This is a genomic window from Metabacillus sp. B2-18, from assembly GCF_021117275.1.
GTDB lineage: Bacteria > Bacillota > Bacilli > Bacillales > Bacillaceae > Metabacillus.
This window is the reverse complement of the sequence record NZ_CP088246.1, coordinates 173,014-288,356: the sequence shown is the minus strand read 5'-3', so window position 1 is coordinate 288,356 and position 115,343 is coordinate 173,014. Positions and strand designations below refer to the sequence as shown.

111 protein-coding genes and 15 pseudogenes (2 of these 126 only partly in view) are annotated in these 115,343 nt (G+C 33.8%); 24 read left to right on the top strand and 102 right to left on the bottom strand.

Annotated features, from left to right (window positions below; all coding sequences use genetic code 11):
• The 3 genes in view from istA to LPC09_RS27475 are tightly spaced (at most 1 nt apart) and all read left to right on the top strand, a layout consistent with a single transcriptional unit that may run on beyond the window.
• On the top strand, positions 1-324 hold the end of the coding sequence (istA, locus tag LPC09_RS27030) for an IS21 family transposase (RefSeq protein ID WP_098799615.1). Its footprint begins 1,239 nt before the window's first position; the window shows 324 of its 1,563 coding nt (coding positions 1,240-1,563); its start codon lies off the left edge, out of view; it ends in the stop codon at positions 322-324.
• 1 nt (position 325) lies between these two features.
• Positions 326-1,090 (top strand): IS21-like element helper ATPase IstB, encoded by a 765-nt coding sequence (istB, locus tag LPC09_RS27025; protein ID WP_098799614.1) that lies wholly within the window; start codon positions 326-328, stop codon positions 1,088-1,090.
• A complete protein-coding gene (locus tag LPC09_RS27475) occupies positions 1,090-1,212 on the top strand; it encodes a hypothetical protein (RefSeq protein ID WP_269217446.1) in 123 nt (40 codons plus the stop codon). The genes istB and LPC09_RS27475 overlap by 1 nt, the downstream gene beginning before the upstream one ends.
• Positions 1,213-1,432: 220 nt before the next feature.
• Here the strand turns inward: LPC09_RS27475 and LPC09_RS27020 are convergent, their stop codons facing one another.
• Entirely contained in the window at positions 1,433-1,960 is a 528-nt protein-coding gene (locus LPC09_RS27020) for a hypothetical protein (RefSeq protein WP_098797052.1), read from the bottom strand.
• Between the two features lie 430 nt (positions 1,961-2,390).
• Positions 2,391-2,744, bottom strand: a complete 354-nt coding sequence (locus tag LPC09_RS27015) for a hypothetical protein (RefSeq protein ID WP_098797051.1) — start codon at positions 2,742-2,744, stop codon at positions 2,391-2,393.
• Positions 2,745-3,154: 410 nt separating this feature from the next.
• On the opposite strand from LPC09_RS27015, the gene LPC09_RS27010 reads away from it, so the two are divergent.
• Positions 3,155-3,649, top strand: a complete 495-nt coding sequence (locus LPC09_RS27010) for a hypothetical protein (protein ID WP_231309825.1) — start codon at positions 3,155-3,157, stop codon at positions 3,647-3,649.
• Between the two features lie 260 nt (positions 3,650-3,909).
• Here LPC09_RS27010 and LPC09_RS27005 read toward each other — a convergent pair whose 3' ends face one another.
• The 9 genes from LPC09_RS27005 to LPC09_RS26965 all read right to left on the bottom strand — a co-directional run bounded on the left by LPC09_RS27005 (position 3,910) and on the right by LPC09_RS26965 (position 9,254).
• Positions 3,910-4,707, bottom strand: coding sequence for a hypothetical protein (locus tag LPC09_RS27005; RefSeq protein ID WP_098797050.1), 798 nt, complete (start codon positions 4,705-4,707; stop codon positions 3,910-3,912).
• Between the two features lie 644 nt (positions 4,708-5,351).
• A complete protein-coding gene (locus LPC09_RS27000; RefSeq protein ID WP_231309824.1) occupies positions 5,352-5,501 on the bottom strand; it encodes a hypothetical protein in 150 nt (49 codons plus the stop codon).
• Positions 5,502-5,563: 62 nt separating this feature from the next.
• On the bottom strand, positions 5,564-6,424 hold the full coding sequence (locus LPC09_RS26995) for a DUF421 domain-containing protein (protein ID WP_098797048.1): 861 nt from the start codon (positions 6,422-6,424) through the stop codon (positions 5,564-5,566).
• A gap of 18 nt (positions 6,425-6,442) precedes the next feature.
• Positions 6,443-6,649 carry a DUF1657 domain-containing protein gene (locus tag LPC09_RS26990; protein WP_098797047.1) on the bottom strand — a complete coding sequence of 69 codons (207 nt, stop codon included), beginning with the start codon at positions 6,647-6,649 and terminating at the stop codon, positions 6,443-6,445.
• Positions 6,650-6,661: 12 nt separating this feature from the next.
• Positions 6,662-7,012, bottom strand: a complete 351-nt coding sequence (gene spoVAE, locus LPC09_RS26985) for a stage V sporulation protein AE (RefSeq protein ID WP_098797046.1) — start codon at positions 7,010-7,012, stop codon at positions 6,662-6,664.
• Positions 7,009-8,025: a stage V sporulation protein AD gene (spoVAD, locus tag LPC09_RS26980; protein WP_098797045.1), complete on the bottom strand. Its 1,017-nt coding sequence runs from the start codon at positions 8,023-8,025 to the stop codon at positions 7,009-7,011. Before spoVAD ends, spoVAE begins: the two co-directional genes overlap by 4 nt.
• Positions 8,025-8,504: a stage V sporulation protein AC gene (spoVAC, locus tag LPC09_RS26975; RefSeq protein ID WP_098797044.1), complete on the bottom strand. Its 480-nt coding sequence runs from the start codon at positions 8,502-8,504 to the stop codon at positions 8,025-8,027. The genes spoVAD and spoVAC overlap by 1 nt, the downstream gene beginning before the upstream one ends.
• A 13-nt stretch (positions 8,505-8,517) precedes the next feature.
• Complete coding sequence (locus LPC09_RS26970) at positions 8,518-8,973, bottom strand: YhcN/YlaJ family sporulation lipoprotein (RefSeq protein ID WP_098797043.1); 456 nt, start codon at positions 8,971-8,973, stop codon at positions 8,518-8,520.
• A gap of 68 nt (positions 8,974-9,041) precedes the next feature.
• Complete coding sequence (locus LPC09_RS26965; RefSeq protein ID WP_231309862.1) at positions 9,042-9,254, bottom strand: DUF1657 domain-containing protein; 213 nt, start codon at positions 9,252-9,254, stop codon at positions 9,042-9,044.
• Between the two features lie 802 nt (positions 9,255-10,056).
• Here LPC09_RS26965 and LPC09_RS26960 point away from each other — a divergent pair.
• Complete coding sequence (locus LPC09_RS26960; RefSeq protein WP_231309823.1) at positions 10,057-10,818, top strand: N-acetylmuramoyl-L-alanine amidase; 762 nt, start codon at positions 10,057-10,059, stop codon at positions 10,816-10,818.
• 659 nt (positions 10,819-11,477) lie between these two features.
• Positions 11,478-11,699, top strand: a complete 222-nt coding sequence (locus LPC09_RS26955; RefSeq protein WP_098797041.1) for a hypothetical protein — start codon at positions 11,478-11,480, stop codon at positions 11,697-11,699.
• 269 nt (positions 11,700-11,968) lie between these two features.
• Here the strand turns inward: LPC09_RS26955 and LPC09_RS26950 are convergent.
• Both LPC09_RS26950 and LPC09_RS26945 read right to left on the bottom strand, forming a co-directional pair.
• Positions 11,969-12,289: pseudogene (locus LPC09_RS26950) on the bottom strand (IS110 family transposase); the annotation flags it as partial.
• Positions 12,290-13,069: 780 nt separating this feature from the next.
• Positions 13,070-13,456: pseudogene (locus LPC09_RS26945) on the bottom strand (IS1595 family transposase); the annotation flags it as partial.
• A 213-nt stretch (positions 13,457-13,669) separates the two neighbouring features.
• On the opposite strand from LPC09_RS26945, the gene LPC09_RS26940 reads away from it, so the two are divergent.
• Entirely contained in the window at positions 13,670-14,110 is a 441-nt protein-coding gene (locus LPC09_RS26940) for a cell wall hydrolase (RefSeq protein ID WP_098797039.1), read from the top strand.
• Positions 14,111-14,812: 702 nt separating this feature from the next.
• Here the strand turns inward: LPC09_RS26940 and LPC09_RS26935 are convergent.
• The 5 genes and pseudogenes from LPC09_RS26935 to LPC09_RS26920 all read right to left on the bottom strand — a co-directional run.
• A pseudogene (locus LPC09_RS26935) lies at positions 14,813-14,980 on the bottom strand (peptidoglycan-binding domain-containing protein); the annotation flags it as partial.
• Between the two features lie 151 nt (positions 14,981-15,131).
• On the bottom strand, positions 15,132-15,203 hold the full coding sequence (locus LPC09_RS27525; protein WP_141549681.1) for a peptidoglycan-binding domain-containing protein: 72 nt from the start codon (positions 15,201-15,203) through the stop codon (positions 15,132-15,134).
• A 70-nt stretch (positions 15,204-15,273) separates the two neighbouring features.
• Positions 15,274-15,856, bottom strand: a pseudogene (locus LPC09_RS26930) (peptidoglycan recognition protein family protein).
• An 815-nt stretch (positions 15,857-16,671) separates the two neighbouring features.
• On the bottom strand, positions 16,672-17,355 hold the full coding sequence (locus LPC09_RS26925; RefSeq protein WP_098797037.1) for a DUF421 domain-containing protein: 684 nt from the start codon (positions 17,353-17,355) through the stop codon (positions 16,672-16,674).
• A gap of 24 nt (positions 17,356-17,379) precedes the next feature.
• Positions 17,380-17,949: a CBO0543 family protein gene (locus LPC09_RS26920; protein ID WP_098797036.1), complete on the bottom strand. Its 570-nt coding sequence runs from the start codon at positions 17,947-17,949 to the stop codon at positions 17,380-17,382.
• Between the two features lie 619 nt (positions 17,950-18,568).
• Here LPC09_RS26920 and LPC09_RS26915 point away from each other — a divergent pair.
• Positions 18,569-19,051 (top strand): annotated as a pseudogene (locus LPC09_RS26915) (DUF2975 domain-containing protein).
• A 400-nt stretch (positions 19,052-19,451) separates the two neighbouring features.
• Here LPC09_RS26915 and LPC09_RS26910 read toward each other — a convergent pair.
• From LPC09_RS26910 to LPC09_RS26895, 4 genes are all read right to left on the bottom strand, one after another.
• Positions 19,452-20,945 carry a phospholipase D-like domain-containing protein gene (locus LPC09_RS26910; RefSeq protein WP_098797035.1) on the bottom strand — a complete coding sequence of 498 codons (1,494 nt, stop codon included), beginning with the start codon at positions 20,943-20,945 and terminating at the stop codon, positions 19,452-19,454.
• A 985-nt stretch (positions 20,946-21,930) separates the two neighbouring features.
• Entirely contained in the window at positions 21,931-22,137 is a 207-nt protein-coding gene (locus tag LPC09_RS26905; protein ID WP_141549679.1) for an aspartyl-phosphate phosphatase Spo0E family protein, read from the bottom strand.
• 13 nt (positions 22,138-22,150) lie between these two features.
• Positions 22,151-22,327, bottom strand: a complete 177-nt coding sequence (locus tag LPC09_RS26900; RefSeq protein WP_141549678.1) for a Myb-like DNA-binding domain-containing protein — start codon at positions 22,325-22,327, stop codon at positions 22,151-22,153.
• A 243-nt stretch (positions 22,328-22,570) separates the two neighbouring features.
• On the bottom strand, positions 22,571-24,271 hold the full coding sequence (locus LPC09_RS26895) for a methyl-accepting chemotaxis protein (RefSeq protein ID WP_098797059.1): 1,701 nt from the start codon (positions 24,269-24,271) through the stop codon (positions 22,571-22,573).
• A gap of 483 nt (positions 24,272-24,754) precedes the next feature.
• Between LPC09_RS26895 and LPC09_RS26890 the strand changes: the two genes are divergently transcribed.
• The 3 genes and pseudogenes from LPC09_RS26890 to LPC09_RS26880 form a co-directional block, all read left to right on the top strand.
• On the top strand, positions 24,755-26,110 hold the full coding sequence (locus LPC09_RS26890) for a helix-turn-helix transcriptional regulator (protein WP_098797033.1): 1,356 nt from the start codon (positions 24,755-24,757) through the stop codon (positions 26,108-26,110).
• Positions 26,111-26,210: 100 nt separating this feature from the next.
• Positions 26,211-26,450 carry a nuclear transport factor 2 family protein gene (locus LPC09_RS26885; protein ID WP_098797032.1) on the top strand — a complete coding sequence of 80 codons (240 nt, stop codon included), beginning with the start codon at positions 26,211-26,213 and terminating at the stop codon, positions 26,448-26,450.
• Positions 26,451-26,529: 79 nt separating this feature from the next.
• Positions 26,530-26,936, top strand: a pseudogene (locus tag LPC09_RS26880) (IS3 family transposase); the annotation flags it as partial.
• Positions 26,937-27,054: 118 nt separating this feature from the next.
• Here LPC09_RS26880 and LPC09_RS26875 read toward each other — a convergent pair.
• The 9 genes from LPC09_RS26875 to LPC09_RS26840 form a co-directional block, all read right to left on the bottom strand.
• The gene (locus tag LPC09_RS26875) at positions 27,055-27,501 is read right to left on the bottom strand and encodes a GNAT family N-acetyltransferase (protein WP_098797030.1); all 447 of its coding nucleotides are present in this window, start codon (positions 27,499-27,501) and stop codon (positions 27,055-27,057) included.
• Positions 27,502-27,792: 291 nt separating this feature from the next.
• Entirely contained in the window at positions 27,793-27,918 is a 126-nt protein-coding gene (locus tag LPC09_RS27470) for a hypothetical protein (RefSeq protein WP_255301604.1), read from the bottom strand.
• 809 nt (positions 27,919-28,727) lie between these two features.
• Positions 28,728-29,468 carry an ABC transporter ATP-binding protein gene (locus tag LPC09_RS26870; RefSeq protein ID WP_098797029.1) on the bottom strand — a complete coding sequence of 247 codons (741 nt, stop codon included), beginning with the start codon at positions 29,466-29,468 and terminating at the stop codon, positions 28,728-28,730.
• Positions 29,468-31,111 carry an ABC transporter permease gene (locus LPC09_RS26865; RefSeq protein WP_098797028.1) on the bottom strand — a complete coding sequence of 548 codons (1,644 nt, stop codon included), beginning with the start codon at positions 31,109-31,111 and terminating at the stop codon, positions 29,468-29,470. Before LPC09_RS26865 ends, LPC09_RS26870 begins: the two co-directional genes overlap by 1 nt.
• A 304-nt stretch (positions 31,112-31,415) precedes the next feature.
• A complete protein-coding gene (locus LPC09_RS26860) occupies positions 31,416-32,480 on the bottom strand; it encodes a Fe(3+) ABC transporter substrate-binding protein (RefSeq protein ID WP_098797027.1) in 1,065 nt (354 codons plus the stop codon).
• 182 nt (positions 32,481-32,662) lie between these two features.
• Positions 32,663-33,577 (bottom strand): hypothetical protein, encoded by a 915-nt coding sequence (locus tag LPC09_RS26855; protein WP_098797058.1) that lies wholly within the window; start codon positions 33,575-33,577, stop codon positions 32,663-32,665.
• 87 nt (positions 33,578-33,664) lie between these two features.
• A complete protein-coding gene (locus LPC09_RS26850) occupies positions 33,665-35,176 on the bottom strand; it encodes an MBOAT family O-acyltransferase (protein WP_231309822.1) in 1,512 nt (503 codons plus the stop codon).
• 179 nt (positions 35,177-35,355) lie between these two features.
• Complete coding sequence (locus LPC09_RS26845; RefSeq protein WP_098797026.1) at positions 35,356-36,750, bottom strand: AMP-binding protein; 1,395 nt, start codon at positions 36,748-36,750, stop codon at positions 35,356-35,358.
• Complete coding sequence (locus LPC09_RS26840) at positions 36,743-36,991, bottom strand: acyl carrier protein (protein ID WP_098797025.1); 249 nt, start codon at positions 36,989-36,991, stop codon at positions 36,743-36,745. Before LPC09_RS26840 ends, LPC09_RS26845 begins: the two co-directional genes overlap by 8 nt.
• Positions 36,992-38,417: 1,426 nt before the next feature.
• Here LPC09_RS26840 and LPC09_RS26835 point away from each other — a divergent pair.
• The 3 genes from LPC09_RS26835 to LPC09_RS27730 all read left to right on the top strand — a co-directional run bounded on the left by LPC09_RS26835 (position 38,418) and on the right by LPC09_RS27730 (position 41,129).
• Positions 38,418-39,806, top strand: coding sequence for an alkaline phosphatase (locus tag LPC09_RS26835; RefSeq protein ID WP_141549677.1), 1,389 nt, complete (start codon positions 38,418-38,420; stop codon positions 39,804-39,806).
• 73 nt (positions 39,807-39,879) lie between these two features.
• On the top strand, positions 39,880-40,509 hold the full coding sequence (locus LPC09_RS26830; protein ID WP_098797024.1) for a hypothetical protein: 630 nt from the start codon (positions 39,880-39,882) through the stop codon (positions 40,507-40,509).
• Positions 40,510-40,943: 434 nt separating this feature from the next.
• Positions 40,944-41,129 (top strand): YkvA family protein, encoded by a 186-nt coding sequence (locus LPC09_RS27730; protein WP_442920053.1) that lies wholly within the window; start codon positions 40,944-40,946, stop codon positions 41,127-41,129.
• A 286-nt stretch (positions 41,130-41,415) separates the two neighbouring features.
• On the opposite strand, the gene LPC09_RS26820 is transcribed toward LPC09_RS27730, so the two are convergent.
• The 20 genes and pseudogenes from LPC09_RS26820 to LPC09_RS26725 form a co-directional block, all read right to left on the bottom strand.
• Complete coding sequence (locus tag LPC09_RS26820; protein WP_098799056.1) at positions 41,416-41,802, bottom strand: DUF6262 family protein; 387 nt, start codon at positions 41,800-41,802, stop codon at positions 41,416-41,418.
• Between the two features lie 21 nt (positions 41,803-41,823).
• Positions 41,824-43,791: a tyrosine-type recombinase/integrase gene (locus tag LPC09_RS26815; protein WP_098799055.1), complete on the bottom strand. Its 1,968-nt coding sequence runs from the start codon at positions 43,789-43,791 to the stop codon at positions 41,824-41,826.
• Positions 43,788-44,867, bottom strand: coding sequence for a tyrosine-type recombinase/integrase (locus LPC09_RS26810; RefSeq protein WP_098799054.1), 1,080 nt, complete (start codon positions 44,865-44,867; stop codon positions 43,788-43,790). The genes LPC09_RS26815 and LPC09_RS26810 overlap by 4 nt, the downstream gene beginning before the upstream one ends.
• A 438-nt stretch (positions 44,868-45,305) precedes the next feature.
• Complete coding sequence (locus LPC09_RS26805; protein ID WP_231309821.1) at positions 45,306-45,773, bottom strand: hypothetical protein; 468 nt, start codon at positions 45,771-45,773, stop codon at positions 45,306-45,308.
• Positions 45,774-46,031: 258 nt separating this feature from the next.
• Positions 46,032-47,845, bottom strand: a pseudogene (gene ltrA / locus LPC09_RS26800) (group II intron reverse transcriptase/maturase).
• 573 nt (positions 47,846-48,418) lie between these two features.
• Complete coding sequence (locus LPC09_RS26795) at positions 48,419-50,869, bottom strand: DEAD/DEAH box helicase family protein (protein WP_231309820.1); 2,451 nt, start codon at positions 50,867-50,869, stop codon at positions 48,419-48,421.
• Between the two features lie 93 nt (positions 50,870-50,962).
• Positions 50,963-51,808: a phosphoadenosine phosphosulfate reductase domain-containing protein gene (locus LPC09_RS26790; protein WP_098798485.1), complete on the bottom strand. Its 846-nt coding sequence runs from the start codon at positions 51,806-51,808 to the stop codon at positions 50,963-50,965.
• A 70-nt stretch (positions 51,809-51,878) separates the two neighbouring features.
• The gene (locus tag LPC09_RS26785) at positions 51,879-52,523 is read right to left on the bottom strand and encodes a hypothetical protein (protein WP_098798486.1); all 645 of its coding nucleotides are present in this window, start codon (positions 52,521-52,523) and stop codon (positions 51,879-51,881) included.
• Between the two features lie 12 nt (positions 52,524-52,535).
• Positions 52,536-53,195 carry a DUF6094 domain-containing protein gene (locus LPC09_RS26780; RefSeq protein ID WP_269217448.1) on the bottom strand — a complete coding sequence of 220 codons (660 nt, stop codon included), beginning with the start codon at positions 53,193-53,195 and terminating at the stop codon, positions 52,536-52,538.
• 142 nt (positions 53,196-53,337) lie between these two features.
• On the bottom strand, positions 53,338-55,230 hold the full coding sequence (gene ltrA / locus LPC09_RS26775) for a group II intron reverse transcriptase/maturase (protein ID WP_212137889.1): 1,893 nt from the start codon (positions 55,228-55,230) through the stop codon (positions 53,338-53,340).
• 696 nt (positions 55,231-55,926) lie between these two features.
• Positions 55,927-56,295 carry a DUF6094 domain-containing protein gene (locus LPC09_RS26770; protein ID WP_212137887.1) on the bottom strand — a complete coding sequence of 123 codons (369 nt, stop codon included), beginning with the start codon at positions 56,293-56,295 and terminating at the stop codon, positions 55,927-55,929.
• Between the two features lie 67 nt (positions 56,296-56,362).
• On the bottom strand, positions 56,363-56,587 hold the full coding sequence (locus tag LPC09_RS26765; RefSeq protein WP_098796458.1) for a hypothetical protein: 225 nt from the start codon (positions 56,585-56,587) through the stop codon (positions 56,363-56,365).
• The gene (locus LPC09_RS26760; protein WP_098796459.1) at positions 56,587-56,982 is read right to left on the bottom strand and encodes a hypothetical protein; all 396 of its coding nucleotides are present in this window, start codon (positions 56,980-56,982) and stop codon (positions 56,587-56,589) included. The genes LPC09_RS26765 and LPC09_RS26760 overlap by 1 nt, the downstream gene beginning before the upstream one ends.
• A gap of 24 nt (positions 56,983-57,006) precedes the next feature.
• Positions 57,007-57,426, bottom strand: coding sequence for a hypothetical protein (locus tag LPC09_RS26755; RefSeq protein WP_212137885.1), 420 nt, complete (start codon positions 57,424-57,426; stop codon positions 57,007-57,009).
• A pseudogene (locus LPC09_RS26750) lies at positions 57,419-57,622 on the bottom strand (JAB domain-containing protein); the annotation flags it as partial. The pseudogene LPC09_RS26750 and the gene LPC09_RS26755, both read right to left, overlap by 8 nt.
• A gap of 103 nt (positions 57,623-57,725) precedes the next feature.
• Entirely contained in the window at positions 57,726-59,537 is a 1,812-nt protein-coding gene (gene ltrA / locus LPC09_RS26745; protein WP_098799486.1) for a group II intron reverse transcriptase/maturase, read from the bottom strand.
• Between the two features lie 598 nt (positions 59,538-60,135).
• Complete coding sequence (locus tag LPC09_RS26740; RefSeq protein WP_212137879.1) at positions 60,136-60,639, bottom strand: JAB domain-containing protein; 504 nt, start codon at positions 60,637-60,639, stop codon at positions 60,136-60,138.
• A gap of 147 nt (positions 60,640-60,786) precedes the next feature.
• Positions 60,787-62,028 carry a DUF3854 domain-containing protein gene (locus LPC09_RS26735; protein WP_212137877.1) on the bottom strand — a complete coding sequence of 414 codons (1,242 nt, stop codon included), beginning with the start codon at positions 62,026-62,028 and terminating at the stop codon, positions 60,787-60,789.
• Positions 62,029-62,393: 365 nt separating this feature from the next.
• Complete coding sequence (locus LPC09_RS26730) at positions 62,394-62,939, bottom strand: chymotrypsin family serine protease (RefSeq protein ID WP_212137875.1); 546 nt, start codon at positions 62,937-62,939, stop codon at positions 62,394-62,396.
• A gap of 41 nt (positions 62,940-62,980) precedes the next feature.
• Entirely contained in the window at positions 62,981-63,661 is a 681-nt protein-coding gene (locus LPC09_RS26725) for a hypothetical protein (RefSeq protein ID WP_212137874.1), read from the bottom strand.
• A gap of 153 nt (positions 63,662-63,814) precedes the next feature.
• Between LPC09_RS26725 and LPC09_RS26720 the strand changes: the two genes are divergently transcribed.
• On the top strand, positions 63,815-64,168 hold the full coding sequence (locus LPC09_RS26720; protein WP_212137872.1) for a DUF3221 domain-containing protein: 354 nt from the start codon (positions 63,815-63,817) through the stop codon (positions 64,166-64,168).
• Positions 64,169-64,558: 390 nt separating this feature from the next.
• Here LPC09_RS26720 and LPC09_RS26715 read toward each other — a convergent pair whose 3' ends face one another.
• From LPC09_RS26715 to dnaN, 11 genes and pseudogenes are all read right to left on the bottom strand, one after another.
• A complete protein-coding gene (locus tag LPC09_RS26715) occupies positions 64,559-64,753 on the bottom strand; it encodes a DUF8096 family protein (RefSeq protein WP_212137870.1) in 195 nt (64 codons plus the stop codon).
• A gap of 74 nt (positions 64,754-64,827) precedes the next feature.
• A complete protein-coding gene (locus tag LPC09_RS27465; RefSeq protein ID WP_269217445.1) occupies positions 64,828-64,959 on the bottom strand; it encodes a hypothetical protein in 132 nt (43 codons plus the stop codon).
• A gap of 140 nt (positions 64,960-65,099) precedes the next feature.
• Positions 65,100-66,026 (bottom strand): IS3 family transposase, encoded by a 927-nt coding sequence (locus LPC09_RS26710; protein WP_141549714.1) that lies wholly within the window; start codon positions 66,024-66,026, stop codon positions 65,100-65,102.
• On the bottom strand, positions 65,927-66,493 hold the full coding sequence (locus LPC09_RS26705; RefSeq protein ID WP_098798532.1) for a helix-turn-helix domain-containing protein: 567 nt from the start codon (positions 66,491-66,493) through the stop codon (positions 65,927-65,929). Before LPC09_RS26705 ends, LPC09_RS26710 begins: the two co-directional genes overlap by 100 nt.
• Positions 66,494-66,562: 69 nt before the next feature.
• Positions 66,563-66,826 (bottom strand): hypothetical protein, encoded by a 264-nt coding sequence (locus tag LPC09_RS26700; RefSeq protein ID WP_212137868.1) that lies wholly within the window; start codon positions 66,824-66,826, stop codon positions 66,563-66,565.
• Positions 66,807-67,991: a hypothetical protein gene (locus tag LPC09_RS26695; protein ID WP_212137866.1), complete on the bottom strand. Its 1,185-nt coding sequence runs from the start codon at positions 67,989-67,991 to the stop codon at positions 66,807-66,809. Before LPC09_RS26695 ends, LPC09_RS26700 begins: the two co-directional genes overlap by 20 nt.
• A gap of 286 nt (positions 67,992-68,277) precedes the next feature.
• On the bottom strand, positions 68,278-68,880 hold the full coding sequence (locus tag LPC09_RS26690) for a hypothetical protein (RefSeq protein WP_212137864.1): 603 nt from the start codon (positions 68,878-68,880) through the stop codon (positions 68,278-68,280).
• Positions 68,881-69,421: 541 nt separating this feature from the next.
• Positions 69,422-71,368: pseudogene (locus LPC09_RS26685) on the bottom strand (type I restriction endonuclease subunit R, EcoR124 family); the annotation flags it as partial.
• A pseudogene (locus tag LPC09_RS26680) lies at positions 71,365-72,141 on the bottom strand (type I restriction-modification system subunit M N-terminal domain-containing protein); the annotation flags it as partial. The pseudogenes LPC09_RS26680 and LPC09_RS26685, both read right to left, overlap by 4 nt.
• Positions 72,142-72,159: 18 nt before the next feature.
• Positions 72,160-72,674, bottom strand: a pseudogene (locus tag LPC09_RS27725) (restriction endonuclease subunit S).
• An 853-nt stretch (positions 72,675-73,527) separates the two neighbouring features.
• Entirely contained in the window at positions 73,528-74,643 is a 1,116-nt protein-coding gene (gene dnaN, locus LPC09_RS26670; protein ID WP_212137860.1) for a DNA polymerase III subunit beta, read from the bottom strand.
• Positions 74,644-74,958: 315 nt separating this feature from the next.
• Here dnaN and LPC09_RS26665 point away from each other — a divergent pair.
• From LPC09_RS26665 to LPC09_RS26655, 3 genes and pseudogenes are all read left to right on the top strand, one after another.
• A pseudogene (locus tag LPC09_RS26665) lies at positions 74,959-75,045 on the top strand (Rep protein); the annotation flags it as partial.
• A gap of 517 nt (positions 75,046-75,562) precedes the next feature.
• Entirely contained in the window at positions 75,563-76,078 is a 516-nt protein-coding gene (locus tag LPC09_RS26660; protein WP_212137858.1) for a matrixin family metalloprotease, read from the top strand.
• Between the two features lie 16 nt (positions 76,079-76,094).
• Positions 76,095-76,718, top strand: a complete 624-nt coding sequence (locus tag LPC09_RS26655; protein WP_212137856.1) for a hypothetical protein — start codon at positions 76,095-76,097, stop codon at positions 76,716-76,718.
• A 287-nt stretch (positions 76,719-77,005) separates the two neighbouring features.
• On the opposite strand, the gene LPC09_RS26650 is transcribed toward LPC09_RS26655, so the two are convergent.
• The 6 genes from LPC09_RS26650 to LPC09_RS27720 all read right to left on the bottom strand — a co-directional run bounded on the left by LPC09_RS26650 (position 77,006) and on the right by LPC09_RS27720 (position 80,660).
• Positions 77,006-77,176: a hypothetical protein gene (locus tag LPC09_RS26650; RefSeq protein WP_231309818.1), complete on the bottom strand. Its 171-nt coding sequence runs from the start codon at positions 77,174-77,176 to the stop codon at positions 77,006-77,008.
• Positions 77,177-77,199: 23 nt separating this feature from the next.
• Positions 77,200-78,561: a hypothetical protein gene (locus LPC09_RS26645; protein WP_098798524.1), complete on the bottom strand. Its 1,362-nt coding sequence runs from the start codon at positions 78,559-78,561 to the stop codon at positions 77,200-77,202.
• 3 nt (positions 78,562-78,564) lie between these two features.
• Complete coding sequence (locus LPC09_RS26640) at positions 78,565-78,873, bottom strand: helix-turn-helix domain-containing protein (RefSeq protein ID WP_098798523.1); 309 nt, start codon at positions 78,871-78,873, stop codon at positions 78,565-78,567.
• 484 nt (positions 78,874-79,357) lie between these two features.
• Positions 79,358-79,663, bottom strand: a complete 306-nt coding sequence (locus LPC09_RS26635) for a hypothetical protein (RefSeq protein WP_098798522.1) — start codon at positions 79,661-79,663, stop codon at positions 79,358-79,360.
• A gap of 160 nt (positions 79,664-79,823) precedes the next feature.
• A complete protein-coding gene (locus LPC09_RS26630) occupies positions 79,824-80,087 on the bottom strand; it encodes a CPCC family cysteine-rich protein (RefSeq protein WP_098798521.1) in 264 nt (87 codons plus the stop codon).
• Positions 80,088-80,294: 207 nt separating this feature from the next.
• On the bottom strand, positions 80,295-80,660 hold the full coding sequence (locus LPC09_RS27720; RefSeq protein ID WP_098798545.1) for a DUF4304 domain-containing protein: 366 nt from the start codon (positions 80,658-80,660) through the stop codon (positions 80,295-80,297).
• A gap of 455 nt (positions 80,661-81,115) precedes the next feature.
• Here LPC09_RS27720 and LPC09_RS26620 point away from each other — a divergent pair.
• A pseudogene (locus tag LPC09_RS26620) lies at positions 81,116-82,350 on the top strand (IS110 family transposase).
• A 502-nt stretch (positions 82,351-82,852) separates the two neighbouring features.
• Here LPC09_RS26620 and spoIIP read toward each other — a convergent pair.
• A complete protein-coding gene (gene spoIIP, locus LPC09_RS26615) occupies positions 82,853-83,869 on the bottom strand; it encodes a stage II sporulation protein P (protein WP_212137854.1) in 1,017 nt (338 codons plus the stop codon).
• 545 nt (positions 83,870-84,414) lie between these two features.
• Positions 84,415-84,999, bottom strand: coding sequence for a YdhK family protein (locus tag LPC09_RS26610; RefSeq protein ID WP_098799775.1), 585 nt, complete (start codon positions 84,997-84,999; stop codon positions 84,415-84,417).
• A 450-nt stretch (positions 85,000-85,449) separates the two neighbouring features.
• Here LPC09_RS26610 and LPC09_RS26605 point away from each other — a divergent pair, with 450 nt between their 5' ends.
• The 3 genes from LPC09_RS26605 to LPC09_RS26595 all read left to right on the top strand — a co-directional run bounded on the left by LPC09_RS26605 (position 85,450) and on the right by LPC09_RS26595 (position 88,362).
• Positions 85,450-86,820, top strand: coding sequence for a HAMP domain-containing sensor histidine kinase (locus tag LPC09_RS26605; protein ID WP_098799774.1), 1,371 nt, complete (start codon positions 85,450-85,452; stop codon positions 86,818-86,820).
• 1 nt (position 86,821) lies between these two features.
• The gene (locus tag LPC09_RS26600) at positions 86,822-87,499 is read left to right on the top strand and encodes a response regulator transcription factor (protein ID WP_098799773.1); all 678 of its coding nucleotides are present in this window, start codon (positions 86,822-86,824) and stop codon (positions 87,497-87,499) included.
• 707 nt (positions 87,500-88,206) lie between these two features.
• Entirely contained in the window at positions 88,207-88,362 is a 156-nt protein-coding gene (locus LPC09_RS26595; RefSeq protein ID WP_176551259.1) for a hypothetical protein, read from the top strand.
• 200 nt (positions 88,363-88,562) lie between these two features.
• On the opposite strand, the gene LPC09_RS27715 is transcribed toward LPC09_RS26595, so the two are convergent.
• The 23 genes from LPC09_RS27715 to LPC09_RS26480 all read right to left on the bottom strand — a co-directional run bounded on the left by LPC09_RS27715 (position 88,563) and on the right by LPC09_RS26480 (position 105,883).
• Positions 88,563-88,667 carry a hypothetical protein gene (locus LPC09_RS27715; protein ID WP_251406362.1) on the bottom strand — a complete coding sequence of 35 codons (105 nt, stop codon included), beginning with the start codon at positions 88,665-88,667 and terminating at the stop codon, positions 88,563-88,565.
• Between the two features lie 176 nt (positions 88,668-88,843).
• Positions 88,844-89,590 carry a YwmB family TATA-box binding protein gene (locus LPC09_RS26585; protein ID WP_098799772.1) on the bottom strand — a complete coding sequence of 249 codons (747 nt, stop codon included), beginning with the start codon at positions 89,588-89,590 and terminating at the stop codon, positions 88,844-88,846.
• A 90-nt stretch (positions 89,591-89,680) separates the two neighbouring features.
• Complete coding sequence (locus tag LPC09_RS26580; protein WP_212137852.1) at positions 89,681-90,415, bottom strand: urease accessory protein UreH domain-containing protein; 735 nt, start codon at positions 90,413-90,415, stop codon at positions 89,681-89,683.
• A gap of 14 nt (positions 90,416-90,429) precedes the next feature.
• Entirely contained in the window at positions 90,430-92,349 is a 1,920-nt protein-coding gene (locus tag LPC09_RS26575) for a copper resistance CopC/CopD family protein (protein WP_098796835.1), read from the bottom strand.
• 21 nt (positions 92,350-92,370) lie between these two features.
• Positions 92,371-93,060: a hypothetical protein gene (locus LPC09_RS26570; protein ID WP_098796837.1), complete on the bottom strand. Its 690-nt coding sequence runs from the start codon at positions 93,058-93,060 to the stop codon at positions 92,371-92,373.
• Between the two features lie 342 nt (positions 93,061-93,402).
• Entirely contained in the window at positions 93,403-93,633 is a 231-nt protein-coding gene (locus LPC09_RS26565; protein ID WP_098796839.1) for a hypothetical protein, read from the bottom strand.
• 204 nt (positions 93,634-93,837) lie between these two features.
• The gene (locus LPC09_RS26560) at positions 93,838-94,074 is read right to left on the bottom strand and encodes an SHOCT domain-containing protein (RefSeq protein ID WP_098796841.1); all 237 of its coding nucleotides are present in this window, start codon (positions 94,072-94,074) and stop codon (positions 93,838-93,840) included.
• 61 nt (positions 94,075-94,135) lie between these two features.
• On the bottom strand, positions 94,136-95,329 hold the full coding sequence (locus LPC09_RS26555; protein WP_212137850.1) for a F510_1955 family glycosylhydrolase: 1,194 nt from the start codon (positions 95,327-95,329) through the stop codon (positions 94,136-94,138).
• Positions 95,329-95,538, bottom strand: coding sequence for a hypothetical protein (locus tag LPC09_RS26550; protein ID WP_098796844.1), 210 nt, complete (start codon positions 95,536-95,538; stop codon positions 95,329-95,331). The genes LPC09_RS26555 and LPC09_RS26550 overlap by 1 nt, the downstream gene beginning before the upstream one ends.
• 1 nt (position 95,539) lies before the next feature.
• On the bottom strand, positions 95,540-96,949 hold the full coding sequence (locus LPC09_RS26545; RefSeq protein WP_176551038.1) for a sensor histidine kinase: 1,410 nt from the start codon (positions 96,947-96,949) through the stop codon (positions 95,540-95,542).
• Entirely contained in the window at positions 96,946-97,644 is a 699-nt protein-coding gene (locus tag LPC09_RS26540) for a response regulator transcription factor (RefSeq protein WP_098796900.1), read from the bottom strand. Before LPC09_RS26540 ends, LPC09_RS26545 begins: the two co-directional genes overlap by 4 nt.
• 13 nt (positions 97,645-97,657) lie before the next feature.
• Entirely contained in the window at positions 97,658-98,566 is a 909-nt protein-coding gene (locus tag LPC09_RS26535) for a cytochrome c oxidase assembly protein (protein ID WP_098796849.1), read from the bottom strand.
• Positions 98,567-98,599: 33 nt separating this feature from the next.
• Complete coding sequence (locus LPC09_RS26530) at positions 98,600-99,127, bottom strand: TlpA family protein disulfide reductase (RefSeq protein WP_098796851.1); 528 nt, start codon at positions 99,125-99,127, stop codon at positions 98,600-98,602.
• A 26-nt stretch (positions 99,128-99,153) separates the two neighbouring features.
• Positions 99,154-99,276: a CcmD family protein gene (locus LPC09_RS26525; RefSeq protein ID WP_098796854.1), complete on the bottom strand. Its 123-nt coding sequence runs from the start codon at positions 99,274-99,276 to the stop codon at positions 99,154-99,156.
• A gap of 10 nt (positions 99,277-99,286) precedes the next feature.
• Entirely contained in the window at positions 99,287-99,979 is a 693-nt protein-coding gene (locus LPC09_RS26520; RefSeq protein WP_176551039.1) for a cytochrome c biogenesis protein, read from the bottom strand.
• 1 nt (position 99,980) lies between these two features.
• Positions 99,981-100,658 carry a heme exporter protein CcmB gene (locus LPC09_RS26515; protein ID WP_176551040.1) on the bottom strand — a complete coding sequence of 226 codons (678 nt, stop codon included), beginning with the start codon at positions 100,656-100,658 and terminating at the stop codon, positions 99,981-99,983.
• Positions 100,645-101,346: an ABC transporter ATP-binding protein gene (locus tag LPC09_RS26510; RefSeq protein ID WP_176551041.1), complete on the bottom strand. Its 702-nt coding sequence runs from the start codon at positions 101,344-101,346 to the stop codon at positions 100,645-100,647. The genes LPC09_RS26515 and LPC09_RS26510 overlap by 14 nt, the downstream gene beginning before the upstream one ends.
• 12 nt (positions 101,347-101,358) lie before the next feature.
• Entirely contained in the window at positions 101,359-102,291 is a 933-nt protein-coding gene (locus tag LPC09_RS26505; protein WP_098796863.1) for a hypothetical protein, read from the bottom strand.
• A complete protein-coding gene (locus tag LPC09_RS26500; RefSeq protein ID WP_098796865.1) occupies positions 102,281-102,631 on the bottom strand; it encodes a hypothetical protein in 351 nt (116 codons plus the stop codon). The genes LPC09_RS26505 and LPC09_RS26500 overlap by 11 nt, the downstream gene beginning before the upstream one ends.
• A 15-nt stretch (positions 102,632-102,646) precedes the next feature.
• The gene (locus tag LPC09_RS26495) at positions 102,647-103,147 is read right to left on the bottom strand and encodes a cytochrome c-type biogenesis protein (RefSeq protein ID WP_098796868.1); all 501 of its coding nucleotides are present in this window, start codon (positions 103,145-103,147) and stop codon (positions 102,647-102,649) included.
• Entirely contained in the window at positions 103,140-105,122 is a 1,983-nt protein-coding gene (locus LPC09_RS26490; protein WP_212137848.1) for a heme lyase CcmF/NrfE family subunit, read from the bottom strand. Before LPC09_RS26490 ends, LPC09_RS26495 begins: the two co-directional genes overlap by 8 nt.
• Positions 105,115-105,576 (bottom strand): cytochrome c maturation protein CcmE, encoded by a 462-nt coding sequence (locus LPC09_RS26485; RefSeq protein ID WP_098796874.1) that lies wholly within the window; start codon positions 105,574-105,576, stop codon positions 105,115-105,117. Before LPC09_RS26485 ends, LPC09_RS26490 begins: the two co-directional genes overlap by 8 nt.
• Positions 105,577-105,727: 151 nt before the next feature.
• A complete protein-coding gene (locus LPC09_RS26480) occupies positions 105,728-105,883 on the bottom strand; it encodes an SHOCT domain-containing protein (RefSeq protein WP_141549674.1) in 156 nt (51 codons plus the stop codon).
• A 162-nt stretch (positions 105,884-106,045) separates the two neighbouring features.
• Here LPC09_RS26480 and LPC09_RS26475 point away from each other — a divergent pair, with 162 nt between their 5' ends.
• Positions 106,046-106,546: a QcrA and Rieske domain-containing protein gene (locus LPC09_RS26475; protein ID WP_098796877.1), complete on the top strand. Its 501-nt coding sequence runs from the start codon at positions 106,046-106,048 to the stop codon at positions 106,544-106,546.
• A 260-nt stretch (positions 106,547-106,806) separates the two neighbouring features.
• On the opposite strand, the gene LPC09_RS26470 is transcribed toward LPC09_RS26475, so the two are convergent.
• The 7 genes and pseudogenes from LPC09_RS26470 to LPC09_RS26440 form a co-directional block, all read right to left on the bottom strand.
• Positions 106,807-107,007: a hypothetical protein gene (locus tag LPC09_RS26470; protein ID WP_098796879.1), complete on the bottom strand. Its 201-nt coding sequence runs from the start codon at positions 107,005-107,007 to the stop codon at positions 106,807-106,809.
• Between the two features lie 701 nt (positions 107,008-107,708).
• Positions 107,709-108,659: a cysteine synthase A gene (cysK, locus tag LPC09_RS26465; protein WP_098796882.1), complete on the bottom strand. Its 951-nt coding sequence runs from the start codon at positions 108,657-108,659 to the stop codon at positions 107,709-107,711.
• Positions 108,660-108,995: 336 nt separating this feature from the next.
• The gene (locus tag LPC09_RS26460; RefSeq protein WP_098796885.1) at positions 108,996-109,196 is read right to left on the bottom strand and encodes an anti-sigma factor domain-containing protein; all 201 of its coding nucleotides are present in this window, start codon (positions 109,194-109,196) and stop codon (positions 108,996-108,998) included.
• Positions 109,197-109,520: 324 nt separating this feature from the next.
• On the bottom strand, positions 109,521-110,348 hold the full coding sequence (gene lgt, locus LPC09_RS26455; RefSeq protein ID WP_098796888.1) for a prolipoprotein diacylglyceryl transferase: 828 nt from the start codon (positions 110,346-110,348) through the stop codon (positions 109,521-109,523).
• A gap of 692 nt (positions 110,349-111,040) precedes the next feature.
• Positions 111,041-111,889 (bottom strand): annotated as a pseudogene (locus LPC09_RS26450) (PLP-dependent cysteine synthase family protein).
• A gap of 117 nt (positions 111,890-112,006) precedes the next feature.
• Positions 112,007-112,216, bottom strand: a complete 210-nt coding sequence (locus LPC09_RS26445) for a hypothetical protein (RefSeq protein ID WP_098796890.1) — start codon at positions 112,214-112,216, stop codon at positions 112,007-112,009.
• Between the two features lie 13 nt (positions 112,217-112,229).
• Positions 112,230-112,918, bottom strand: a pseudogene (locus LPC09_RS26440) (peroxiredoxin).
• A 355-nt stretch (positions 112,919-113,273) separates the two neighbouring features.
• On the opposite strand from LPC09_RS26440, the gene LPC09_RS26435 reads away from it, so the two are divergent.
• Entirely contained in the window at positions 113,274-113,660 is a 387-nt protein-coding gene (locus LPC09_RS26435; protein ID WP_098796893.1) for a GerD family protein, read from the top strand.
• A gap of 211 nt (positions 113,661-113,871) precedes the next feature.
• Here the strand turns inward: LPC09_RS26435 and LPC09_RS26430 are convergent, their stop codons facing one another.
• Together LPC09_RS26430 and LPC09_RS26425 are read right to left on the bottom strand one after the other, a co-directional pair.
• Entirely contained in the window at positions 113,872-114,264 is a 393-nt protein-coding gene (locus LPC09_RS26430) for a rhodanese-like domain-containing protein (RefSeq protein ID WP_231309816.1), read from the bottom strand.
• 339 nt (positions 114,265-114,603) lie between these two features.
• Positions 114,604-115,343: the end of a heavy metal translocating P-type ATPase gene (locus tag LPC09_RS26425; RefSeq protein WP_231309815.1), read on the bottom strand. It continues 1,693 nt past the right edge of the window; only the last 740 of its 2,433 coding nucleotides appear in the window; the start codon falls outside the window, past its right edge; the stop codon is at positions 114,604-114,606.

The following is a 115,343-nucleotide window of genomic DNA, read 5'->3' as shown; positions in this document are numbered from 1 at the left end:
GCCTATCAATATTTAGAGAAGGTTAGAGAGAAAAATCCTCGTTACATTAAAGACCAACTGCAAATTATCTTGCGTGAAGCAAAAGAAAGCAATAGCGAAGTACTAACCAAGGCGTTAGCAGAGTGCGTAAAAAGGAAACTATTTAGTGCAACAGATTTTAGCGATATCGTTGCATATGTGAAACGTCAACGCCAGATAAATGAAACAGTTATAGAAAACAAAATAGAAATCAAACCTTTGAACAAGCTGTCTGAATGGGTTTTAGAAACAGATGCACACAAAAGAAAAGTAGATTCTTACACGGTGTTAATGGAGGTAAAATAAGATGAGTCAACTTCAACAAATACAAGACATAATGAAAGCATTAAGACTCGTTGAAACTGCCAAACACCTACCCCATTTGATCAGAGAAGCTGAGCAAAAGGACCAATCATTCACTCAATTTTTATTAGATGTAACAACCTATGAGCAAGCTCGAAGAGAGGAAAAGCAATTAAATAATCGCTTAAAGTGGGCTACCTTTCCTTTTAGTAAAACACTCGAGGAATTCAATTTGAAAGAACAGAAGTCTTTAAGTAATAAACAATTAAATAGATTAAGAGACTTAACTTGGGTTGAACAGTTATACAATTTAATATTACTAGGACCGCCTGGTGTAGGCAAAACGCACCTGGCGGTCGGGCTAGGTATAGAGGCAATAAACCAAGGATACAAAGCTATTTTTACTTCAATGGGAGACCTAGTTCATAATCTGAAAACGGAAGAATTCACGCGCAAATCTAAAGCAAGAATGAAGAGAATTAGAGAAGCAGATTTAGTTATCATAGATGACTTGATGTTCATGGCAATGGATCAACAAGAAGCAAATATGTTTTTCCATTTAATAAACGATTTATATAACCAATCGTCCATTATTCTAACTTCTAACAAGGCTCCAAAAGAATGGGGAGAATTATTAGGAGATCAAGCTATAACAACAGCTATTCTAGATAGAATTCTGCATCGAGTAGAGATTATTCATTTAAATGAAGATAGTTATCGTATGAAGCATCGTTCTACCATATTTGGGGAACAAAGTGTTTCAAATTAATGAGCAAAAATTGTGTCATTCTACTTGACGGTCACAATGATTTTGCTGAAGGTGAAAGCGAAATTTGTGAATTTAATAAAAAGTATTACTTTGTAGGAAAAGATGATGTAGCTTTAAAATAAAATTTGATCATTAACACCCTGAAAATCCACATTTTACGTCAAATTAAATGAACCTGTTTTGAAAAAAAGATTGATCAAAACGGGTCCATTCACTATGAAGCACTATACAATTTTCATAAAAATATTTGATCATTTTCTGTCTGCAATCCTCAACAATCGCGCTTCTATTGTTGAATAGTAATAAATGAAAAAGAAGCTTGGTCATTTAATTGTTTTCCATTCAATTATCAACATTTTCAATAGTATTAAAAATTCTTGAATAAACATCCAAAATGTTTATATCATTAACTGTATTATTGTAAAGTCCGTAACCCCAATATGTTCCATTATCATCACCTTGGTAAAATCCAGCCGCATAATCTCCTGATTTTGAATCAGGGAAGTCTTCATAGTCCATGTCCTCATTTACAAAAGGTAGATAAGATTTTTTCGTTTCAATAAAGAAAAATGGTATACCAGAATTTTTGTATATTTTAGCATAAGGAGCTTTAGCTGCTTTAGATAAATGTTCCTTCATAATAAAGATTGCATTATATTCTGGAGATAGATTTCCTGAACTTAAATCCTTTAATTCAATATTTTTAAAAATGATGTTTTTTTCACGTACTATCGGTGTTTTACCAATGACACCGATAGTCAATCTCTTGCCCTCATATATTTGGCTATCCTTAACTTCATCTTTATCATTATTACAGGCCGATAAAATAGACAAAGCGAGAAATAAGAAAAGTATGAATTTCGTATTCATCTAATCCTCTCCAATCTATTTCTCTTGCTTTAGAAATGTGCCCTTTGATTTAACAATCCTTATTTAAGAAGGGTACTTTATATTATTGAATATTTCTATTAATAAAACTACAAAATTATTAAATCATATGACCTCTTACATAACTGTTCATTCTCTTTAATTGTTGATCGTAGTTACAATATTTGTTAACCTTCATTAACAATAGAAAGGTGTGGTAATGTGGATTTCGTTGTTCAAGTTTTAACTTGGGTAGGAATAATTATTTTAATTGTTATTGTCGCGGCAATTAAAACAAATAAAAATAATAAAAAGTAGCTTATATGGTGTAGTTTCTCCCTCAGTTTCCAACATATATTATGCAAAGGGTTCTATTCACTAATGCGTCCTTTATTGTTTAATAAAAGGAGTCATAGGCATAGTAACATCCTGGTCAATTATTTTGGAGAAATTCAATTAATTCTTTTTCACTGTATGTTTTAAATACTATATCTTTTGTGTCAAAAACTACGAAAGCTGGAGATCTTTCTAATTCAATGAATTTGTATTGATTATTAATCTCTTCTACGGAATTTCTTCCATGAACAGTTTGAACATTATAGATTTTATTTTCATCCAACCATTCGTTCCCTATTTCATATTCTCCAGCCTCATCAACAACTAATAAAGAATATTTAGTTTTATTATTTGAAAACAACGGATGTAAAGGCTCTGGGTCAGCATTTGAAAAATATGCACAACCAACCATTAGTGTAGAAACAAAGAATAACAACAATGCTTTTTTCATATAAACCCTCATCTTAAAATTGTTATTACAAATTTACCATTAACTGTAATTTAAATAAATGTAAATTTTTTATAAATTTAAAAGTACGAGCTATTTAATTTAGTCGTTCCGATACTGCTGAGAAAATCCAAAAAACAGATTGTACATAAACAAATTAGTTCAACACCATAAATAAAATTATTAATAGCATACAAAATAGCTTGAATAATGAAATTCAAGCTTTCGGTTTATTGTTTTGTTCAACTAAAGCGCTTTTATTGCTGAAGATCAATGTCAATAATCATTAACATCTCAAAAGATTAAGATTCTACATATAATTATCAAACTTACATTATTTTACAGGATGTTCTTTCGTTAATATATTCAATTTTGGAGAAATTAAGGCTATATCTGATAGAAGGAGGGAAATAATGATTAGAAAATTTTCAATTTCAATATGTACCTTTTTACTTTTATTGGTTGCGGCAACATCCTTGGAGGCAAAAGCCCTAACCTTTGATGAATTACCAGTTAAACAATCTTCTAAACAGTGGTCAGTACAGATAGGTGAAGCTGAAAAAGGAAAAAATCTAGCAAAACCTGTAAAAGGGAAATTTCATACTTACTCTATAGATGTTAATAACATAGGTAAAGATGTATATTCTGTTGAGGTTAATATGTTTAGAAATGAACCTAATACTAAAACAAAGTACTCGCTTTTTGGTTGTCCTGATGGACAAGAGTGTAATGAAAACCACTATGAAATGGCCAAATCTTTAGCAAAACAAATGAACAACGGAGACTCTTATCATGGTGCTAATTTCCTTATGGCTGAAATAGCAACTGAATTAGAAGTGGAGATAGTCTGGACTCAAGATAAACATGGAAGACCTTTAAAAGAAACTTTTACTTTTACTGCTGAATAGCTAGTATAGTTTCCCTTTCACTTCGTGCCAAAACACGATATTTTTTTAACCTATATTGAAAATATATAATCTTCAACTGATATAAGCGCCTATCTTTATATTCAAGATAAGCGCTTTGATCGTTGTATTGTTGTAGATCATAACCATGGACTATGAAACTAACATCCCGTTAGTACAAAAAGAACAAGCGAACCTCTTTAAGAGACGTACTCGTAGATTAAGTAATGCCTTCACAAAGTTTACCTTTAACCACAATAACTTCATTTAATGTTCCAATTTTTATCATAAGGTATCGATGTGATCAGTCCAACTGAGGTATCCGTTTTCCCAACAAGCAAATAATAATGACCATCTCTGATGACTAATGAACCAGGTGGTTGTTGCTTCTCTTCTTCCGTTAATTGTAATTCGGGTGCATACTCGATACGAATATCTTTGAACCTATAAATTTCTTTCCATCTTTCAAAGTTGATATTTTCTCTATTGGATATAGTTTCAATTATTTGTTCAGCATCCTGTAGTACAATTTCATAATTATAAGGGTAGAGCAATCGAATTTTTTCAAGTGACTTTCCGATGTGATCATTATGGTATAACTCATTGAATGCAATAGTTATTTGGAATGTCTTGTTTTCTATAACATGATAAATCGTCATTGCTGCAATATGTTTGCTACTGTCTACTACTTTGTCAAAATTCCAGCCTTTATAAGTATTTTTAATTTTCTTCAATAAAAAAAGGTTTGATATTGAGCAATTAAACCCATTATTATCAAGGTGCTCAATTATAAAATCCTTACTATAGGCCTCTTTCCGCATTTCTTCTCCGAAATAATAATCAAATGAAATCTGATGTAGTGATTTCTTATATTCGTTTGAATACGGATATTTATAAGCTTCTTTAGTTTCCTCAAATTCAGGGATTCTAAATCTTGCATCTCTAATTAGTTCATACATCTCAGGAGTGTAATCTACAAATGCTAATTTCTTCATTCCAATAAAGTTTATAGATATTTTATCATTCCATACATCTAATGTTACTTGTTCCTTTTTATCCATAAATTTCACCTTTAAGTATAATTTTAGTAATCCCTTCCTAATTTTAGCATATTCCGTGCACAATTTTATTCAACATTACGCCCTTAACAGAAATAAGCACCATTCCTTGTTCCAGAAATGCGCTTCTATTGTTGAAGATCATTAATTCAAAATATCGTTGTACTGCGTAGCAAAGACGCGGTTATAAGGACAGATTTAATCCACAGAAGGTGTTATCACATAAAAGCCTACTTTGAAATATCCACCAATCTTTTAATCAAATTTAGATTTAGAACCAGTAATGGAAATAAAAAGAAATCGAATAACGTTGAATTCCATAAATTTTACTTGATGTAATGCAACATAGTTAATTGAAAAATAATTCAAATATGATTGAAATTATTACATAAAATGTAATATATAGTGCTTGTTTTTTTACGGGTTGAACTAAAAGGGAAATAATATATTAATTTCAATGTATATAGGGATGACTAACATTGTTGACCACTCTATACCATCTTCCATGAGATAATAATACCATCTTAATTTAATGTGGAGATATTCATCTACGACTATATGTAATATTAAATGTGCAAAGGAATTTGTTATTCATATAATTTATTTTTAAATAATAGTACGACACTACGCTTAAAATTAATAATCTTTTATTCAATCTTACCCCAAACTTTATTTAAGTTTAAAGGTATAAACACTTTGTCTCCATGAATTTCTCTATAAATTATTGGATTGTTAAAATACTTTTCTAAACTTTCTGCCTCTTTTTTAATCTCTCTCTGTCTTTCCCGAGAACCCATCATAATCCTTTCCTTTTTCATTAATCTTATTTTATATTGTATATAGTTGTAGAAATTAATAATCAATCCGTTAATATAGATGTAATTTTATCAATAGCCTTTTGCAGCTTTTGACTATTACTAGCATACATTTGCTTTGCTTCGTCTGATTCGGTACCAAGAGCAAACAGCTCTAGATCCGCCTGACATTTTTTCAACGTTGCTAAAATTAACGGTCTTTGTTGAGGTGATGGAATTTTTAATTTATCGTCAAATAGATCTACTGTTAACTCTCCGTATGAATTTATTTGGCCAAGAAATACATTTTCAACCGTAACCCCTAGCTTTTCTAATTCTGTATGTAACCAGGATCGATTTCTTCCGATAGTGGATAAGGCCTCATCAAATATTGCCCCATCCATAACTACTGTTTGAGGCTCTTTTATAGAAGCAACCTTCATGTTTAGATCTTTTGCCGTTAAAGGCAAATTCTCTTTTTTTAACATGACAGATAAATCTCCTGTTGGTTCAAGCACCGCAAATTCAACATCTGAAACCTGAAAAACCTCCTTTTTTCGAAGTAACTCCAATAAATCATCTGCCGAGTATCTTTCCTTTTTAAGGTTATCCTCCATGATTTTGCCATCCTTAATAAATAAAGAACCTTTTCCTTCTACAAAATCACGAAACTTTTTACTTTTTAAAGAAATCAGGCCAGCAACATAAGGGATGGCTGCCGTAACTACAATTGCTAAGCCTGCAATAAATATATTATGTTTGACCTCAATAATAACGATCGCTGCTATACCGCCTATTGTAATACCTGTTACATATTCAAAAAAAGATAGCTGTGATATTTGTTTTTTGCCTAGAATTTTTGTGATAAAAAACAAAACGATCATAAATAGAAATACTCTAGTAACAACTTCGAGCCATATAGGCATTATTACACTCCCCTTACCTTAAAATCCTTTATATTGGAATTCTTCTTGTTCTAATTCTCCAACTCGTTTTTTTAAGTCTGTTACGACTTCATGCACGACCATCATTGTTTCATGTAATATACGCTTAGATTCATGATCACGAGTACGGAGAGCTACATCTGATAAATCAGCTTCTACACCTTTAAGGCTGGCAAAACTCTGTTTTACATTTGATGCAATCGTCATCCCATATTCTCCTTATCCTTTTGGTTTAAAAATCAAGGCACCTAATACCCCAAAAATAATGGCTGCAGAAATACCAGAACTTGTTACTTCAAACATACCTGTGATGACACCAACAAGCCCATGTTGCTCTCCTTCCTGCATAGCACCATGGACAAGAGCATTGCCAAAGCTTGTAATAGGAATTGTTGCACCTGCTCCTGCAAAATCAATCAAAGGCTCATATAAATTAAAACCATCTAAAAGTGCTCCGACTACAACTAATGTACTTAATGTGTGCCCAGGAGTAAGTTTAAACACATCGAACATAATTTGACCAATCACACAAATGAGCCCACCAATCACAAATGCCCAAAAAAAGATCATGTATCAGAACCCCCTACCTCAATTGAAACAGCATGTGCAATACAAGGAATTGTTTCATTTTGTTGAAACGTTAGAGGTGATAGTAAGGCTCCAGTTGCAACAACTAACACTTTACGAAATTCTCCTTTTTTCATTCTGTTAAGAAGATGTCCATAAACAACTGATGCCGAACATCCAGCACCACTTCCCCCAGATAAAACTGGTTGTCCCTCACGATAAATCATCAACCCACAATCCTGAAATCTTTCCTCTTCGATTGAAATATTATGTTTTTTTAGTAGGTCAAGAGAAACTTCTCGACCAATATGCCCGAGATCACCCGTCACAATTAAATCATAATAAGAAGGATCAACCCCTCGCTCCTTTAAATGCACCTCAATGGTATCAACAGCTGCAGGAGCCATAGCCCCTCCCATATTAAAAGGATCTGTTAATCCCATATCAATGACTCTTCCAATTGTAGATGAAGTAACGCGTGGTCCGTCCCCTTTATTTTTTAATAATGCTACACCTGCACCTGTAACTGTCCATTGAGATGTTGGTGGTTTTTGACCACCATATTCTGTTGGGTATCTGAACTGCTTCTCTGTTGCAGCATTATGACTTGAGGCTCCTGTCATTAGACAAGTTGATCCACCATAATTGACTAGAAAAGCACCCAGCGCTAAACCTTCCATAGATGTAGAACAAGCACCAAACAAGCCTAAGTATGGGATGCCAAACGTTTTCATTGCAAAGCTTGTTGGAGTAATCTGGTTGATTAAGTCTCCCCCTAAGAAAAATTGGACTTCTTCCTGTTGAACTTCCGCTTTTTCCATTGCTCTCTGACAGGCCTCTTCTAGCATGACTTTTTGTGCCTTTTCAAAAGAGTCCTCCCTCAACCAAATATCTTCATGTAATACGTCAAAATCTTCTGGGATCTTTCCGTTTGCCTCAAATGGACCTCCTACTGTTCCTGTTGATATAATCACAGGTTCATTTTGAAACAACCACGTTCGATATCCAGATAACATTACAAGCCACCCCATTGAATCAGGATCGTTTTAATCGTGGCTATAATAAATGCTGAAAAAACTCCAAACATAATAACCGAACCTGCTAATTTAAACATATTTCCTCCCACACCTAATACGAGCCCTTCTGTTCTATGTTCAATTGCTGCAGAAATAACCGCATTTCCAAATCCAGTAACTGGAACAGCTGAACCAGCACCTCCAAATTGTGCTAATCGATCATATACTCCGAAGCCCGTTAAAAGCATTGAAATGAAGATCATGACCGCAACAGTTGGGTTACCTGCAGTTTGTTCGGTAAAATTAAAGTTATAGATAAAAAAAGTTTGGATTGCTTGTCCAATTAAACAAATCACTCCACCAACAAAAAATGCCTTAATACAATTACTGACAACAGGTCGTTTTACTTCACGTTGATCTTGAAAGGTTTGATATTCCTGCTGAACCGGTGTTAAATTTTTCTTTTTGTTATTTGACATTCCTTCACCTTCTTCATGTTTGCTCGTTTGAAAGACTCTTAATTTTCTTCAACTCATCTTCTAACTTCTTTTTACTCAATTTAGAACTCGATATTCTTTTTTCTAACTTTTCAAGCTCAAGAAAAATTTTTTTATCCGTTGATAACGTGACCTTATGATTTGGATTTTCCTTTTCAACCATTTTTGTTAATCTTTTTTCAATATCTTTTAATTGAAATCGATCCATGTGGTTTATTGCTGCATCAACGATAATTTCTTTATCTGTGTTTACTGCTTTTACATCACGAACTTCCTTTTCTTTAACAAGCAATTCCTTAACGTGATTGGATATACTCTGATCGTTTAATGTTTCTTTACTTGTTACCTTTGTTACATTTATCTTTTTTTCATTATTTAAATTGTTCGTACATCCAGTGAGTATGATGGAGATAATACCGATTGATAGAATGATTATATTTATATGTTTCAAATTGGAAACACCTCATTTTTTCTGTTCGAAAAAGGTTGGTTCATAAAAACCAACCTCTTTGAAAAGCTTTATTGCTGTTTGTATTGTGGTTCTTCCTGTTCAATCTCTTGAAGACGTGGTTCTATACTATCAATGATTGATTGTGTTTGTTGTGCTGCAGATTGATAAAGTGATTTTGCATTTTCGTTTTCAGTACCTAAAGCAAATGTTTCAAAGCTTGCTTGTGCACTTTTTAATCCAGCTAACGTCGTTTTCACTTGTTTTACAACGTCATTTTCGATCCTCCTTTGTTAAAAACTATTACAAGAAATAGCTTGCTTAAAAAGAACACAAAACATTCATTTAATTTATGTCTTTTTTAATCACTAGATAAGCAACAAAAAAGACACGCTACCTTTGTCAGTATACGTGTCGAAAATAAATTCACATCAATTTTTTCTTAAAATGCAATCAGGGAAAATTATTGTTATGGAGCCTACCCTTAAGGATCATAAATCAATTTGTAATTGATCTATGAAAAAACTTGATAAAGGAAAGTTTATAAGAAATAATAAAAATTATATAAATTATATAAATTTTTTCCATGAACATGGATTCCTGTGACCGTCAAGTAAAATGAAACAGTTTTTGCTCATTTAAGTGACACAATTAATTGGAAATTAGATTTAGAATAAAATGTTCTCTTTAGTAATAAAAGCTATCTTATGGCAGTAAATAAAAAGAGCCGAAATATACAAGTAGTGTATAAAAACTTGCATAATTCGGCTCTTTTTTGCTCTTCATTTGTTTTACTAAAGCACCCGTTACTTTAAGTGCAGTATTTCACATTTTTTTATTAGCCCCCAACTATCAGCATTTTTTCAGCCAGAATATACTGTAGCCGTTACAGGTTGTCTAATTCCTGGATTTACTATTATGACTTCAATTAAAAGGAGGCTTAATAATGGGTACAAGACCTTGTAAAAAACATAATTGTAACGATTGTAATGATAATAGTTTTTGAGCATAATTTTATCTTTAATTTATTAGCCCAAGCATATTAGCACCTTTTTAATATATTATTAATGGAGGTGATGAATTAAGATGGTTAAACTTTTTATTGATCCTGGACATGGCGGTTCAGACCCTGGAGCTGTAGGAAATGGACTGCAAGAAAAGAATCTTACTTTACAGATAGCTATAACTCTAAGAGATATCTTATTGAATGAATACGAAGGTGTAACAATCCTAATGAGTAGAACAGGCGATCAAACTGTAAGCTTAAGTGAAAGAACAAATGCCGCAAACAATTGGGGAGCAGACTACTACCTTTCCATCCATATTAATGCTGGTGGGGGGACAGGCTTCGAAAGCTATATTTATCCTGGTGTTGGAGCCCCTACAACCACATATCGGGATATCATTCATGATGAAATTATTAAGGCAGTAGATTTTGTTGATCGTGGTAAAAAAACAGCTAACTTCCATGTATTACGGGAATCAAGAATGCCAGCTATGTTAACGGAAAATGGGTTTATAGATAACCCTAATGACGCTAAAAAATTAAAATCCACAAGTTTCTTAGCGACTATTGCCACAGGACACGCTAATGGACTAGCTAGGGCATTTAATTTAACGAGAAAAACAACTATTCTGTATAAAGTTCAAATAGGTGCATTTCGTATCAAGTCTAATGCGGACAAACTTGCTGCAGATGCAAGGTCAAAAGGATTCGATGCTATAGTTTTACTTAGAGATGGTTTATACAAAGTCCAAATTGGAGCTTTCACATCAAAAGAAAATGCAGAATCTTTAGCAACTAAAGCAAGGAATGCCGGATTTGATGCGATTGTGTATTCAGAATAATTAGTTATTCCTCCTAATATTGGTCTTCAAATAGAAAAATGAGATAGAGAGATTCACGATGTCTCTCTTTCTTCCTATTTCAACATACTTCAAAATTTATGTTTGTTTTTATCTTACAAATTTCTGCATCGCAAAAGAATTTACCTTCAATAGGAAAAAATAAAGTCCTATAACGGCTATGCTCCCTTGTTCAACAAACCTGCTTCGTTAGTGCAGCAAGAACAACTTTACAAATGTGTATAAATATTAGCCTGTATACATTATCTCGAGAGTGGCGATTCATAATTATAATACTGAAACATTCATTAATTTCTTTCTAGAAATAGCCAAAAAGAGGCTAACCTTAAAAATATACGTTTCAAATTGGAAAAAAGTGTCCCACTTTATCAAGCAAAAACTGTGTCATCTCTTTCAAGCGGTCACAATTCCATACAATGGTATTAAAAAAGTATAGAAATTGTTCTATAACGAAATATCATCACAAAATAAGGTTCAAATATAAACTTGAAAAATTGAAGTAAAGACAAATTTATAAATTTCTGTTGTCAAATAACACTGTTGGAAAAAATACAAAAAATGTAAATTAATATTTTTTATATATTAAGAATCCCTGGACATTATATTAAAGTATTTCATAATTGCTTAAAGGAGAGATTCACATGCCACAACAACAAATTGATATTAACCAGTTAAACCAAGCAAAAGCAAACGTGACTTTAACAAAAGAATTGTTAACTCAAGCCATTGAAAAGTCCTCATCTGACCAAGTTATGGCTCAAGAAGCTATAAAACAAGCAGCAAATGAAATTGCACAAGCTCAAACTGCAGTTAGCCAAGTACAAAGTGCAATCATGACTCAGCAGCAGTCACAATCTGAATAAAATATTTTCAATCCTGTAACTTGTGTTGCAGGATTTCTTATTATGTACTTGGATAGTAAAAAAGGAAAAAAGAACCCCAAATAAATAGGAGTTCTATAAAGAAATTGTCAGTTGCAATGCTTATCTTATCTATTATTCATTTTGTGCTTCTTCAGAAGGTTCTTCATCTAAATCTGGTACTTCTTCATCCATGCCAGACTTTTCATTCCCTTCTTCAGAAGGCTCTTCATCCATTCTTGGAGCCCCCATTCCATGCATGTAGCATAAAAGAGCATTCTAGCGATCCATTCTTCATCTTTTACATCCGTTTTTCGTCCAGGGACCGACTTAATATGTTGAGCATTCACTACAAGAAATTCAATATCCTCCGATTCAAGTAAGTTGACAATAGGTTTCCAGTAAACACCAGTACTTTCCATTCAACATGAGTGCACTTATGTTTCTTAATCCAGTCAATCAACTGAATTAGAGATGAAGTCTTTGTGGAGAAGAAGGTCTCAATCTCCTTCCCTTTTGGTCTTATAACGCATGCAGTAATGTTGTCTTTATGGACCATCCATCCCACAGGCTCTCTCGATGATTATATCCATTGAAAACATCCTTACACGGCAAATAATATTAGAGGCTGGTGCAACAACCAGAATAGGATTAATCTACCATGAGTGCTTCCCTGAAGGGAGCAACAATAAGTGGTGCACCTTGGTCGAAGGAGTCAGACTGCGCAAAGGGCTCAATCGCCCACAGTACATCGACCTTCCTCAGCCAGCCGTAGAATCAGTATGGACTATGTATACTTATTTTCATTCTCTGTGGTGTATCTCGGGTTTTAAAATACATGGTTGACTGCGCAGCAAATGACTTTATATTATTTCTTCTTGTTCAATATAGGAACCTTTTTATCCTTAATAAATTTAATGTGCCATGGAAGAAAAAGAAAAAACATTATTACATAAAAAGGCGTTGAATACCAAATTTCCCAACCCTTTTGTTTTAGGAAACCAACGTTTGACTAAAAGATACTCGGTAATCAAAGAACCGACAGTGAATATGGTTGCAACAACCCATTTTGAATTAGAAGAAGTATAATAATTACAATAAATTACACTAATACATGCAGGCGCAATGGCAAACATTATTGTATCTGGGAATACTACCTATTGAGGGTTTTCCTGAATCAAGTACGTCCAGTTGAATAAAAGAGACAATGTTTCCTAACCAAGCAAGGAATCCTACTACACCAAAAGTTGTATACCATTCTTTCCAAGAAAGGTGTTTCTTTAACAAAAGGGAAAGAGGTATTAAAATTACACCAGCAAGATACACCATCCATGCACCTTCAGGTGTCAAGTCTAAAACGTTCTATATTTAATCAAATAATGGTCAAGGAATTTTGTTGCCACACCATTAAAACATTGCTGCCAACTTTTAAACCGCTGTGATAGTTATTGACGGTTTGGATATGATACAATCCTTTTACACGTTCTGTACCATCTACTGACTTAAAGCGTTAATGCTCTTTGCTGTTTCATAGTAGAAAAAGCTCTCCAAGCATCGGTACAATGAGTGTTGTCCTATGATAGTTTAGAACCAACAGCCTTATCTAATTGAGTTTTAACAATTCTGCCTCTACCAAGTACACATAGAAAATATGTTGCCTTTTGACGGTCTATTGCGATTAAAACGAAAACCTATTTGAGACTAATGCCACAAAATTTTGACGAGCCATCACGTTTGCGAGGTTTACGCCCTTCAATATTTAAATCAAGCTCAGGCATACTACCACATCCATTCCGTCTGTAGAAATATTTTATGTACTAATATATTTTTTATTCAAAAGGAAAGCAGTCATTAATAGTGTCATAACTTACAATAACGCATGAGGATCCTAATACTGATAGACTCCCCTAATGTAATCACTTGACATTTTTGCAGACTGTTTTTAATACAATTATTGGTAGAGGTGATTATAAGTGACAAGAGTAAAACATACCAACAATGACGTTGATTTAATAGCTAGGATGATACATGCAGAGGCCGTCGGTGAAGGGCGACTAGGAATGCTCATGGTTGGGAATGTCATTGTGAATCGAGCAGTAGCTGATTGTTTAGATTTTAAGGATGTAAGAACCATACGAGATGTGATTTTTCAGGTTCAAGGTGGAAATTACTCTTTTGAAGCAGTACAAAAAGGTAGTTTATTTTACAGACCAGCAAGAAATGTAGAAAGAAAATTGGCTCGAGAAGTAATAAAGTATTGGAGACAACATCCTTCTAAGTATGCTCTTTGGTATTTTAATCCGTATGGTTCGTGTCCACCTACATGGTATAATCAACCATTTGCGGGACAATATAAACAACATTGTTATTATGAGCCACAGGCTAATACATGCTATAGTGTTTATAGGTATTAAAAAAGAAAGCTTGCTGACAGGTTATTACCTGATATTCAATAACGTGGCATTTAATAAAAGCTATACAATTCAAATCAAATAACTTGAGTTTTTTATTGGGTTAAATCTTTTTCTACTGAGATTACATTGTAATTTATATCGATAATTTGTTATCGTCCTTTTAGCTTACTCTAGCTAAGAGGACGATATAAAACTTAGTTCACCTTAATTGATGATTGATCAGAAAACCTTTATTGTGTCGTCTCGGTTCCTCTAAGTATTCAAGGACCCATCATTAAAAAATTAGTAATAATAAATTTAAGATTTAAATATATAGCCCTACCAAATTTATAATTAATCATAAGTCTTTAATGGCTAACTTTAAAACTTTGAGTTAAAATAGACCAATGATCTACTATTTTGAGACTGTAAATAACAGTTTAATTGCACATATTATAAAGAATAACATAGCAGATAACACAGTTCCCATTTTTCCGAAAACCTCTAAAGAGGGAATCTGACTATGAATTTGGTCTGATGGAATAAACCATGCACAGTCTGAACAAATAAAAATTAAGGTTATAGGTATCAAGTTTTTAATTATCCCCACCTCCTAAAAAAGTTTTCATTATACAATATGGTTTATCCTCACACTCGTTACGGTAAAAATGCCAACAAGAGAATCCTCTTCTTGGCATTTTTAGATATTAGATTAGATATTATTTAACCATTTCCCTCCAGTTCCATTTCTATATACTGTCGCGTATTTGAACCATAAATACCGTCGTTTGCTAAAGCAGCATACATTGATTGAAATCTTCTTACGGAATCTTCAGTTAAAGGTCTGTAAATTCCATCAATGTATTTTGGATCAAAATTTATTTCTTTTAAAGCTCTTTGTAATTACTCCACCTTAGGCCCTTCATCTCCCCTTGATAAAATACCATTTGGTAAAGGAAAGTCATTTATACTTCGACTTGATGAAGTTACCTCTTTTAACTTATTTAATGTATTTGGTCCAACAAGTCCATCGAGAAGCAAATCATATTTTTTTCTGAAACCTCATTACTGCTCGTTTAGTTTCTGATCCATATATGCCATCTGCGCCGTACATTAGAAACCAATTCTAGCTTTAATTAGATCCTTTTGTATGTCTCTAACAAAAGGACCCTCATCACCTATATTTAATGGTAATTCGACAGATTCCCCCTTAACAACACGTTCAGGAATATCTTTACTTTAAAATACTTCTCAGTCGCCTGTACCACATCATCAATAAATTGATCCCATGAGATTCCGTACCTATTAAGAGCATTTTGCGAATCTGTTCTTCTTGAGGGGTCTAATGAACTGTGAGCAATGATGTCTGTTCTAGGATTAAGGTTGTATTTATCAACTAAGTAGGCATGGGTACCACACATATCTCCTGTAAGCCTCCCAAAAGGCTATGTCCCCTCTATATGTTAGTTCAACTCCAATTGCAGCATCATTTTCGTCCTCACCCTATAATGAATCATCTTTCTCTACTCCATATAGAACATGCCATGCCTTTTCATCTGTAGGAATTATCTCTAAGATGTACTTATCATCGATAAACGTGTGAGCAGTTGCAGACGGTTGAATTCTGTCGAAATAATTTCGATTTGCATAAGCACTTGCACCAGGATTTCCAGTGTCATGACTCACTATAAACTTAACATCGTTTATCTTTTCACCAGAGCGCAAATTACCATGGCTTATAAAATCTCTTGTAATATCATATTTCAAACATATCTCTCCCCCATATTGACATCATTTATATGTATATGAGTGGATCTTAGAAAATTGCAGTTACCTATATAAATTTTACATATTAATTAAAGTGTACTTTTTGATTCATTTTTAAGAACACCTATTCAAATTTAAACAGAACTTTTTACACACAAATTGGTTTATTGTAGTGTAGAAGGAGTGTATTACTTTCGCGATCTGTTTTTTACATTCATTTAAGTCAAAAGGTTAGGGAGTGACTGTATTCTTGAACAAAAACAACTCCATTAAACTTCATCTAAATTTTTCTTTTTAATGCACCTATTACAACTTAATACGTTTTTAAATAATAATTGTTTCAATATATCACAAATCAATGAACTTTATTTCTTTTTTTGATATAAAAGGTCATCTATAATCTGTTTATCATTTACAACTTTTTTATCTCCAGTGCTTCCATCAATAATTTCTATTTTGTTACATCTTCAATGTCTCTCTGGTAAAAATCATTTAAAGTTAATGTTCTGACGCACATGCTGCTATAAAACAAACACAGGTAATGATATAAATAAACCTTTTCAAAGAATCCTCCCCTTGCATATATTAATTTTACCATAATAATCAATATACCCCTGTTACACTATATGTTTTTTAGCACAAAAAAATAAGATCGCCTTAATGATCTTATTTTTAACTATTGCTCCCGATTGTGGAAGACCAAAGTAACAAACACCTTATCAGATAAAATCTTAAAACGGATTCTCTGGCCATCTTATTATTAAATACACATTATATTCACCAAGAAAATTGATATGCTCCTATCCTAACAAATTTTATTTGGGACTTATATGTATGCCATCACTTTCTCGCCAATCTGCGTAAAGTATACGCTTTATATTATCATATCCATTGATAGTTAATTGGTTATCTAACCACTGTTGATCAAGTCCAAGTTCATGTAAATTATCTGATAAAATTTCCCCATCTATAATTAACGATATTGGAAGTTCTACTGGACTTTCTGGAAGATTGAGATCTTGCTTATCAAGTTTTTGATACTTGGATTTTAATAATATACTTATTTGTCCATTAGCTTCCAATATACCGTATTTGACTTCGCGAACTGAAAAAACATTATTTTGTCGAAGTATACTCAATACTTGATTTACATCCAATTTGTTCTTTGTAAGTAACTTTCTGTCCATAACACCTTCTCGAATGATGATGTTAGGATCGCCTAATAAGAGAGAACGTGTCGATTTATTTTTTAGAGTCAAAAACTCTATTCCCAACATAAGAAGCGTCCACAATCCGATGGCATATAAAAAATGAAAAGTCCTTACCTTATCTTCATAAATGGTATTCCCTAAAAAATCTCCAAGTACTAACACAAAAACTAAGTGAAACGGGGTTAACTGATAGATGGATGTTCTTCCTGTTACGATAATGATAAAAAATAAGGTGACAAAACCTACGATGGTTTTAATCGTGAGTAAACCAATATTAACTTCTTCCAAAGTTTTTTTCCTCCAATATAAATTTTACTTAATTGTAAGATCTTGAGTTTGAGATAGTTTTTGTATTAAAGCTCGAATTCCAATTCCAACGATGATGTAATATATGAATGAATAACTGTATCTCCACTCTAAATAATAAACAAGTTTTACCCACTCGCAAAAAGGTTCACCAATAAAGGCGTATGTTAGTGCCATAATGATTAAGGAGGTTATAAAAAATTTCCATGTTCTAAAATATTGATATAATAACATGTAAGCTACAGGTATCATTGAAAAATCAAAAGGAAAGGCCCTAGGAATAATAGGTAGGAATGCAATTGGATAATCCCAAAACCTATATTGTAAACCAACTACATCTAATAAGGTTGTTGTTATAATAATTATGGTACCAAACAACAAAATTTCTAAAATCTTGTCTCGCTTAACAAGTTTAGCCCATATTACCCAAGGTACAACTAAAAAACAGACTAATATCCACCATTCCCAAGTTAAAAACTCATTCTTTAGCCAATCATTTAATTCTAAAAGGTACAGTTTATCTTCTAAAAAACGTATTTCATTAAAATTTTCAAATATATTATCTATTGATATCACCCCTATTTTAAAATTAAAAGGTAACAGATATTTTTGAATTCAAACTTTTTGACTTACCTTTTTAGTATTACCTTTTTTTAGTAATAAATTTCCATCGTAAGAAAAAACCCATGCTAGAATTACTTCTAACCCGTTCGGATGAGAGGGAGAAACCAATAAATTGCAAGGTGATTTGCGGTACAATTTGCATAGCATTTTGTATCGCTTTTTTTATTGACATACCAATGGTTTTGGTTTTTTTCACATGATTTTGCGTACTAATTTGCAGGCCAATTTACTCTACCCCATAAATTTACGTGCTGTAGCAAATTGGGCTGCATTTGGTTTGCAAATTAGCCGGAAGAGTCGTTATTGCATTCGGCTTATGATAAGTTGGTGTTTACAGGCTATTCTGAATAATTAAATGCCCGTGATGTTTCATTAAAGGCAGGTAAGCGGTAGGAGTTATAATTTTAACTTTTTAAAGGGGTGTTTCTTTGAAATGAGAAAGCCTCAATATTTTCATCATCGGAATCAAATTATAACAATAACAATATAACGGAATACAAAAAATATTTATTGTAAATCAATAAATCCTATGTTAAAGTGATTTTATCACTAAATCAGCGGGGTGCTTTAAATGAAAGCTAAACTAGGTTCAACTTTTTTCTTAAAGGTCATTGCTTTTCTTATTGGAATTGCGGTGCTGGCGTTGTGTATATATTGGTTGCCTGGAGCAGCCAGAAGAGATGCGATAGAGCGACCGGGTGATTATTCGCTATATCCACTTTTGGCATGTGCATATGGAATATGTATAACGTTGTCTGTAGTGTTGTAACAAGTATTTAAACTTTTAACCTATATCGAAAAGAACAATGCTTGCTCTGAGTTATCTCTTCAATCTTTGAAGGTAATAAAAAAATGTGCTTTTACTTTCATTTTCTTCATTTTAATAGCAATAGTTTATTTAAGGGTGCTTGCTCAATTCACAGGTGATGACCCCGCAGGTCCGATATCACTAGGTCTAATGGGTATTTTAGCAACAAGCGTCTTCGTAGCTTTTGTGAACGTTCTTCAAAAACCTTTAAAGAACGTCTTGGATGAGCAACCAAAAAACGATTAACATTTTGAAAAAATAATGAGAAGTGTTTTGATGAAGATATCAACCACATTGATTTTATAAATAGCTGTTTTTATTATGGGACTACCAGTTCTTGTATGTTTATATTTTTCTAACGGGGCTTTAATTGAATAACCCATTAAAAAGAGGCACTGCAATCATATGGCAGCGCCTCTTTTTTGTACAATTTCGCATTCATTTTCCACTTCAAAACAGCCTGCAAAAGGCGTTGTTTTTTCACCTGCAAAAACAACTGCAAATGTTTTTTCTCCCTCTCAACCGAACGGGTTAGAATTACTTCTAACATGTTTTGATTTTTTCAAATAAATCAGAAGCATTTTACAGCAACAAAATTTTTAAAATCTAGATTTAAGATAGAACAATAAAAAAAGGATATTTCAACTTATAATAATGGAGAAAGCAGACGAGCACCCTGTTCAACAATGCGCTCGGTCAAGGATCGTTGTAGCAAGTCTTCGATTCTTAAGGGGAAAGAATCAGTAAGATCACGCTCGAATTGCTGTGTAAGTTCCCTCGCCACATCAGCACTGTACAAGACTTGACACACCTCATAATTCAGACGAAAACTTCTCAAATCATAGTTTACTGAGCCTACTTCTGCAATTTCCTCATCAATGATCATCAGCTTCGCATGCAACATCCCTTTGTCGTACTGATAGATATGGACTCCAGCTTCTATAAGTTCTCCGTAATAGGTACGACTTGCAAAGCCCACGATTTTTTGATCAACATGGCGAGGAACCAGTAATCTTACGCGCACACCACGAGCCACAGCTATCTTTAATGCCATGATAATATCCGTTTCCGGTACAAAGTAGGGTGTTGTTATATCGATAGTCTTGATCGCCTGTGTTATGCATATAAAGTAAGCTTGCCGAATAACTGGGGTAGGAATTCCAGGGTTTCCTTCTAACGTATGGATGTACGCTTTTTGTAATGTCCCTGTCCTTGGGGATATGTCCATCTCATTACCATCTAAGGTGCTCAACTCTGATCCCCATTCAGCTGACCATCTGGAAAAATCTACTCTGCCGATTGGATTAATTTTCGTTTCCTCAGATTTTGTTTTCTGATTTGTTTTCGACTTTATCCGGTCCGGCACAGCGATATTCCAATGAACGTCAAAGACAGTCTGCAAATCGACTGATGCTTCTCCTATGATTTGCAAATGAGTATCCCGCCAGAAGCCAACGTCAGGCTTCAATCCTGTATATTCATATCCTACGTTCATGCCACCAGTAAAGGCTTTCTTTCCGTCGACGGTGACAATCTTACAATGATCCCTATAATTCCAATTTGACAAAATCCAGGGAAAGCGTAATGGAAATATGGTCCGGCATTCTATCCCTGCTTCCACCATCTGAAGGATTTTTTGACGAGGAAATTTTTTACTCCCCCAACCATCTCTCATAAAACGAACCCGGACTCCGTTTACTGCTTTTTCGATCAGCAATTCTGTGATACGATTACCAATTTGGTCATTCCGATAGATGAAATATTCCATATCAATGGTTTTTTGGGCTTTTTGTAGGGATTCGATGAGTTGTTCATATTTTGCTATTCCATTGTTAAGTACTTGGACTTGGCCGACTTGAAGCCCATGTACAGTGAAATGTCGTAAAGCATCGGCGATTACCGATGCTGAATCACTATATGTATCAGGTAATTTGTCAGACTCATTTTGAGAAGAGGTCAATCTTTTCCGATGAATAAGCTTAGGATTTGATATGCTAAGATATAGCCAGAAACCAATGACAGGTAAAATAAGGACGATTATTATCCAATTCAAAGCCTTGGCAGGCCGACGAACTTCCCAAATTGCTATAAATAACATAAAGAGTGCATTTAATAGATATAGACCAAAAATCCATTCCAACTGAAATCCCTCCCTTGTATTACTCTTAACATGTACAAACTGTGTAGGGAGTATACTTTTGGAATACGAAGGATTTGTTTAGATATACATTACAGGCTCACCTTTGGGTGAACGATTATAAGTCGGGAAAACCTTAATGGACTTTCAATTTTATGCACGTGACTGGCTTGTTCCTTATGAAGAGGAGGAGTAAGCAGAGACATTCAGTATTCAGGAAGCTATTAGGCGTGCCATCCAAAATAATGCAGAAATAAAATAAGCTGAGACAGCCCATTCATCTTATTATAGATACAAACACATGAATTTTGATTTGAGGACGCACGCATGATGGAACCAAAAATTACGTGACAAAAAAGTTTTTTACTAAATCCCTTTATTCAACTATATGGCCTTTTACATAAAAAAGACACGAATGTTACACATTCGCGCTTCGATTGCGGAAGATCATTATTATATTAAAGCACCCGTTCAAGAAAAAAAGGGATTAATTAATAATATCTATCTCTTTGACTTTAAAGCCATTTGGGTCCCAATGATTTTCCACTGTTTTATCTATCAAGGTTACTTTTACTCTTGACCCACTTCAAAATCCGATTTATCAATCATAATTTATTATTAGGTATATATTACCACCATAAAAACCCTTTATCATTAATTAACTCGTAAGTAGTTGTTTGGTCTTACATAATTTCATTAGTCTAATGGTATTAGCAAAACGAGTACACATTGTTTCACTAAAGTTATTAAGGAATTAAGCTTCCCTTACAAAGAACGTTTGTATATATAATTTAATTTCCCAACATTAATGCCTGTTTTTTCAATAGTTTGAATGGAGTATTTTAAACAACTGTATTATTTTTAAACGAATTTATAGAATTAAAACAACTTTATCGCCACTCAACATTTGGTGCATTTTATACACCAATGGTATACACGCTTCGCTCTCTTTAGAAAAATATATAAAAAAGAGCAAGAATATAAATCCTCACCCTAATTTAGACTTCCTAAGACAAACACTGTTGTCACAAGAACTTTTTAATGTACTTTTTTGAAATGCAACAATCAATCTATCTAATTTTTGACTAAGCTTTACTGTTCTTTCATTTTGTAAGCCATATTTTACAACAGCTTGTATCATTTCTTCTCGTACTAATTCTATGTTGTTTGACAGTTGTTCCTTAGTATTCTCCATATCAATTCTCCTTTTAGTGTGAAACAGCATACATGTCTAGATATTTAATTTTTCTGTACCTTTTTTCAACACTTAAAGGAGACCTATCCAAAATATCAGCTATTTCTCTATACTTTTTACCTTTATTTCGTAAATTGATTAATTTAAAATCTTCTTTTGTTGTCCAATGTTTATAGGTTCTCATTTTCATCTCTTTTATTAACCTCCATAGTTAATAAACTATCTGTATACTAAAAAATTATCATTTAGCAATTAACAGCTTTATCAAATAGTGTTATTCCATCTGATCAAGGGAATTTTTAGTCTTGCACTTCAAAATCATCGATAGTTATTAAAGAATTACCCTCATATTAAACACGAATATAGACTATGAGGGATATTCTTCCTTGCCCCTCTTTATTTTAAAGTTAATCCATTTCTTAAGTTGCTATATTTAACCTGTTCTAATTTTGAATTTGCTTACAGTATTTTTTAATTCAGTTGCTATTTTTGATAAGCTTGTAGCAGAATCAGATATTTCCTCCACTGAAGCTAATTGTTCTTCTGCGGATGCAGCTACACTTTGGCTGTGCATAGAGGAATCTCTTGAAATAGTTGTTATGCCTGTTACAGTTGCAGATACTTCTTGTGTACTAGCTGACATTTGTTGAGCAGTTGCAGCCATTTCATCAACCTGTTTCCCCATTGCATCCATTGATTTTAAAATTCCATCGAAACTTGATTGTGTCTTAGAAACAATACCTAATCCATTTTGTACTTCTTGTTTGACTTGCTCCATTGAGTTGTTAGAATGAGTCATATCATTCTGTATTTGTACAATTAATTCAGAGATTTGTTTAGATGAACTTTGAGACTGTTCAGCTAGTTTTCTAACTTCATCAGCCACTACAGCAAATCCCTTTCCATGTTCCCCTGCACGTGCCGCTTCAATTGTAGCGTTTAAGGCTAATAGGTTTGTCTGATTAGCTATATCTGTTATTGCATTCGTAATATCACCAATTTGCTTTGATCTTTCATCCAACAATTTAATAACATGACTGGTTTCATTAACTGAAGAATGGATAGTGTTCATTTGTTCAGCGGTTTCTTGAACATATACTCCACCTTGTTTTGCACGATCACTAGCTTCCACGCCAGACTCTGCCAGTAATGAAGAACTATCAGCAATGTTTGCAATCCCTATGGATAATTCCTCAAGAGCGCGAGCACTTTCTTCAACACTTTGTGTTTGAGATTCTGATCCATTTGCAATTTGTTGGATTGCATCTGTAATATGTTCTGTGGCCTTACTAGTTTGTTCAGCTCCAGCAGTTAATTCCTCTGAAGAAGAAGCAACTAGTTCTGAAGATTTCATAACATTTTGGATCAAATGACTTAGGTTTTCCTTCATATTATTAAAACTTTTTGAAAGATCACTTAGTTCATCACCAGTTTCATCAATAATAGTTGTAGTAAAGTCACCGTAACCTGCATTTTCTAATGCTGTTGAAATAGTAGTAAGTCGTTTTGTTAATCCTCGTGTAAACCATAAAACAATGAAAGTAGCAATTAAAATGATGGAAATCACTAAAATTAGAAATATTGTTAAAAACGAGGACAATATATCATCTATAATTGTTTGTGGCGCTCCTACATAGAGAATACCAATTGCCACTCCATTTTTATCTTTAATTGGCATATAAGCGGTTTGATAGGTTTTCCCAGCCACAGTTGCTTGACCATAATAGTTATTGCCTTCTTTTAGCACAGCATCTGCAACTTGATGTGACACTTTTGTACCAACAGCTCTATCTCCATTAACTTTCACATTAGTTGCGATTCGTGTATCTCCTTGGAATATTGTTACAGTATCCCCAGTATCTTGCCCTATTTTATCAACGGCTTCATAGTTATCATTGAATGAAACATCACCTTTAAATAATTTTCCGTTATCAATATGCCACTCACCTGGATACTTGTTGTTAATATAACGTTCACTTAAAGCAAGGTCCCCTTTTGCTTTTTCAATTGCAAATGTTTTTATACCATCTGTAACTTCCCGAACAACTACAACGCCTATAACAATAGAAAGTAACAGGACAATACCGAAAACAATAAGGTTTATTTTAGCCCCTAATTTTAACTTCAATTTCATCCTCTTAAACATGCCTTTCCCTCTTTCCGTCTTTTATAAGTGCTTACAATACAAGCTCAATAAGTCTTCTGTCTTCTGATAATTAAGATCCCAACAAAAAAAACACTTTCTTACTAGACGTATCCCGTTCTAGAAAGGAAGTGTTTTAGTGTTTTAGCAGGTACGCTACTAAAATTCCTAATTCTCCTTAATAATAAGTAAAGTCAATGTTAATAAGCGACAGGTTCACTGCTCTACATCAGACATTAGACCTTACAATTAAAGTGACTTTCGAACTACCTCTTTGAATTATAGATTAAATTATAGCACCAACAAATAAAATTTCAATGATATTTTTGTAAAAAAATACAAAAAAATTCATTTATTCTTATAAATAGAGTAATTCTTAACGCAAAAACACACTAAGATTACGATTATTATCATAGACATAGTAAAATAGTAATGATATTTACTTTGATCAGGAAATGAAAAAGGAGAATTTATATGAGCAATCAAATACCTAGACATAACAACATCGGAGAAAGAATAAGAGCAAAAAGAAAAGAAATAGGTATGACCTTAGGAGAATTAGCTAAGGGAATTTGTTCTGTTGGCAAGTTAAGTAATATAGAAAACGGGAATATTCCTGTATCTAATCAGGACTTAAAGCAGTTTAGTGAAAAACTAAATACACCCATCAGTTACTTTTCTGATCCGAACATTCATGAAAGGTTAAGAGAAATTGACTATCAAATACAAAAAATTAAAGATTTAATTGGTCTAAAACAATGGCATTATGTAGAAAAAGAACTCTCAACTTTTAAGATCAAAATTGATACATATCAAATTAAAAGTAGAGATATTGATTATCAATTCCTTAATGGAATCTATAATTTAAGAAAAAATAATAATAAAAAAGCAGAAGAATACTTATTAAAAGTAATTAATTTGGAAGAAAACAATAATTACAATTTACGCTTGAAATTAAAAGCATATAATGCGATCGCAAGTATTTGGTTTGATGAAAAAAGGATATCTAAGAGTTTAAACTTTCTTGACAGAGCTTTGGCTCTCTCAAATGAAAGTCCTACCATTACAAAGGAAGAAAGAGATAACATATATTTTAATCTATCTATCCTTTATCTCTATATTGGATCCTATTCAAAAGCTCTAAAGAGTATAAATAATGTCCATCATCACTTAATTTATCCTCTTGAAACAGAATATATTAATTTACTTATTAGATATCTAGAGAATATAAAAATTGGGGATATTAGAGAAGAATTGCTCTTATTAAGAGAAAAACTTCATCTAAAAAACGATAAAGAGGGAATTTTTAGAGGCTGGGCTTTAACTATTTATACTATTATGACTTCTTATCCAGGAGCAGAATTAGTTACTAAATTAAAAGAAATATTTTGGATTGATGCTGAAATGGTTTTTCAAATGGATGAATTTAAAGAAACTAGTTTATCTATATACCAATTAGGAATCTATGTTTTATTAGAAAACAGCCCTGATATTCAATTTATCAAAAAATTAATTAATAAATCAAAAACTATTCTTATTGATATAGACTGTAAAATAATTCGCTCTAGAAACTTTTACTTAGAAGGAAAATTTTATAAAAACCTATTGAATGATACCAATAAAGCTCTTTCTCTATTTTACAATGCTTTGGATCTTTTGGAAAATGACTATGAAGGTCTTTTAAAAGCCGATATTCTTTATGAAATCAGTAGAATTAAGGCAATAGAAAGCGAGGCAATGACAGCACTTGAATTATACCACGGTCATTTAGAGAGTCAGTTTTTATTCACTCACTTTCATGAGTTAACTTTACCTTCGTTTAAATTTTAAAATAGTTAATTTTAATAATTAGAAATAAATGGTCATGAAGGTTAGTCATCTTATATGACTATACGAAGTGGAGAGAATCACATGTTAGAAAATAAAACAAATGAATCAACGTATTCAGCAACTTGAAGACATCGAGGCCATTTGGAAAATACAAGCAACTTACGGACACTATGTAGATAAGGGGTGGTATTGCAAGGAAATCTATTTTAAAGAACTTTCATCTTTATTCACAGAAGATGCTACGTGGGAAAGCAGCAATGAAATTGTAGAAATGTTGAAGGAGAGTACAGCAACCGTTGAACTTGGAATGCATAGCTTTACGAACCGATTATTGATATAGATGACGATACGCCAACGGGGAAATAACTTTTGTGGGTCGGTGTTAAAGGCGAAGTTGTTATATCAAAGTGAGGATGTCAAAGGACAATTTAACAGCTGAACAAAAGGAACTAGCTGAACTTAGAAAGCGAAATAAGCAATTAGAAATGGAGAATGACATTTTAAAGCAAGCCGCGCTGATACTAGGACGACAGTAAATGTGATTAAGAATAACCAGCACAAATACTCGATATCAGCAATGTGCAAAGCCCTACAAATACCTAGAAGTACTTATTACTATGAAGCAAAAGAGCGTCAGGCTGAAGATGACTTCAGTTCAGATATTGTTGAGATTTTTCACGAGAGTTTTCAAAACTATGGGACTCGTAAAATTAAAAAGGAACTAGCAAAACGTGGGAAGGTTGTTTCTAGACGTCGAATCGGACGAATAATGAAAGCACAAGGCCTAGTGTCTTCCTATACTCTAGCACAATTCAAGCCACATTCCTTCACAATCTCCATTTCTTTCTAATTAATCTTAAACTAGCCCTTAACATGGCATACTTATCTTTATTCAAGATAAGCGCTTTGATTGTGGAAGATCGTACTGTAACTAAAGAACACTGTTAGTTGATTAATTTCTTTTCAAGAATTATTTTATGTAATCCTTTTTCGTCAGTATAAGTATCAATGACATCAAATCCATTTTTTATATTCAAGACTAACATATTACGCCATTTATTCATTGTTTTTGTTTGAACAATACTATAACCATTTTCCTTTAAATATTGATGTTGTCTTTCCATTAACTCAGAAGCAATACCATGTTTTCTGTAATAAGTATCCACCCCACCTAACCAACTATAATATTTATTATTATCAAGTTCATATCCAATCTTATATCCAATAACTTTGGTATCATTCATTGCAATAATCACCAATAATTTAGGTTTATTTACCATTTTGTTAATCAAATCATCAGAAGTCGCAAAAATAACTTTATGCAATTCTATAATTCCATTTAAAACATCTTTATTTGGGATTGAATTAAAAATGAAGTAATCAATTTTCAAATGCCTTCCTCCTTAGTATCTTAGCAATATGAATAATATTTCGTTTATTATTTTGATAGTCCTTCTTAAACATTAACTATATTTCTTCACAATCTTTTAACTGTTGCTCCACGATCTGTCCATATAAATGAAAAAGAGCGACATCCTTATTCAAGAATGGCGCTTTTATTGTTGAAGATAGTAAATTGGGTTAAACGCTTAATTAAAACCTGAGGTGAGTAGATCATGTAATAGATGATCTACTCACCTCATTATTAGGTTTATTGTGTCTATAATCTATTAATTTGATTGCTAGATGATCTTTTTCCCTTTACTGTTTACTAAATCTGGGTTAACATCAAACGTTAAAGTATCTTTTTCAACAAACTTTTGGTTGTTTATATCTCCGTTATACGGACCTGTATCTTGTTCCCCCATTCGCGGTGGCTCGTCTATTGTTATCGTATGGTTTCAGATTTACTAATGGTTTGCATCCATTTGCTTTATCCGGATACTTGAATGTAAACACGATAAAATAGAAATGGTAAGTTGATAAGCCATTACCTGCATGAATTTAACAAAAATAGCAATAAGAATAAAGTATGGAGTTAATCACAGATTGATGAGTGATTGTGATTATTATTGATTCACATCACCTCTAATGTCAGTAAAAGCAAAAGGCTTCTCAAAAGTTTAACCAATTAATGAGAAGTCTTTTTTACATATCTAATGATATTATTTTGTTAGCAGATTGCATATGAACCCTTATACATCAAGGGTTTGAACGGTCATCACATCATACCGCCCGTAAGGTGAGGTGTGTAATATCTCTTACCATTTGTGCGTAGAGTAAGAGATATCAAGGGCTTGTTAAATTTCGTCTGTAACTTCGTTAACCGGGTTTTACCGTTTTGCATTTGAGTACTTTAGCAAAATGTTATCATAGTAGATAAAATGATGAATGGAGTAATGATCTTACTGACAACTCTATAGTTTTTTTACTAAACGTTTCTATTTATTGTATTTGAATATTGGTTTATTGAATCTTCTACTTTTCCTGAGATTAACGTGCAAGCGTACCAACTCTAACAGCAGTTATAATTAACACAATGTGTTCAGTAGAGATGAGTTCATCTTTCATATCTTCACTCTTAGTAAGATATAAACTTCAATTTCTTAGCTTGTCAGAATCAGCAAGGATTATAAATTCCTATCCTAAACTCCTCATTGTAAAAAAAGAGTACACCTTATGGCACACTCTTATACACCTCTTTCTCTTTCATATGATTAAGCTGGCTACCTTGAGAATAGGGTAATAATTCTTCTGGTGTGCCCTTCCATATCATTTTTCCATTTTCTAAATAAATTATTTCGTCAGCAAGAACTTTTGCATCTTCTTGATCATGAGTTACAAAAATAGATGTAATCCCTGTTTGTTTTAAAATCTCTCTCAACTCATCCCTTATTCTAATTTGGAGATAAGTATCAAGATTGCTAAATGGTTCATCGAATACTAATAAAGTGGGAGCAGGTGCTAATGCTCTTGCAAGTGCAACACGTTGTTGCTGCCCTCCACTTAACTCAAAAGGGTATCGATCTTTATATTTGGATAGGTTCACTAAAGAGAGCATTTCCTCAATTCTTTCTTTTTTTTCCTTTTTATTCATCTTTCGTAAGCCATACTTTATATTATTCGCAACTGTCATATGTGGAAATAGTGCATAATCTTGAAAGACCATACCCACTTCTCTTTTTTCAGGTGGTATATACGTCCGTTCATCAAAAATCCTTCGATTGTTCATGGTTATCGATCCACTCATTGGAATTTCTAACCCTGCAATTAATCGTAAGATTGTACTTTTCCCACTCCCACTTTCACCGAGAATAGAGATGATGTCTCCCTTTTTCATTTGTAGGGAGAAATCCTTAATGGTTGGTTCATTCGTATTTTTATACGTATAGGATAAGTTCTTTATATCTACAAACACTAGTTTTGTCCCTCCTTATCAAGTACTTTATGAAAGAAGTAAATACTAATTCCACTGATGAGGATAATCATCATGGAAGCAGAGGCTGCTTCACTCATCATTTCATCATTCGCATACTGAAAAGCTTTCGTTGCTAATGTATGAAAATTAAAGGGCTGTAATAATAGCGTAAGGGGAAGTTCTTTTAAAATATCTACAAAGACAAGGATAAATCCGCCCACTACTGCCCCTCGTACCATCACAATATCTATACGAAAAAAGGTTTTTACAGTTGATACTCCTAAAGTTCTCGAAGCTTCGGTAAAATTAGTACCAATTTTCTCAAATCCTGCTTCAATGGAACTATAACCAACCGTAAGAAATCGAATGACATATGCAGAAATTAACATCACTATACTTGTTCGGAAAACAATAAAAGGATTTTTACCAAAAAATGCAAATAATGAGATGATCCATTGATCCAAAGCTATGAAAATTGTAATAATTCCTATGGCAATGATAGCTCCTGGCACAGAATAGCCTAGTACCGTTATCTTTGAGAACAACTTCGGAACTATCCCCTTGTGTATGCGAGTATAGTTGGCAATTATTAGTCCAATCACAACAACCATCACAGCTGAGATTGATCCAGCAAAAAAAGAATTCCTTACTAACTCAATAAATTTCATGGATACAATTCTTTCATAGGTCATATAAATCCAATGAATGAGTTGTATGAATGGAATAGCAAAAGCAAAGGTAAAAATAGATAAACAGTAAAAGGTTAACAACCAAGCTTTTGGACCTTGAACCTCCTTAGGTTGTATCGGTCTAATTTTTGTAGTAGTGTAACTAAATCTTTTTCTTCCTCTTATGAATTTCTCTAAGATGAGAACAGCTATAACAACAATCATCAATGTTCCAGCTAACTTGAAGGCAGAATCAAGATCATCCATTGCAAACCAAGTTTGAAAAATGGAGGTGATAAATGTTTGAATTCCATAATATTTAACGACGCCATAATCATTAATGACCTCAAGCATGACAATCGTTACACCACCAACAATAGCAGCTCTTGAAATCGGTAAGATGACCCGGAAAAATATCTCAAATGGTCCTCCACCTAAAAGTCTCGCATTTTCAACAATAGAAGAAGATTGATTTTGAAAGAAGCTCTTTGTTATAACAAATATGTAAGGGAATAAAAACATCGTGAATATAAATATAGCCCCTGGAATAGTCATTATATTGAAGTAGTCCTGATTCACTTTTATATCAAATTGATTTCTTAAAGTGGCTTGAATAATTCCTGTGTAATTTAAGATTCCGTGATACGTATAAGCCCCAATAAATGGTGGAATGGCTAATGGTAAGATTAATCCCCATCTAAAAAATTTTCGAAAAGGAAACTGATAAGCGGTGACAATCCATGCTAAACTCGTCCCAATAATCGTTGTGAAAAATCCTGTAAAACTCATTAAAAATAACGTATTCATTACGATTTCTTTTAATAAATAATCTTTTATATGATTCCAGTTTTCATTGGGGGTTGTAAAGAAATGTGTGCCAATTAAAAAATTCGGTAATAAAATAAATAAAATAAATAAAAAACTAAGAACTGCCCATACATTAAGTTGTCGCTTCACTTGTTGAACAAACCTCATTTTTAACCCCACCTTCAAAGATCTTTATCAATCTTCATTATCATTTCCATTTCACTTTAAAACATGGCTACCTTTGTTGATCGCCGTTACAGGATGGTCGCTTTCCGTAGGCGGTTGCTGAGCCCCCATATCTCTTTATATCTTGCAGGGGCTCTCATCTGAACCGCATCGTACGTAAGAGTCGACCATCGAAGTCAAGCGTCTATATCTACATCGTGCAAAAAATCAACATTGTTCATTAATAGAGTTAAAACACATAAACCGCACCCCGATATTCAGAGTACGGCATCATTCTATAAAACTTTTATTTCCAACCAACTTCATTGAAAATTTGAATAGCACGTGCATTGTTTTCACCTAGGATTGTTAAGTTAATGTCCTGCTCCTTAAACTCTCCCCACGACTTTAATGTTTCAGTAGCATCTACAGATTCATTCACCGGATATTCATTATTTCCTTCTGCAAATGCTGCTTGTGCTTCTTCACTTGATAAGAATTCAAGGAACTTAACAGCATTGTCCACGTTTTTGGCATGCTTTGTCACTGTAGCCCCACTTATGTTGATGTGTGTTCCAGTTGTCTCTTGGTTAGGGAAAAATATTCCAACTTGCTCGGCAATCTTTACATCTTCTGGATTCGTTGAATTTAGTAATCTCCCAACATAATAGGTATTGGAAATTGCAATATCTCCTTCACCTGCAACTACCGCTTTCACCTGATCGATATCTCCACCTTTAGGCTCTCGTGCCATGTTAGCTACTACACCAGCTGCCCATTCTTTCGCCTTTTCTTCACCATTTAATTCAATGAAAGATGCAAGAAGAGATTGATTGTATATATTCTCGGAAGAACGAATGAGCACTTTTCCTTGCCATTTAGCATCTGTTAATGCTTCATACGTTGATAGGTCCGCTGGATTTACACGGTCCTTCGCATATACGATTACACGGGCCCGCTTTGTTAACCCAAACCATTCATTATCAGTATCACGCAGTTTTTCTGGAATGTTTGTTTCTAATACTTCACTTGCAGCAGATTGTGTTAACCCCTTCTCCTTCAGACGAGCTAAATTACCAGCATCAGATGTTAAAAACACATCCGCTTCAGTTGCTTCTCCTTCTCGCTCGAGTCGTTCCATTAATTCACTGCCATTACCTTGAACGATATTTACTTTAATGCCTGTCTGATCTTCAAATTTTTTGTAAATTGCAGTGTCTGTATCATAATGCCTGCTTGTATAAAGGTTCACAGCTCCATTTTTCCCAGTAGCAAATTCAGTTGTAGTTTCATTTGATTGCCCACAACCAGATATAAAAATGATTGTAAATGTTGTTAAAGCAACGAATAAGGCTTTCATAGATCTCTTCATTTACCTTCCCCCTATGAATGAATTAAATATTTCATAATGATATTCATTATCAATTACTCGCGTTTGTAATTTTAAGCGACAATGATAATTGTTGTCAATTATATTATTGCAAAATTGTTGCTTGTTGTTAGTAAAATCTTTAACAAGAACTGAACATTTTTCATATAATTTTTTATTAGTAATTAACCCCCTTGTAAATAACCTACTTTCTTAAGATCCTTGTATACTATCCAGGAGTACTTTTTTCTTCCCTTGCTGTTTAAATGATCGGCATTGCTAAAGTATTCTTTGTTGTTTGCGAATCTAGGATCATTCATATAATTTAAAAATGGAACATCTAATTTAAGAGCTTTTAAGTACTGGAAAACAAGTCTATTCATTACTTCTTCATTAAAATATTCTTGATAAGACTGATGAACCGGCTCCATGGTTAATATGACTTGATAGCCTTTCTCTTTACTATAATCTACAATCTCTTTTAGCTGCTTCATATTTTGTTCAATGCTATTGTTTTCAACCGCTTCCTTGTATTGTGCTTCTACTCTCTCATACTTTCTCCCTGAATAGTTCTTACCGTTATTTGCCCAAGGTTGATGAGAATTCCATCTGTATTTTCTCAATTCACGCGAGAGTGCAGAGTTAAAACTGTCACTATTTGTCCCAGGTAAGTACAAGTAACTGTAATAATCAATTAAAGAAAACGGTTCAATTTCGGTACGATCCAATATTCTATAATAATTTCCTATGTTCTTGGTTTCAAAATTTGCGAATGTAATTTGAGAGATAGAAACGATCACTACACCACCAGGTTTAAGATACTTGCCATACTCTCTCAACAATTTAAAATCGTACTGAATCGTCTGAGCAGGAAGTGCTAAATCCAGATGGGACAAACCAGTAGGCTTAAAATAATATCCATACATGGAATGAGAAGCACCTACATTGATGATATCAACCGGATATGGATTTTCCTTAAAAGCCAGTATTGCATTGTCTATGTTATAATCATATGAATTCTTTACGAATTGATTGACTGGTATAAACAATAGGATTACAAAAAGTATAATGATTGTTAACTTGATGAAAAAACGTTTCATAGTAAATCCTTTCCACACAGTGCTTCTTCTGCTAAGATGACTTCTTGCGTCAAAATCTAACGAAATCATATTTACGTATGGGGAGGATTAAAACCCACCATAAATAAACCCCTTACCTGTAGCCCCGAAAACAAGGACCGAAAAAATAATAAAAATATAAAAGGCAAATCTAGCATAGACCGAGCCTTGCGATAGAAATTCCCATGCTGAAACATTTTTTCTTTCAATATAGTAAAATAATTGTACAACAATATAAAATGAAATAAAAATCACTAAATCTAGCAACGAAAAAATTTCAAATGCTTTCATAATCCCCGAGAATCTCCAAGAGCTTAATTTTAGAAAAAGCTGAGCGTTTTCAAATGCTTGTGTAACAGTATCCGTTCGAAAAAATACTCTTGAAAAGCAAACTAGCAGGAAAGTTATTGCAATTTTCACCCATTTATGCAGCTCTGGAGTTCTATCTATTCGAATAAATGAAGCGATTTGTGCACGAAAATGCTTTGTATAATCTCCAAAGACACGATAAAATCCATGAATGAGACCCCAGATCACAAACGTCCAAGCAGCTCCATGCCATATTCCACTAACTAAGAAGGTGATCACAATGGCAACATAAATTTCACTTCTCTTCTTTTTCCCCTTACATAATGGAACAAAAATATAGTCCCTTAGCCATGTAGAGAGCGTGATATGCCATCTACTCCAAAAATCGGATATCGAAACGGCAAAGTGAGGTTGCTTAAAGTTTTCTGTCAGCTTAATCCCTAGCATTCTAGCAGAACCAATGGCTATATCACTAAGTGCTGAAAAATCAGTGAACAATTGGATCGAAAATAGAATCGTAGCGAGTACAATTTGAGACCCAGTCGGGTTCGGACTATCGAACACACTCGACACAATAGGAGCTAGTCGATCGGCAATTAAGGTCTTCTTAAAAAAACCCCATGCAATTCGTTTTATGCCGTAATTTAAATTTTCATAGTCTAAAATTTGTTCTTGTTTAAATTGAGGAAGCAATTTCTTAGCACGTTCAATCGGCCCAGCAACCAATTGTGGAAAAAATGCAAAATAGACCGAGAAATAGCCGTAATGTTTTTCTGCCTTTTGCTTTCCATAGTAGATATCTACAAGGTAACTAACTGCCTGAAAGGTATAAAAAGAAATGGCTAAAGGCAGGACAATTTCTTGATATGGTAAGGTATAATTCCAATCCATGTATTTTGCTATCGCTCGAAATGAGTCATTTACAAAATTAAAATATTTAAACCAACCGAGAAAAAACAATAATCCTGAAATACCAACTAGCATGACTTTTTTCTTTTGTTTTTTTGTCTCCTGTTTTTCGATTACAATCCCAGTAAAATAAGTGAAGGCTGTGCTAGTAAGTAGTAAAGGTATAAATTGAACACTCAGTATTGCGTAAAAAACGTAGCTTGCAATTATTAAAAGAAGCCATCTGAATCGATGGGGGATTAAATAATAAGTAAATACAATTATTGCTAAGAATAGAAGAAACTCAATTGATATAAAAGTCATCCAATCACCTAATAAAAAATTTTCAAATGCGATGCAAGAGATAACCCTATCATTGTCCAATTACTTGGAACCCTAAAATATGTAGATGAAACTCTTGAGAAACTAACAAAAAATTTACTACTTTCACATTCCTTTTTTCATTGTTTCACCTAGTATTTACATACAGTTTTCAGATCTCAGTTTTATAATCTTGTCATGTATATCATATTTTTCCTGTTCCTCATCCGGGTGACTATAAATTATCCATATTTTCGCAACTCAGAATAGAGAATTTTCCCAAAATGATTACGTGGGATTTCTTTAATTTTCATAATCTTAAAGCCTTTTAAGTTTAATTTTTCCTTGATTATTTTTTTAATTTGGACAGAATCATCTTTTAATGTGTAAATATTCATTTGGTCATCTGTCCCATCACAGATACAATCATGACCATTTTCATTTAAAAACCCTTCAACTTCATCAAGGCTAATACGGTTACCATAAAGTTTAATCATTCTTTTAATTCGACCAGTTATAAAAAAATATCCATCTTGATCAAAGTAAGCCTTATCACCTGTATACAAAATACCGCTGTTCTCATCTTTTTTTGAAAGGTCGAATAATGAATCAGCATATCCTAAAGAAACATTTGCTCCCTTGTATATCAATTCACCCAAAACGTTGGGCGTTGTTATTTTGTTGTCATTGTCATCTTGCAGATAAAGTTCTCCACCTGGAATGGCAATACCAATACTTCCGACTTTTTCAAGATTTTTTTCCCATGGTAAATAGCTCATACGCGCCGTTGCTTCTGTTTGACCATACATGGTGAAAAATTGAATTCCTTTCTGATTGCATACTTTAGCAAATTTAGACGATAGGCTAGAGCTTAATTTTCCACCTGCTTGAGTTAGTTTTTTTAAACTCGGAAGATGCAGCTCTTCAAACTTCAGCCTATCAAGCATCTCGTACACGAAAGGAACTCCTCCAAAAGTTGTTACTCGTTGCTCTCTACATAAGTCCCAAAACTCCTTTTTCATGATGGATGCATCGGTTAAAATTATTGTAGCCCCACATATGAAATGACTATTTATGATAGAGAGGCCATAGGAGTAATTCATCGGAAGTGTTGTTATAGGTCTATCGTCTGCATTGATTTCAAGGTACGATGATATTGATTCTGCGTTATTAAAAATATTTTCATAACTTAAACGAACGAATTTGGGACTCCCAGTACTACCAGAGGTTGTTAAAAGAAGAGCTAGATGTTCATGAAGATCATGTTGGTAAAATGAACGGCACCTAAATAATGTATAATTTCCAAACACAAATACACGATCCATTAACTTTGATAGGTCTTGATTTTCGCTACTTGCCCAAATATAGGTGGGCTTATAAAGGTTAATTAATTTGCTCAGCTGATCAATATGGATGGATGCATCCAAAAGTACAGGCACAATACCACCTCTAATAAAACCCACATAGCCAAATAAAGACTCTTTATTATTTGAACATAAGCTAAAAACGAGCGTTCTCTCACCTATTTCACCACAGATTGCGTCAGCAATTTCTAACATTTCTAAGTAAGAATATTTCCGTTCAGCATATACTGCGGTGCGGTTCCCAAACTCCTCCATTTTTTTAAAGCTATTCATTAATAAAGTTCACTCCTAAGCGTTCCAAAAGCTCAATACCTGACTGGTAAGAGTTGAATTCTGTAATCCATTCTGAATCTATTGAAACATCAAAAACATCCTCAATCTCAGAAATGAGTGCCATATGTCCAATTGAATCCCATTCCCTCGTTTTCCCAAGAGCTAAATCTTCACTTACATCATCTTCTTTCAAGTCCAGTACATTGATAAATGCATTTTTATATTTCTCTATATTTTTCATCCATTTACACCCTTTCAATAATTTACTGTCATATGCATTTGTATGAAAATCTTGTTAGCTAAAACAGTTTCTATATCTAACAAACTTTCTAGTTTTCAACACCAACATTGTTAACATTACACCAGATATTTTACGGCTATTTATCATTTTTTATCTAGTATAATCATACTTGAGCTTGATTCTTAGGTTATTAAAAAGCATACTAGCTCGATAAGAAACATCCATCTAGAAGGAACCTCTTGTTAAAATCCTCCAATTGATAATAATAATCATTTTCATGATACTTAAATGATTCTAGCATATCACTTTTCAAAAGGTCAATAACTCATGCAGCCTTTTTTAGATGGTCGTTACCTCTTCTAATTTTCATGGAGATTTCCACTTTTAACTAGCAATACTTAAGGAATGTCATGAAATTGTTGAGCGCTCTGAAGATGTTAAGAAGAAAAATTGAATGGCAGGAAAAACAACATCCTAGTTTGGATTGCATTCTATGTTTGCTGGTTTCCTTATTTGTCTAATAGAGGTGGGCAAGCAAAATGGAACATATAATAAAATGTTTAAATGTAAAAGAGTATCTAAGTTACTCTAGAAAAGAAATTATTTAAAAAATAATGGCTCCAAAGAATATTTCCCATGGTTAGTTGAGTAGAGTAATGATTTATAGGGAAAGCCTTTATGCCTATTGGGACGGAAAACATAGGAACAGTCTTAGGAGTAAGAACTTGTCTTCAATTCTAGGTAGAGACCATTAAGAAAAAACCTTTCTCCATTTTCATAAACGTACTCAAACGTTTCATGCTCCATCCCACTCCTTCTTTTGATGACTTATTCTCTCTTCCAAGTTTCTGCAAAAATAATCTCCGCGAATCGCCAAATAAAAAAGCACACGAATGTGCTTTTTTTATCTATCTAAATACTCGTAGGATGACGTTTTCCGACGTCATTTTATTTTTATCAATACACCAAAATCTATACATCCCTAAATCCTTTCAGTTATTTTTTTTACATAGATAAAGTCACTTTGTATAAAGTTAGTTTTGGTAAATAAGAGATACTACATCTGATATTTGCATTTCTCTCTTAATCCCTCCCTTTTGGTAAGTTTGGATCAAAAAGGAAGGTATATGTAAATTTTCCGTCATCAATGTAAATGTATTGTAAAGTACTTACCGTTAAAAAAATACTAGAAAATTGTTTATTTTTTCTTTTAAACCCATTATATTTCACCAGGCATCACGCTGTTAGTTACATCTACCTATAAAATTAACAATGTAAACGCACCACATTCTCATACTTTTATATTTAATAAGACTAATTAACCCGTTTTATTCATTTACAATACAATTACATCTCCTTAAAGTCCACTTAAAACTACTTACCTATAATCGCATTTGTTGGTCAAAAACAAGGAGGAGAAAATCAAATGTTAAATAAGAGATTTAAAAAGAAATTATTCCCATTAGCTGTTATGTCTACCGTTGTGCTTGGAAGTTTAGGTGGGACGTTTTCTTCTGCTGAAGCAAAAACAGTAAAGTCAAATAATGCAGAAATTAAAAATGTTATCTTTTTAATTGGAGACGGAATGGGAGTTTCATATACTTCAGCTTACCGTTATTTAAAAGATAGTACTGATAGTAAATTTGTTGATCGTACAGAGCTTGACAAATATTTAGTGGGCCAACAAATGACATATCCAGAGGATCCTGAACAAAATGTAACTGATTCTGCATCAGCTGCAACAGCAATGTCAGCTGGTATTAAAACTTATAATAATGCAATTGCAGTTGACAATGATGGTTCTGAAGTAAAGACTGTGTTAGAGGCTGCAAAAGAACAAGGGAAATCAACAGGGTTAGTTGCAACATCTGAAATCACTCATGCTACACCTGCATCTTTTGGATCTCATGATGAAAGCCGTAAAAATATGAATGCCATCGCAGACGATTATTTTGATGAGTTAGTAAATGGTGAACACAAAGTAGACGTTCTTCTAGGAGGAGGAACAGATCTATTTGATCGTGAAGATCGTAACCTTGTTGAAGAATTCCAAAATGCTGGATTTAGCTATGTAACAAATAAAGAAGAATTACAAAATGATAATAGTGGACAAGTACTTGGTTTATTTTCTGATCGTGGAATGCCAAAAATGCTTGACCGCGATGAGAGTATACCTTCATTAGAAGATATGACAACTTCTGCAATTGAGCGTTTAAACCAAGACGAAGATGGTTTCTTCTTAATGGTTGAAGGAAGTCAAATTGACTGGGCAGGACATGATAATGACATCGTTGGTGCAATGAGTGAAATGGAAGACTTTGAAAAAGCATTTGCTGCAGCGATTGAGTTTGCGAAAAAGGACAAACACACATTAGTTGTTGCTACTGCTGACCACTCTACTGGTGGATATTCAATTGGTGCTAATGGTATTTATAACTGGTTTGGTGAGCCAATCAAAGCTGCAAAACGCACACCTGACTTTATGGCAGAAGCAATTGTAAATGGCGCTGATGTGGAAGAAACGTTAACAAATTATATTGACCTTGAATTAACTTCTGATGAAGTACAATCTGTTAAAGACGCTGCTGCGACGGGTAAAGCAGTAAGTATTGATAATGCAATTGAAAATATCTTTAACACCCGTTCTAATACAGGCTGGACAACAGGTGGACACACTGGTGAAGACGTACCTGTTTATGCATTTGGACCTTCATCCGACCGCTTTGTAGGACAAATTGAAAACACAGATCATGCAAAAATTATTTTTGATATTTTAGAAAAAGGGAAAAATAAAACGATTATTAACGATAAATAATTCATGAAAATAAATTGAAGGGTTTGACGATTTAAATGTCATCCCTTCTTTTTTAAGGGATGGAGGGGTCTTCTTGAGAAAAACAATTGCTCTTACATTATTTTTATCTTTATTTATAGTCGGTTGTTCTAACGATGCTACTAAACCTGCAAAAACAGGAGATATTCCTACTGATTATTTAAATGATTATAATTCAAATCCCCAAGTAACTGATGATCGTTCGTTATTAGAATTAGATCAAACTGTTTCTGATGAAAAGGGTGAAGCAAGCTTAAAAGCAATTAATTACATCAATTCAACGAATGAGATTGGTCCAGTTCAGCTTCGAATAAAAGATATGAAGCTCATTCATTTAAAACCAGACTATAGCTTAATCGATTATTTTCATGTCTTAACACATGAAGAGGAATTTGATTTTGTTAAAGTGTTTGTTGAAATTGAAAATACAACGTCAGAAAAGGTTAGTTTCGCACCTATTGCTTTGTTAGAGACAAGCTCTGGTGAAAAATTTGATTGGGAAAAAGATGTTTACCTAGAAGACTTGAATGGTGAACTAGAAGGTAAAGCTAGCAAAAAAGGGAATCTAGGCTTTATCGTCGAAAATTCTGATAATCTTGAGTGGATTGAAATCACTACAAGTGACGTTTTTGACCAAGAAGGAAAGAAAATACATCATTCACAAAAAATAAAGATTGAGTTTTAATAATAAACCTAGAAAGCCTGTAGTAAGCTTGTAAAGATATTTTTACTACAGGCTTTCTTGGGCTATCTACTAATCTGTTTGTTATTGTAATATTCAACAACCTTTTATGTAGATATTAGATTAAATTATTATATTAAAGAGATAAACTCTTGATAAGCGCTTTAAATTGTAAAGTATACTTCTTCACTATTTCCTTGAATTGTTTCATTATAATTCTTTTCAATAACCTCTTTTTTAATTTATAATCACATTTAAGTGGAGGTTATTAACATAATGGAAAGACAATATATATTAAATAAAATAAAAAGCTCTGCAAAAAAATTAAAACATATTTATTTGTGATTTATTTATCAAATAAAGATCAAAGAGTCTCTTGGCTTACAAAAGTAGTCGCTATTTGTGTAGTGGCTTATGCTTTTAGTCCAATCGATTAAATACCCGATTTTATACCTGTTCTCGGCTATCTTGATGACTTGATCCTTGTCCCACTCGGAATCTCATTGGCGTTAAAATTAATTCCATCAATAGTTATCGATGAAAATCGAGCCAAAGCAGAAGAAATCAGGAAAAAAGGAAAGTCGAAAAATTGGTTTGTTGGATTTCTATTTATTTTTATTTGAATTATCTTTGCAATATGGATCGGTAAATCGATATTTAGATTTTTTCTGTAACTACCTATGCATGTTCACAATCTTAATCTTTTCTTAAATAAGCACCTTACATATTCCAGAAAGTCTCTTTTTGTCAATATATATATTCAATTTAATATATTTTTTCTTTAAAATGAACTTATTTAATATCTAGCTTTTACAACAATCAGTACATTATCTACAGTAAGTTGTTAAAAAATGAGGTTCTACCGAACCTCATTCATTGAATACATGACTTTAAAGTTAGACTATCATCTTACTTGATTTCTTTATAAATTGTTGCCCATACAACTTTAAGTTGTTCTTTCAATTTCCTGTTTTCTTCCTCCAAATTCTTATTTCTCTTCCGAAGTGATGCAATTATGACATCTTTTGATTTTTCTGTCATATCCCGTTTAACTTTCATGGGTGATTCTAATCCTTCTTCTTGCTTCCTTAAAGTTTCAATACGAGATCTAATTTCAATGTACTTATAAAGAAATGATTTAGAAACTCCAGATTCTTCTGCTACAGAGTTGAAGTTAATCTTTTTCTGTTGTTTTATCATTTTTTTAAGTGTTTTTTCTACCTTTTGAAATGTTATATTCTTTTTATCTTCTATGCTTCTTAATAGGGGACCAGTATTAGGATTCTTATTAGCCACTTTGTTTTACACACCTTTATATTAATTTCTGGATTCTCTTCTTAATTTTTGCTGTCCATATATTCCACCGTTTTTAATGATTCCGTCTCTAATTTCTTTATACTTTTTTAGTTTAGGTTGAATTATCTCGATTGAACGAATTCTTCCAGATTTCTGATATATCTGTATATCAGATTCCATTTTAGTAATTTGTTCGTTGTAGAAATTCAAAAATGTTTGGTCTACATGAAAACTTCGGCAGTTATTTTTAATGCATGGTGGTTCTAAAGTTTGTTCTAAAAAATCACAATTGTTCTTAGGGCTTTTAATACAAAAACCATGATCTAATCGAATAGAATCTAAGTTGTGACGTATCCATTCCAACTCTAATCCGTTTTCGTCTGCTTGTTGCTCTATACTAGTGGCGATTATTTTACCGCCTTGATTTAATCTTATAGCTCCACTGCTTGTGGCTTTTTCCCATTCTTTTCGAAGAGTTTTATCATGAATCTTGGCATATACCAATGTCATTTCAGGGCTCGCATGAGCCATAAGTTTTTGTACATGCAAAATGGTCATACCGTTATTGATAAGATTGACTCCATAACGGTGTCTAAACGCATGTGCTTTAAATCGATAGGTATCTCTCTTTTCGTCGATTATTTTATTTTCCATAGCTAGTTTGTTTAAATTGTTTACTACATTGTCCCTTGAAATAGGCTGACCTTTTCTCGGCCCATAATAGGTAGGAAACAAATAATTAAAGGGGTTTGTTTCAATGGTTGTTTTTTCTCTAGTCAATTTTTGTTGAGAAATCACAACCATTGCTATTTCTTCCGAAATTGGCACTCTATGGTCTTTATTTTTAACTTTACGTTGGTCTCCAATAATCCACCAACCATCTTCTCTTTGAATCAAACAATCTATTTTCAAAGTACACACATCTGAAATTCTAAATCCTGTTGCCTCTAATAAAATCACAATCGGGATAATTTCTTTTGGTAGTTTTCCTATATGGTTCAGGATTTGATTCCAAACGAAATCAGATATATATTTTATTTCATTAGAAGCTTTAGGTGGTAGTTTAGGTTTGTCTTCAGGAACGATTAAATTTCCTGCAGATTTAATTGGGGCTTCAGCCCATTCATATCTTTGAATATATAAAATAAACAATTCTATTACAGATAATGACCGATGAACGTGGTTATCCGAAGGGGCTTGTCCTTTATGAACACTATTCCCTCCCATAGGAGAAGTTCTTAAATAATATATAAATCCTTCTATATCACTTCTACTTAAAGAGGTTAAGCCTTTCCAATCTGGGTACTTGCAGTAAATATATTTAAAGAACTCTTGAAGTTTTGCTATGTTTTGTATGGCAGTACCCCAGCTTAAACTTTCTTGCATTAGGACACGTTTTTCGAAATATCTTTTTACCAAAGCTCGATAAGGGCTTGGTATAAAAGTGAAATTTAAGGTATAACCACATTTACTATTGTTGTAGTCAATACCTAGTTTTCTAACATCCCAAATATCTTTTTCTGTTTCGATACGTTCGTCATACCATTCAAAGTAAAAAGAACTAATCCGATTATATAATTGGAGGTATCCTTTAATAGTTAAATTGCTTATACCAAGTTCTAAAAGATAAGTCTTATAGTGAATTGAAAACTTCTCATGAGGAATTTCTATAAAAGAAAAAATATTTGGATAAAACCTTAAAATAAAAGTTTGTAATTTATTGATTGCACTAGCACTGCTCCATATTGTTGTCATTTTTAAAATCGAATCAGTCAACTGTCTAAAGAAATAATATTTCAATTCATGGTTTATTCCTGAACTTAAAGTCTCGTCGAATTTAAGCCTTTGTTTTCCTAAATTAGTGTCTTTAGTGTAGAAAGGGCAATCGATGGCATTCCATAGATCATTTTTCCAATATCCATTTAGTTCTTGTACTAGTTGCTCATATCGTGGAGATTTGGTCGAATTAGTAAATTTATATAATTTCATTTTAATTGATCACCCTTCATATTATCCTGTGCTTTCTGCCACTCTTTCCGAATTGTTTCATCCGAAGAATGCATATAAGTTTGTATTGTAGTTTGAACTTGTGCGTGACCTAACAACTTCTGAATAATCGAAGCTTCTACTCCTTTTTCATGAAGTTCAGTTGCATAGGTGTGTCTTAACATATGTGGAGTAACATCAATCTCAGTTTTCTTCCTTATACGCTCAATCACATCGAAAGCTGCTCGATAATTTAACGGTTTACCCTTATTAGGTCCTGATAAATTGATAAAAACAAAATTTGTATCTACATCGTGAAGATCAATAAGATAATCTTGAAATACATTCATAGTATCGGCAGATACATACACCTTTCGTCCTTCACCATTTACAGTTTTTGATTTCCGAACCTGAATGGTAGTGGAACCAATATCAAAATCCTCAATCCATAAAGATAAGGCTTCTCCAATTCTAAGACCACCCTCATATAAAATCCTAATCAATAAAGCATCGCGAATGTTACTACACGCATCGTGAACAGTTTGCACCTGAGTTTTTGTGAGTGTTAAAATTCCCCTTCGAGGTTCTTTTATTTTCAATATGCTTTTTTCAAATGGTTTACCCTTTGATATATGATGTAAAAAGGGTTTGAATGATCGGTACTGACCAGTAACTTGCTTCTTTGTTTTTTCGGATAGGTCCTTTTCATAATCCTCAATCCTAATCAAATAATCATAGAAACCTTGGACACATGTTAATATAGTATTCACTGTTCGTTCTGATCTCTTTGCTTGAGTTTTCTCAAGATGAACTACTTTAGTAGATTGATAAGGACTTCTTAGCCAAGATATAAACTCCGATAATAAATTTAAGTCAACCTCTTGGTATCCTATTTCTTTTTCGCTTAAAAATTGAAAGTATAACTTCAAATGACGACAATATGCTTTTAACGTATTTTCCGCTTTACCTATGTTGTCTAGATACTTAAGGTATTTGACAACAGGAACCACAGGTTTGTTATTTTCATCAATGAGTACATATCGTTTTTTATTATCAATTTGAAACTCTTGAACTTTCATAAACATCACCTCCAGATTAGATAGTGATACATTTATGAAACTCTTTCTATAAAAACTATGAATACTATATTTTCCCACTGTAGATAAGTTGATTTTAAAGAAACAAAAAAGAAGCAATACTTAACTTTAAATACGTTAAATACTACTTCTTTATATACTGTAGATAATGGCCAGATTGCGGAATAAAAAAATCCTGCATATCAATACATGAATTACAATCAAACTTTGTTTTAAATTATCGAACTTTTTTACAAATTATCAGACTTTATTTTAAATCAACAGATGAATTTTTCGGGTTAGAAGGTCCAACTAAAGCTTATATGACCGATTTCAAGAATGGAATTATTATACAACTGATAGAAAATATTAGAAGTGTTATAAAGTAATAATAAGAAGAACCCCTCAAAATTGCATGAGGGGTTCTATATTCCGGCGTAATTAGAAAACAAAACCCAGTTGATTTTCAGTTGGTGCCTTTAATGTTTTCTTTTTCTTATACTTTGTGATATCTACTAATGCAATTATTCCATCATCCTCAAGATCCACACTGGAACCACTCGATTCAGTGATGTTAAATAATGAATCTTCTTCAGTACTATCGGTTACTATATTAGATTCAGATTGATCAATAGGCACAACTTTTGAAACACCGCAGAGTTTTAATGTCTGTTCTGCCAGTTCTTTCATTCTATCAGCTAAGATATGTTCAAAATTCGCTTCTTCAATCATTTCAACATCTTGATATTCAATTGCAGCAAGTTCTTCCCACGCATTGGCAAGATCGGCTTCTGCAAAACATTCAGCAAGATCAGTTGCTAATGATGACTGCTCATCATAACTATATTTAGCAAGTTCCCCTCTATCTAATCTACCTTCTGTCATTAAAGCATGACCTCTAGCACTCATTACCTTCTTAAATTGACTCATCTCTTGTGTACCATTCAGAATAGGAATTAGAACCCTACACTCACGGTGCTGACCAATTCTGTGTGCTCTTTTTGCAGACTGACGGACAACGTTTACTTCATAACTTAATTGATTAAAAATAAGTGTCGGCCAAGCAAGTAGTCGGGTAGGTCAGAGATGTTACCATCTCCTTCCCCCCTAAGAACCGGACTTGTACCTCTCAGCACATCCGGCTCAAGCCCTCTTTCATCCAGACAATTAATATACGAATTTCTTAAAAGCGTTCTTCATATGATTCACCGCTTGTTTGCTATTAACATCTACATTATTTCTTTTCAAGAAAGATTGAACCTTTGGTAATTGCTTACCGTTACCGTATCTCTCCAATAATGCATGATGTTGTTTATGACAGGACTTATGAAGTAATTCAAGGTTCTCATAAGTGTCACGACCACCAATAATTTTCGGTACTATATGATTTGCTTCTAATGGCTCGTCCCCAACAAGTGATTCTCGGCAAACTCTACATTTGTATTTAGACTTTTTAGCAAGTTTTTGTTTTGCTAGAGTGTTTTCTTTGTCAAACTCTTTTCTATCTCGCTGTTCGAAATATTCTTTAAGTGAAGCGTCAAATGGACTGTTGTACTGCTTGATTTTAATGTGTCTTTCGATTTTTACCCAACTCATTCTAATAATCTGAATAGTGGTATCATGCGGACACGTAAGAATCCATTTGTCTTTACTTACACCCGTATGGTCAGGTTTGAAGTATTCCTTAATAATCCATTTATTCGATTTATTTTTTTATGTCTGTGTCGTAAATAGATTAATGTTCTTTTAAAGATATAATTATCTATATCTCGGAAAAGCTTTTTGGTAACAGTAGGTGACCAATAATTCGCAATTCCTCTAATGACACTATTCAATCTTTCAATTAGGACCGAGGTTTCTTTACCTTTACCCCATTCGAATATTTCTTTAATCCTTTGTTTCGCACGTTTAACACTATCTTTGGAAGGTTTAATGAATAACCGCATTCCATCTTTGGTAGGGTATTGTCTAAAGTGAAATCCTAGGAAGTCGAACCCTTTACTAACATGAACAACTCTTGTTTTATCTTTTGCAAGATTTAAACCACGCTTGTTTAGGTAAGGTTGCAATTTCTCATACATTCCTAGTGCTTCTTCTTCCGTAGGACAGACAATAACGAAATCATCAGCATATTTAACAACACCAACGGAATTCTGATATAAAGTATCTCCTTGTCGTGTCGTATGGATATACCTAACACCAATTTCTTTTTCCATACCATGTAGTGCAATATTTGCCAACAATGGCGAGATGATACCACCTTGGGGTGTTCCTTTCGTTGTTTCGTTGAATACATCATTATCTATATATCCACTTTCGAGCCAATCTTGAATCACCGATTTATTAGGAAAGTTTTTAATGCATTCCATAATATAATCATGATTTAAATTGTCGAAACATCCTTCGAAATCACCTTCGAAAATCCATTCCTTAGCACTACCTTTACTTAATTTATTAAATAAATCACTCATTGCGTCATGAGTACTGCGCTTAGGTCTGAATCCATAAGAAGTCATTTCAAATTTTGATTCCCACTGTGGCTCTAGTGTATTTTTGAAGACATTTTGATATACCCTATCAACAATAACTGGAATACCTAGTGGACGAAGTTTGCCATTTTTCTTAGGAATATAGGTTCTTCTAGCTGGTTTGACTTTGATATTTCTAACACTGTATTTACTTAGTTTGTTGAATAAAGCAATTCTTTCTTGAGGCGTGTTGGAAATGTATCCATCTATACCTGCTGTTTTCTTACCTTTATTCTCTTGAGTTACTCGTCTAATACTTAAAATTAGATTAGCCTTACTTCTTAAAAGTAATCTTTGAAGTTTTTTTACTTTTCTTGTTTGTTTTAATTGTTCTGCACGATAGATTCGTTGTTGAAGTTTCCTAACATAGCGTTGAATTTTCACCCAATTTATTGAGTGCCAATTCTCCACTAGTGGGGAAACAGCCGACTTAACATTCCTGTTAGTATTCATAACATATCTCCCTCTCTATAGGATTATTCTTTTCGCTTTCTTTCGTGTTGAAGACCATGTGGAAGTCAGCAGCCTTTCAGCTAGGGTATTGCCCTATCCAGCGACTTATACAAATGAGTTTTCGTCTGAACTTTCGGTCTACTGGCATTCGCTTTTTCCACAATCCTTTACCCTCTGTGTAGTTGTGAATCTCTCACGATCATCCTACCTCAAATGAGAGGAACACTTAGGGCTTACCAAGTTTCACTAACGATAGATGCGATTGAGTTAGGCATCCTTCTTTTCTCCGACGGATCTGTGGGTCATCGCACAGCCCCTAGACCGCAGGGCTTTTCCTATCCGCTTCTACAGACTTGTTCAACCACAGTACGTCTGCTGTCGGTAACGGAGTCTACAAAGGTTCAGCTTCGCTTATACCTTCTCAATCTTTTCCTAGCTCTATTGGATTTCTGTGTAAAATCCTCCATTAAGCACTTAACCCTCATGCAACCGAACAATTCGATTACTCGAAAAGCAGTTTCGGGCGGGAACACCATTGATGACTAAGGTGGCTTCATAATGAAGCACTATCCATTAGCGACTTCTTGTCGCACAATCTAAACCAACTTCAACCAACTTCATATTGGTTATAATGACTTTTACTCCCTCATCCTCAAACTTTTGAAGGACTTCAGAACGCTTCTCGGTATTGGATTCATTTAAAATTCTACTCGGAATACCATTTTCCTTAAGGATGTCATGAACTCTCTCATTTAGCTGGTATTCGCCTGTATAGTTGTTATAGATAACAACTCCTCTACCTTCAGATAATTCCTTCTTCACATTATCTATCAACCATTCTTCCTTTGCTGTATAACCAGTAAGTTGTGGAGCTGATACAATTGTTTCTTGCCCATCAACACTAACAAATGTATAAAATGCCCCTAAATCGGGTCTAGCAGCGTAATTTAAGGTTGCAGGGTTAAACTTTGACCATGCACCTTTAGCACCTGCTCGTGCCCTTTTAGCACACTCATCATACATTACCTCATGAAACTGTCTATATGCCGCTTCATGTTCTGGTTTCGGAGTAATAAAGATTGGTTTCTCCTTTAGTTCCACCAGTGGTAACCCTAAGTCTTCCAAATCAAGAAAAGCAGTTTTATGCAATAAAAATTCAGCTGTCATATGTGGTGCAATACCTGGCTCTTCTGTCGGTTGCATCGGCTTTCTACGCTGTCTTGTGACCCATCCTTGATGATTCACTTCATCCTGTAAATAAACGATTTGCTTTAACTTTCCATATCGTTCCGCCCATGTCAAATCCCCTGTAGAATCATTCATCCCTTTATCTAATAAGGATTTTGGATTGGTTCTCCAAAGAATTTCTTTGATCGATGTAGATTTTCCATTTACAAGGGTACCTGTAAGCATGAGAGTCTTTTTTGCTGATTTAACCATTTGAGCAAAAGCATCTCCCCTACCACTACCGCTTGCTTTACATTGATGGACCTCATCCACAATGTATAAATCAAAGTATTTTTTCATGCGCTTAAAGATTTTAGAAATGTTAGCTACAGGACGCTTATTCGTTTCTCCACGACTTTTGACTGCGGGGCGATACAGTTTTGTTCCACAAGGTGAAGCACCATCTGGTAGGTAACCTTGTACACCTTCTTGATATGAGCATTTAAAGAATTGTTTAGACCTTCTCCATTTCACTTTCCATGAATTTAGTAGTCCATTCGGTAGTAATGCTTTTTCTTCTCTTGCATCTATTAACTGCTCTATTGTAGGTGCAGATCCGAAAGCTACATCAGACCAATCTAAAGGAAACCATTCTCCTTCTTCTTTTTTATATAATTGGCGTCCACAATCTGGGCAATGCCATCCATAAGAATCAGAAGTATTCTTCACACGTTTCCATATGCCTGCAAAGTATGGTTCACTGTCTCTTTTGGCTTTATCAATACCCACAATGGTAAATTCAAGATCACCTACTGTTGGGCGGTAGCCATTACGAACACGCTCCAAAAGCCTCAATGCATCCTCTGATGACCGGACAATTGATGTTTTCGCATGTGGGACAGTTTTACCAATCTCTTTCTTCTCCCATTTACTAAGTGTTATACCAGGAGCAGAAAGCAAAACAGCAGTCCCTCTTTTAGAGCCTCTTCTTTTCTTCCGTTCGTTTAAGACGTGAGCGACACCTATAGCTTGTATACTCTTTCCGGTCCCCATGTTCGCAGATGTTATAACCGAATTCTCAACATCTAATCCGTTTATTAATCCCTGAATAACATGTGTTTGAGCAGGAAAAGGAACTCTACTCATAGTTGCTATTGCAGGATCTACCTTATCTTTCATGGTATGCAATGGTCTCATAACACTTAATTTTTTATTCATTGCACTAGCGTTATTAACCATATATTCTTTTAACGACCAAGAAGGATCAAATTTACCTTCGATCTCCGATTCAGGAATGGTAAGTAAGCGATTCTTTAGTGCCATTTCTACTACCTCTAAAACATCACTTTCGCTGCCGTTTATCTTCAGGGCCCTTAAATTTGGATTTAAATGTTGAAAGGCTGGATTCTGAATGACTTCCAAGTCCTCGATCATAAATCCAAAAAGACCGGCATAATGGTCACTCCACTCCGGTGGTAACCCAAAGCGTGAAATCATATGTTGAGCAACATCTTCTTTGATGTTTCCATGAAGCGATAAGATATACCCCCTCGTGTTCTTATCACTATCAATAACACCAGATAAACCATCTAAAGTAGTCAATGAGTTATAAATAAAGGCATGAGCCACATCACCAATACCTACTTTACGTTCAATCCTCCTAAAAGGATCGTGACCTCTTGTAAGCTCCTTTCCTTCTACAACCACTGTTCTACCTTCAATAATACCTGCTGTTATAGCAGTAACCGCTTCTGGAATTCCTATATAAGAGGCAGCTAACACATGATCTTCCTCTTTCACAATAAATTGTAATTTTGCTTCAAAATGACGATCAGTACTCTGTAAATAAATATTCATACGTATTTTGCCATGACTTTTATTAGGTAGGGATATACCCCTGACCTAAAAAACAAAGTCAGAGGACAATCCCTCCTTTTATAATTTCATTTTTCATTCAAAAAAACATGGTAAATCAAACGATAACTGTTTGTCTGATCCTTCTGCCTTCTTTATAAAGTCTACTAACGATAGCGGATTTTTCTTTTCCCATTTAAGCGTGTGTCCCATTTCCTTTTCCATACGAATTAATTCGTTAAAATCGTCAGGGTAAAGTTCTGAGACCTTCTTCATCTCATTCGGTGAAAGAAAAATACAAAACTTACAGCTGCATCGTGAAACATATTGATAACAAGGGTGTGGCTTAATTCCAGCAAGCTCATTTAGTTTCATCACCTGATCCTTCATTAAATGATGGATAGGACGAAGCCAATCAACGCATCGCCCTTTTGTTGGTGCGTTTGCTGTCTTGTAAACTTGGAAATTGGGTTTATTAGCACGTCTTGGACTTTCTTGCGCCCTTTCACCGCTAACACACAAATAATTTCCAGCACCTAAGCTCCTTACCCATTTACTGTAGGTATCGCGTTTTTGGTAAGATGTGCAATACTGAGTTGCCCCTGAAGGCCATTTTCCCCTATCAGTTATTCTCTCTTTTAAACTTTTATCGGGGTTAAGAATAACCATTGGCAATCCTAAAATTTCTTGGCAATACTCTAGATATTCATCAGTTTCCTTCCAATCAAAAAATGCTTCTTGCTTACCATCCACCCTAAAATGAACCATCTCTATTTGTTCTTTCGGTACACCGTAACCATATAAAAGTAGTAAAACACAGGCTATACTGTCTCTACCTCCACTAAAATTACAATGAATTCGATAATCCCCAAACGATTTCATTTCATTAGGCAGCGGCACAATTAGGCTTTTAGCATACTCAGTTAATTTATTAATGTTCATAAAATTAGCTACTATTCTTTACGAACAGTAGCTTGCCTCCTCTCATTATAAAAATGAAAATAGTAATCTCTTAATATAGAGTAAAAACTTCCTCTAAAGATAAGTTCCTTCTTGAACTTTTCTCGACTAAGTAAAAACCATTTGAATAATAATGATCTACCTGCTCCTTACGTAAAGAAGGTGGTGTATACCTCATCATGAAATCAGCTTCCATATCAGTTGCAGAATCAAACCAATCAAAGTATTCAGACCAATTAATATGAGCATACCTACTTTGTATAGGGCTTCTTTCTCCAACGAAGATAGTAAAAGTCCATTCCTGCTTGTCTCTTTGTATGTCTGCTCCAAGAATCTCCCAAAAGATAGCATCCTGACTGGTAGTGAATCCATGAATAGAATGTATACTTTCCATCTTGCAAAGGCTTTTCACCATTAAAGATTGTCCGTAAATTCCTTTAAAAGATTGAAGATCATAAATGACTAGGCTACGACTTGAAATATCAACATTACCTACACCTAATATCTCATCTTCTAACAAAAACACTCCAAAGAGTCCTGGTAGCGGATCAAACTTCACATATGATAAAGATAGATAGTATGGGATATCTTTCGAAAACCTAATCTGCAGATATCCTTTTCCTCCGCATTCTTCACATAAAGCTAAGGCGTTCTGATCATGACAGTAACCACAATCTATATTTGATATTAATCTCACAATTAGTTCCTCCTATTGAATCTCATGTATACCATCATTGGTAAATACACGAACGACACTTTTGTAATGTTTGATATATACTTCCTGTTTCGCTAATCCTTCTTCATCGAGTACTTCTTGTTTTTCATTGACCTGCTTTGTTACACCTACAATAATGTGATTTCCGAAGTTTCCTCCTATTGCTCCACTAGCAACGGCTATACCTGCGTGAGTCACCTTTAAAGGAAGAAGCGGATTTTTCATCGTACTGTTCTTCGCTTTTGGTGTAACTCTTTTCTCAAATTCTTGATAGGCGAGTGATTGAGCAAGATCTTCAGCAAGTTCTTCATTACGTAATTTACCAGCTCTAAAGCATTGAATGTCTGTGCTACTAGGCACTATAAACATTTCTTCAATCTCTTCAATGGTTGGTAACACTTCAGGACCTTGCTCCGCTATTTCTTTAAGGTATGCTTTCGTTTGTTTTCTAGCTTCACTGGAATGAGACTTTCCAAACTTTCCAAAAACAACAACTTGCTTAAATACCGGATACGCTTCGTCAGTGAAACGATAAACTTTTATATCCTTGAACCTCCCAGCTAGAAGAGAAGAACATGCTCCTAACACATATTGAGGTACACAGAACATTAGTAACCCATTATCAACGAGTACGTTTTTTGTTTTGCTGGTCAGCGTCCTGAGAAAGCGTAATTCAGTTCTCTCATGAAAATAGTGATAGGTAAGAGCACTCTTCGACTTTACTCGTTAAGATGCTCTTTTCCCCCACTTCACACGGTACGTGAGACTTTCACCTCATACCGCGTTCCATCTTTATCTAGTAATTCAAAGCACCTAACTTTTCTCTAAATACTTTAATCTTCTTCCACACTTTTGTATTGAGTAGAGAGTAATCCTTTTTATCGTGAATCATGGCGTGACACTTTTCGTGAACTGTAGCTAGTTCAGATACTTTGTTTACTTCATCGATAGGTAAATTAGGTCTTATATGATGAATAGTAACATCGTATGTACTAACTAGCCCTCCGCAAATTCTGCATTTTCCTTTGTCTCTATTGAATGCGTATGCTCTGTTAAGGAAATATTCAAAGTTATATCTGTTACCAGGTCTATTAAAGGCAAGCACGGCTGATAGATGGGTGGATAGTAGTTCATCTGCTCTAGCGAGAACAGGCTTTTTATTTGTCCTCTTTCTATACAGCTCTCTACCCTCGATAGAGTAAGGTGTTTCTTTTTGATTTTTGAGAGGTGGCATTTCCCATTTTGAAAATGCTAGAGAAGTAAGACCAATTTTCATATTGTCTGCTTTAATTACAAGAATTTTGGTCTTGTAACGGCTATGTACAGACCGTAAATTGTCCACTTCATTAGCGGGTAGCAACTCCCAAAACTTGTGAGCATTTTTACCTCTTGTCCTCCTTCTCTGCAATGATTTCAGAGCTTTGTTATGGAGACTATGTTGGTAGTTTTGCAATTCAACATTTACAGTGTTAGCAGGAGTGTAATACTCTATTAAGCCTCTAATCTTTGAGTTGATAAGATTAAAGTGATGTGCCAGATTCGTTTTAGAAAATCTGAGTTTATGAGCTTCTTTTTTAATCTCGTTGATTTTCTTCCGAAGCCTTTCTTTATTAGGACTCACTCTTGATATATAACCATTCTTTGATTTGCCTCTGATAATTTTGAATTCAAACCCAACGAATTTAATTGCTTTCCTACGAATATTGGTGATGACAGTTTTCTTATCCGACAATGTAAGCTTTAATCTATCTTTAAGGAATTTGGAGACTCTCCATTTCCACACCTCAGCGTTTCGTTTGGAATTAGTAATCAAAACCCAATCATCAGCATATCGGACTAGGTAAACTTCTTTAAAGTTGCCTCTAGTTCGTAATGCTTTAAAACGATTTTGGTTACTCGAATATTTGTGTTTGGTCTGCTTATTTTCCCACTCTCTAGTTATCCATTTATCCATAGCATCTAGGTAAACATTACCTAGGAGTGGAGAAATCACCGACCCTTGAGGTGTTCCTATTTCACTGGTTTGGAGTTCATTAAGTATGCCAGCTTTAAGCATACTTTTTATTATCATTAATACTCTTCTGTCACGTATCCCCATACCCCATAATCGTTTAATAAGTATGGTATGGTTTACGTTATCGAAAAATTTGCTAATATCCCCTTCTACAAACCAGTGGAATCCCGTTTTGTACACGATATCCTTAATCCTCTCCATTGCCATATGGGTATCTCGCATAGGGCGGAACCCGTATGAATGTCTGAAAAACTGAGCCTCGATAATTGGTTCAATTACGCTTTTGATACATTCCTGAATAATTCTGTCTATCATTGTAGGTATACCTAGTGGTCTCACCTCATTAGAACCACCTTTAGGTATATGCACCCTTCTGATCTTATGAGGTTTATAGTTTGTAAGTTTATCTTTTACCAACTTGATAACCTCTTCATAAGGGAGCTGGATTAAATCGTTTATATTTTTACCATCCACCCCAGGTGTTTTACTTCCTTTGTTTCTTTTTATTCTGTGGATGGCGGATAGTATAACCGCTTCGGATGATATTATTTCTAATAATCCTTTAAAGCTAACTGGTTCATTTTTATCAAGACAATCCTTTGTAATTTGGTACATTTTATCTTGTAGAGTGCGAAATTCTAATTCTGTATTTGGATAGTTAAGTTTTTGTACCATCGGCTTCACCCCTTTTTTTCAGAGATTAACCGTTTAATGGTTTAGTCAGTTACGCACAACGGCTTCCATAACTGTTAGGGTTTGAACTAAATAGATATAGACTATGCCCCTTCACTCCACATCTATTACAGATGTTTCATCATTACTACAGGCTGCTGCCACTCGATTTAGATGGTCATTTCCTACCATCGAGGAACATTGGAATATGCCTTCCTTTACATTTCCTATCGAGCCTCCGCTGTTCCTTATACCTTAGCTTTAATGTGGTCACCTTAGCTTCCTTCTTTACCCCGTCAGTCGTCATTTTGTCCATTGTTGGGGGACTTATGACAAATAACCTTTAGAGGTTAAATGTAGTAGAATAACGAAGTCCTTTATCTACCACGACTGAACTCCACTGTGGGAGCCAAACTCTTCATGTTCGAGCAGGTCTACGTAACGAGGCGTCGTAGAAGGTTCCTGTTCGTAAGCATAGTGACTTTTAGCCTCTCGCGTACTTCACTAACCGCTTCTCAGGTCTGTTTTCCCGCTTTTCACCGAGCTTCATACAAGATAAAGGCATCCTTATTTTGCATGTCGGATATTAGAGCTAGATTGCCAACATTCAATCTGGAATGGAATTACACCATTCAATTCAGGTATAAAGTTAGATAAATCTTTACAATTTGATTTACCCCCTAGTTTTACTGCTTATTTCTAAACAGATTGTCTAGGAACAACGCACACTACTTCATCGTAAGGAGGGTTAAGCCATAACAAACTATATTTAGGTTCCGTCCTTATCGATTCATATCCCTCATTTATGACAACATCTAATAGTTCCTCAGCTTTTTTTGCTCTAGATTTTTCAAGCTCTACACCAAAGCTTGCAACTGCTACGTCATACGTTTGTAGATACTGAGAAATCTGTTTAAGAGCCTTCCCTTCACCAGCACAAGGATCTAATAGATTTATTACTTCAGTTTCCTCATCTTGATTAATCTGAAGGTGAGGTAATATAAGTGATAATTGTCCTTCTGGTGTTGCGTAAAATCCACCTTTACTTTGCGATGCAATCCTAGCCATTTATTTTTCCTCCTAAAAATAAAAAACCGATCCATAAAAAGAATCGGTTTTCTAAGTAATGTATTATTTAATTACTTACCCTACTAAGCTCAATTGGTGTAAAAGGTTGTCCATTAATAAAACCAATAAATCCATCGATGATATATCGCAGTTCTCCCTTAAAGTTTAAAACTAAAAAGAAGTTGCCCGCTCGATCTTCAATAGGTTGCCATTTTACGAATTCGGCTTTAATCGGTTTTTTATTCCCTTTTAAAATCACTTCGATTTTTTCACCTACATTATAAGTCTTCATTATTGAACCAGCTCCAATCTTGTAGGGATTGGCTCAATTGCGTATGTTACTCTTTTACCCTTAAATCTATCTTTTACATAAGCTTGAATTTCCTTCTCTGTACCGATTTTCATAAAAATCCCTGGTTTAGAATTCTTATTTACCACTTTAATACGATACGGATGGACTTCAGTAGCCATTTGCATTTTAAAGATAGCTGGGCAAAGATCAATTGAATGAACAATATCAGTACGAATAAGTTGAGTGTATGCTCCTGTTTTTATTTCAATCTGAGCTTCACTTCCAATAGATAGTGACTTTAACTTAACCTCTCCTTGTACAAAATGTCCATTTCGAGAATAACCACCATTTTCTATTACATATTCAACCTTTTCAGTACGAAATTTCGCTTTCATCTTTCATCCTCCTAAAATGTGTAATTAATGAACCTCACAAATATTGTTATAAAAATAGATCATCTCGGCTGAATGTACTTCAACTCCATCAGATGCTCTTGTAAATAAGTCAGTAATGTAAGGGTTAAAATAGACCTTTTCTCCGTTTATAGGAGAACCTATTCCCTCAAAGGTTCCGCGAACAACTGCACAAACTCTTTTTCGTTGCTCACTTCTTATTTTTTCAATACCTGGCTTACTAACTACGAATTTCCCATTAGACATAAGTACAGTGGGGGCATAGGCAACCACCTTCCCATAACATGTACCTTTTACCAGGCTTTTAATTGAAAAAATTCCACCTTTAACAAGGTTATAGTAAACTTCTACTCTATCTCCTTTATTTAAAGTCATGCCCTCTCTTATCCTTAAGCAATGAGATTGCTGTAGCTGTTGATCAAACATGACCCTTTTCCTTTATAGATGTAAAATCATTGGCTGCCACAACAATGTGGTCTAAAACCTCGATACCTACAATTTTCCCAACTTCAACTAGTCTCTTCGTGACTTCAATATCCTCACGTGAAGGAACCGAATGCCCGGATGGATGGTTATGAGCTACAATAACGGAAGCAGCACTTCTCATTAATGCTTCGTTAAAGTAGGGTAAGAACCCGGCGCCTTGCTTAGTTGCCTAAGTAGGTTTCCAAGAACTCCCCTCCAAACCGTACGTACTCCTCTCAGAGTATACGGCTTTCCATTTATCAATCTAACTTTCCATTGTGTAAGTCATGGTGGCATTTTACACACATGGCAATCGTCTTGCGATTTCTTGCAATCATGGTTTGTTCCCATCGTTTCTTACCTTTTAAATCTTTAAGTTTATTGACATGATGCATTTCTAATGGAACATTTTCTGCACCACACCATTCACACTTTTCAGCTAAGAGGCGTTCAATGAGGCTTGTTCTGCCACCGTAAAGTAACGTATTTTCAATTATATCGACTGATTGTTTATTGATTTCCGAGTTCTTTTCCATTCGTTGTTCCGTAAAAAAGGCAATTTTAGGACCATCCTTCGTTTTATAATGTATACCGAATTTCCCGTTTATCGAAAATTCTGTAATGATTTTACTAACGGTACTTTTATATTTACTGGCATACGTTTTAATCATGCTGTATTTCATTGTTTGACGGAAAGATTGAAGTACATGCACATTGCTTGCTAGACGAAAATAATGATATAATCCTTCAATTTCCGCATTATACGTACGAAGAATTTCAAGGTCATCGTTATGCACTAGATACGGACGATGAACAGGTTTCCACCCATTGTTGCTGCCAATTTTTAATGCACCTAAATTGATGAGTTTTTTGATATATTTCTCATGTGGTACGAATAGCTTCGTTTGATAGTTGAACTTTCGCTTTTTCGTACCATTTGACATTTTCATTCTTTGCCAATCTCTTGCTACTCGAATGTCGTATCCTAGAAATCTAGCGTTTGTCTTACTATTTGTTATCAACGTTTTTTCAGCACTTAATTCTAATTTGAGTTTATCTGCTAGGTAATCTGTTAAATCCTTCTTGATTTGTTCAGCTTCTTTATTACTGCCAATAACCCCGATAATAAAATCATCAGCGTATCTCACATATTTCATTCGACGGTAGTTCGGGTCAAAGAGGTCTTTGCTCTCATGGCTTTGTAACTCTTTATATAGAGCTTTTAATTTTCTAAGCCTTTCAGCTTTTTCTTCTTCAGTTAACCGTTCCCAATCACGTTTATTTTTACTTTTACTATGATTAATCTTTGATGCTACGTTATGATAGATAAGATTATGTCTGCGCTTTTTACCTTTGTTATAGTCCAGTGCATATTGTTCTACATATTTATCTAATTCATGCAGATAAATATTCGATAATAACGGACTAATTATGCCACCCTGAGGGGTTCCACTGTAAGTTTTGTGAAAAGTCCATTCTTCTACATAACCTGCTCTAAGGAATTTCCAAATTAAATTAATTAATTTCTCGTCCCTGATACGTTTTCGTAAAAGCCCAATTAATACATGATGGTCGATATTGTCAAAGAAACCTTTTATATCACCCTCAATAAACCATCTCGTACCTGTAAACGTGTTACGTATTTCTTTTAAAGCCGTGTGACAGCTACGATTTGGTCGAAAACCATGCGAATGATTTGAGAATTGTGGCTCATAAATACTTTCTAAAATGCTCCGAACAACTTCTTGCACTAATTTATCCTCAAAAGTCGGGATACCCAAAGGTCGTGGCTTTCCATTTTTCTTAGGGATATATGTTCTGCGCGCTGGTTTTGGTTGATAAGACTGCTCTTTTAATTTTTCAATCAAACGCTCGATTCTTTCTAAGCTTATTCCATCAATAGTGTCATTATTGACACCTTTTGTATTGCTTCCTTTATTCGAATAGAGTTTGGCATAGGCTGCTAGATAAAACTCGGTATTATACAAATTTCGATACAACCGTTCAAATACGTACGTTTTATTTTGAGCTTTGGAAGTTAGACTGTTTAACACTACTTTTGGATTTCTCATAGAGCCTCACGCTCCTTCCCAATTTGGTATTAAACTAGATAAACTGCTCCCCTTCGCCATGTAATAGGCTTTCCCTATCTCGGACTACTACGAGAGCTCCGTTGCCATATCAGATATTCAGCATCATCTTTCTTGCCTTTCAGCTTGAAATTTTTCATCCAATTGGACATTATGCATAGCTGTATTTACAGCGTTCTGACTTAGGCAATCCCCATTTAGACATATAGAAACATAGCATTTCATAGTTTCGGATATGATTTTCACTCGTTTCTTCCATATAGAAGATGGACAAAGCAGTATCACTTCATATTTCTCGAAGTTTTTAAGAAACATGCATACTTCGCACAGCGTAAATCGTTACCTCCCGCTGAAGGTCCCCGTAGTCCTCCTTGAGCTATCATTCAAGCAATTCAGCTTTCATCCTTATCTATGAATTTCATCTCGCCATTCAGTCGTGCCTTGGTAACTAGACAACTTATGGCTTTTCCAACATGCTACACTCCCCGCTTGGTTTCCCTTACGGATAAGTTGGCTGATGATAGGGTAAAGAATGTGATATTTCCCTACTGCTTTGCTAATGCAGATTTTCTAAATGTCCTTATGGGCGCACGATCTCGCGAGGGTGCACTATGCTTGCGTTTAAAGAGCCCTTAAAGATAGTTTTCTTAAGAAGAACTTCATTCTTTGTATTTAAAAACAAAGCAACAAAGTGCTCTTGGTTATAATCCTTTAGATACTCTAAGAAGTCAGCAGCATCTTTGGGTGACCTAATCACATAGCGACTCTCTGCTTTTTCGTTATAAACTCTCCTACCTAACTCTAGAGAAGCAATAAACATTTCCGCTTTGCGTTTAGTGAATCCCTCAATCGTCATAACTCTTTCAACAGTTAATCCCTTTAATCCATACTCTCGCTTCATATCAAGGATTTGATTAACCATTTGCTGCAATGAAGTCTTTTTTGTTCCTGTCCCTAGCATTAAATAAAGTAATTCACTTAAATTTAGGTTGGAAACATCTCCCTCCACTTCATATAACCTTTCCGCAGACTCTTTTACTAACGACCTGTCTGTACGTTCACTCACTAAAGATAATTGATTCATTTTTTCTTCCTCCTAAAATGTGTAATGTTTAATCTTAAATAATTCATGAGTTTTTCTAATCATGGATTACATAAAATCACCTCCTTAAAAGTAAAAAAAAGAAGCCACTGAATAGTAACTTCTTTTCTGTAATATTATTAAACTTAACTATATAGAGACGATTTGTGGCTTATAACCGTTATTTACAAGGTCATCGATTCCTTTACCTTTTTCAACTGGCCATAATGCAATCCCTAACTCTATTCCATGTGGTTTGAGTTCTTTTTTCGCACCTTCTATTGAGTTTAATACATTAGTTTGAACAGTATCCTCTTTTGTTTGAGCATCTGCATCAAAACTAAATATCACACGCTTTGGTCGTAATGAAATAGTAGGTTCTAAAAGGAGTCTCCAATTATTCACTCCAGGTACTTGTAAATGTATCTGTTTTGTATAATTCGAAGCTATATCTCCTTTTAATCCACCTTCTCCCCACCATACAGTATCAGTATCCATATGGTCATAGAGCTCTCCTTTATACAGGATCCAATTCAAGAGAACTTGAGCGGGAACAGCTGCATGATAAGGTAGCACTGGATTTCCTATTTCAGCTCCTTGTATTGTTCCTTTTTCAGGATTAATAGGTGAAGAGAACCAACCGTACTTTTGACCATTAGCAGGCTTTTCATCAAACATGATTTGAAATCCTTGAATTTCGTTATTGATGCTACGAAATGGAATTAACAAACCAGCTCTACCAACAGACGTCCAATAAGGTCCATACTTCCCTTCTTTAACTGCAAATCCCGGAACTCCATCTAGCTTAACTCCTTTAGAAGCAAGCTGTTTAGTAATACCATATCTTTCATTCATATCATCTGAATAAGAACGATACATTCTAATTTTCGCTACTTGTGGACCGATTTTTCTCACTTCTTTCAAGTGAAAAAGATGTGGCTTTTTGAGATCAAATTGCTTGATCCATTTAGAGTAGACTTCATGTAAATACCCAGGAGATGCTTTAGGTGATTCTTTTTGAATCTCAATCCTAGGTTTATAAACAACATCATCAAATGTACGACTGCCGCCATCTTGATATTCAATAGGAATACCGCATAGCTCACAAATTTCTTCAACCGCTTGTACAAAATCCTTACCTTTTAAATAAGGGTCATCATATTTGCGGTAGCAATAAAAACTAATTGCATCCTTTCCACCAGCAGTTCCACCAAAGTCCTTCCAAACGTGTTTAGTAGGATTAATGGAAAGGGACGGAGTATTTTCACCACCATTACGATAAGTAAAAAAGCTTTGTCCCGAACGCTGTAGAGACTCCCCAAGTTGTTGAGCCAAAAAAAGTAAATCTATATTTCTAGCCTTTTCGATAGTTTCTTCTGTAATAAATGCCACTTCCGTTCCCCTCCATACGCTAATTTGATATAAAACACAAAAAAGCCCTATAGAGAGGAAAGACACACTTGTGGTGTGTTTATTCCACCCTATAGGGCTTATAACTTCACTAAAAGGCTCAATTGAGCAAGAAAAATAACTAATAACTAAATTATAATCTAGTATTATCACGAATACAATTATAATGTTGCGATATTTATTCTTCTATTTCGTTTGAGGGATTACTCCTAGATCTTAATAGTTTATATATGATTTCCTATTTAAACCTTTTATCCCAAGTGACTACATTTAATAAAGGTATTATTTCACAACAATTCCATCCATGTAAAAAGCATCTAGGATTTTACCAATTTTAGCAAAATACCTTAGAGTGTATCCACCTGTGATATATCTACCATTATGAATTCCCATAGCTTTTCCGTAATTATATACCGGGCCTCCGTATCACCACCTTGCGAGTAATAGTTTACTGAAACAACATCTCTTACGGTATCTAAATCCGCACTGGTTGCACCAATGCTACCACATACTGTTTTAGCAGTTGTTTTCCCAACCATACATGCAAAATCCCCAACATAGTACGATGTCTTCAATCCAGTGATTTCATAACTATTTGAGTATTCTCCAAAAATGTAATGTGTTTTCCTGTTTGGCGCTAACGTTATGGCAGCCGCGTCTAAAAAGCTACTGTTATAATGATTTGCTACAGATCCAAACTTTAATGTTCCATGTCGAAACTCTTGGTACAACCCTGTCGCACAGTGCCCTGCAGTAAGGGTATAATATAATGTACCTGCTGATGTATTTCTATACGCAGTAAAAGCAGAAGTACAACCGTCCCCCGTATCTATATTCCTGATTTCTAGACCACCTTGAATAACTTCATTACCACTATATCTATCTGCTTCCACTACTTGGCTAAAATTATCTGTTAAGTCTATAGGAATATTACCTAAAAATTTCTGAATAATAGAGGCAGTTTCATATTTAACTGTTCGACACTTATATCCAATCTATTTAATGGTATGTTTGGAATTACTGACGTAATTTCAACTCCATTTTTAGTTAATTTTTCTTTTACACTATGTAAAGTATCCTTTGCAGTCATCAGGTCTTCTTCTGAATAGTTAACATTAAAAAATTTAATATTTTCATACTTTAATAATTTTTTTGTGTTATTCAATTCAGTAGAACTCCCATTTTTCAAACCAATATATACTGCTCCATCTTCTTGATGATTTACGTATAATCCACCATAACGACTTTTTTGTTTGCTCTTGAATTCAGCTTCGACCTTTGGTAAAAGTTTATCTAATTTTTCTATACGTTTAATTAATTTATCATGCTCACTTTTTTCTAAAACAGTTCCAAAATCTTCAACATACAAATCCTTATTAATTTTATGCTCTCTTATTAATTTCTCTACTTTTTCCTTTGAAGAATCTAGCCCTGCTTCTTTTCTAAACTTTATCCCATAACTTACTTCATCAAAACTGACCTCCTCTTCTATAAGTGTTTCTGAAGTAGTTTTACTTGATTTCCCTTCAGCTAAGACAGTCGTATTTTGAATAAGTAAAATAGAAAAAAAACACACAGAAATGGTAGTTAGCTGATTTTTTAATAATTTCTTCAATTTAACACCCCTATTATTAGAATTTTACAATATTTGATTTACCATTATATTACATCAATTGCAATATTTATAATTTATATTAAATTATGTAATATAATCACAGTATTGAAGTATTATGAAACTAAGACACTCTTTCGGAAAGGTGGTTAAATATTGAAATTTATTAAATTGATTTTAATTTCTGTCATCTTAACTGTTTTAGTAGCATGTGGTAAATCTACTGCGAATAGCGATTCATATGATTTAAAAGGGTATATTTTAGAAGAGAATAAGATGGGGTTCATTATGGTATCTGACATAACTAAAACTGAATTTGATGAAATAAAAGATATCCCAAAAGTAGAATTATTCGAAGAAAAAAAATATTTATATCATAAAGTAATTTATGAAGGGGAAACAAAAGCAAAAAAGGGACAAGAAGTAAAAGTTTGGCTTGGCCCTCAAAAAGTCATTAAAGACTCAGATCCTCCACAAATTGAAGCTAAAAGTATCCAAATCCAGAACTAAATATTCTTTGTCCAAGAGTAAGACTCAGTACAGATTCACAGGTAGAACTTGAGCTTTTTATTATTAATTGCAAATCGATTTCAAATCCACCTAAGTTTGTCTGTTTTAAAACAGATATTAAAAGAATCAAACTCATATATCGAGAGTTTGGTTCTTTTCTATTGTTTTCGTTGACCTATATATAAAGCCCACCAGCTTCTTTGAAGCTGGTGGGCTTTTTTATTTATATTAATTAAACAATATAGCTTTCGTTATTCAAATAGATCTATCGCTATCTATTCCTAATTCCTTCTAACTTTTAATTGAAGGCAATATATTTTATGAATCTTAATAGCTACTAGAGTAGGATTTACATAATTATAAACTAAGACCTCACATTAATGATACCAATTAAATACTTTTCATCATCCCACAGTTTCTGCATTTTCTTATATATTCATATTTTTTGACTGAACTGTCGAATAACGCATGATTACAATGATCGCAACGACCACTGATTTTATCGGGATGTGTTCGGTAATCATAAACAATACTTAGATCATACTCTACTGCTTTTTGGTTACCTAATTCTTTTGTATCTTCCATGAAATATCTTCCCCATTCACACAACTTTTCTAAGTATACAGGGATTTATTTTAACATATATTATTAATCCATTTTCACCTTTTCTTAAGTAATGGTGCTAATTTATCTTTTCTTTTTTTTCTTCTTTCAGCTATCAGCTCGTCCTGATTCTTACTTTTTAAAGGTCTAGATTTTGAATTTATATTAATTACTTTCTTATCGCTCAAGATAACCTCTCCCTTTGTTCTTCTTTAGTAGCAAGTATGTCCAGGAGAATCTAGCATTTATACATATCTAGTTAATAAATACAAAAAAACCCCTTAATAGATCACAATTTGTGGTGACCCCTAAAAGTTAGAGTTTTATATTAAGCAGCTAATTGGCTGGTGTGGATACGGTATTGAACCGGACTCCTGCCTGCCAATTTTTGCTTTATTCGCTTGTTATTATAATAAATGATATACTCTTCGATTTTCTTTTTTAATTCCTCAAATGAACAGAGTGCTTCTCCGTAGTACATTTCCTGTTTAAGTAATCCGAAAAAGTTCTCAATAGGTGAATTGTCTAAACAGTTTCCCTTTCTTGACATACTTTGGAACACCTTATGTTTCTTTAGTGTTTTTATCCATTTATTATGTTGATAATGCCAACCTTGATCAGAATGAATGGTGGTTCTGTACTTAGATTCTTTTACAATTTCTAAGGCTTCCTCGAGAGGTTTTAGAGCCAATTCTAAGGTTGGGCGCTTACTTATCCCATACGAAAGAATCTCACTGTTGAACATATCCATAATTGGGTTGAAATATAGTTTTTCACCATCTGAGCACTTGAACTCTGTTATATCTGTTGCTAGTTTTTGATGATACAAATTTGTGTGAAAACGTCTTTTGATACGGTTCTTGGCAATTGTTCCAATCGTTCCTTTGTAAGAACTATACTTTCGTGTTTTTCTTCTGAACTTATCGCATTTGAGTCCGAGCTTATTCATGATGCGTTGAACCTTTTTATGATTAACTATCAAACCACGTTGCTTTAAGTCCAAACAAATACGACGATATCCATAGTTGCCCTTATGTTCCTCAAACATAGCTTGAATACGTTCTTCAAGCTCCTGATTCGGATTCTCCTTCTTCATCATTTTCACGTGATAATGGTAGGAAGATTCGGGAATTCCCACTATTTGTAGAACATCTTTTAGTTTGAACTTTTCTTTGAGTTCGAACGATAATGCTGCCTGTGCTTTTCGAGATAACCTTCCGGGTTCACCTGAAAAGCTTGTAACTTTTTTAAGTATTCTACCTCTAACCGGAGAAGCTCATTTTCTCTCTCCAATTTTTGTTCGTAGGTCATTGCTTTATCTTCAACTACTTTTTTACTTCCTCGATTTATAGCTTTATCAGACATAGGTGGTCGTCCTTTCTGTTTATCCAGAAAATCAGCACCACCCTCCAAAAAAGCTTTCTTCCACGCTGATATCATAGGAGGGTTTGTAAGCCCAAATTCAAGGGCTGTTTCAACTACTGAAGATCCTGTACTTTTCATAAAGCTTAATACATCTAGCTTGAATTGAACAGAATAAATTTTTTTCTGTTTTTTCCTCATTAACCCTTCAGGTCCAAACTTCTCGTAATTTTTAACCCAATTAATAATTTGCTTATGTGATTTAATACCATATTTTTTGGCTAGCAGCTTAAATCCAAGTTGTCCTTCTTGATATTCTCTTACTACCATAAACTTAAATTGCTCATCATATTTAGACATAAATAAAAACACCCCAAAGTTAGATTCTTACTCTAACTTTTGGGGTGCAGTACAATTAAGGGGTTTTTATTATTCTTTTACAGCAGCTACTTCTGAAATAGCTTTATTTATATCTTCTCTATATAAATCAAATTCACTTTTTGGATCTTTAATTGTGATGCTTGCAGGAATATCTGCAGTACCATTCAGAATACTTCGAGCTCTTGAATCTGCTAGATTAATTCTTGCTCTTCTTGCTCTTCTACGTTCTGCAATTATTTCCGCTTGGGACCTTACTGGAACCACTTGAGAACGAGCACCTAATTTTTCCGTACTAGATTTTTGAAGTGACATTAGATCCAGCCCCTTTCTTCTCTTCTCTCTCAATTTTATCATATAGAATACGACTTAAACCAAGAAGAATCTTGTAAATAACTCTTTTATCTACTATATCATTTGAAACAGATAATAGAAAACCTCTTTCATTAACTGACTTGTTAATCTGTAAGGAAATTATCCAAATAGTATTATTTCTTTCTTTTCCCATTTTCATCTTGTATGAAACAACTTCATAACCATCTTCTGGTTGATTATGATACATGTCCGATGTATTACTGTTAAACACATCTATAATAGACTGTATTTTTGGGTGGTGCATTTCTCTCTCCAAATCAATATATTTTGGGAATTCTGCCGTTGTTCCTACATCAGCTATCTTTTTTAGCTTCATTCCTTCTTGGTATTTATAAAGTGTAAAGTCAGATATGATCGCTAAATCTGGATAATCAAAATCATCAGACGATATTCTTAGTAAAATCTTTTGAATATGATCTATTAAATGAACCAAATAACTAACCGTTGACTCATAGACTTCTATTTCTAAATCAAGCTCTTTAATTGTGTCACGGTACTCATCCATTGCTGACTGTTCTCTGTTTCGCAATTCTAGTATTTCATTTTTCAGATTTTCCTCTTGTTTATTATATTGTGTAGTAATAGCCTGAACAATCTTAGAATCTTCGTCTTGTCTTGTTAGAACACCAGTAACATAGGCTGCCAATCCGCTATATGAAAAGTGTTTATCATACACAGTATGATTTAACAATTTATATTCAATTGGTCTATATTTCTTATAAGCCTGTAAATTAAAATAAGGATGGTAGATATTAAGCATTTTATGCTTATAAAAAGGAATTAGGCAAAGAAAGATGGCCACAAAGACTAGAAGTGTTATTCCAGCTATCAACCCCCAATGCAATTCCGCAAACCATGTGATAACACTGGCAACAGCTCCACCTATTATTGGAAGTCCAGTTAAGTTTGCTATTTTTATCTTCCCCACCGTTGTAACTGGGTTATAAAATTTTTTAAAGTCCTTTAGGATTAATAGTACCAAATCTCCGAACCAATTAGATTTTATATCTTCTTTTGTTGATTCAGTACGGAATATATCTAGAACCTTGTCCATTTTAGGGGCAAGATTATGTAAAAACCCATGATAATTAAGTTTCTTCGACATATATCACCACACCTCAAATAAGTAATACCGAATTTTCCTTTATATCTAAATCACTCTATGTTCACAATAGAAAATACTCCTACTTGGTGTTCTGATATAACTTTGTCAGTTACAAAAATGTTAACTCTGCTCTTGCTCTTAAAAATTAAAGTTATTGAACCTTTTCTTTATCATAATGAGGTCTAGTTTTCTAATGATACTGACAATCTAATTAATAAAATAAAAAGGTACACACCTTCGCCTCGTTAAATAATGGCACATCTTTGAGAAATAAAGTGTAGTATTTTCAGTTAAGTTGCCTTTCATTTGAGATAAGCTTGTCTACTTCTTTGATTATTTCATCTATTATTGGCAAGGCCTCTTTAGTAGAGTCCTGAATATTCTTTTCAAACATTTTATTTAACCCCTCACCCATATGCTCTACATGCTTTTTACCTGTTAGTAATTTCATTAAACGAGAATTAGATAATGCCATTATGGGATTTCCAGTTGATAAATTACTTAAATAGCCACCCAATGAGGCTGACAGTATTCCTGTCGATGCTTTCACAGAGATATCGATATTTTGGTTTATTCTCTCCATTTCAAGTGCCAATTCAATAAGTCTACCATGTTGGTCTACATTGAAAGCTGGACTATTAAAGACTAGTTTAATCGTAACAAACTCCTTTGACCTATGGGTATTATTATGATATCGATAATCCTTAAATAATTCTGCTTCTTTCCTTAGTAGAGTTAATAATTTTATTCTCTGAACCTTCTGGTCATTAAGATATTCCCTTTCATTATGCTTTTTCGTGATGATAAATGCAAACCACACAGAAATAAATGGAATAATAACTGGTATTACAATAGTTGTAATTATAGTAGAAACAATACTCAATTTCATATAGTATAACCCCCTTAACAATAATACGATTTCTATGAATGAATAGTTTCATAGAAAAAGGTATGTGTTGTGATTACGAAAAAAAATTAATAATTCAGCATCTAATAATGTAAAACTAATAGAACGTTATATATACACTTAATATATCTAGGTTAATACCATAATAATTCTGATTTTTCATTAATGTTATTCGAGGGAAAACACAATTGAAGATGTTTATATAACACTTTCCTATCTACTATTTAATTCCGATGATCTGATAGACAGTATTAACTATCTTGGAAGCACTATGTATAAGTAAATAATCAAGATTTTACAAGTGAAGAACAAAATTTAGAGAGGTCTACTTGAATTCAGTTTTATTAGTATCAGAAACGAATAGAGATAAAGAAGTTAGCAAAAAGTATCGATCCAATCATCCTATATTTATAATAATCAAAACCCTAAATTCTGATGAGTAGGAAGAAAAAAGTTATAGGACAACTACAGTTTCGAAGTTGTCCTATAACTTTTAAAATTTTATATAAATATAAAAACTATTTTATCTCAACTCATCATTCAAAGGTACAATGAATTCATCTAATGTCTTTCTCCATTGACGCTTCATTTCTGGCCCATATTTCAAAGGTCTTGCATCTGGGTTTACAGCTTTGTACTTATCAAATTGCTTGCTGTCAATAATCCCCCCGATGTTCGGAATTGGTTCTGTTCCTATGACATATTGAATTGCAGATGAATGCAGCTCCCCTTCGTCTACAAACCAAGTGTTCGCAAATTCCTCAATTGCTTTATTATAGGCTTCAGTAAAGAAACGTCGTTTCACAATAAGAATATCTATCTCTGAACTTATCTCTTTGTTATCAATAGCGTTTAAAATCCCACGGTAAACAGCTTTAACAATTTCTGATTTCTTGAGTTTTTGAAGTGCTTTTTCAATCTCGTCACGGATATTCTGATTATTGGCTGAGTACGTTTCTAGTAGTCGGTCAATATAAGTTGAGTCAATATCATAGATCTTAATCGCATTTTCTCCATAGAATTCTATGTCGGATAAATCTGGTCCAGTTCCTTCAGGCGATTCTTCGACTAGCGATCCCTTAACCGTATTGTACACGCCGATATATTCTTCTAAGGTTTTCACCTGTTCCTGAAATGCTTTTGATTTCTCCATATCGTCGTTGTAATCATCATACGTAACTAAAGCTTCGTAAGCATTATTTAACTCTTGGAACGCTTTCACAAATTCAATCCGAGTCTCAAGAGGTGAGTGCTCGTTTATATCGGTTGGATTTGGAACTAACGTTTTTAATTCTTTGTGTCCCTTTTTGAAGCGTTTCTTTGAGTCATCATAAGTTGGATAAACAAGCTTGGACTCTTCTTGTTCATGAGAATATAACTTAGTCGCATCCTTTACATTTTGTTCCATTGTCGAAGGTTTTCGGAATGTCACAATCAATCCTTTTGTCTTTCCAGGATAGGTACGATTGGTTCGAGAAAAGGCTTGAATCAAATTGGCATAACTTAAATTTCGATCCACAAATAATGTTTGAATCGTTGGTGCATCAAATCCAGTTAATAAGCGATCTACAACAATGACAAGGTCAATTTGTTTCCCAATTTTTTTGAATTCTGCCTTTTTACGAGCTAAGCGATTATTGATATCGCCATTATATCGTTCAATATCTTCTATCGACCAGGCAGTGTGATAATAATCGTTATAGTCCTTGATAATTCCTTTCATTTCATCTTGTATTTGTTTAGAATTATCTTCATTTTCTTGTATCGAGTAAGTGATAGCAATTCGTGGAAAATCTGGATCTTCAATCGTACGCCCCGTTCGAATCGGATGTCCAGCAAATTCTTTCTTCAACCATTCCGGGTCTTTAGTCATTTCCTTTATTGCATGATAGTAGCGTTTCGCCATATCAATGGAACTTGTTGTTAAAATGGCAGACTTTTGCGGACGGCCATTTTGGAAATCAAATTTGGTATAAGCATTATCTGGTCGAAAAATCTTATGAATGACTTTTTGAATATGATCATCACTTTCGAAAGAAGCTGGTTCGAGAAATGCTTCCTTTTCCATTCCATCCATTTGATCGATAATGTTATTTATTTCATCATCACTAAAATGAGCGTATTTTTCACTTTGATGCAGAAAAGCAAAAATATGATTATTTAATGATGTTGGTTCAATCGTATCTTCGTGCTCTACTTGAAATCCTAGTACAGCCCCATCATCTAAGGCATTCTTGATGGTATAGGTATGTAAAACTTCTCCATATTGGTCACGAGTGGTGCGAGCTAATTGACCTTTAGCTTGTTTTTTATTTTCATTAAAAATCGGTGTACCTGTAAAGCCAAACCATGTAGAGTTTGGAAAGAATCCCTTTATCGCTTCCATTCCTTCTGCACTTAACGCTCGATGGCATTCATCCACGACAAAGACAATATGTTGTCCCACTAGTTTCTTAAAGCGCTGAGTACCTTATAGGTCGTTGTATTTAGTTCTTGTCCATGATACTTTATACTTTCTGAATGGTTAATATAGTTCCGAATATTCAACATCAAGGAACCTGATCCCATGGTTGGGTCAAATACACTAAACAATTTTTTGTCTTCTTGACGAATTACAGAAATACGAGCCATCATGTCAGATACTTCATGAGGTGTATAGAATTCTCCAGCTTTTTTACCAGCTTCTGAGGCAAATTGGCCAATTAAGAACTCGTAGGCATCCCCAATAACGTCGCCATTATGCCCAATGACATCGACATCATTTAGCTTCTTCAGTACTTCTGTAATGGTTATGTTTCGTTGTTGATCATCGGATCCCAGTTTTTTTGATTTCAAGTCAACATCATCAAACAATCCATTAAATTGATCATATTTCGTAGATAAATCAATAAAGGCTTTATTCAGGTCATTCAACTGAAACGTGTTTTGTTTCGCTTGATTAGTTAATACATTAAATAAATACTTTCTTTCAATATCATAGCCCAGTGTATCAACTAACGTTTCAATCAAGTCATTTTTTATCTCTTCATCTGCTAATAAATCCATATACAATTGAGTTTGCTTCTCTTGTGTATTGTATTCTTCTTGCGATTCATCTGCTATTTCAACTACTTTTTCTAATAACTTGTCAGATAAGTACTTGTAAAAGATTAATCCTAATAGGTAGTTTTTGTACTCTGATGCATCCATTTTGCTTCGCAGGTTGTCTGCAGCACTAAATAATTTTGCGTATAATTCAGCCATGTTGCGTTCCTCACTTTTTTATTGTTGATCTAATTGCTTTAATCCTTCTAAATAACATTGCTCTTCAAGAGTTCAACTTGTTTCTTTGCCAAAGCTTGACGCTTTTTAAAAATGAAATATGCTTTTCCAATTATCCACTGCTTCTCAATACTTGGTAACTTGATTTCTAATTCTTTTAAAACGCTGGACTTAATTTTGGAACATTACTCATTGCATGGAGATAGCCATCTGCTTTTCATTGAGTATGATTCATTCAACGTATAACATAAATAGCTGCTACCCAATTGATCACATTCAATGATAAGTTTTGCAAAGTTTTGGTTTATGATCTTCACTTGGTTTAAATCACTCACTATCCCCGCTTTGAACTAACAATGCAACATCTCCAGTGTTACTCATAAAGCTTTCGTTATAATTGGAAATACTACCTAAAGAAATAGCTTATGAGTCTAAAAATGAACCGTCTAAATTATTCATTAGATCCTCGAGAGATTCCTTCCTATTTTAACAGTTACAGTATCTTCATGTTTCACATCCCACCCTCTTCAAAGAAGGGAATTCTTTTAAATTCTTAGTTACAACTACAACCTATCACTCTGAAAGTGCTTGGTCAATTTATTCCTTAACAATTACATAATAATATTTGTTGTTTTATAATTAAGTCCAAAAGATTCTTTAAAAGCAAAAGATGAAGAACTGATTACTTTACTGAAAAACTTACTCGTACATTTTTTCTAGATCTTGTTTATATGTAGGGGAATATGACGAGGAAGAGGAAGAGCTAGTACTAGGTTTTAGGTTTACGCTTGACTCCAGTTTAATAAAAAATACTAAACAACAAAATAATAAAAAGAAAATTCTCTATGTATTGTCTTTTTTTATAAAGTTATTACACTTTTTGCATTTAACACGGGACTGTTTATCTAAACAATTATAATTAAAAAAATCGCCAAATAAAAAAAACTTTATTTTTATAATTTTCAACATATATGTGCACCTGTTTACTTTTAGCGCGATCACTTCTTTAAAATGTCATTGCTTGCACAAGATTATATATCTCTGAATCTCTTAATTCTCTTATATTTTCCTCCTCTTTATTAATAGAGAACTATTACATATTCGTAATAGTTCTCTAATGACTTCTATTTTTTGTAATTAGCACTTATTAACGTATTGCTAATGACTTCAAATCTTTATTTGAAACTTTTACATCATAGTTACTTGAAAGATCCGCTTATAAGCTTCAACTTTTCGTTTTAACCTACTCATTGCTATGACTTCTTTAGTTCTTGTTAAATATGGGCTTTTCATTGTTCATCCTCCTAAAATGTGCAATAAAAAAATCACGACAGTCTCGTGATGATTTGTAAGTGTATTAAATTCTTCCTAACGGACTGGTAACACAAGCGCAAATTGTGCAGCATCTTCACTGACAGGCTTAATGAGTACGGGTTTCATTACTCCAGCAAACTGAATTAGTACATCCCTCTTAGTAAGACTTTGTAATGAATCCTTAAGGTAAACTACATCAAGGTTTAGTGTAATTTCTCCCTCTAAATCAGCTAAAAATAATTCCTCTTTTCCTGAAGAGATACTAGTTGTAAAAATAAGATCTAATGCAGGTAATTCAGAGTTTTTAAAGTGAAATTTCGCCACTTTCTTTTTATCCGGCTTCAAGGAAATTTTTGCTCTATCACAAGCTCTTATAAGCTCTTCCCTATTAACCTTAGACTGGCATTCAAAATCATTAGGAATTAGCTTAGTAATGTCTGGATAGGTCCCCTCCAAAAGCCTTGTGGTAAAAGTAAGATTATCTGTCTTTATGGTCATCCTATTTTCGTGAATGATCATTTCGCATTCTTTGACGTTTGATAGAATTTGAATAAGTTCATCAATCGACTTTTTAGGTAAGACGGTATTTTTCAATTCTGTAGCTTCCTGAAGTAAAGGAACTGCTTTAGCAGCTAACCTATGACTATCTGTTGCAATTAGAGTTAAATACTGACCATTTGAAACAATATGTACCCCTGTTAGGATTGGTCTTGTTTCATTTTCTGATGTTGCGTGTTTAACAGCTGAGAGACCTTCTGAAAAAAGAGTACCGTCAATTTTAAAGGAATTACCCTCTTGAAGCACGTCGACTACAGGGTAATCTTCACCATTCATAGTTGCAATGTTAAACTGAGATTTCCCCACTACTATGTTTACTTCATTTTTCGATTCCTTTTTGACTAATTTCACATCTCCTTTAGGTAAATTCTTCATCAATTCTTGAAAAAACGAGGCCGGAACCAAAAAAGATGTTTCTTTGGTTGCTTCTGTTAGTTCATTTGATTGAATCTGTAAACTAATATTTTCGTCCATTCCTCTAATAGATAAAGATGTTCCCTTAGCTTGAATTAATACACCAGATTTGATGTCGTCATTCTTATCAGATGCTACAGCTTTTGCCCTTTCTAATACTTGTAAAAAACCCTTTAAATGATTAATTTTTATGCTCACTTAAATCCCTCCTAAAATGTGTAATAAAATTTAATAGGTGAGCGCCCTACTAAACTAAGATTTATTCCTTATGACAACGCAAAAAAGCCCTATGGGCAGACTTCCTCTAAGAGAAAATACTACCCATAGGGCTTAAAACTTCAATGCAAGGCTCTATCTGAGCAATAAGAAATAAATATATGGTTATTATACTACTTTTTTTTATTAGATCAAATAAGTTATTTAACTACTAAAAGCCAACACTTACCTTTAACTATTTTTGTTCAAAGTGCAAGTATATCTTCTTCATAACCTACTATATACATGTAATACTAACTTACTATGAGATTAATTCAACACTCTTTAAAAAATCTTAAAGATCAAAATGGTAAAAAGGTAAGTTTTCCTGCAAAGTTTTTTTAATAAAGATTTTAGATCGTATCTGTAAAGTGATACGGTCTTTTTTTATTTGTATTTATTTAAAAAGGTGACACCCTAAAAACCTTAACAAACCTAGTCATATCAACTCTTCAAGTCACTTTTTAAAAACCCTCTCTATTATCACTATTATTTAATAGCAATTCGCCCTTTGGTTTTGCAAACCTGTATTTCATAATTTTTCGTTAATGTCTTAAAGACTAAAAGGTTGCCATTAAGGCAACCAAAACCAGTTTGTATGGTGGTTTTATTCATAAAACTTAGGTGTAACCAAAAAAACCATATATACCAATGGTTTAACCGACTTTCTAGAACTTGTCCCTTCTCACTCTCTATGTTACACACAGTAATTCGCTCTTTGTTTTGCAGCATTAATTTTATTGAGATTTGGTTATGCCATAAAGGCAAATAACTTAATAGATTGAATATTTTGAATAAAAGGAGGAATTTAACATTTTTTGTAGAAATTAGTTAACTAGATATTTAAGAATAGGAGGATATTATGAAAAAGAAATTTGTTTTCTCAAGTTTATTGGTTATTGTGTGTTTACTTACTACAATATCTGCACAAGCATATGGATTTTTAGGAAATAAAGTGCCTAACCCTAAAGGAATAACTTATTACATTGGTTCTTCGGTAGGATCATGGAATACCGATGCTAGACATGGAGTTTTTGCTTGGGATCCAGCACCTGAGATTGTGATTTATGGTCAAAAATACACAAAATCACAAGCTACGATAAGATTCGAATATTCATCAACTGATACAAATGACTATGCTACAGAAGTCAGTGAATGTCGTTGTAGTACTAGTGATTATTCAAACATAACTTTCTGGGCTGATTTTGGTCCTTTATCTGATGATCGAGAAAAAGAAACGGCAGCACATGAGGTTGGACATTCATTGGGATTAGCTCATGAAGATGATGTTCCTTCAATTATGGTATCGGGGCCAGAATGGCTAGATAGTATTTATCCTGTATCAGATGATTGGTCTGGCATTCGAGCGAGATATTAAGGAGGGGAATTTTCAAATGAAATACAAAGGGATTCTAATTAAAACGATTTTAGTTTCACTAATCTTTTTTGGTGGTATTTATATTTACAAAGATAACGAACCTGTTACTGAACAGTCTTTTTATGGTCACGGAAAACATGAAGGGTTTGAAAGTGTTGAAGCTATGGAGCATAAATCCACTTTAATTGTTATAGGGAAGAAATTAAATAAAGAGGAACCTACCATACTAGAAGATGGTGTAGTAGGTGAAGATGGATATGAAGGTATTATGGGTGGCTATACAATATCAAATTTTCAAGTTAAGAAGGTTATTAAAAATACTTCTGGTCAAGAAGTTATTAAAAATGATGTGATTTCTGTATTAGAAAATGCTGCTAGTGATACTATTGGTGATGGCAAAAAAAAGGTTAATTATTCTTTAGATGGATATGAACTTATGGAAAAAGGTAAACATTATATATTATTTATGGATGAAAGTAGCTCTGATCCTGGAACATTTATCCCTGTAGGTGCTGTATATGGTAAGGCTCCATTAGAAACAGATGAATTAGAATTTAATGGTGATGATAAAAGTGTTAAAAAACTAATTAAGGAAGCAAAAGCAAAATATAAAGATAAAATCAATTTGGTTGAAAATTAAAGCTAAGAGTATATCATATACATCTTTAGTTACCATAACATCAACAATACGAAGCGAGTAAAAGAGCCAAACTCAATGATATCAACGGGTTGGCTCTTTGTTACTTTTATAGATTATGCATTATTTTATACAATATTGATAGATTAACCTTTTTAGGGTATTTCTTAAATATTTTTGAGGTTCTTTGTTCACATAATGAGAGATATTGATTTTTTATTCTTATTTAGGATTTTACTATGGCTTAGAAAATATTAATTATTTAAACCTCTTTCAATACCACCAAAATTTCAATCAATTGCGGTAAATGAAAAAGATATATAAAGAAGATAAAGTGTGATAATAGCTAATAAACTGAACTTTCTCCATTCAATCTCGTGATACTTTAATCTATATTGTATTAATTCAATAAGTTGCTCTTGTTCTCCTATAGACCAATGTTTATAAGTTCTTTTTTGCATATTTCCTCTAATATATTTTCACTCTATTTCTTACTAAAAAAGGACCAACGCTTCCTCTTTGATTCTGGTAATAATTTACTAAGCAGTTCTTTCCCTACTACTTTTTCTGTAAGAATTGCCATCGTGCTTTTTAGTTCATTTTTAAACTCATCATCTTCGGGTATATGCTCCCATGTGGAACATCCTTTTATTAAAGCTGTCGTCATTTCATGAACATATGGTATATGGTAGACGTCTCCATTAATTGAAAATGAATCCCTTAGTTTATCTTCATACTTTGTACGCAGGTCTTTTGTTGAGTAGTTTAAAATCATTGAAATCTTTTCAGGGGGTATTTGTTTTCTAAACTCGCTATACTCATCAACGCTTCTATTCACTCGCACTGGATCAAAAGTTGAAGTAATGAATATATGGTCTGCTTGCTTTAAGATAACCCTTTCATGCTCATGTGTTAAATTATGAGACATATCATAAACGATTATAGGAATTTGACGTGCATATCCAATGAGATAAGCCGTTTTTAATAAAGACCACTTTTCTAATAAGTCGTTAGGTCCCTTTATGATATACGTAACATTCTCAACTTCTATATCGCTGCCCTTACGAATAACTTGGTCTTTATCTATACTTGAAAACCAACTTTTCCAATCTTCTTTTACTCTAACCTCTCCATCTATTGCTTCATACCAATATGGAGCTGCATATGGGCTTTCTACAAGACCTACATGAAGATTCAATGTTGCAAGGTGTTCAGCAAATAACTTAGCCATAGAGGACGATCCAGCCCCCTCAAACGCACTAGCAAACACTATTAATTTAGGTTGTACAATTAATTGTTGATATACCGGAACAATCTTTTCAACAACTCTTCCTTCTTGCGGACGTACACCGGAAACAATAATCTCTTCAGCAGCCTTTATCTCTTCTTCTACTTTCTTTTTTTTCATATCTTCTGTGGCTTTTTCAACTTGATTCCTGAAGCGGATTATATTTTTGAAATTTGGTTCTTGATTTAACTGCTGGATATAATCTTTTGGAAATGTACCTTCGTTAAAGATATCAGTAATGTTAAAAGTGGTTAGCTTTGCTAAAAATAAGTCATCTTCAGATCGATCACAGAAGAAAACGATCCTCAAATTATAACTAAAACGCCTAATATCCTCTATAATATTTTCCCATTCAACATCTGACTCACCACGATTATTACTTTCACCTAATAAATCATCACCTATAATAGTCATTTCCGGAGATACTTCATTTATTTTTTTCACCAGTGATCTTCTTGTAGGAACGATAGCAACAACATGACCTATACCAGATTTTTTTATATCCTCCTGTATCATGGCATCTAAATGTTCATTACCAGTGCCAATAATAACATCCATCTTTTAACTCACACCTTTTTTCTGACTATAGAAAAAGACTTTTTCTAACACTTCTCTAAATTCGATATATGAGACCTTTTCATTACTATGCAATGATTGAAAGACATTCCTGGTAACGTATTCCCATACCTTTTCGTTAACACCTGACGTTCCTGATTCCATTTTAGAAATCGCACTTCTAGATAAATTTACTCTTTCCGCTAATTCTGATTGAGTTAATCCAAGTTGCTTTCTAAATAAAAGGACACACTCCCCTTTATGAGGAGGGAGTAATATTTCAATTAAATTTGGATAAACAGATAAAAATTCCATCTTCTCTTCCTTTCTTAAGCAAAAAAAAGACGCACCTATCTCTTAGTCTTGATACCAAGAGATAAATGCGTCTTCCGCCTAACGATTCTATCAATTTACATTAAATTATACGTCAATATTCCCATATTATAAAGAAAAACTTTTTCCTAATATCAGCTTTTGATTAAAATTAATCATTTCAACAAATAATCTAGTTAATCAAAATACTGTTTTCAATTTTAATTTAATCAATACCTTCTGTAGCTTTGAAATAAAGTTTGATCAAAAATACCTTGCAAACCCATATTTTACGATAAATAAAAAGAATCCATTTTGAAAAAAGATTGATCAAAATGGATTCTTCTCCAGCAGATTTAAGTTTGGTTTTTATAAAAAAGTTTGATCATTCTACCTACGTTGTTTCACAATCTCGCTTTTTATTGTCGAAGAAAGAAAGCATTCAATTTGGATCTTACAAAAATAAGTAACACCCATTCTCAATTCATTAATTCAATAAAGTTCTAACATTATTTAAAAGCAATTGAAGTTTTATCACTCCAAGTTTCATTATAGTTTTAAACGCTCTTTTTGCCAAAGGTATGTTTAGTATACCAACTATAGTTATAACAATTAGGGCATAGCATGATATTTTTATCCAAGAAAATTGTGATGAAAAACCATCAGCACTAAACTCTGTTATTTCACGTATACTCCACCAACTCCGAGGATCAACAAATGCTGAAGAACATAAAAGTAATACTGAAAACAAAGCTATAAATTGAAGATAAAGTTTTTTTAATACTCCTACCAAATTAATCAACTCCTTTTTCTAAATTGATTCAACATTAAATTGAAACTATCCTGCCCAATAACAAATAATGAAATAAAAAACAGACTGCTGCTACAGTCCATTAATGTTCTACTCTAGCGCTTTTATTGTGGAAGATCGAACATTGGAGTGCTAATAATTCCTACAAAGGTTTCCAATTAGGGTCTTTTATATCATTCTGGCTTGGTTTTCTAACAGAATCAATACAAAATTCTGAGCATGCACCGAATTTAATAAAGTTTTCTTGTGCTTGCCTTAATGAAACATCATTTGCTCCCCCCTGGTAATCTGGATCTCGAAATTGTACACCATCGTCTTCCCAAAAGCATATTTTACAAATTGCATATGTATCTGTTGGCTCTTCATCCAATGTTTTATATCCACAACAAGGACAAGTATATTTCATGTAATCGCCTCACTCTATATAGAAAAAAGTCTATAATATTTCCTATAAAACTATCCACTTTATGTTCATAAATTAACTGAAGGGCATCATGAAAAAGATAATACGAATTGATAATACTTTACAAGCACTTCTAAACAATCATTCATTAACTTACATAAGGCTTTTCCTTATTCATTAAAAGCGCTTTCTATTGCTGAAGATAGCAATTTACTTGAAGAACTTGGTAATCCACGAACGGTCAGATACATTTAATAAATCTACAACAATGGATGCAACTTTCTCAAAATCTTCTACTGATTTTGCATTTTCAAAATTAAACCATATACCGTCTTCATCTATTGATTTGGCTCCTAACCTAAATCTTTCGTTTATATCATGGGCAGTAACTTTGTTTGGTGGAATGTACTCTCCCCAATGTGTTGCTATACCTTCTATTGTACAAATCGCTAATTCAACTACAAATGAGCCTCCCCATTTGTTAAATTGAAAAGTAATTAAATCTATGTTAGTTTCATTCTTTCTTCTAAAGTGAGGTAATGAGCCTTTAAATCCTTGTTCTCTTAAAAAAGGTATTGCAACTTTTTTTCAAGAAGTATTCATCATTTCCCTGTCATTCAATGCCATTTTTCATCCTCTTTTTTCTGATTGGTTTTCAACTATTCTACTCCTTTAGTATAAATGAAACTACTTACACTTCCTTTTCCTTTTCAAAGTGTGCTTCTCATTTCCTGAGGTATTTTTAAAAAAACTATAACCCTTTTTTCAAGAACAGCGCTTTGTTCGTAATATAAGTTTAACCAGGTTTTACTGGTTGAACTTTTTTTATTTAGTTTTATTATAGCGGTAGTCGGAGTAGAACGAAGCGCTTGTGGGACATGATCCCGTCCGCAAAACTGTTCACTCCCTACTTGTATAATCATGTTTCAGGCTGGTTGGGACAAAGATCCCGTTTAACAAGCGAACCTATGACAGTACAAGCAGCTCTAGGGACAACCGACTAATCTTAAATTCTAAGGAGGAGATGATTGATGAATCCAGTAATAGGTCTGGATGTTTCTAAAGGTGAAAGTCAGGTACATGCATTCTTGGATAAGGGACAACCTTTTCGTAAAAGCTTTAGTGTAAAACATACAGTAGAGGGTTTCGAAGCTCTATTAGTATTCTTAAAAGAGGTTGAAAAAGTAGCTGATGGTAAACAACCTTCGGTTATCTTAGAATCGACAGGACATTATCAATCTCCAGTCATTCAATTTTTGGAGCAACATCAATATATTTATATTATTGTGAATCCCCTAATCTCTTATCGAGCAAGAAGTGCAAGTTTAAGAAAGGTAAAAACAGACGCTGTCGATGCCTATCTTTTATGTGAATTATTCTATAAAGAAGAAATTGAACCGTATAAGAAAAGAGGTATCCAACTCTTAAACCTTCGTAATCTTACAAGGCAACAAGAGACCATTTCAAGTATCTCTTCGCAAACCAAGATACAGCTTCTAACAGTACTAGATCAGGTATTTCCTGAGTATAGAGGGGTCTTTGGTGATTTGTATTCGAAAGTATCTTTACAGACTCTTTCCTTGTTCCCTACTTCTGAACATGTATTAAGTACTACAGAATCAGTATTAACTGAAAAGATTGTATCGTTATGTACAAGACGTTCTGAAAAGTGGGTGAAGCAGCATTACGAAATCCATTTCAAAGCAATTTGTATGAAAGCCTTATTTTTAATTTAAAGATGTTAATAGCCATTGTTCTTCAATACCAAGAGCATCTATCACAACTTGAAGCAGAAATAGATGCCCTCGCTAAAGAAATGGAAGAATATAAGATTATCCAGTCTATCCCTGGTATCGGAGGGAAGATTGCGGCAACAATCATATCCGAAATTGGAGAAATAGATCGGTTTAATCACCCTAAAAAATTAGTTGCCTTTGCAGGAGTAGATCCAAGCGTTTACTCTTCTGGACGATTTACGGCAACCCAAAATCGGATAACGAAAAGAGGATCCAGAAGGCTAAGGCAAGCATTATTTATGGCTGTATACTGTGGAATTCGAGATGCCCGAAAGCAAAAGACGAGTGACACTGTTATTCCTAGGAATAGAAAATTAAGAGAGTTTTACGATAAAAAACGCAACGAAGGTAAACCCTATAGAGTAGCAAGTATCGCTTGTGTTAATAAGCTTTTACACTTAATTTACGCACTTTTAAAGAACAAAACTACTTTCCAAGAATTAGCTTGGAGACTATATTTATCAATATAAAACAAAACCTTCCAAATATGAAGATAAGGAAGGTTATTTAGCATACTCATTTTTAGTATATCATCATTATTTTAATTTTTTTATTGAAAAATGTTGACAACTATTAGCTGGTTTCGTAATATCTAATTTTCTCTTTATTTACCCCACTTTTATCAGCAAGTTTACTAATAAGATAACTCAAATAATTCACCCCATAACAAATTTAAACCGTGTACCATAGTACACGGTCAAGTATATTATTTATTTTTCTTCCTCAAGTATCCTGCTGCATTCATTAGAAAAGACTATCTTTTAAAATAAAGATATTCCTCTTCATATAATACGAAAAGTTTATGAACAAACTACCTGTTTGCTTCCCTCGCTTCTGCATTTTGTTCATTAATTCATAAGTAGGAAAAGTCCTATTCATATATTTTAGAATTAGAGACTAACATAATCGATAGAAATTAAATTCTCTCTCTTTTACTCTTAAACCTAAACAATAATTTCCCATTAAATAAAATTAATGCACTGTTTGCCAATAATATTCACTTATAACATTTCCTAATAAATCTGCAGTACGGTAAAGCTCATCAATTCGATTTTCTACTCCACCAATTTCAATAATGACACTATTAGGAGATAAATCTTGATTATATACACCGTTACCTTGTTCGCTACTTTTAATAATTACACCCCTCGATAAACCCGGGTAACTTTTTTCGATCATATCATTAATTGAATTAGTGAATTTTAGATTCTCCTCGTAGTTTTCATGTGAACTTCCAATTACAAACGAAATCTTCGCATAGGTATTCCCGTTAATAGTAGTTGTTGATAAATTTCTAGGCAATGAATCGCGATGAATATCAAAATTCATTTCTAAATCTGGATTAAACTTCATCTCATTCAGCACGATTTCTCTAGACAATTGATATGAGCTTCCAAAATCCAAATCCCGTTCCCCAAGAATACTGATGATATCAACGTCACTTACTCTATTCCCTATTCCATTCTGTTTCAACACATTTCCTAAGCGGTCTCCAACTAGGGTTACATTGAATTTTGAATGGTAAGACATCTCGGGTGCTGTGCCCTTTTTAAAATAAGGTAAGAAGGATTCACGATTATGAGAAGAGTAAATAAAAACAACCTTTCTGCCGAATGTGCTATGAAATTTGTTTTTATCTATAATTGGCACTCTTGGCTCTTTAAAAATATTATCTAAATGTGCATTTATTTTTAATTGGTCTAAGGCCCCATCATTATTAAGAGCTTCTTCCTTAGGGACTATTTCTTTTCCACTAACTTCCATTAATTTCTCTTCACCTTTAGACGCACTAATTATCTTTGAAGTAGTCCCAGCAGTTAAATGCATTTTCGGAATTTCACTATTATTACCTTGCTTTTTTTCAAAAGTAGTTTCTTTATCATTCATATCTTTTAAAAGAAAGAAATGTATGTAAATTAATAAACTTATCAATAAACTAACTGAAATAACTATTAAAAGCTTTAAATCTTTTTCACTTAAGTTTCTCACTATAATACCTCAATTAGTAGTTATTTATTATATTTATCGGTTTAAATAGAGATAATGTTTATATTAATAACATGATTAAATAAAGCTGAGAAATTAAGATATATTTAAAAATGCATTAAATAAGGGGCTTTTTTTGGAAGAAAAGCAGAATATTTTTTCTAATACTTGCTCACTTTGGAGTCATTTTAATTGCAATTGTGCAATTGGGTTAACTGGTCCCAGTACATATTCAGTAAAGAAACAATATGTATTAAATGAAGGGGTTAGGAAAATACCCTTCATAACTTTAATCTACTGCAATTTCAAACAACTTTAAATACTAAAAAAAGAAATGTAGACCCTTTGTCTACATTTCTTTCAAGAATTTTTTTAGAATCAGAGCATCGGCGTCAAAATTATGATTTAAGTCACACAATTATTAGATATTTAATATTGAACAGAGTATTTGCTTGATATTATCTAAAGTGAACTCTTTCTTCGTATATCAACTCTTTTATACACTCTTTTGATTGATTAAAAATATATTGTTTTTGTTTGTTCAAACATTATTCAGTCGGTGATAATTCACTTTCTGTTACCCATTTGTGATTTTTAACTTCTTCTCCACCGGTAGTTGGAGTGAAATCAACCATATAAACTGTCGTTGCCTCGGCTGAAGTAATTTCAGCTGTTGCTCCATCCATGCCTTCCATATGAGCTGCATCTATTGTGATTTCTGTTCCAGGTTCTAAAGGTTCTTCACCAGCGTCTGGAATTTCCTCGTGAATAACCCACTTATGGTTTTCCACTCTTTCTCCACCAGTTGTCGGAGTATACGAAATAGCATAAACGATAGTATCATAGGCACCTACAATTGTTGCTTTGGCACCCTTCATCCCTTCCATGTGTTCTGATTCGATAATCGCTTGACTTCCAACCCCATAGGTTGGATTTTCTGCTACTTTCAAATCTTCAGGAACTTCACCAGAGCTAGAATGGTTCATGTTACTATGATCCATTCCATCCATGTTCTCTGTATTTTCTGTGCCTTCTGTGTTTTCATTATTAGGGTCGGAGCATGCTCCTAATACTAAGAAAAGGGCTGCTAATAATGATAGTAATGCTGATTTTTTTATTCTTTTTGTCAACATGTAAATAACTCCTCCTTTGACATTTGACAATACCATATCAACAAAATGTGCAGAAATTATGGAGTAGGCTCAATTTTTTAACTAAACCCCAGGTAAAATACTTGACCATGACCATACATAAAAGCACAATCAATGCAAAATTGCGCACTTAATAAAACGAGAAACTTTATAGTTAGAGTTCCTAGACCTTTTCAAGGTTAAATGCTTTTGTACTGAATTCAAGCCCCTATTTTGTAACAATTTTTTATTTATGGGCTGCACTTACTAGATGTACAAATTCATTTCTATGCTTTTCTTAAGCAAAATGAGTATTCATTGACCCTATTCATGAACTCCGATAGTTTATTTGAATTCCAGTCCTACATTTTTAAGTATTATCAAGTTCCCTGCACAAAATCTTCAAACATTTAGAGTAAAATAAAAGTACTTAATTGAAAATAGGTGAATTCTGTGAAAAAACTTTCAGTAAAACTTGGAATATTATTCTTTCTGATTATTTTTGGTTTGATGACATTTATTTTTTTCTTTCTACACGAGGGAATTGTTGATTCCATGGTTGAAGAAGAGCTCAATGCTCTTCAAGCGAGGGGAAATTCTCATAGAGCTATTCTTGAAGAACAGTTTGATGTCGAAACGATAGATCATGTTGTTTTAATGGAGTCTGAATCGAATACGGATGTTGTGATTACAGATATAACTGGAAAGGTGCTCGACACTTCCTCTCCAATTAACCCTTTTAAACAATACCTAAAGACACCTACTTCTAATATTCCTAGGAATGGGCAGATCGTGGAAGGAAATTGGAGTGAAGAACCTTTTATTGCAACCGTCAGTCCTATTCAAACTGACGGACAGCTTATCGGATATATATACATGTTTCAAAATACAGCATCTGTTCATTCTTTAATTCAACGGCTAAATGAGCACTTTATTTTGGCAGGATGGATTTCCGTTATTCTCACTATTATTATTATTATTTTTCTATCAAAAGGAATCACAAAACCGCTTATTAAAATGAAAGAAGTTACCTCACAAATCAGTAAAGGGCATTTTTCTGTTTCCTTACCGAAAACGTCTGATGATGAATTAGGGGATTTAGCTAAATCAATTGAATTATTGGCTACAGATCTGAATTATTTAAAACAGGAACGTAATGATTTTTTAGCAAGCATTTCCCATGAACTTCGGACTCCTCTAACTTATATCAAAGGATATGCAGACATCGTATATAAACGTAATCTCTCTAGTGAGGAAAGAGGGAAATATTTGGAGATTATAGTAGAAGAAACGAATCGTCTGTCTCATTTAATTAAAGGGCTATTCGAATTAGCTAAAATCGACAAAAATTCCTTTGAAATTCAGGAAGACTACATCGATTTAAGCAAGTTTATTACAAAAATTGAGCAGAAGTTCTCTCCTGCTTTTCTAGAGAAAAATATGAACTTTAAAGTTATCTGCCCTTCAGGCACAGTTTTAAGAGCGGACCCATTGAGACTTGAACAAATCATTTTCAATTTATTAGACAACGCAATGAAATACTCTAATGAAGGGGCACAAATCATATTACAAGTATGGAAATACAAAAATTCTATTCATATCTCTGTTCAGGATAACGGAAAAGGGATACCTGAAAAAGACATCCCTTATATCTTTAATCGTTTATATCGAGTTGATAAATCTCGATCACGATCTCTTGGAGGTATGGGACTTGGTCTAGCGATTGTAAAAGAGCTTGTTCACGCACATGGTGCCGAAATTAATGTAAAAAGTAAGGAAAATGTTGGTACAGAATTCGAACTAATTTTTAAAGGAGATCAGTAGAATGAAAACAATTTTATTAGTAGATGATGAAACGTTGATGCTAGATTTATTATCCTTGTACTTGTCACCATTGGGATACAACTGTATTAAGAAAGAATCAGCAATTGATGCAATTGAATACTTAACATCACATTCAGTAGACCTTATTTTATTAGATGTTATGATGCCAGACATTGACGGCTGGAAAGCATGTCAGGAAATCCGAAAATACTGGGATACCCCCATTATTATGCTGACCGCTATGAGTGAAAAAACGGATATTGTAAAGGGATTAAAGAATGGTGCAGATGACTATATTTCCAAACCTTTTGACGAGGAAGAGCTGACTGCAAGGATTGAGGCAGTTTTGCGAAGACAAAAGAGTGAAACTGGGAAAATCTTATTTCGAGGCCTTTCTCTGGATCATGATTCTTTTCAAATGCATTATTCCGGAACGGAAATTTCATTAACACCTAAGGAGTTTGGGATGATGAGTTTATTTCTGAATAACCAGAATAAAGTTTTTACTAGAGAACACTTAATAACTTCTATTTGGGGATATGAAGTTTCAACTGAAGACCGGACGATTGACTCTCACGTTAGAAACTTACGTGAAAAGCTTCGAAAATCCGGTTTTCCCTCTGATGATCACTTGCTCACAGTCTGGGGAGTTGGATATAAATGGGCTGGAAAGGAATAAAAAGTGAAAAATCCCTTACTTGAATGGTTATCCTCTAACCCTCCTAGCAGTTTTAATAGGTATTGGGTTCAATATTATTATTGCTATTATAGGAATACTGCCAAACGCCTTATTCATTTTAAGAAACCTGATGACTTTTCAATATTTCTTCTACTTAGATGTTTGCCAATGTTGAATGACTTATAAAGCAGAATCAGTTTCCTTTTGATCTCAGTTAAATAAAACCTCAAAAATCAGGGGCAAGTTGGGGACTGAATGGGATGATGACGGTTTCTGGGATCCATACTTTTTACATCATTTCTTTAACATTTGGTTTTACAACGACCATGTTGCTTGGTTTTGTATACATGGATTTCTTTTTACCATACAGCTAATGCTCAAATTAGGGTAAACATGATAAATATACACAGAGCAAGTCTATTCCCTTGAAAACAAGGAAAATCGATTTGTTCTAGAATTGTTGTTTTTTTATTGGTTAGACCTAGGAAAGTATGACATACTAACACCAAGTTCATCGTCATCTCGTTTCTAAATAGTTTCATTTCCACTGATGGGGCAAGCGCTCTAAACGCCTCTCCTTCCCAGAACGATTTAGAGAATACAGGTGAGTCAATATTGGTTAAAGGTGACTCAGTAACAGGTTTACTATTAAACGAATAATTCCCTACTTCTAGGTAACAATAAATTTTTGGAAAGGAGGGATTATCATGGATAATAAACAACAACTCCAAGAATGTATTAATGAATGTGAAAGCGCAATGAGACACTTAAATAACGCTATGTCTAAAATGAGCAATGAACGTTTACAACACGCTTCAAGAGACTTACAAGAGTGCATCAATGAGTGCCGTAGCCTGTTGTAATCTACATGACCACCTATTAATCTGTAGGTGGTCATTTTTTCGCAAAATTCAAAAACGTTTTAGCACAAAAAGAACAATGAAATCAACAACAGTGACACACAAGATATTGATCCATATGGATTCTATATCAACTAATTGAATGGTTAGTGCCTTTGCGAAAGTGACAAAAAGGGCAAAGTAATTTCGTGCCTCAAATGTTTTCACAAATTCCAACTATATAAGCATCGCCTCGAAGCATATTCAGTGCCTTCAAGATCTTTTAAACTTTCTCGTTCCGATTTCCGAACGTCTAGAAACTGCTGTATAGCAAGTGTTAGTAAGGTCCCTTCTATTTTTTTCTTTAATTAGAATGAAAGTTTTACAACAATTTCTTGATCATTTAAGATTTCTAATAAATTGTCAATTATACTCTACTTAAAACCTTTAATTTTATGTACACTTAAAAATGAATGATCCTGTTACTCTTTGATAATATTGTTTTCTAGTATCCAGAAGTTATTATAGGGGTACCAATCGTAACATCAATTAAATCATCCTTTTGATTTTTCCTAAGACCTATTTGAAGATTAATTTTCTTTTCATTTATCCTTAATGTATATGACTCCAAAAGATTAGTATATGCAGATAATGAAACCAAATCATCTTCAATTAATCCTTCCACAAAGGTACCAGAGAATTCTCTTAAGAGAAGATCCCCCTCATCCCTTAATTCAAAGCCATTCTTTTCTTTCATTGTGCCTTTAAGAGTATAAAAGACTTCATTTTGTCCGTTAATTTCATTTTTAAAGTTAGCATTAATAAATTCCCATAATTCTTTATTCCAAGTTTGACCCTTAATTTCATAAGAATGATATATTCTGTACTTATTCCCTACAAGAAAGGCAGTAACTTTAACTCGCATCTCTATTTCTTTTGGTTCGATTTGTTTGTAACCAACTGTAATATAGTGCTGTTCTTCACTGCCTTCATCACGTCTAATATCCCACTTATATCCTTCTTCATCTTTTTGTATTCTTTCTATTTCTCTTTGAATATCTTTTTCACTGGTTACATCCTTAACCGGTTTCATTATATAAATTTTCCATGAATTTAATGTTATTTTTTCCTTTTGAACAATTTCTGTTAACTCCAATAATCCATTTGTATTACTTTGACTATTAACTGCCCTGTTTGTATAGAAAAAGCTTAATAGTATGAGAAATACTATAGTCATTTTGATAGATTTCATAAAAAACTCACCTCACGATTATCTTTACCTTTTCGTGAGGTGAGTATACATATTTTCTATTAATCTTTTAACTTTTTAAAATACCTTAATTTACGTCCAGTAAGTTAAAGTATCTAAAATCCCAAGTATAATCATTATCCAACCTGCTAATTTTTGAACGACTGAACCAAGTTTTCTCCCTTTCTTTTTCATTAACTTTCCACTTAATTCAAAATACCAGATCAGAAAAATTGCAATAATCAAAGGCAAGGATGTTCCGATGGCAAAGATGGTTGGTAATACTGCCCCATAAGATACTGACACAACCATCGGCATTAAGCTTACAAAAAATAATACAAACATTGTCGGACAGAACCCTAACGAAAAGCTAACTCCCATTAAAAAGGAGCCAAGCTTTCCTTTTTTCAGAAAACGATCTGGTATGCTCCCAAGTGATAAAGACTTCCTAAACTTAATGAGCCCAATCATAAATAATCCAATAAATATTAATATAGGTCCAACTACCCTACGTATCCATGGAAAATAGAGAGTCAATGTTGATTCAAACTCACTGCCTAATAACCAAACAACAAGGCCTAGACCTGAAAAAACGACAATTTTTCCTAAAATAAAAAGGACTACCTCAGACCAGGCCATACTTTTTTGTACAGACTTATTTCCATATATCGTAATAGCCCCTAGGTTACCAGTAAATTGGCAAGGTGCTAAAGCACCGATAATCCCTAAAATAAAAGCTGAAAGAATAGGGATGCTTTCTGTAGTATACCTAAGAGTAAGAAAAGGTTGACTAAGGAAATTACTTATTTGACTAAAGAATTCATACATCTTTCCCTCTCCTTTTACTCATTAAACCGTACTTCACCTGGAACAACAATCGTGTATTGATAGGTATTACTATCACCATTTTCTTTTATTGCTTCAATCTCCATAAACAATGTTCCGGCTGCATGGATAATATTACCTGTTATTTTAAAAGTGTCCTCATCTATCTTAAAAGCATCATACTCAACACTATAATCCGGTGGCATCGTGATTTTAACCCTTATATTCTCGACATCACTTTTTCCTTTTAGGTCTATAGTTAAGACGTTAAGTCCTGGCTTTAATGGAGACATTTTCACCTCTAAATCTTGTTCATTTTTTTCTCCTTCAGGATATATACCCTGTTCAGCAGCACTAGGAGTTGATACCACTAAAATCGAAGCAAATAATAAGATAAGTATGCCATACACAATTTCATTAATACCTCTTATTTTAAACTTAGTTACCATATTTACAGTGAACCTTTTAATCGTTCTTCTTTGGAGATATCCTACCAAAACAACTAGAATCGTTAACACTGCTTTTACGATAACCGCTTTTCCCCATTGACTATCGAGGAAACTTTCAATTGAGAAGGAAGGAATATAACGGATTGTCATTATGATCCCAGAGAAGATTATAACAATAAGACTCCAAAAGGCTAATCTAGAGAATTTCAATGCAGACTTCCCGATAAAATCAGAAACCTCATTTTTCTTAACAAGCGTAATTAATGCCAATAAGCCGCCCATCCAAATTGATGCCCCAAAAAGATGCAATTCATTTATGAAGATAGTAAAGTAACCTCCATAACGAGGATACGAGGCATGCCCCATCACAAATGGTGTCATAAATAACGCTAGTCCAAAGGCAAAAGTCTCAATTCTTCTAAACATCAATCCTAGTAATAATAAAATGACTTGGATAATTGGTACCAAGATAAATTTTAATGTGAAGAACTCTTTTAAAGGTAGTTCTAGTAACTCCATTCTTTGCTGGAGAATTAATAGAGTAACACCAGCCATTGTCATGAAAATTAAACTTAAAGAAATAAACTTCCATTCACTATCCTGTTTAAGGTTTTTTGAAATGATTTGAATAAATAAGCTTGAGCCAAATAATATCGATAATCCAATAAAAACGAGCCAATAGCCAAGTTGCTTTAATCCCATATCTGGAAACCATGCATTATGAACAGGTGTACCCTTTGAACCCTCTTCGATTGGTGTGAACTCATCCACAGCAAAATAAAAAACATCGAGACTGTCTGGTTGATTACTAGAAACCCTATTGCTTGGATGTGCATACCATGTTACTTGATAGGTCCCTTTTGCTAACGATTGATCGAATTCTACTGTTATGTGGGTGGGATCTAATGGATCCTGGTATGGTTCCTTTAATTTCACTGGCTGTTGGTTCTTGTCAAAGACTCCGATGGCTGAAAGTTCTGTCTCTTGGTTAAACCATAAATCAATCTTATCAAGACTGCCTTTGATGATTTGTCCATCATTAGGTATCTGCTTATTTAACTTCAATGGACCCTTTTGATTAGACCCATCCTTAAGAACTTCATCCTTAAGAACCTCAAAAAAGAATTTTTCTGTTATGATATCTCCATCTAAAGCTATCACGTTAATTTCAATATTATATCGATTAGCTGGCAATGGTTCCTTCAATTCACCAATAATATGAGTTTGATTGTTAGGATCTATATATGTGTTACCTAATTGAAATGACCTACCCGATGAATCTATTATTTTCAAAGCTTTAGAATGCAGTACAACAGGGTCCTTAAACCACAATTCTATGGTAGAAGGGCTAGTTTCCACCTTTTCTCCGCCTTCAGGAAGTGTTCTCACTAAAGAAGAATGGGCATACGCAGAAACTCCCGGGAATATATTTAATATAAAAATCGAAACAAAACTTAACATTATTAAAAACTTTACTGACCTACTCACTTGTCCTACTCCTTTCAGAGCTTAAAACCAATATATAATGAAAGAATTAATTGCTATAAGTATTAAAAAATTATACATGACTTTTTGTAATACTTTAAAAAAATATTTATTTCTTTTAACCCATTTATCAAATTCAAAACCATATGCAATGAATCCAAATAGTGTCAAAGGGGATATCAAAATCATAGAATACAAAAAAGGCTTAATGAAACTAAAAACATCCCTACCAAAGAAGAATGGTAAAAATCTAGAAAAACCATAGAAAACAGGATCAAGATAAAATGATAACATTAAACCAAAAATGAAAGAACACCATGTTTTAATTTTAAAATCAATGCCTTTTTTATTTATCCAAAAATGAACGAGTAAGATAATGACAATTAATGGACCAATACTATAATTAACTAGGCCTATTAAGATTTGAAAATTGTAATCCCCAAACATTGTCGTTATCAAAATCCCTATAAACAATCCGGCAATTCTTCCCACGCAAATCAAAACTAATTCTTTTATCCAATTTTCCTTTTTAAATAGAAAAAGCAAATAAATAACTAGAAGAACGTTTGATGTTACTTGACTATATGTAAGTAACGACATGACTCCGAGCCAAATTGATTTAATATAAAAAGTACTATTTTGATAAAGATCCCAAAAAAAATTGTGACTACTTGTGAGTAATCCGGATAATTGATCAATCCAGTCCCAATACATATTATTTCCATCTCTTTCAATTAATCTTATCTACAGGACGTTTCAGGAAATTTTTTTTATTAAATACACTCAATTGCCACTAATAGCTTAAATAAAACAGTAAAAGCAACCAAGTTTGTCACTATAGTTAAATCTAATTTCTTTTCTTTATATCAGTATTCAGCCAATAAATCCAATTACATTTACTTCGATCAATATCCTAAAAAACCCATGAGTCCTACATTATCACATAATTATGTAGTTTTTATGAATAAAGAAGGTGAATCTCACCAAGAAATAATTTAAAAAGGCCTAAGAAGGCCTTTTTAAAAGGGGAGTATTTAATATGTGAGCACGTTACTCTTAATCATTACTTTCTTGATCATCATAGGATTCCATGAAATCTCCACACGCCGTCATCATCTTCTGACCTTCAGGTGAATTCATAGCCTCCATCATATTCATCATACCGTTTCCATTTCCGTTCATCATATTTCCCATACCCTTTTCAGGTTCCTCAGCATACGTAAACTGTCCTACAACTAAAAGAGCTGCTAAAGCAAAAGATGAAACAAATGCTATTTTCTTTTTCAATTTGCTCTACCTCCTTTCTATATCGTTAATATAAGTATAGACCATAAATTTGATGAAACTGTGGAGATTCTAAAGTTTATGTGAAAAATAAAAGGAACCGTTAAAGGTTCCTTTCATTTTAGTCTGTTTACTGTTTAGTTTTATGTTACAAGAAATATTGTACCCTATTAATTTGAAGAATATGTGAAGAGATTAATTTATATTTTATCTTTGTAATACTCTCTTTTTTTGCTCATACTCTTCTTCATCAATTTCACCTCTAGCAAAGCGTTCCATTAAAATGTCTAGTGCATTTCCTTGGCTGTTGTTTTTCCCACTAGAATCTTTGTTTTTTTCAAATGGTTTCATAATTAATAAAACAAAACCATAAATTGCAAAACCAATTATCAATATCCAAATTAGCATATTTAATAACATGCCAAAATTCATCATTCCCATCATTACCATTCTCCTTACATAAATTATTTTCGATTAATTCATTCACAATTACATTGAAAGTTCCCTAATTTTCTACCTTTTCTACTTTACGATCAATAGCTGTTCCACTCTTTGCAATCTGTGTCCAACTAATTCCATTATCTTTTGTTATATAAATTTGTTTCTCAAATGTTGTGAAAACAATTTCTGAACTGTTTTGAGGATTTACAGCAATATATGATATTGCATCTTCATTACTTATTTCCGGAATAGAAATCTTAGTTTTCTCTTTCGTATCTATATTAATTTCATACATTACGGACCCATCCTCTAGCCCACCAACCACTAATTTATTTTCTTTTGTAAAGTGAATGGAAGATATAGGTACTCCTGGTAATATACTTTCAAATGTATTACCAAAATCGGTTGAAAGAAATACACCTTGATCTGTACCTATTGCAATGATTTTCTCATCTGATGAGTGCACTGCGATTGATGCAGGTTGACCATCTAACCCATTCATATCGCTTTTCGTCCACTTTTTGGTTTCATCCAATGTATAATAAAGGCCCGTATCTTCCATCCTACTATTCGCTTCGGGATTTAGCACATAAATTGCATGTGAAAAATATCCTACAGCCATTCCGTGAAAATCAATTTCTTTATATAAATCTAATACTTCTAGTGACTTACCAAAATCATTACTTTTTACGACTCCAAAAGGATTTTCTAATTTTGAGCCTGGTCCAGGATGACCACTACTGTAAAATCCGTCATCTACCATAGAAAAACCCATATAGTCATGTTTCTCCCCTTCTGGAATCCTCCATTCACCCTTTGAATAAACTCTTAAGCCATCATGAGCTGGTATATAAAAACTATTACCATCTGCGGAGTATCCAAGCCCATGTATATGTTGGAATCCAATAGTATCTCCCTGTTCAACCTCATTATTTTTTAAAGTTATAAACCCAAAAATTGTTGAACTTAACAAAGTTATAGCACTAATCCATTTTAGGATTGTTGAACTTTTTTTTAATTGATTGCTTTTTTTCTGACCCTGCTTATTTTTAACACTTATTGATTTTATTTTCTTTGAAATCACTACGATTCCGACCACAGATACTACTAATAAAAGAATTGATACTACTAATCCCCCACCAATTATCTTATCAAACATTAAACCCTCTTTTTGATACTCTTCCTCTGTACCATGAGCAAATGCATTAAGAGGTAAAGCCATCATAAAAAACATTAATGTAAAAAGTCTTAATTTCATCATTTTTTATCACCTTTTTTAAACTTTATTAGTATCAAGTAAATTACGCCAACCACAACAATAGGAATTCCTAACCACATACACAACTGTAAAAAAGTCATGATGTATGCATCTATACCAGCCCCCATCAGATAAGATCCTGAAGTTGTTAGACAAGCCAGACCTATAATCACGAGTAGACCCGCAATAACATATTCAATTCGTTTCATCCTAATCCTCCTGACTAAAGTCTACTACAGGGAATGTCAATATAAAGCTTGTCCCTTTACCAACTTCACTTTTGACTTGAATTTCACCTTGTTGAAGTTCAACTAATGATTTAACAATGGATAATCCTAAACCTGTTCCTCCGGTTGCTCTAGACCTTGACTTTTCCACTCGATAAAAACGCTCAAACAGATAAGGTAAATCTTCTCCTGGTATACCTAATCCCGTATCTTCGATTGATATTTTTATCTTTTGTCTCTCACTCCAAAGCTTTACGGTTATAGACCCCTTTTCTGTATAACGAATGGCATTCTCTAAGAGGTTTATTACAATTTGTTCAGTTCGTAACCCATCAAGGTTGGCTAAGGGAAGATTTGTATCACCTTTAAGGAAAATCTCGATTCCCTTTTCTTTTGATTTTAATTTTGTTTTCTCTATAGAACTTTGAATAACTTCACAGAGGTCTATATCTTCAAAGTGGAACTCTAATTTTCCCTCTTCCATTTTCGACAATTCAAAAAGATCATTCACCAATTGCGTCATTCTTTCCGTTTCATTCTCTATAATAAGCAGATATTGATCTCTTTCTTCGTCAGATTGGTAAAGGCCTTGTTGAATCGCTTTTATATAACCACCTAAATATGTTAAAGGTGTTCGTAACTCATGTGATATATTAGCGAAAAATTGCCTTCTATTTGTTTGGTATTTATCTAATTCTACAGCAAGATAGTTAATAGCTTTTGCTAGAGATCCTATTTCATCTTTACTTTCAACACTCACTCTTGTTTTCAAGTCGCCATGTGCAATATTCCTCGTAGCCTTTTCCATTTCAAGTAATGGAGTTGTCAGTTTTCTTGTAAAAAAGAAGGCAAATCCAATTGCTAAAAATATGGAACCCATTCCGGCAAGGATAAGCATATCTCTAACACGGTCAAGTGATAAGTATATGCCATCAATTGGAGCTAAAACAAATATACCACCTAGGAATTCCTTGTTTGAAATTATTGGTTTTCCAATTGATAAATACCTGTTCTTTGTAGTTACATCTTGAATTTCGATTTTAACCGATTCCTTTTCCTTAAGAGAAGGCAAAAGTTCGATGTTTGCCTTTGAACCCTTAGGAAGACTAGGTAATCCTGAATTTGCCACGATTTCCCCATTTTTATCCACTATAATTATTTCATGATCTGTCAAATCTGCCAGCATTTCAAACATATTAAGAATTTTCTCATCTTTAATATCTGTTATTGTTCGAGAGTATCGAGTAGACAGCTTATCAACTTGGCTTTCTACCTCATTATAAAAGAATCCGGAAAAAATTTTATTTATACTAAACCCTAAAGGGAAAATAACAACGAAAAAAAGCAGGATAAAGACTACTCCTAACTTAATAACGATACTATTCCATTTCATGCTTTTCCATCTGGAGTTTGAAAGATATACCCAACACCCCATACTGTTTTTATTGGATTAAACGATAATCCATTTTTTCTAAGTTTTTCTCTTACATTTTTCACATGTGTATCAACCGTCCTAACATCTAAAACGTTGTTTGTATTCCATATAGCATTAAGTAAAATTTCACGTGTAAATACCTGTTTCTGATTTGTTGCGAATAAATGAATTAGATTGAATTCCTTAGGTGTAAGGTCAACTTCCTTGCCGTTTACGAGAACCAGTCTACTATCTTTAATAATTGTTAGGTCAGAGATTGTAATTGTTCCATTATCATTTTCATTATTAAATTCAACAGACCTTCTTAATAATGCATGAACACGTGCTACCAGTTCTTCAGGGTTAAATGGTTTTACTAAATAGTCATCTGCACCAATGTTAAGACCGTGTACTTTATCCTTTACATCCGTTAAAGCAGTTAACATCAAAATTGGAATGTTTTCTTTCTCGCGGATTCTTTCACAGACTGTCCATCCAGTCATATCAGGCATCATTACATCCAGAATAATGAGTTGAAAATTATGATCTTTTACCTTTTCTAACGCCTCTTTACCATTTGCTGCCTCTTCTAAATCGAAGTGAGGAAGTAAATGAATCTTTATTAGATTTCTCATATTCCACTCATCATCAACAATAAGAATTTTGTCTTTCATACCTATCACTCACTTATCCCTCATTTATTATTGGTACATATTCATCATGAACCTGTTCTTTTTTTGCCCATTTAAAAAATATATATCCTATTACTGTGCCATAGATTAGTTCTTGTATGACTTTCATGATGATACCACCGGTTTGTTGGTCATCTATCGGACCAAGATAAGTCCATAATTGTGGGGCATTAGTATACATCGCATACAATGGTTCATCGGCAAAAATAATTAATGCGCAAGCAGGAGTTAATAACACACCTGCGCCAAAAATATATCCAAGTTTTTGCAAAGGAGAAAGTTTATCTAATTCATCACTAACAGGAAATATTGGAATCCACATTAAAAATGCTGAAGCTGTTAAAATCAAATGAGTAAGGTTATGATAAATTGTATTTGAAACCACTTTATCAAAAATTATTGGAATATGGTAAAAAGAAAACAGAATATTAAATAGTAACAATGGAATTAATGGAACCTTTGCTATTGAAAGAATCTTATATTTAAAACCAATTTTTATAACAGATTGGACCATCCATTTTTCTATACCCATTAATAGTAACGGTGGCATTACAATATAAACTAAAGACTGTGCCAGCATGTGCGCACTAAATAAGAAACTGTCACCTAAAACATGTAACGGACTACCTAGCGCAATATAAAATACAATCAGTCCACCTAAGAAGGAAAGTTTTCTTTTTATGGATACGGGAGTAAAATCAGGATTACCCCTTCGATTTTTATTTATGAAATGAAGGTATAACAGAAAAACTAGAATAACTCCTATAAATAATGCCGGGTTCCAAAGCTCAAAAAATGAATAATCATGTAAACCACTTTTTTGTCCATTATGAGCAAAAGCACCCGTTGGTCCTAAAAGAAAAAACAAACCAGGAAGCGCTAAAGAAACCCTACGAAATGACATAATTTCCCATCCATACCCTATTTATTGGGTCTTTTACTTTTCTGATAATGGTGATTTTTTGTATTTATTAACAGTTTCAACCATAAATTCTTTTGTCATCGGACCTACATGGTGGTACCTAATAATCCCACTTTCATCAATAAAAAAAGTTTCAGGTTGTCCAGCTATACCATAAGGTTTAGCCATCGAATCATTATAATCTAGAAGATACGTTGAGGTAGACTTAAATTCTTCAATAAATTCCTGCACTTGTATTTTTGGTTCCGCTCGACTTAGAATTAAAAGTTTTGCCTGATCTCCATACTCTTCTTCAAACGCCTGAAGTTCAGGAGCTTCCTCCCGACATGGGGGACACCAGGATGCAAAGAAATTCAGAATAACAAATTCACCTCGGTAGTCTGTTAGACTTACCATGTTACCGTCCATACCTTCTAACGTAAAATCAGGAGCAAGGCCACCCACTTCTGCAGCAGTTGATTTTTCAGCAAGATTTATAGCCATGTAAATAAATGCAACTCCTATAAGCACAATAATCGTTACACGCACCAGCTTACGTAACACACTTTTCACCCCTCCTATACTTACATCTAATAATAACTTTTGATTTTCTCTAATTGTTTCGTTATCTTTTTCTGTTCGTTAAAAATTCGAATAACGTATGCGAGAATCCCAACCCAAATAATTAATACTCCTACGAATAAAAAATTCATCTATATTCTCCTATCTTTTTAATTCTATATTCTTTATTTCTTTTATCTTTTCTTTTTGTCTTTCAAGAAAGAAACGATAGATTAATAGTGTGAAAAATAGAAACTGAAAGGCAATTATACTGAAGAACAAGGTTTGTGCCATTTCAACCGGCATATGAACACCTTGCTCATCGATTACCTTTGGGTGGATGGTTCTCCACCACTTTACCGAGAAGTAAACGAGTGGAACATCTAAAAAGGCGATGATACCAAATATTGCAGCAAATTTCCTATGACGTTCTTCTCCTTGCACAGATGCTCGAATGAATAAATAAGCGATATACATAAACCATAGAATAAGCGAAGTAACTAATCGTGGGTCTTCCCACACCCACCATGCATTCCACACAGGCTTTGCCCATAACGAGCCCGTCACTAGAACAAATGTTGTGAAGAGTACTCCAATCTCAGCTGCTGATACAGCTAAATAGTCCCATTGCTTATTTTTCGTATATAAATATAAAACTCCTCCGATAAACACGATTGCAAAAGCTACAAACGCTACAAAAGCACTTGGGATATGGAAATACATAATTCTTTGTATCTCTCCCATATACTTTTCAGTTGGTGCATAGTAAAAAGCCATGTATAGTTGAATGATTATGACGATTGCTGTTATTAAAGTAAGTGGAATTTTTGATATTCCCAGTAGTCTGTTAACCATGTCACACCTCCAATAAGTAATCGAATAAAAAAAGTGGGATGATTGTAAAAAGAATGTCATAACTAACTAAAAGTATCAGCCATACGTTTTGCGACATTTCTATAGAAGGATATAAGGCTACTTCAGTTAGCTGAACGATTCCTAAAAACAGTGGAACACTTAATGGGAAAAGCATTACTGGTAGTAATAATTCAGTAATTCTGCTTGACTGTGCAAGGGTTGCTAAAAAAACACCCATCGCTACAAACCCCCAACTGCCCAATAACAATACCGCTATCAGTAAACCGAGTGAATCTGGGTAAGGTTGTTGAACAAATAAAAAAAAGGCAGGAACTGATATGCAGATTACTATCAAAATCAATACTAAATTCGCTAAAAATTTCCCAAGGTACAGTGCACCCTTGTCTAATGGAGAGACTAACAAGCCAGTTAGGACACTATTCTCTTTATCCATTGCAACAATTCGGTTAAAACCGAGCATGGCAGATAAAAGAATAGGAATCCATAATATCCCTGCCGCCAATTTTTGCATAGCTTCCATATCTGTATCAAACGCAATGTTTAAAAACACTTGAAGCATTAATGCAAAAATAATCATTGAAAAGAGGAGTGATTTTTGGCGAAATTCTAACGTTAGGTCCCTTTTAAGAATTAATAATGTCTGTTTATAGAAATTCATTTTCATTCCTCTCCAACAATGATTGATACCTATCTAAAAAAGATAAGAGAGATATTTGGGAACTCTTTTCGTCAACAATAATTTCCCCATCATGTAGTAAAATTGCTCGTTCACAAAGATCAAAAGCTTGTTTTACATCATGACTGACTAAGATATATCCATTCCCTTGTGACTCATGTTCATTAAGAATATCTTCAATGATCATTTTTGATTTCAAGTCTAACCCATCAAACGGTTCGTCCAAAAGTAGATACTCAGGTTGATGGACCAACGCTCTTGCGATGGATAAACGTTGTCTCATTCCCTTAGAATAGGTACCCACAAGTTCATCCTTCACAGTGACTAATTGTACTTTATTAAGAATATGCTCAATAAAATGTTTGTCATCTTTCCCATAAATTTTCTGGTAAAAATGTAAATTTTCAATAGCTGTTAAGGAGTCGTGTAAAAAACTATCAGGAAAAACAACACCTAGATTGTTTTTCCAATTGTTTTTGCTAACTCCTTTTGCTAACGATAACTTCCCGTCAGAAGGTTGAGAAAGTAATGCAATTATCTTTAAGAGAGTAGATTTCCCCGCTCCATTCCCTCCAATAAACGCAACCGTTTCCCCCTTTCTCCAAGAGAAATTAATCGATTTTAATACCTTTCGTTCATTTATGATAAATTCAAGATTTTGAAGTTCCAAAATGGAGACCACCTACCTGAGTTCTGCTATAACCCGTATCATTTTCTCTCTTATATCGTTATAAGTTTCCTTATATGTTTTTTCACTAATTAATTTCGACTGATAATCTTTTTCTAGTTGAACCATTTCTTGCAATAATATTTCCTTTTCCGTCTGTAACCACGTACGTGTAGGTCTTACCGATTTGTTTATCGATTTTTGATAATCCCTTTTTAATCCGATTAATGTCATACATAATGCAATCACAATTATGGCTATTGTAATAGCAGCCTTTCCGTATCCAATTCCTTCTTTCCCAATAATCTTATATCCATCTTCTGTATAGTTAGATGGAGATGAATCTTCTACTTTGCTTGTCTCATTGTTTGCACTTGATTGGCCAATAAAGTTGAAAGTAAGTGTCCAAGGTGTGTCAGGATGAAGATCTACTCGAGTAAATCGCCTAAATTCCTGGTTATTCATTTCGAACAAATCAGATTGTGTGACTAAATTGCTTGCTTCAAAAGATAATATCCCAGGCTGTATAATAACCTGAAAACTTTCAGTTACATAGGATGTCTCAATCGCCCATTGAGATTTTCTTTGGGTGAGCGGCATAATATAGGAAAGTACAATCTGCTTTTCTTTACCAGGGTCAAGACCTGTTACATCAACAACCCCTTTATCTATTACCTTCATATCCTTTTCTTCTAACCCAGAACGAACTTGAAGCTCGGAATAACCTTCAGGTAAATAAATAGGTAATTGCTCTTCTTTCTTATTCCCACTGTTTTTAAAATTCACTATCTGAATAAGCTGAAGTGTATTCTGATCTATGGGAGAGGCTACTATATTTTGTTCTGTAATCCTTACTGGATACTTGCCATCAGCTGAACCTTTATTGGGTACTAACACAAGAGGAAGCATGATGATCACTATTAAAAGTGAAATAATTTTACTTTTCATACATTATCTCCTTCCCCACCCCACTTTTCTTAAGCACCGTTCTTATTTCTATATCTACCGTTCGTTCAATTTCAATGAAATCTTCATTAGAGTGACTAACATATTTAGATGCCTTTGACGTAAGCTCACTTTTTGTGTTTATATAGTCTCTTTCTGGTAACTTTCCCATTTGATAATCGTATTCTAATTCGGAAAGTTGCATAAACACTTGCTCTTTCTCATCTTGGAAATCTTCTTCTGGCATTTCTATCGTTGGATTTCTTTTTATAAAGAAAGGAGAAGCGAGAAGAAGTAAGATGATTAGCCCAATGACACCCATAAAAATTTCAGTATCTGTCATAACGTTTTCCTCTCTTTATAACCAATTTTTCAGTTCCTCTTGGACTTTATTCGCATCATAGTCCGTAACAGACAGCTTTTGTTGATTCTCATTCGATTCAACCTGTCCCTTTTTCCATTTTTTTATTAGAAAAAGGATGAGAATTGCACCAATTGCTACTCCTACCCCAGGTAAAACCCATGCTATCAGGTTAAAACCTTCAGGTGTAGGAGCCGCAAGGATACGTTCGTCATATTTTTGAACTAGATAATTAATAACTTGTTTTTTATCCATATCCTCTTCTAACAGAGACCATATCTCTTGTCGCAAATCATACGCGGTTGATAACGTACAATAATCAGCAGTCATAGAATCTGTACACCCTGGTGGATGTAGTTCTTTGGCAACATTAAGCATATCATTACGAGATATAGAAACGTTTTCCCCTTCAGCAAAGCCTTTTTTAGGAACAAATACTACAAGAGAGAATATCGTTAAAGATAGTGAAAACCATACATTTTTTAGCCATTTACCCATAGGTCATCGACTCCATGTTAAACGGTGATTTTCTTTTGGCAGATCGATTAGGCCATAAAGATACTAATGTACCTAGAATCAAGATATAGCCTCCAGCCCATGTCCATGACATGAGAGGGAAAATTTTAACTTGAATAAACACCTTGCCATCTTCCTCAGACCAACCATTTAGTACAACATAAAGATCCTCTTGTAATGAACTTACAATGGATACTTCAGTTGTAGGTTGAGTACCATTTACATAGAACACCTTCTCAGGTCGGACAACACCTATTTTTTCACCATCTTTTTCTACTAATAATTCAGCATAGACCGTTTGCTTAGCCTCACTATTATTCTCGGCCAGACCTCTATACAATAATGTGTATTTTCCTAGATTGATAAAATCCCCTTCATTTAATCCATATTGTTTCTCTACTGAATAAGTGCTAGCTCCAGTTAACCCAATGGCAATTAAAATGACTCCAAAGTGAGCAATGTACCCACCATAACGCCGCCTATTTTTAACAAAAAGCATAAAAAATGAGCGAAGTGGTGATTCACTTGTTACCTTCACCCTAGCTTGTACAGCCTTTGTAAATTCAAGGAAAATAATCAAAGCCACAAAGCTTGTACTTGACAAGGATAAAAGGGTCATCCAATTCTTCACTCCAGTAAAAAATAGTGCTAGAGCTAATAAAATTGTTACAATTAATGGGACACGAAGATTTTTCCAAAGAGCTTTTGTGGTAGATCTTTTCCATGCAACAACTGGTCCAATCCCCATTAAAATAATTATGGCAATAAAGATCGGAACATTGACTCTATTAAAATAAGGAGCCCCTACCATTGTCTTTGAACCTGTTACAGCTTCCGACACAACAGGATAAATGGTTCCCCAAAAAACCGTAAATGCTGATGCTACTAATAATAGATTGTTTACTAAAAAACTACTTTCTTTAGAAATGTAAGACTCAAATTGGGCATCTGACTTTAGCACAGACCAATTTGCTGAAATATTCCAAATAGAACCTATAATAATGATCCCTATAAAGGCAAGGAAATAAGCACCGATTGGACCATTTGCAAATGCATGCACAGACCATAACAAACCACTTCTCGTTAAGAATGTCCCAAATAATGTAAGGACAAATGTAAGAGTGACCAAGGTCATGTTCCACCTTTTTAACATACCTTTTCTTTCTTGAACCATATTTGAGTGTAAAAGTGCTGTTGCTGTAAGCCATGGTAGTAATGAGGCATTTTCTACTGGATCCCACGCCCAGTAACCACCCCATCCTAGTTCTACATAGGCCCATTGGGAACCAAATAGTATCCCCATACTTAAGAATAACCAAGATACTAATGTCCATTTTCTCGTAACCTTAAGCCAAACCGCATCCGCCTTTTTAAGAATTAATGCAGCCATTCCGTAAGCAAACGGGACAGCGAATCCGATATAACCTAAATACAAGGTAACAGGATGAACCGCCATTCCGGGGTTCTGTAATAACGGATTTAATCCATTACCCTCCGACATCTGCTCTGGATTTAACGCGAAAGGTTGTTCAATAGTATTAAGTACGAGTACGAAGAAAGCATTGATGATTAATAATATAGTAGATACCCAAGGTAAATATTTAGTACTATCCTTATGTTTAGAACAAGTGACCAACGCTGTATATAAACTTAATATCCAGAACCATAGTAAGAGAGAACCAGCATTTCCTCCCCAAAAGGCTGATATTTTATAAAACAAAGGCATGTCAGTACTTGAATAAAGTGCAACATACTCGTATTTGAAATCCCCTGTTACTAGTAAATAAATTAAGGAACCCGAGGCTAGAGTGGTTAAAAAAGCAAGAATAAAAACAGAGGTTTTCGCACTCTTAAGCCAACGTATATTTTTCGTTCGAATTGCCATCAGATGACTTATTATTCCATAAACAACTATGACAATTGAGAACATAAGGGCCAAACGGCCGATATCACCCATTAGTTTCATTTCCTCCTTGTTTCTGTGTCGCTGGGTGGTCTTTTGGAATTTCCTCTCCGTTTTCCTCCATTGCCTCGTATTTTGAAGGACATTTTACAAGTAATTCAGAGGCAATAAAAACACCCTCAGAGTTTAATTCTCCTTCCACTATCGCTTCCCACCCATCATTTAATGTGTCTGGTTTGACACCATCATATTGAATGGGTACACGAAAACCATTTTCTCCTTCTAGTTCAAACATTAGTAATATTTGGGATGAATCAAAATTAATTGATTCTCCTACAATATTCCCACTTACCTTAATCCGTTTTCCAACTGCCTCTTCCTGTTTATCTTTTAATTCATCAACAGTTAGATAGAAAGTTGCTGCATTACCGATGCTAGTATAAATAAGTGTACCTATTACTGCTAAAAAAATACCAAGAGCAATGATCATTTTTGTTTTCTTTCCCAATCAATAACACCTCATTTCATACTGTATTAAAGAAGCCATCTTCTAGGATTATAGACAATAAATATGAAGATTCTGTGATGAATTCTATTCAATTTGAAAAAAGCCCATTATAATACCCAGTCTCCAATGGAGCTGGGTACCAATGAACTCATTATTGATCTAATACAGTTTTTGTTTTCAGGTATTCTTCAATAGAGATTTCACCTTGTGCTAATCGTACCTTCAACTGTTCGATTGGGGTTAAGTTTGCATTACTGGTATTTTTGTTCTGATTTTTACTTATATTTGAAGATCCGCAACAACTCATTCGATTCCCTCCTTTTGAAGTATAATTATATTTTGACATAAAGATTTGTAGAAACTGTGAAATTCTTAAAATATCTAGATAGTATAGAAAAATCCAGTGTAATTTGAAACACCATAGGTTCTTCATATTTATAGTTTAGAATTTAAAGCAAGGAGGGATTTGATGACACAATTAGATAGAAGGAAGTTTTTGAAGAAAAGTGTAAAAGGAACAATAGGACTATTAACACTTACTGTTATACATTTTAGTTTAACAGCATGTAACAAAGAAGAAATAGATACTAGTGCACTGGCTAACCTTGGTCCATTAGAAAAATTAAAAAAGGGACCATTTCCTAAGAAAGTAAACTATAACACCAAGATTAAGGATGCTTGGGTAGAACAAGAAAGAAAAGGTTTTGTATATATAAACATAGATAGTAGTACTAAAGAATTGTTAGTCATGTCACCTATTTTTACCCACCTTGGTTGCACGGCAACACATGCTGATAATAATCTTAAAATTGAAGGTATTTCATTTTTTTGTCCATGCCACGGAGGTAAATATGACGAATTTGGTATTAATATAGGTGGACCTCCACCAAGGCCTCTAGATATTTTTGAACCAATAATTCAGGATGGAAATGTATATATTCCAATTTTAAGTGCAAAAGAACGCTCCTAAAAAAGATATGGGACCCTATAGTTGAATTGTGTGTTAATTCTATTAAAACATAAGTTTATCTCCTAAATGTTTAGGATAGATAGAAAATAATTGTAAATTTCCATAATCCCTGGAATAGGTAAGACAGTAGGTGAATTCCATTTAATAAATAATTTAAAGAGATTGACACAAAAGAATCGTTATTTACCAACCTTTTGTGTCAGCTCTTTTGTTGTTTAAATTATACAAATTCTTTTTTCTTATATAGAAAGGAGGCCAACTTATTTTAAAAAGTTTAATAGTGTTAAACGATTTAAAAATGGATGCTTATTCTTATCAATTATCTTTAATTCATTCATTAATAATTTATCTTGATGGTCTTTAAGCCATATTTTTAACTCTTTTTTATCTTTAAAGTGGGTATAGTATGTCTCTCCACCTTTACCAACAGCGTTAACAACATAGCGACACGTATTCCCCATTATGACCACCTTTTATAATGTAATTTAACTTAATATGCATTATAACAATGATTAATAAATTTTCCATTCCTTTTTATTAAATCTATTTACATTGAATAGTACTCGATCGATACATCTTACTTATGGTTAAAATAGATAAGGAGGATAAGAATAGAACAACTCTACAAGGTTGATATAAACCATTTATGGAATTGGATAATCTAAAAAGAGAAATTTTAAAGACGGTTTCCCAGCTTAATTATAATAATTAAGTCTTTTGCTAATAAAGAAATAATTGATTTCGCTTCTGAAGCCAGTTTCCGATGCGGTCTATCAGCAGTTTGATAACTGTGCCAATTTGGTCAACTTTTGCTCTTTCTAATGTCTCGTCAAACATTAAGTTGCCATAATTATTGATTTAGCAAGACCTCATTCAGGAAGATTATGGAGATTACAATGATTAAATATTTTTTAATGCATCAGATTCCGAACAGATTATAGTTAAAATGTTTTTTAGTTTAGTATTACAATAATAAAAAGGATAGATATAGCTAAGATTCAGCGAGTCATCTATCCTTTTCTACTTAGATAATAAATAAATAAGCTTCGTATTTTCCGATCTGCAAACTTTGCTATGAAAAGCTGTCTAAATAAAGTGGTTGATACCAATGTTGAGACCCTTTAAACCGGTTAACTTACATTTCGGTTATCTCATTTTAATTTTACTCTTGCTCATTAAATAATGCTGTAGAGAGATAACGTTCACCTGTATCAGGTAATATAACTACAATTGTTTTCCCTTTATTTTCCGGTTTTTTTGCAATAACTGAAGCAGCATGAATCGCTGCACCAGAGGATATACCAACTAATATTCCCTCTTGTTTTCCAAGCGACCTTGATGCCTCAAATGCCTCATCATTCATGACTTGGACAATTTCATCGTAAATATCTGTGTTTAATACCTCTGGAGTAAACCCTGCACCAATACCCTGAATTTTGTGCGGTCCTGGGGATCCACCTGATAAAATAGGGGAATCCTTTGGTTCTACAGCAACAGACTTAAAAGAAGATTTGCGTTCTTTTAAGACTTCTGAAATACCTGTAATAGTTCCACCTGTTCCAATTCCACTAACTACAATATCAACAGTACCATCTGTATCAGCCCAAATTTCTTCAGCTGTTGTTTTTCTATGAATCATAGGGTTTGCTTGGTTATTAAATTGTTGAGGAATAAACGCATCTGGTATTTCTTTACTTAATGATTCAGCCTTTTCGATTGCACCTTTCATACCCTTAGCTCCCTCAGTTAACACAAGCTCTGCACCTAATGCTTTTAAAAGGCTACGTCTTTCTGTACTCATTGTATCAGGCATTACAAGAATACAACGGTAATTTTTAGCTGCACAAACAAAAGCTAACGCAATACCTGTATTTCCACTTGTTGGCTCAACAATGACTGTATCCTTATTAATAATCCCACGTTGCTCGGCATCTTCAATCATAGCATTACCTATTCTGTCTTTTACACTTGATAACGGATTAAAGTATTCTAATTTTGCAAGTACTTCAGTACCAGTTGAGTCACTAATCTGATTTAGTCTTACTAAAGGTGTCCGACCTATTAATTCAGTAATATTCTTTGCGATTTTTGGACGTTTTAATACATCAGTCATTTGTTTTCCTCCTAAAAGTGTGAAATCCTATATTAATACTATACCTAATAAATTTGAAGAAATTGTGATAAACGATAAAGATAAAGATCTATTATTAAATTTTAAAAACAAACTTATCATAATAATGATAAGGCTTTCAATTTGGTTCGGGAGAGTGTTAAGTACGAAGATATTAAGTGTCATCCACACTTTTTTGGGTACTTTATGTTTTATCAATTTTTTGTTATCTCTATTCGATCCATGGCAAACTAATTACCAAAACAATATCCCTGCATATAAAAAATAACAGATAATCATTTAGAAAAAACATAATTAACATTAATACAGAGTAATGTATTATATATTCTCAGAGATTCTTTCCTTGTTCCCTGGACCTATTGAAGTAGTATCTTCATGTTCATCCAATATTTCAAAAAGAGTTACTTCTTCTCCAAGTTCATATTTCCTTTTTTTCTTATGATCCTTTAAAAAACATCCATCTTCTGTTAAGAATATCACAAACTTTTCATTATAATCTAAAACAAGCCCTCTTTTCATGAATGGATGCTCCTTTTGATAGACTCTCGTCCTAAACTAGATTCTTAAACTTAGAAGTTAAACTACAGTTAGTTATATTAGCAAGGAAGTTTGGGGAAATTGTGAAGAAATAAAACAGTCACAATTTAGTCAAAAATGAATAACTTGATTTTGTCACACATTAAACTGTTTGATTAAAATCAAATAAAAAACGAGCATTATGGCTACCTAAGCTACCTAGTAACCACTGCTCGTTTTCAAACACATATATTCATCTAATTGAAATTTGTCCATAAATTCGTTTTTTAATTATGCATCCATAGTATCCAATCTCCCGTATAATCATTACCCTTGTACTCCATAATAGACAAGTAACGAAATAATCATTAGTGATATTACATATATTCCAGTTTTGGCAAATTCATTTTTAGAGATCGGATTAACTTTGTCAATTGTTCCATTTCTCTTACAATACCTCATAAGGAAAATAGCAAAAATTATACCTACTAAACTCATCACATGGCTAACACTAAAAGGTCCAACAACCATTGGGTTTATTCTAGCAAATTCTACAATAGCTCGAATAGCCAAGTAACCAATTAGATAGTGAAGGAAGACTTGCCCCGTATAGGAAGACTTTTTCAATCGTAACCATAAATATCCGAACAAGAGATAGTCCAACAAAAATTCATAGGCTTGAGCTGGGTGCAACAGCTCCCCGCCTTTTTCAATTCCCCATGGAAGAACACTAAAAATTGGTCCACCAAATACGTCACAGCCAATTCTACTTATTCCTTGTGCCAATATCAGTGAAGGTGCAACAACATCCAATGTTTGCCATATCGGCAATTTATGTTTCTTCAAAAATAAATAGCCGACTAATACTCCACCTATAATACCACCATGAATGGACAAACCACCATTTTGGATAAAAAATACCTCCATTGGATTGGCAAAATAAAAGGAAGGATTATAGAAAAGTATAAAGAAGATACGAGCTCCTAATATTCCTCCAAATAAGGAATACATAACTCCATCCAATAATAACTTATGATTCATATTTCTACGTTTTGCTTCTCTTATAAATAACAGGATACCTGCTATTGCACCAATAGCTATCATTAAACCAAAAAAGTGAATCGTAAAAGGTCCAAAACTAAAAAGGGGTTTCATCAGATATTCCTCATTTCATCAAATGATTTTTCCTAGCTATGTTCTAATAATCATAAATACAAAAGAAATTATACGTGTTAAATATAGATTTTTTGTGAAGAATATCAAACTTTTTTTGTTAAATACTAGCTTTTTATACTCAATTTAGAAAGTATCAACCTATAAAATCTGTCAGAAAGAATATCTACCAGAAGTAAAATGAAATATCTTGACTAGTTGTGAGAGGAGAAACAAAATTGGCACTACCATTAATTTTTATTTTTTTTAGTATTACTCATACTCTCAACCATAGTAATTACAAAAACTGTTTATAACAGAAAAAATATTCCATTTATGACCTGTATGATGATTGCAATGACAAATGGGATGAGTGTAGGTTTATTCTTAGGAGTTATTTTCGGGATCTTGCAATCGGGAACTTTACTTTTAACTACGATGATAGGAATCAATTTGGTCCTATCTTTTTATGAGATAGAATCAGCAAACTAACACTCTTTGCAACTCGATATTTAGGAAATGATATAATTTTTAAAGCACTCCGATAAATATGTGATAAGGTGAATTCATTTAACGAATGTACCGGTAATTCCTGATATCAGAATTACCGGTCTATAATTTTTCCTCCCGCCTTCTTACCACCACCCCAACTCAGCGGAATCATTAAGTTGTGAATACTTTTATAGTTAATTCTATTAAAATAAGTCCATACTTAGATAACGTTCACCAGTATCGGGAGCAATACATAGCACTCGCTTGCCAGAGCCTAAACGTTCAGCAATCTTTATGGATGCAAATACTGCTGCAGCGGATGACAAACCAACAAATATCCCTTCTTTGCGCCCTAGGTCTTTAAAAGTTTTCACAGCACTCTCATCGTCAATCTGTATGATTTCATTGTAAATCCGCGTGTTTAGTATTTTAGGTACAAATCCAGGACTTGTTCCCACTAATTTATGAGGGCCAGGCTTCCCGCCTGACAAAACTGGTGAACCTTTAGGTTCTACAACTCCAATATAAAGGTCAGATATTAGTTCCTTTAATGACTCCCCCGTTCCGGTCACCGTTCCACCAGTACCAGCTGTAGCTACAAAAGCATCTAAACGCCCATCCATTTGTTCATAAATTTCAAGCGCTGTTGTCTTACGATGAATGTCTGGGTTAGCCTTGGTCTCGAATTGTTGTGGTATAAAGCTTCTTGGAATTTCCTTCCGAAGTTCTAACGCTTTTTCAATGGCCCTTGCATTTTCTGCATACTCGGGGTTAGTACTACCTCTGCACCAAAAGCCCTTAAAATATTTATTCTTTCTTTTGTCATATTATCGGGCATTACCAAAATTGCATGATATCCTTTAGCTGCTGCATTCATGACTAGACCAATCCCTGTATTACCACTTGTAGGCTGCACGATCTTTTACACTTTTAGATGGATTAAACATTTCTAGTTTAACAAAAACATCAGCCGCACCTCTCGGAACAAGGCGATTTAGTCGCACAACAGGTGTTTCACCGATTAACTCAGTAATATTTTGTACAACTTTCATTTTTTGTCACCTCCCTATCGTTTCTTCCATTTTGTTCATAGTTAAAACAGGCTGTCGAATTCCTCGACAGCCTGAAGTTGATATAAAAAACTTCTTCAATGATTAACTAAGCTTTTATTATTTAAGCCTGTTAATACTATACTTTTCGTTCTTTTTTTCTAAGTATTTTAATTGAACCAACTCACGTAATTTACTTCTTACCTTAAACAAAGGGAGGCTCATATTTTCGGAAACTTCCACATCCGATAATGGTTTTTCTTTTAAAAGGCCTAAAATATAATCGATTTCGGTGACAGTCAGCGATGTATCTCCTTGGCTACATGGCATAGAAATAGACCTCCTATTCCTTTATTCTAGCCAATTCTTTCTTTGCAAAATAACAGTCAATAACTTCTAAATCCTTATCTGCAACTCTTTCTTCAGCAAGCTGTTGTGAAGCAAGTGGTGGAACAACCACTTTTTCACCAGGGTTCCATCCAGCTGGCGTAGATACTTTATGTTCATCTGTTGTTTGGAGGGCTTTGACTAATCGAAGGATCTCGTCCATATTACGTCCAGTTGTCAATGGATAATATATGATCGCACGGATCACTTGCTTATCATCGATTACAAAAACTGCCCGATTGGTTTCAGTGGTACTTTCCCCTGGATGAATCATCCCGTATTTAGTAGCTACGTCTTTGTTAAGGTCAGCAATCACGGGGAATTCAATTTTAATATTTTGTTTTTCATGTATATTACGAACCCATGCAATATGTGTTGGTAAGCTATCCACACTTAAACCAAGTAATTCAGTATTTAATTCTCTTAACTGCGGATAAATGCCTTGGAAAGCAACAAATTCTGTTGTACAAACAGGTGTAAAGTCAGCTGGGTGAGAAAATAGAATCAGCCAGGATCCTCTTTATAGTCTTCTAATATAATTGTCCCTTGTGTCGTAGTGGCTTCAAACTGTGGCGCTGGATCCCCTATTCTTGGTAAACTATAAACTTTTTTCACTATTATTGTTTTCCATGTCCATTCCTCCATTAATAAAAATTTTATATGTTACAAATTAAATTATAAAGAAAGACTTTGAAGAAACCGTGAAGATTTCAAAAAGTTCTAATTTTCTAATTTAAAATAATTATAAATACATTCCAACAAATCAAGCTTTTATATTTCTACATTTGGACTAATAACATTGCATTCAGCAATTATCCTCTTCTTTGGCACTTAAATTTTCTAATGAAAAAATGCGCCCCCTCTTTCCCTTATTAACAATATAAAAAATCAATTTTCAGATCTTATCAGGAGAAGGTCAAGAATTTGTTAAGATTAATGATAAACGATATGCAGTTGGGAAAATTAATAAAAATAGCTTCTAAATAAGGGAGGAATTCAAATGAAAATAGAAGGAAAGCTTACTGTCGTAACTATTTTGGTCTTACTCTATCTTGCTGGATGTGGGGGCATGAATGGGGGAAATACCAGTGATATGATGAACTCTGGGGGCTTAAGCCCTACCATGTTAGCTGACATGATGGCAACACCGGAAATGCAAGATGCGATTGTCCGTGTGATGAGTTCCCCTGAAATGCAGGATCAAATGATTGAATTGATGCAGCAACCCGAAATGCAGGATACAATGGTTAAACTAATGAAGGAACCTGAAATGCAAGATAGTATGATTAGCGTGATGCAAGAGCCGGAAATGCAAAGTGTTATGATTGAAATTATGCAAACACCGGAAATGAAGGAAATATTAAGGGGTATAATTAATGAACAATAAAAAAGCGACGATAGTGACCTCATCACCATCGTCGTAATCTCTCAATATGTTTATTAGTCTAATATTGATGACTAAATATCTTTAACAATACATCATATTAAACCGTTCCTCAATATCCTTTGCAAGGTCCCTTATGGATTGATCATTCACTATTTCAATAAGTCCAAATAGTACTAAATTTAGTACTTCTAATTAAATAGTAATAAAATAATTACCTATTCCCATACATTTCCTTTCCCGACCAAGAAGAGATGCCTCCAGTTAAATGTGAAATATCAGTGTATTTTTTACTTTGAAAAATTCTTGCTGCCTGTTTGCTACGCATCCCACTTTGACAGTATAAGATCAGCTCTTTGTCTATAAGAACTTCATTTAACCGTTCCTTTAATTTAGATAAAGGAATATTAATAGCTTTAGGAATATAACCATTTTTAAATTCATGAGATTCCCGAACATCAACGAGTATGCTGTTTCCATTTCTTACTTTTTCACACACTTTTTCTTGTGTTAAATTTTTCAAACCTTTAACAGGAGCGATTCGTTTATAAAAAAACCATCCAACCAGAGTAAATAAAAATATATTAAGAATAGTGCTAAAATCCAAATTAAGTCCCCCTCTATAACCCAAATAATCTTTAACTGATAGTTTTAATATTTACAATAGTATAGGAGACTCTGCTTATCGTCAGTATCCTATTTTCCTAATGCTATTTGATCCATTACCAGCTTTAATGACTAACTTCGATGCAGTAACCTTCTTAACTCTTACGATAGGTACAACTTTTATTCCCCAGAGTTCCCGTAAATCGATGGCTTTCGGTACTTACGATATTAGTTACCCATCTAGGCTACTTTGCTGATTTATAAAACCTTTAACATGTAAATTAGTATGGAGTTAATCACCTAAAAGAGGCTACCCTTAAGTAACCTCAAATCTCATTAATTATGCTGCTCGGACAGGCTTCCATCTCCGTAAAAATAACGTATTGGTAACAACTGATACGGAACTAAATGCCATCGCTGCACCTGCAAGTACTGGGTTGAGCAATCCGATTGCAGCAACTGGTATGAGAATTGCGTTGTATGCGAATGCCCAGAAAAGGTTTTGTCTTATTTTTCGCATCGTTGCCTTAGAAAGACGGATTGTATCTACAATACCCATTAAGTCTCCACGCATGAGTGTTACATCTGCTGCTTCTATAGCAACATCTGTTCCTGTACCAATCGCAATGCCAATATCTGCTTCAGCTAAAGCTGGTGCATCATTGATACCATCACCAACCATTGCAACAACTTTTCCTTCCTGCTTCAGTTTCTCCACTTCAGCAGACTTATCTTCAGGAAGTACCTCTGCTAATACGCGATCAACCCCTACTTGTTTAGCAATAGCTTCTGCTGTACGTCGATTGTCACCAGTAATCATCGCAATTTCTATTCCCATTTCTTTTAATTGTGAAATCGCTTCTGCTGAGGTTTCTTTTACCGTATCTGCAACCGCAATTACCCCAGCAAGTTCCCCGTCAACTGCCATCAACATGGCTGTTTTACCTTGGCCTTCTAGTTCTTCCATTTGATTGATTAATGACTCAAATACAATTGTTTGTTTTTGCATCAATTTTTTGTTTCCAATGTGGATTTTTTTGTCATCCACTTTCACTTCAATACCATGGCCTGGAATTGCAT

Excerpts from the sequence above, each read along its gene's own strand:
- istB (WP_098799614.1), top strand. The coding sequence starts at position 326 with ATGAGTCAACTTCAACAAATACAAGACATAATGAAAGCATTAAGACTC.
- LPC09_RS27475 (WP_269217446.1), top strand. The coding sequence starts at position 1,090 with ATGAGCAAAAATTGTGTCATTCTACTTGACGGTCACAATGATTTTGCT.
- LPC09_RS27020 (WP_098797052.1), bottom strand. The coding sequence starts at position 1,960 with ATGAATACGAAATTCATACTTTTCTTATTTCTCGCTTTGTCTATTTTA.
- LPC09_RS27015 (WP_098797051.1), bottom strand. The coding sequence starts at position 2,744 with ATGAAAAAAGCATTGTTGTTATTCTTTGTTTCTACACTAATGGTTGGT.
- LPC09_RS27010 (WP_231309825.1), top strand. The coding sequence starts at position 3,155 with ATGATTAGAAAATTTTCAATTTCAATATGTACCTTTTTACTTTTATTG.
- LPC09_RS27005 (WP_098797050.1), bottom strand. The coding sequence starts at position 4,707 with ATGGATAAAAAGGAACAAGTAACATTAGATGTATGGAATGATAAAATA.
- LPC09_RS27000 (WP_231309824.1), bottom strand. The coding sequence starts at position 5,501 with ATGGGTTCTCGGGAAAGACAGAGAGAGATTAAAAAAGAGGCAGAAAGT.
- LPC09_RS26995 (WP_098797048.1), bottom strand. The coding sequence starts at position 6,424 with ATGCCTATATGGCTCGAAGTTGTTACTAGAGTATTTCTATTTATGATC.
- LPC09_RS26990 (WP_098797047.1), bottom strand. The coding sequence starts at position 6,649 with ATGACGATTGCATCAAATGTAAAACAGAGTTTTGCCAGCCTTAAAGGT.
- spoVAE (WP_098797046.1), bottom strand. The coding sequence starts at position 7,012 with ATGATCTTTTTTTGGGCATTTGTGATTGGTGGGCTCATTTGTGTGATT.
- spoVAD (WP_098797045.1), bottom strand. The coding sequence starts at position 8,025 with ATGTTATCTGGATATCGAACGTGGTTGTTTCAAAATGAACCTGTGATT.
- spoVAC (WP_098797044.1), bottom strand. The coding sequence starts at position 8,504 with ATGTCAAATAACAAAAAGAAAAATTTAACACCGGTTCAGCAGGAATAT.
- LPC09_RS26960 (WP_231309823.1), top strand. The coding sequence starts at position 10,057 with ATGGTTAAACTTTTTATTGATCCTGGACATGGCGGTTCAGACCCTGGA.
- LPC09_RS26955 (WP_098797041.1), top strand. The coding sequence starts at position 11,478 with ATGCCACAACAACAAATTGATATTAACCAGTTAAACCAAGCAAAAGCA.
- LPC09_RS26905 (WP_141549679.1), bottom strand. The coding sequence starts at position 22,137 with ATGGAGAATACTAAGGAACAACTGTCAAACAACATAGAATTAGTACGA.
- LPC09_RS26900 (WP_141549678.1), bottom strand. The coding sequence starts at position 22,327 with ATGAAAATGAGAACCTATAAACATTGGACAACAAAAGAAGATTTTAAA.
- LPC09_RS26895 (WP_098797059.1), bottom strand. The coding sequence starts at position 24,271 with ATGAAATTGAAGTTAAAATTAGGGGCTAAAATAAACCTTATTGTTTTC.
- LPC09_RS26890 (WP_098797033.1), top strand. The coding sequence starts at position 24,755 with ATGAGCAATCAAATACCTAGACATAACAACATCGGAGAAAGAATAAGA.
- LPC09_RS26885 (WP_098797032.1), top strand. The coding sequence starts at position 26,211 with ATGAATCAACGTATTCAGCAACTTGAAGACATCGAGGCCATTTGGAAA.
- LPC09_RS27470 (WP_255301604.1), bottom strand. The coding sequence starts at position 27,918 with ATGGGGGAACAAGATACAGGTCCGTATAACGGAGATATAAACAACCAA.
- LPC09_RS26865 (WP_098797028.1), bottom strand. The coding sequence starts at position 31,111 with ATGAGGTTTGTTCAACAAGTGAAGCGACAACTTAATGTATGGGCAGTT.
- LPC09_RS26860 (WP_098797027.1), bottom strand. The coding sequence starts at position 32,480 with ATGAAGAGATCTATGAAAGCCTTATTCGTTGCTTTAACAACATTTACA.
- LPC09_RS26855 (WP_098797058.1), bottom strand. The coding sequence starts at position 33,577 with ATGAAACGTTTTTTCATCAAGTTAACAATCATTATACTTTTTGTAATC.
- LPC09_RS26845 (WP_098797026.1), bottom strand. The coding sequence starts at position 36,750 with ATGAATAGCTTTAAAAAAATGGAGGAGTTTGGGAACCGCACCGCAGTA.
- LPC09_RS26840 (WP_098797025.1), bottom strand. The coding sequence starts at position 36,991 with ATGAAAAATATAGAGAAATATAAAAATGCATTTATCAATGTACTGGAC.
- LPC09_RS26835 (WP_141549677.1), top strand. The coding sequence starts at position 38,418 with ATGTTAAATAAGAGATTTAAAAAGAAATTATTCCCATTAGCTGTTATG.
- LPC09_RS26815 (WP_098799055.1), bottom strand. The coding sequence starts at position 43,791 with ATGAAATTATATAAATTTACTAATTCGACCAAATCTCCACGATATGAG.
- LPC09_RS26810 (WP_098799054.1), bottom strand. The coding sequence starts at position 44,867 with ATGAAAGTTCAAGAGTTTCAAATTGATAATAAAAAACGATATGTACTC.
- LPC09_RS26805 (WP_231309821.1), bottom strand. The coding sequence starts at position 45,773 with ATGAGTGCTAGAGGTCATGCTTTAATGACAGAAGGTAGATTAGATAGA.
- LPC09_RS26795 (WP_231309820.1), bottom strand. The coding sequence starts at position 50,869 with ATGAATATTTATTTACAGAGTACTGATCGTCATTTTGAAGCAAAATTA.
- LPC09_RS26790 (WP_098798485.1), bottom strand. The coding sequence starts at position 51,808 with ATGAACATTAATAAATTAACTGAGTATGCTAAAAGCCTAATTGTGCCG.
- ltrA (WP_212137889.1), bottom strand. The coding sequence starts at position 55,230 with ATGGTACAAAAACTTAACTATCCAAATACAGAATTAGAATTTCGCACT.
- LPC09_RS26770 (WP_212137887.1), bottom strand. The coding sequence starts at position 56,295 with ATGGCTAGGATTGCATCGCAAAGTAAAGGTGGATTTTACGCAACACCA.
- LPC09_RS26765 (WP_098796458.1), bottom strand. The coding sequence starts at position 56,587 with ATGAAGACTTATAATGTAGGTGAAAAAATCGAAGTGATTTTAAAAGGG.
- LPC09_RS26760 (WP_098796459.1), bottom strand. The coding sequence starts at position 56,982 with ATGAAAGCGAAATTTCGTACTGAAAAGGTTGAATATGTAATAGAAAAT.
- LPC09_RS26755 (WP_212137885.1), bottom strand. The coding sequence starts at position 57,426 with ATGTTTGATCAACAGCTACAGCAATCTCATTGCTTAAGGATAAGAGAG.
- ltrA (WP_098799486.1), bottom strand. The coding sequence starts at position 59,537 with ATGAGAAATCCAAAAGTAGTGTTAAACAGTCTAACTTCCAAAGCTCAA.
- LPC09_RS26740 (WP_212137879.1), bottom strand. The coding sequence starts at position 60,639 with ATGAATCAATTATCTTTAGTGAGTGAACGTACAGACAGGTCGTTAGTA.
- LPC09_RS26715 (WP_212137870.1), bottom strand. The coding sequence starts at position 64,753 with ATGGAAGATACAAAAGAATTAGGTAACCAAAAAGCAGTAGAGTATGAT.
- LPC09_RS26705 (WP_098798532.1), bottom strand. The coding sequence starts at position 66,493 with ATGTCTAAATATGATGAGCAATTTAAGTTTATGGTAGTAAGAGAATAT.
- LPC09_RS26700 (WP_212137868.1), bottom strand. The coding sequence starts at position 66,826 with ATGTCACTTCAAAAATCTAGTACGGAAAAATTAGGTGCTCGTTCTCAA.
- LPC09_RS26695 (WP_212137866.1), bottom strand. The coding sequence starts at position 67,991 with ATGTCGAAGAAACTTAATTATCATGGGTTTTTACATAATCTTGCCCCT.
- LPC09_RS26690 (WP_212137864.1), bottom strand. The coding sequence starts at position 68,880 with ATGAAATTGAGTATTGTTTCTACTATAATTACAACTATTGTAATACCA.
- LPC09_RS26660 (WP_212137858.1), top strand. The coding sequence starts at position 75,563 with ATGAAAAAGAAATTTGTTTTCTCAAGTTTATTGGTTATTGTGTGTTTA.
- LPC09_RS26655 (WP_212137856.1), top strand. The coding sequence starts at position 76,095 with ATGAAATACAAAGGGATTCTAATTAAAACGATTTTAGTTTCACTAATC.
- LPC09_RS26650 (WP_231309818.1), bottom strand. The coding sequence starts at position 77,176 with ATGCAAAAAAGAACTTATAAACATTGGTCTATAGGAGAACAAGAGCAA.
- LPC09_RS26645 (WP_098798524.1), bottom strand. The coding sequence starts at position 78,561 with ATGGATGTTATTATTGGCACTGGTAATGAACATTTAGATGCCATGATA.
- LPC09_RS26640 (WP_098798523.1), bottom strand. The coding sequence starts at position 78,873 with ATGGAATTTTTATCTGTTTATCCAAATTTAATTGAAATATTACTCCCT.
- LPC09_RS26630 (WP_098798521.1), bottom strand. The coding sequence starts at position 80,087 with ATGAAATATACTTGTCCTTGTTGTGGATATAAAACATTGGATGAAGAG.
- LPC09_RS26610 (WP_098799775.1), bottom strand. The coding sequence starts at position 84,999 with ATGTTGACAAAAAGAATAAAAAAATCAGCATTACTATCATTATTAGCA.
- LPC09_RS26600 (WP_098799773.1), top strand. The coding sequence starts at position 86,822 with ATGAAAACAATTTTATTAGTAGATGATGAAACGTTGATGCTAGATTTA.
- LPC09_RS26595 (WP_176551259.1), top strand. The coding sequence starts at position 88,207 with ATGGATAATAAACAACAACTCCAAGAATGTATTAATGAATGTGAAAGC.
- LPC09_RS26585 (WP_098799772.1), bottom strand. The coding sequence starts at position 89,590 with ATGAAATCTATCAAAATGACTATAGTATTTCTCATACTATTAAGCTTT.
- LPC09_RS26580 (WP_212137852.1), bottom strand. The coding sequence starts at position 90,415 with ATGTATGAATTCTTTAGTCAAATAAGTAATTTCCTTAGTCAACCTTTT.
- LPC09_RS26570 (WP_098796837.1), bottom strand. The coding sequence starts at position 93,060 with ATGTATTGGGACTGGATTGATCAATTATCCGGATTACTCACAAGTAGT.
- LPC09_RS26560 (WP_098796841.1), bottom strand. The coding sequence starts at position 94,074 with ATGATGGGAATGATGAATTTTGGCATGTTATTAAATATGCTAATTTGG.
- LPC09_RS26555 (WP_212137850.1), bottom strand. The coding sequence starts at position 95,329 with ATGAAATTAAGACTTTTTACATTAATGTTTTTTATGATGGCTTTACCT.
- LPC09_RS26550 (WP_098796844.1), bottom strand. The coding sequence starts at position 95,538 with ATGAAACGAATTGAATATGTTATTGCGGGTCTACTCGTGATTATAGGT.
- LPC09_RS26545 (WP_176551038.1), bottom strand. The coding sequence starts at position 96,949 with ATGAAATGGAATAGTATCGTTATTAAGTTAGGAGTAGTCTTTATCCTG.
- LPC09_RS26540 (WP_098796900.1), bottom strand. The coding sequence starts at position 97,644 with ATGAAAGACAAAATTCTTATTGTTGATGATGAGTGGAATATGAGAAAT.
- LPC09_RS26535 (WP_098796849.1), bottom strand. The coding sequence starts at position 98,566 with ATGTCATTTCGTAGGGTTTCTTTAGCGCTTCCTGGTTTGTTTTTTCTT.
- LPC09_RS26525 (WP_098796854.1), bottom strand. The coding sequence starts at position 99,276 with ATGAATTTTTTATTCGTAGGAGTATTAATTATTTGGGTTGGGATTCTC.
- LPC09_RS26520 (WP_176551039.1), bottom strand. The coding sequence starts at position 99,979 with ATGGTTAACAGACTACTGGGAATATCAAAAATTCCACTTACTTTAATA.
- LPC09_RS26515 (WP_176551040.1), bottom strand. The coding sequence starts at position 100,658 with ATGAATTTCTATAAACAGACATTATTAATTCTTAAAAGGGACCTAACG.
- LPC09_RS26505 (WP_098796863.1), bottom strand. The coding sequence starts at position 102,291 with ATGAAAAGTAAAATTATTTCACTTTTAATAGTGATCATCATGCTTCCT.
- LPC09_RS26500 (WP_098796865.1), bottom strand. The coding sequence starts at position 102,631 with ATGACAGATACTGAAATTTTTATGGGTGTCATTGGGCTAATCATCTTA.
- LPC09_RS26495 (WP_098796868.1), bottom strand. The coding sequence starts at position 103,147 with ATGGGTAAATGGCTAAAAAATGTATGGTTTTCACTATCTTTAACGATA.
- LPC09_RS26490 (WP_212137848.1), bottom strand. The coding sequence starts at position 105,122 with ATGGGTGATATCGGCCGTTTGGCCCTTATGTTCTCAATTGTCATAGTT.
- LPC09_RS26480 (WP_141549674.1), bottom strand. The coding sequence starts at position 105,883 with ATGAGTTGTTGCGGATCTTCAAATATAAGTAAAAATCAGAACAAAAAT.
- LPC09_RS26475 (WP_098796877.1), top strand. The coding sequence starts at position 106,046 with ATGACACAATTAGATAGAAGGAAGTTTTTGAAGAAAAGTGTAAAAGGA.
- LPC09_RS26470 (WP_098796879.1), bottom strand. The coding sequence starts at position 107,007 with ATGGGGAATACGTGTCGCTATGTTGTTAACGCTGTTGGTAAAGGTGGA.
- cysK (WP_098796882.1), bottom strand. The coding sequence starts at position 108,659 with ATGACTGATGTATTAAAACGTCCAAAAATCGCAAAGAATATTACTGAA.
- LPC09_RS26460 (WP_098796885.1), bottom strand. The coding sequence starts at position 109,196 with ATGAAAAGAGGGCTTGTTTTAGATTATAATGAAAAGTTTGTGATATTC.
- lgt (WP_098796888.1), bottom strand. The coding sequence starts at position 110,348 with ATGAAACCCCTTTTTAGTTTTGGACCTTTTACGATTCACTTTTTTGGT.
- LPC09_RS26445 (WP_098796890.1), bottom strand. The coding sequence starts at position 112,216 with ATGCCATGTAGCCAAGGAGATACATCGCTGACTGTCACCGAAATCGAT.
- LPC09_RS26435 (WP_098796893.1), top strand. The coding sequence starts at position 113,274 with ATGAAAATAGAAGGAAAGCTTACTGTCGTAACTATTTTGGTCTTACTC.